At 35.3% G+C, this 115,343-nt stretch carries 110 protein-coding genes and 1 riboswitch (2 of these 111 running past the window's edge); of the genes, 53 read left to right on the forward strand and 57 right to left on the reverse strand.

Going from position 1 to position 115,343, the window contains the following annotated elements:
* From BUE24_RS16825 to BUE24_RS16840, 4 genes are all read left to right on the forward strand, one after another.
* A protein-coding gene (locus BUE24_RS16825) for a TonB-dependent receptor (RefSeq protein ID WP_073318299.1) crosses the window boundary here: on the forward strand, positions 1–672 show its end. It extends 2,184 nt beyond the left edge of the window; 672 of the gene's 2,856 nt are visible here — the last part of the coding sequence; its start codon lies off the left edge, out of view; it ends in the stop codon at positions 670–672.
* Positions 673–712: 40 nt separating this feature from the next.
* A complete protein-coding gene (locus BUE24_RS16830; RefSeq protein WP_073318301.1) occupies positions 713–1,876 on the forward strand; it encodes a multidrug transporter in 1,164 nt (387 codons plus the stop codon).
* 704 nt (positions 1,877–2,580) lie between these two features.
* A complete protein-coding gene (locus BUE24_RS16835) occupies positions 2,581–3,873 on the forward strand; it encodes a hypothetical protein (RefSeq protein WP_073318303.1) in 1,293 nt (430 codons plus the stop codon).
* 90 nt (positions 3,874–3,963) lie between these two features.
* A complete protein-coding gene (locus BUE24_RS16840; protein ID WP_073318305.1) occupies positions 3,964–6,801 on the forward strand; it encodes a TonB-dependent receptor in 2,838 nt (945 codons plus the stop codon).
* Positions 6,802–6,883: 82 nt separating this feature from the next.
* On the opposite strand, the gene BUE24_RS16845 is transcribed toward BUE24_RS16840, so the two are convergent.
* Complete coding sequence (locus BUE24_RS16845) at positions 6,884–8,290, reverse strand: MATE family efflux transporter (protein WP_073318307.1); 1,407 nt, start codon at positions 8,288–8,290, stop codon at positions 6,884–6,886.
* Positions 8,291–8,581: 291 nt separating this feature from the next.
* Here BUE24_RS16845 and BUE24_RS16850 point away from each other — a divergent pair, with 291 nt between their 5' ends.
* The 5 genes from BUE24_RS16850 to BUE24_RS16870 all read left to right on the forward strand — a co-directional run bounded on the left by BUE24_RS16850 (position 8,582) and on the right by BUE24_RS16870 (position 12,104).
* The gene (locus BUE24_RS16850) at positions 8,582–8,929 is read left to right on the forward strand and encodes a T9SS type A sorting domain-containing protein (protein ID WP_073318309.1); all 348 of its coding nucleotides are present in this window, start codon (positions 8,582–8,584) and stop codon (positions 8,927–8,929) included.
* A 109-nt stretch (positions 8,930–9,038) separates the two neighbouring features.
* Positions 9,039–10,019 carry a long-chain-fatty-acid--protein ligase gene (locus BUE24_RS16855; RefSeq protein WP_073318311.1) on the forward strand — a complete coding sequence of 327 codons (981 nt, stop codon included), beginning with the start codon at positions 9,039–9,041 and terminating at the stop codon, positions 10,017–10,019.
* A 1-nt stretch (position 10,020) separates the two neighbouring features.
* Positions 10,021–11,058, forward strand: coding sequence for a hypothetical protein (locus tag BUE24_RS16860; RefSeq protein ID WP_073318313.1), 1,038 nt, complete (start codon positions 10,021–10,023; stop codon positions 11,056–11,058).
* Positions 11,048–11,566, forward strand: coding sequence for a DUF350 domain-containing protein (locus tag BUE24_RS16865; RefSeq protein ID WP_073318316.1), 519 nt, complete (start codon positions 11,048–11,050; stop codon positions 11,564–11,566). Before BUE24_RS16860 ends, BUE24_RS16865 begins: the two co-directional genes overlap by 11 nt.
* Positions 11,567–11,654: 88 nt before the next feature.
* On the forward strand, positions 11,655–12,104 hold the full coding sequence (locus BUE24_RS16870; RefSeq protein WP_073318319.1) for a YHS domain-containing (seleno)protein: 450 nt from the start codon (positions 11,655–11,657) through the stop codon (positions 12,102–12,104).
* A gap of 122 nt (positions 12,105–12,226) precedes the next feature.
* On the opposite strand, the gene tyrS is transcribed toward BUE24_RS16870, so the two are convergent.
* Entirely contained in the window at positions 12,227–13,522 is a 1,296-nt protein-coding gene (tyrS, locus tag BUE24_RS16875; protein ID WP_073318322.1) for a tyrosine--tRNA ligase, read from the reverse strand.
* A gap of 181 nt (positions 13,523–13,703) precedes the next feature.
* On the opposite strand from tyrS, the gene BUE24_RS16880 reads away from it, so the two are divergent.
* Positions 13,704–17,348 (forward strand): tetratricopeptide repeat protein, encoded by a 3,645-nt coding sequence (locus tag BUE24_RS16880; protein WP_170864619.1) that lies wholly within the window; start codon positions 13,704–13,706, stop codon positions 17,346–17,348.
* 31 nt (positions 17,349–17,379) lie between these two features.
* Entirely contained in the window at positions 17,380–18,387 is a 1,008-nt protein-coding gene (locus BUE24_RS16885; RefSeq protein WP_073318328.1) for an NAD-dependent epimerase/dehydratase family protein, read from the forward strand.
* Here the strand turns inward: BUE24_RS16885 and BUE24_RS16890 are convergent.
* From BUE24_RS16890 to BUE24_RS16900, 3 genes are read right to left on the reverse strand one after another with little or no spacing between them, the layout of a single operon-like run.
* On the reverse strand, positions 18,362–18,898 hold the full coding sequence (locus BUE24_RS16890) for a DUF4296 domain-containing protein (RefSeq protein WP_073318332.1): 537 nt from the start codon (positions 18,896–18,898) through the stop codon (positions 18,362–18,364). The two genes, BUE24_RS16885 and BUE24_RS16890, sit on opposite strands and share 26 nt — an antisense overlap.
* A complete protein-coding gene (locus tag BUE24_RS16895; RefSeq protein ID WP_073318686.1) occupies positions 18,898–20,238 on the reverse strand; it encodes a dihydroorotase in 1,341 nt (446 codons plus the stop codon). Before BUE24_RS16895 ends, BUE24_RS16890 begins: the two co-directional genes overlap by 1 nt.
* Positions 20,239–20,240: 2 nt before the next feature.
* Positions 20,241–20,972 carry a polyprenol monophosphomannose synthase gene (locus tag BUE24_RS16900; protein ID WP_073318335.1) on the reverse strand — a complete coding sequence of 244 codons (732 nt, stop codon included), beginning with the start codon at positions 20,970–20,972 and terminating at the stop codon, positions 20,241–20,243.
* 95 nt (positions 20,973–21,067) lie between these two features.
* Here BUE24_RS16900 and BUE24_RS16905 point away from each other — a divergent pair, with 95 nt between their 5' ends.
* Positions 21,068–21,721 (forward strand): DUF4271 domain-containing protein, encoded by a 654-nt coding sequence (locus tag BUE24_RS16905; RefSeq protein ID WP_073318338.1) that lies wholly within the window; start codon positions 21,068–21,070, stop codon positions 21,719–21,721.
* Positions 21,722–21,754: 33 nt separating this feature from the next.
* On the forward strand, positions 21,755–22,501 hold the full coding sequence (locus BUE24_RS16910; protein WP_073318341.1) for a uroporphyrinogen-III synthase: 747 nt from the start codon (positions 21,755–21,757) through the stop codon (positions 22,499–22,501).
* 97 nt (positions 22,502–22,598) lie between these two features.
* Here BUE24_RS16910 and pckA read toward each other — a convergent pair whose 3' ends face one another.
* Positions 22,599–24,215: a phosphoenolpyruvate carboxykinase (ATP) gene (gene pckA, locus BUE24_RS16915; protein WP_073318344.1), complete on the reverse strand. Its 1,617-nt coding sequence runs from the start codon at positions 24,213–24,215 to the stop codon at positions 22,599–22,601.
* Between the two features lie 59 nt (positions 24,216–24,274).
* Complete coding sequence (locus BUE24_RS16920; RefSeq protein ID WP_073318347.1) at positions 24,275–24,667, reverse strand: DUF423 domain-containing protein; 393 nt, start codon at positions 24,665–24,667, stop codon at positions 24,275–24,277.
* 150 nt (positions 24,668–24,817) lie between these two features.
* On the opposite strand from BUE24_RS16920, the gene BUE24_RS16925 reads away from it, so the two are divergent.
* Complete coding sequence (locus BUE24_RS16925; protein WP_073318350.1) at positions 24,818–26,188, forward strand: saccharopine dehydrogenase family protein; 1,371 nt, start codon at positions 24,818–24,820, stop codon at positions 26,186–26,188.
* A gap of 101 nt (positions 26,189–26,289) precedes the next feature.
* Positions 26,290–26,760, forward strand: a complete 471-nt coding sequence (locus BUE24_RS16930) for an Lrp/AsnC ligand binding domain-containing protein (protein ID WP_073318353.1) — start codon at positions 26,290–26,292, stop codon at positions 26,758–26,760.
* A gap of 54 nt (positions 26,761–26,814) precedes the next feature.
* Here the strand turns inward: BUE24_RS16930 and BUE24_RS16935 are convergent, their stop codons facing one another.
* The 3 genes from BUE24_RS16935 to BUE24_RS16945 all read right to left on the reverse strand — a co-directional run bounded on the left by BUE24_RS16935 (position 26,815) and on the right by BUE24_RS16945 (position 29,168).
* On the reverse strand, positions 26,815–27,507 hold the full coding sequence (locus tag BUE24_RS16935; protein ID WP_073318356.1) for a zinc metallopeptidase: 693 nt from the start codon (positions 27,505–27,507) through the stop codon (positions 26,815–26,817).
* A 106-nt stretch (positions 27,508–27,613) separates the two neighbouring features.
* Entirely contained in the window at positions 27,614–28,729 is a 1,116-nt protein-coding gene (gene ald, locus BUE24_RS16940; protein ID WP_073318360.1) for an alanine dehydrogenase, read from the reverse strand.
* A gap of 133 nt (positions 28,730–28,862) precedes the next feature.
* Positions 28,863–29,168: a SemiSWEET family sugar transporter gene (locus BUE24_RS16945; RefSeq protein ID WP_244548167.1), complete on the reverse strand. Its 306-nt coding sequence runs from the start codon at positions 29,166–29,168 to the stop codon at positions 28,863–28,865.
* Positions 29,169–29,255: 87 nt separating this feature from the next.
* Between BUE24_RS16945 and BUE24_RS16950 the strand changes: the two genes are divergently transcribed.
* Entirely contained in the window at positions 29,256–29,435 is a 180-nt protein-coding gene (locus tag BUE24_RS16950) for a hypothetical protein (protein ID WP_073318363.1), read from the forward strand.
* A 75-nt stretch (positions 29,436–29,510) separates the two neighbouring features.
* Here BUE24_RS16950 and leuS read toward each other — a convergent pair whose 3' ends face one another.
* Positions 29,511–32,324 carry a leucine--tRNA ligase gene (gene leuS, locus BUE24_RS16955; RefSeq protein WP_073318366.1) on the reverse strand — a complete coding sequence of 938 codons (2,814 nt, stop codon included), beginning with the start codon at positions 32,322–32,324 and terminating at the stop codon, positions 29,511–29,513.
* Between the two features lie 163 nt (positions 32,325–32,487).
* Entirely contained in the window at positions 32,488–33,411 is a 924-nt protein-coding gene (locus tag BUE24_RS16960; protein WP_073318369.1) for a ketopantoate reductase family protein, read from the reverse strand.
* 177 nt (positions 33,412–33,588) lie between these two features.
* Here BUE24_RS16960 and BUE24_RS16965 point away from each other — a divergent pair, with 177 nt between their 5' ends.
* From BUE24_RS16965 to BUE24_RS16995, 7 genes are all read left to right on the forward strand, one after another.
* Positions 33,589–34,467 (forward strand): cell division protein FtsX, encoded by an 879-nt coding sequence (locus BUE24_RS16965; RefSeq protein WP_073318371.1) that lies wholly within the window; start codon positions 33,589–33,591, stop codon positions 34,465–34,467.
* A gap of 2 nt (positions 34,468–34,469) precedes the next feature.
* A complete protein-coding gene (gene lgt / locus BUE24_RS16970; protein ID WP_073318374.1) occupies positions 34,470–35,297 on the forward strand; it encodes a prolipoprotein diacylglyceryl transferase in 828 nt (275 codons plus the stop codon).
* 3 nt (positions 35,298–35,300) lie between these two features.
* A complete protein-coding gene (locus BUE24_RS16975) occupies positions 35,301–35,708 on the forward strand; it encodes a hypothetical protein (protein ID WP_244548168.1) in 408 nt (135 codons plus the stop codon).
* Positions 35,689–35,955, forward strand: a complete 267-nt coding sequence (locus BUE24_RS16980; RefSeq protein ID WP_073318376.1) for a DUF3098 domain-containing protein — start codon at positions 35,689–35,691, stop codon at positions 35,953–35,955. Before BUE24_RS16975 ends, BUE24_RS16980 begins: the two co-directional genes overlap by 20 nt.
* A gap of 61 nt (positions 35,956–36,016) precedes the next feature.
* Positions 36,017–36,811 carry an undecaprenyl-diphosphate phosphatase gene (locus tag BUE24_RS16985; RefSeq protein ID WP_073318379.1) on the forward strand — a complete coding sequence of 265 codons (795 nt, stop codon included), beginning with the start codon at positions 36,017–36,019 and terminating at the stop codon, positions 36,809–36,811.
* 6 nt (positions 36,812–36,817) lie between these two features.
* Positions 36,818–37,525 carry a tRNA pseudouridine(55) synthase TruB gene (gene truB / locus BUE24_RS16990; protein WP_073318382.1) on the forward strand — a complete coding sequence of 236 codons (708 nt, stop codon included), beginning with the start codon at positions 36,818–36,820 and terminating at the stop codon, positions 37,523–37,525.
* Positions 37,526–37,558: 33 nt separating this feature from the next.
* Entirely contained in the window at positions 37,559–38,257 is a 699-nt protein-coding gene (locus BUE24_RS16995; RefSeq protein ID WP_073318385.1) for a hypothetical protein, read from the forward strand.
* 5 nt (positions 38,258–38,262) lie between these two features.
* On the opposite strand, the gene BUE24_RS17000 is transcribed toward BUE24_RS16995, so the two are convergent.
* Positions 38,263–38,883, reverse strand: coding sequence for a thioredoxin family protein (locus tag BUE24_RS17000; RefSeq protein WP_084549597.1), 621 nt, complete (start codon positions 38,881–38,883; stop codon positions 38,263–38,265).
* A gap of 110 nt (positions 38,884–38,993) precedes the next feature.
* On the opposite strand from BUE24_RS17000, the gene BUE24_RS17005 reads away from it, so the two are divergent.
* Positions 38,994–39,557: a DNA-3-methyladenine glycosylase I gene (locus BUE24_RS17005; RefSeq protein ID WP_073318391.1), complete on the forward strand. Its 564-nt coding sequence runs from the start codon at positions 38,994–38,996 to the stop codon at positions 39,555–39,557.
* Here BUE24_RS17005 and upp read toward each other — a convergent pair.
* From upp to BUE24_RS17025, 4 genes are all read right to left on the reverse strand, one after another.
* Entirely contained in the window at positions 39,554–40,216 is a 663-nt protein-coding gene (gene upp / locus BUE24_RS17010; RefSeq protein ID WP_073318394.1) for a uracil phosphoribosyltransferase, read from the reverse strand. The two genes, BUE24_RS17005 and upp, sit on opposite strands and share 4 nt — an antisense overlap.
* Before the next feature lie 19 nt (positions 40,217–40,235).
* Positions 40,236–40,874, reverse strand: coding sequence for a leucyl/phenylalanyl-tRNA--protein transferase (gene aat / locus BUE24_RS17015; protein ID WP_073318397.1), 639 nt, complete (start codon positions 40,872–40,874; stop codon positions 40,236–40,238).
* 238 nt (positions 40,875–41,112) lie between these two features.
* Positions 41,113–41,490, reverse strand: coding sequence for a DUF3127 domain-containing protein (locus BUE24_RS17020; RefSeq protein ID WP_073318399.1), 378 nt, complete (start codon positions 41,488–41,490; stop codon positions 41,113–41,115).
* 12 nt (positions 41,491–41,502) lie between these two features.
* Positions 41,503–42,375 (reverse strand): flavin reductase family protein, encoded by an 873-nt coding sequence (locus tag BUE24_RS17025; protein WP_073318402.1) that lies wholly within the window; start codon positions 42,373–42,375, stop codon positions 41,503–41,505.
* Positions 42,376–42,511: 136 nt separating this feature from the next.
* Between BUE24_RS17025 and BUE24_RS17030 the strand changes: the two genes are divergently transcribed.
* Positions 42,512–43,699: a sensor histidine kinase gene (locus BUE24_RS17030; protein WP_073318405.1), complete on the forward strand. Its 1,188-nt coding sequence runs from the start codon at positions 42,512–42,514 to the stop codon at positions 43,697–43,699.
* Between the two features lie 45 nt (positions 43,700–43,744).
* Positions 43,745–44,107 carry a hypothetical protein gene (locus tag BUE24_RS17035; RefSeq protein WP_073318408.1) on the forward strand — a complete coding sequence of 121 codons (363 nt, stop codon included), beginning with the start codon at positions 43,745–43,747 and terminating at the stop codon, positions 44,105–44,107.
* Here BUE24_RS17035 and BUE24_RS17040 read toward each other — a convergent pair whose 3' ends face one another.
* The 3 genes from BUE24_RS17040 to greA form a co-directional block, all read right to left on the reverse strand.
* Entirely contained in the window at positions 44,108–44,524 is a 417-nt protein-coding gene (locus BUE24_RS17040) for an acyl-CoA thioesterase (protein ID WP_244548169.1), read from the reverse strand.
* A gap of 4 nt (positions 44,525–44,528) precedes the next feature.
* On the reverse strand, positions 44,529–44,918 hold the full coding sequence (locus BUE24_RS17045; RefSeq protein ID WP_073318411.1) for an HIT family protein: 390 nt from the start codon (positions 44,916–44,918) through the stop codon (positions 44,529–44,531).
* 125 nt (positions 44,919–45,043) lie between these two features.
* The gene (gene greA / locus BUE24_RS17050; RefSeq protein WP_073318697.1) at positions 45,044–45,520 is read right to left on the reverse strand and encodes a transcription elongation factor GreA; all 477 of its coding nucleotides are present in this window, start codon (positions 45,518–45,520) and stop codon (positions 45,044–45,046) included.
* Positions 45,521–45,640: 120 nt separating this feature from the next.
* Between greA and BUE24_RS17055 the strand changes: the two genes are divergently transcribed.
* The gene (locus BUE24_RS17055; RefSeq protein ID WP_073318414.1) at positions 45,641–46,075 is read left to right on the forward strand and encodes a hypothetical protein; all 435 of its coding nucleotides are present in this window, start codon (positions 45,641–45,643) and stop codon (positions 46,073–46,075) included.
* A gap of 4 nt (positions 46,076–46,079) precedes the next feature.
* Here BUE24_RS17055 and thiH read toward each other — a convergent pair whose 3' ends face one another.
* From thiH to thiS, 7 genes are all read right to left on the reverse strand, one after another.
* On the reverse strand, positions 46,080–47,192 hold the full coding sequence (gene thiH, locus BUE24_RS17060) for a 2-iminoacetate synthase ThiH (protein ID WP_073318417.1): 1,113 nt from the start codon (positions 47,190–47,192) through the stop codon (positions 46,080–46,082).
* Positions 47,185–47,955 carry a thiazole synthase gene (locus BUE24_RS17065; RefSeq protein ID WP_073318419.1) on the reverse strand — a complete coding sequence of 257 codons (771 nt, stop codon included), beginning with the start codon at positions 47,953–47,955 and terminating at the stop codon, positions 47,185–47,187. Before BUE24_RS17065 ends, thiH begins: the two co-directional genes overlap by 8 nt.
* Positions 47,943–48,593: a thiamine phosphate synthase gene (locus BUE24_RS17070; protein WP_073318422.1), complete on the reverse strand. Its 651-nt coding sequence runs from the start codon at positions 48,591–48,593 to the stop codon at positions 47,943–47,945. Before BUE24_RS17070 ends, BUE24_RS17065 begins: the two co-directional genes overlap by 13 nt.
* A 16-nt stretch (positions 48,594–48,609) precedes the next feature.
* Positions 48,610–49,380, reverse strand: a complete 771-nt coding sequence (locus BUE24_RS17075) for a hydroxymethylpyrimidine/phosphomethylpyrimidine kinase (RefSeq protein ID WP_073318425.1) — start codon at positions 49,378–49,380, stop codon at positions 48,610–48,612.
* A 3-nt stretch (positions 49,381–49,383) separates the two neighbouring features.
* On the reverse strand, positions 49,384–49,986 hold the full coding sequence (locus BUE24_RS17080; protein ID WP_073318428.1) for a thiamine phosphate synthase: 603 nt from the start codon (positions 49,984–49,986) through the stop codon (positions 49,384–49,386).
* 74 nt (positions 49,987–50,060) lie between these two features.
* Positions 50,061–51,920 (reverse strand): phosphomethylpyrimidine synthase ThiC, encoded by a 1,860-nt coding sequence (thiC, locus tag BUE24_RS17085; RefSeq protein WP_073318431.1) that lies wholly within the window; start codon positions 51,918–51,920, stop codon positions 50,061–50,063.
* Positions 51,921–51,972: 52 nt separating this feature from the next.
* Entirely contained in the window at positions 51,973–52,173 is a 201-nt protein-coding gene (thiS, locus tag BUE24_RS17090; RefSeq protein ID WP_073318434.1) for a sulfur carrier protein ThiS, read from the reverse strand.
* 76 nt (positions 52,174–52,249) lie between these two features.
* A riboswitch (TPP riboswitch) is annotated at positions 52,250–52,350 on the reverse strand.
* Between the two features lie 217 nt (positions 52,351–52,567).
* On the opposite strand from thiS, the gene BUE24_RS17095 reads away from it, so the two are divergent.
* On the forward strand, positions 52,568–54,994 hold the full coding sequence (locus tag BUE24_RS17095; protein WP_073318437.1) for a hybrid sensor histidine kinase/response regulator: 2,427 nt from the start codon (positions 52,568–52,570) through the stop codon (positions 54,992–54,994).
* Here BUE24_RS17095 and BUE24_RS17100 read toward each other — a convergent pair.
* The 5 genes from BUE24_RS17100 to BUE24_RS17120 form a co-directional block, all read right to left on the reverse strand.
* Positions 54,991–56,343: a sigma-54-dependent transcriptional regulator gene (locus BUE24_RS17100; protein ID WP_073318440.1), complete on the reverse strand. Its 1,353-nt coding sequence runs from the start codon at positions 56,341–56,343 to the stop codon at positions 54,991–54,993. The two genes, BUE24_RS17095 and BUE24_RS17100, sit on opposite strands and share 4 nt — an antisense overlap.
* A 169-nt stretch (positions 56,344–56,512) precedes the next feature.
* The gene (locus BUE24_RS17105) at positions 56,513–56,830 is read right to left on the reverse strand and encodes a hypothetical protein (RefSeq protein ID WP_139242032.1); all 318 of its coding nucleotides are present in this window, start codon (positions 56,828–56,830) and stop codon (positions 56,513–56,515) included.
* 207 nt (positions 56,831–57,037) lie between these two features.
* Complete coding sequence (gene arfB / locus BUE24_RS17110) at positions 57,038–57,439, reverse strand: alternative ribosome rescue aminoacyl-tRNA hydrolase ArfB (protein ID WP_073318446.1); 402 nt, start codon at positions 57,437–57,439, stop codon at positions 57,038–57,040.
* Positions 57,436–59,001: a DUF4301 family protein gene (locus tag BUE24_RS17115; protein ID WP_073318448.1), complete on the reverse strand. Its 1,566-nt coding sequence runs from the start codon at positions 58,999–59,001 to the stop codon at positions 57,436–57,438. Before BUE24_RS17115 ends, arfB begins: the two co-directional genes overlap by 4 nt.
* 176 nt (positions 59,002–59,177) lie before the next feature.
* A complete protein-coding gene (locus BUE24_RS17120) occupies positions 59,178–59,810 on the reverse strand; it encodes a 4'-phosphopantetheinyl transferase family protein (RefSeq protein WP_073318450.1) in 633 nt (210 codons plus the stop codon).
* A 134-nt stretch (positions 59,811–59,944) separates the two neighbouring features.
* Between BUE24_RS17120 and ahcY the strand changes: the two genes are divergently transcribed.
* A complete protein-coding gene (gene ahcY / locus BUE24_RS17125; RefSeq protein WP_073318453.1) occupies positions 59,945–61,261 on the forward strand; it encodes an adenosylhomocysteinase in 1,317 nt (438 codons plus the stop codon).
* Positions 61,262–61,374: 113 nt separating this feature from the next.
* A complete protein-coding gene (locus tag BUE24_RS17130; RefSeq protein ID WP_073318456.1) occupies positions 61,375–61,977 on the forward strand; it encodes a hypothetical protein in 603 nt (200 codons plus the stop codon).
* Between the two features lie 57 nt (positions 61,978–62,034).
* Here BUE24_RS17130 and BUE24_RS17135 read toward each other — a convergent pair whose 3' ends face one another.
* The 4 genes from BUE24_RS17135 to BUE24_RS17150 all read right to left on the reverse strand — a co-directional run bounded on the left by BUE24_RS17135 (position 62,035) and on the right by BUE24_RS17150 (position 64,195).
* Positions 62,035–62,616: a DUF3332 domain-containing protein gene (locus BUE24_RS17135; RefSeq protein ID WP_073318459.1), complete on the reverse strand. Its 582-nt coding sequence runs from the start codon at positions 62,614–62,616 to the stop codon at positions 62,035–62,037.
* A 148-nt stretch (positions 62,617–62,764) separates the two neighbouring features.
* Positions 62,765–63,025, reverse strand: coding sequence for a 50S ribosomal protein L27 (rpmA, locus tag BUE24_RS17140; RefSeq protein ID WP_073318462.1), 261 nt, complete (start codon positions 63,023–63,025; stop codon positions 62,765–62,767).
* A gap of 52 nt (positions 63,026–63,077) precedes the next feature.
* Positions 63,078–63,626, reverse strand: a complete 549-nt coding sequence (rplU, locus tag BUE24_RS17145; RefSeq protein WP_073318465.1) for a 50S ribosomal protein L21 — start codon at positions 63,624–63,626, stop codon at positions 63,078–63,080.
* Between the two features lie 95 nt (positions 63,627–63,721).
* Entirely contained in the window at positions 63,722–64,195 is a 474-nt protein-coding gene (locus tag BUE24_RS17150; protein ID WP_073318468.1) for a DUF4199 domain-containing protein, read from the reverse strand.
* Positions 64,196–64,369: 174 nt separating this feature from the next.
* On the opposite strand from BUE24_RS17150, the gene BUE24_RS17155 reads away from it, so the two are divergent.
* Both BUE24_RS17155 and BUE24_RS17160 read left to right on the forward strand, forming a co-directional pair.
* The gene (locus BUE24_RS17155; protein WP_073318471.1) at positions 64,370–65,695 is read left to right on the forward strand and encodes a M16 family metallopeptidase; all 1,326 of its coding nucleotides are present in this window, start codon (positions 64,370–64,372) and stop codon (positions 65,693–65,695) included.
* A gap of 17 nt (positions 65,696–65,712) precedes the next feature.
* The gene (locus BUE24_RS17160; RefSeq protein WP_073318474.1) at positions 65,713–67,779 is read left to right on the forward strand and encodes an insulinase family protein; all 2,067 of its coding nucleotides are present in this window, start codon (positions 65,713–65,715) and stop codon (positions 67,777–67,779) included.
* A 49-nt stretch (positions 67,780–67,828) separates the two neighbouring features.
* Here the strand turns inward: BUE24_RS17160 and BUE24_RS17165 are convergent, their stop codons facing one another.
* The 5 genes from BUE24_RS17165 to mutY form a co-directional block, all read right to left on the reverse strand.
* A complete protein-coding gene (locus tag BUE24_RS17165) occupies positions 67,829–68,704 on the reverse strand; it encodes a DMT family transporter (RefSeq protein WP_073318477.1) in 876 nt (291 codons plus the stop codon).
* A gap of 90 nt (positions 68,705–68,794) precedes the next feature.
* Positions 68,795–69,376: a gliding motility lipoprotein GldD gene (gldD, locus tag BUE24_RS17170; RefSeq protein WP_073318480.1), complete on the reverse strand. Its 582-nt coding sequence runs from the start codon at positions 69,374–69,376 to the stop codon at positions 68,795–68,797.
* Complete coding sequence (gene gldE, locus BUE24_RS17175; RefSeq protein ID WP_073318483.1) at positions 69,373–70,707, reverse strand: gliding motility-associated protein GldE; 1,335 nt, start codon at positions 70,705–70,707, stop codon at positions 69,373–69,375. The genes gldD and gldE overlap by 4 nt, the downstream gene beginning before the upstream one ends.
* 25 nt (positions 70,708–70,732) lie before the next feature.
* Positions 70,733–71,191, reverse strand: coding sequence for a single-stranded DNA-binding protein (locus BUE24_RS17180; RefSeq protein WP_073318487.1), 459 nt, complete (start codon positions 71,189–71,191; stop codon positions 70,733–70,735).
* A gap of 39 nt (positions 71,192–71,230) precedes the next feature.
* The gene (gene mutY, locus BUE24_RS17185; protein WP_073318490.1) at positions 71,231–72,283 is read right to left on the reverse strand and encodes an A/G-specific adenine glycosylase; all 1,053 of its coding nucleotides are present in this window, start codon (positions 72,281–72,283) and stop codon (positions 71,231–71,233) included.
* Positions 72,284–72,416: 133 nt separating this feature from the next.
* Between mutY and BUE24_RS17190 the strand changes: the two genes are divergently transcribed.
* Complete coding sequence (locus BUE24_RS17190; RefSeq protein WP_024768281.1) at positions 72,417–72,707, forward strand: HU family DNA-binding protein; 291 nt, start codon at positions 72,417–72,419, stop codon at positions 72,705–72,707.
* Positions 72,708–72,994: 287 nt separating this feature from the next.
* Positions 72,995–74,533, forward strand: coding sequence for an Rne/Rng family ribonuclease (locus BUE24_RS17195; RefSeq protein WP_073318493.1), 1,539 nt, complete (start codon positions 72,995–72,997; stop codon positions 74,531–74,533).
* A gap of 57 nt (positions 74,534–74,590) precedes the next feature.
* Here the strand turns inward: BUE24_RS17195 and BUE24_RS17200 are convergent, their stop codons facing one another.
* The 3 genes from BUE24_RS17200 to BUE24_RS17210 all read right to left on the reverse strand — a co-directional run bounded on the left by BUE24_RS17200 (position 74,591) and on the right by BUE24_RS17210 (position 78,895).
* Positions 74,591–76,684 carry a prolyl oligopeptidase family serine peptidase gene (locus tag BUE24_RS17200; protein WP_170864620.1) on the reverse strand — a complete coding sequence of 698 codons (2,094 nt, stop codon included), beginning with the start codon at positions 76,682–76,684 and terminating at the stop codon, positions 74,591–74,593.
* Positions 76,685–76,787: 103 nt separating this feature from the next.
* Positions 76,788–76,976: a hypothetical protein gene (locus BUE24_RS17205; protein WP_073318496.1), complete on the reverse strand. Its 189-nt coding sequence runs from the start codon at positions 76,974–76,976 to the stop codon at positions 76,788–76,790.
* 176 nt (positions 76,977–77,152) lie between these two features.
* Entirely contained in the window at positions 77,153–78,895 is a 1,743-nt protein-coding gene (locus BUE24_RS17210; protein WP_073318499.1) for a helix-turn-helix domain-containing protein, read from the reverse strand.
* Between the two features lie 683 nt (positions 78,896–79,578).
* Between BUE24_RS17210 and BUE24_RS17215 the strand changes: the two genes are divergently transcribed.
* From BUE24_RS17215 to BUE24_RS17265, 11 genes are all read left to right on the forward strand, one after another.
* Positions 79,579–81,759, forward strand: coding sequence for a lantibiotic dehydratase family protein (locus BUE24_RS17215; RefSeq protein WP_073318502.1), 2,181 nt, complete (start codon positions 79,579–79,581; stop codon positions 81,757–81,759).
* Between the two features lie 2 nt (positions 81,760–81,761).
* Entirely contained in the window at positions 81,762–82,658 is an 897-nt protein-coding gene (locus BUE24_RS17220) for a thiopeptide-type bacteriocin biosynthesis protein (protein ID WP_170864621.1), read from the forward strand.
* Between the two features lie 45 nt (positions 82,659–82,703).
* Entirely contained in the window at positions 82,704–82,871 is a 168-nt protein-coding gene (locus BUE24_RS23735) for a class I lanthipeptide (protein ID WP_139242033.1), read from the forward strand.
* 203 nt (positions 82,872–83,074) lie between these two features.
* On the forward strand, positions 83,075–83,242 hold the full coding sequence (locus tag BUE24_RS23740; protein WP_139242034.1) for a class I lanthipeptide: 168 nt from the start codon (positions 83,075–83,077) through the stop codon (positions 83,240–83,242).
* Between the two features lie 345 nt (positions 83,243–83,587).
* Complete coding sequence (locus BUE24_RS17235; protein ID WP_073318509.1) at positions 83,588–84,787, forward strand: lanthionine synthetase LanC family protein; 1,200 nt, start codon at positions 83,588–83,590, stop codon at positions 84,785–84,787.
* Positions 84,788–84,816: 29 nt separating this feature from the next.
* On the forward strand, positions 84,817–86,076 hold the full coding sequence (locus BUE24_RS17240) for a retropepsin-like aspartic protease (protein WP_073318512.1): 1,260 nt from the start codon (positions 84,817–84,819) through the stop codon (positions 86,074–86,076).
* A 52-nt stretch (positions 86,077–86,128) separates the two neighbouring features.
* The gene (locus BUE24_RS17245; protein ID WP_170864622.1) at positions 86,129–87,724 is read left to right on the forward strand and encodes a vitamin K epoxide reductase family protein; all 1,596 of its coding nucleotides are present in this window, start codon (positions 86,129–86,131) and stop codon (positions 87,722–87,724) included.
* Between the two features lie 19 nt (positions 87,725–87,743).
* Positions 87,744–90,005 (forward strand): peptidase domain-containing ABC transporter, encoded by a 2,262-nt coding sequence (locus BUE24_RS17250; protein ID WP_073318518.1) that lies wholly within the window; start codon positions 87,744–87,746, stop codon positions 90,003–90,005.
* A gap of 15 nt (positions 90,006–90,020) precedes the next feature.
* Positions 90,021–91,325 carry an HlyD family secretion protein gene (locus BUE24_RS17255; protein WP_073318521.1) on the forward strand — a complete coding sequence of 435 codons (1,305 nt, stop codon included), beginning with the start codon at positions 90,021–90,023 and terminating at the stop codon, positions 91,323–91,325.
* 34 nt (positions 91,326–91,359) lie between these two features.
* Positions 91,360–91,836 carry a hypothetical protein gene (locus BUE24_RS17260; protein ID WP_073318523.1) on the forward strand — a complete coding sequence of 159 codons (477 nt, stop codon included), beginning with the start codon at positions 91,360–91,362 and terminating at the stop codon, positions 91,834–91,836.
* A 22-nt stretch (positions 91,837–91,858) separates the two neighbouring features.
* Positions 91,859–92,341 (forward strand): regulatory protein RecX, encoded by a 483-nt coding sequence (locus BUE24_RS17265; protein WP_073318526.1) that lies wholly within the window; start codon positions 91,859–91,861, stop codon positions 92,339–92,341.
* Between the two features lie 31 nt (positions 92,342–92,372).
* On the opposite strand, the gene BUE24_RS17270 is transcribed toward BUE24_RS17265, so the two are convergent.
* The 3 genes from BUE24_RS17270 to BUE24_RS17280 form a co-directional block, all read right to left on the reverse strand.
* A complete protein-coding gene (locus tag BUE24_RS17270; RefSeq protein WP_073318529.1) occupies positions 92,373–93,239 on the reverse strand; it encodes a cupin-like domain-containing protein in 867 nt (288 codons plus the stop codon).
* 39 nt (positions 93,240–93,278) lie between these two features.
* The gene (gene bioB, locus BUE24_RS17275; protein WP_073318532.1) at positions 93,279–94,382 is read right to left on the reverse strand and encodes a biotin synthase BioB; all 1,104 of its coding nucleotides are present in this window, start codon (positions 94,380–94,382) and stop codon (positions 93,279–93,281) included.
* Between the two features lie 112 nt (positions 94,383–94,494).
* The gene (locus tag BUE24_RS17280; RefSeq protein WP_073318534.1) at positions 94,495–95,658 is read right to left on the reverse strand and encodes a beta-ketoacyl synthase N-terminal-like domain-containing protein; all 1,164 of its coding nucleotides are present in this window, start codon (positions 95,656–95,658) and stop codon (positions 94,495–94,497) included.
* Positions 95,659–95,799: 141 nt separating this feature from the next.
* On the opposite strand from BUE24_RS17280, the gene BUE24_RS17285 reads away from it, so the two are divergent.
* The 3 genes from BUE24_RS17285 to BUE24_RS17295 all read left to right on the forward strand — a co-directional run bounded on the left by BUE24_RS17285 (position 95,800) and on the right by BUE24_RS17295 (position 97,633).
* Complete coding sequence (locus BUE24_RS17285; RefSeq protein ID WP_073318537.1) at positions 95,800–96,252, forward strand: cytochrome c oxidase assembly factor Coa1 family protein; 453 nt, start codon at positions 95,800–95,802, stop codon at positions 96,250–96,252.
* The gene (locus tag BUE24_RS17290; protein ID WP_244548170.1) at positions 96,230–97,264 is read left to right on the forward strand and encodes a hypothetical protein; all 1,035 of its coding nucleotides are present in this window, start codon (positions 96,230–96,232) and stop codon (positions 97,262–97,264) included. Before BUE24_RS17285 ends, BUE24_RS17290 begins: the two co-directional genes overlap by 23 nt.
* 96 nt (positions 97,265–97,360) lie before the next feature.
* The gene (locus BUE24_RS17295; RefSeq protein ID WP_073318543.1) at positions 97,361–97,633 is read left to right on the forward strand and encodes a hypothetical protein; all 273 of its coding nucleotides are present in this window, start codon (positions 97,361–97,363) and stop codon (positions 97,631–97,633) included.
* Positions 97,634–97,656: 23 nt separating this feature from the next.
* Here the strand turns inward: BUE24_RS17295 and bioA are convergent, their stop codons facing one another.
* Genes bioA through BUE24_RS17310 form a run of 3 tightly spaced genes read right to left on the reverse strand, consistent with a single transcriptional unit; the run spans position 97,657 to position 100,778 of the window.
* Complete coding sequence (gene bioA / locus BUE24_RS17300; protein ID WP_425290168.1) at positions 97,657–98,970, reverse strand: adenosylmethionine--8-amino-7-oxononanoate transaminase; 1,314 nt, start codon at positions 98,968–98,970, stop codon at positions 97,657–97,659.
* Positions 98,967–99,608, reverse strand: coding sequence for a dethiobiotin synthase (bioD, locus tag BUE24_RS17305; RefSeq protein WP_073318546.1), 642 nt, complete (start codon positions 99,606–99,608; stop codon positions 98,967–98,969). Before bioD ends, bioA begins: the two co-directional genes overlap by 4 nt.
* Positions 99,609–99,626: 18 nt before the next feature.
* The gene (locus tag BUE24_RS17310; protein WP_139242035.1) at positions 99,627–100,778 is read right to left on the reverse strand and encodes an aminotransferase class I/II-fold pyridoxal phosphate-dependent enzyme; all 1,152 of its coding nucleotides are present in this window, start codon (positions 100,776–100,778) and stop codon (positions 99,627–99,629) included.
* Between the two features lie 129 nt (positions 100,779–100,907).
* On the opposite strand from BUE24_RS17310, the gene BUE24_RS17315 reads away from it, so the two are divergent.
* The 3 genes from BUE24_RS17315 (at position 100,908) to BUE24_RS17325 (ending at position 102,222) form a co-directional block, all read left to right on the forward strand.
* Positions 100,908–101,411 (forward strand): DUF2975 domain-containing protein, encoded by a 504-nt coding sequence (locus tag BUE24_RS17315; protein WP_073318552.1) that lies wholly within the window; start codon positions 100,908–100,910, stop codon positions 101,409–101,411.
* A 1-nt stretch (position 101,412) separates the two neighbouring features.
* On the forward strand, positions 101,413–101,616 hold the full coding sequence (locus BUE24_RS17320) for a helix-turn-helix domain-containing protein (RefSeq protein WP_073318555.1): 204 nt from the start codon (positions 101,413–101,415) through the stop codon (positions 101,614–101,616).
* A 63-nt stretch (positions 101,617–101,679) separates the two neighbouring features.
* The gene (locus BUE24_RS17325) at positions 101,680–102,222 is read left to right on the forward strand and encodes a GNAT family N-acetyltransferase (RefSeq protein WP_073318558.1); all 543 of its coding nucleotides are present in this window, start codon (positions 101,680–101,682) and stop codon (positions 102,220–102,222) included.
* Here BUE24_RS17325 and BUE24_RS17330 read toward each other — a convergent pair.
* The 4 genes from BUE24_RS17330 to BUE24_RS23635 form a co-directional block, all read right to left on the reverse strand.
* Positions 102,200–105,079 (reverse strand): alpha/beta hydrolase family protein, encoded by a 2,880-nt coding sequence (locus BUE24_RS17330; protein WP_073318561.1) that lies wholly within the window; start codon positions 105,077–105,079, stop codon positions 102,200–102,202. The two genes, BUE24_RS17325 and BUE24_RS17330, sit on opposite strands and share 23 nt — an antisense overlap.
* A gap of 172 nt (positions 105,080–105,251) precedes the next feature.
* The gene (locus tag BUE24_RS17335; protein WP_073318564.1) at positions 105,252–106,253 is read right to left on the reverse strand and encodes a hypothetical protein; all 1,002 of its coding nucleotides are present in this window, start codon (positions 106,251–106,253) and stop codon (positions 105,252–105,254) included.
* 132 nt (positions 106,254–106,385) lie between these two features.
* Positions 106,386–107,084 carry a LytR/AlgR family response regulator transcription factor gene (locus BUE24_RS17340; protein WP_073318567.1) on the reverse strand — a complete coding sequence of 233 codons (699 nt, stop codon included), beginning with the start codon at positions 107,082–107,084 and terminating at the stop codon, positions 106,386–106,388.
* On the reverse strand, positions 107,084–108,394 hold the full coding sequence (locus BUE24_RS23635; RefSeq protein ID WP_084549599.1) for a histidine kinase: 1,311 nt from the start codon (positions 108,392–108,394) through the stop codon (positions 107,084–107,086). The genes BUE24_RS17340 and BUE24_RS23635 overlap by 1 nt, the downstream gene beginning before the upstream one ends.
* A 205-nt stretch (positions 108,395–108,599) precedes the next feature.
* Here BUE24_RS23635 and BUE24_RS17350 point away from each other — a divergent pair, with 205 nt between their 5' ends.
* A complete protein-coding gene (locus BUE24_RS17350; protein WP_073318570.1) occupies positions 108,600–109,469 on the forward strand; it encodes an ABC transporter ATP-binding protein in 870 nt (289 codons plus the stop codon).
* 23 nt (positions 109,470–109,492) lie between these two features.
* On the forward strand, positions 109,493–113,065 hold the full coding sequence (locus BUE24_RS17355) for an ABC transporter permease/M1 family aminopeptidase (protein ID WP_073318573.1): 3,573 nt from the start codon (positions 109,493–109,495) through the stop codon (positions 113,063–113,065).
* Between the two features lie 73 nt (positions 113,066–113,138).
* Here BUE24_RS17355 and BUE24_RS17360 read toward each other — a convergent pair whose 3' ends face one another.
* From BUE24_RS17360 to BUE24_RS17370, 3 genes are all read right to left on the reverse strand, one after another.
* On the reverse strand, positions 113,139–113,414 hold the full coding sequence (locus tag BUE24_RS17360) for a F0F1 ATP synthase subunit delta/epsilon (protein ID WP_073318576.1): 276 nt from the start codon (positions 113,412–113,414) through the stop codon (positions 113,139–113,141).
* 11 nt (positions 113,415–113,425) lie between these two features.
* Positions 113,426–114,934, reverse strand: coding sequence for a F0F1 ATP synthase subunit beta (gene atpD, locus BUE24_RS17365; protein ID WP_073318578.1), 1,509 nt, complete (start codon positions 114,932–114,934; stop codon positions 113,426–113,428).
* Between the two features lie 188 nt (positions 114,935–115,122).
* Positions 115,123–115,343: the final stretch of a bile acid:sodium symporter family protein gene (locus BUE24_RS17370; RefSeq protein WP_073318581.1), read on the reverse strand. The gene runs 634 nt beyond the window's last position; the window shows 221 of its 855 coding nt (coding positions 635–855); the start codon falls outside the window, past its right edge; it ends in the stop codon at positions 115,123–115,125.

Here is a 115,343-nt window from a genome sequence, read left to right on the forward strand (position 1 = left end):
GCCGCTTTTGCAAAGCAAATTAACGATCCTGTAAACTTAGTATCTGCAAACGACGCTACAGGAACGCAACGTTTCTTCAGAACTGGTGATAAAGCAGAAGTATTTGGTATCGAATTAGAAGCACGTAAAGCACTTCTATTAGATGCTGAAGACGAAAGTTTACTTTCTGCAGGTCTGAATGTAACCTATACTTCTACAAAACAAGATTTAAAAACGGTTTCAGGAACCTTTAATACTAATTTCAACAGAGATTCTGATGAGTTGCAAGGTGCATCGCCATTCTTGGTAAATGCAGACGTAAGCTATACCCCAACCTTTGGAAAATATAAGCCTGTAGCTAACCTTGTGTTCTCTTACTTCTCTGATAGAATCGATGCTTTAGGAGCTGGACAATTAGGAAACATTGTAGAAAAAGGAGTACCAACACTTGATTTTGTTTGGAAGAATAAAGTACGTGATAACTTCGAAATTAATGTAAGTGTCAAAAACTTATTAAACCCTACTATAGAGAGAGTACGAGAAGATGCTACCATTTCAGAAGATGTACTTACTACCTATAATATCCCTTTTACAAGAGATCAAAATAATGAAATCAATCCATTAGATGAGTTTGCACTTTCTAGTTTTAAAAGAGGTGTGAATATCGGATTACAATTTAAATACACATTTTAACTCAATTAGAAACGTACAAAATTCATTAAAACTAAAACACATGAAAGCAAACATATTCATTTTAAACTTATTTGCGATTGCACTGCTTTTTGTAGGATGCGCAAATGACGATACAGCAGATATCACCATTAACATCGGTGAAGGTGGATCAGTTGTAGATCCTTCAGATTTGGTAATCGGAGGTACGCTAACCGAAGATCTTACTTTGGTAACAGGAACTGAGTATTCTTTGAACAGCGCTTTAATTGTACCAGAAGGATTCACACTTACTGTAGAGCCAGGTGTAGTAGTAAGAGCAGCTACAGGATCTGACGTATATATTGCAGTATTACAAGGAGGAACTATCAATGCCGAAGGAACTTCATCTAATCCTATCGTATTTACATCTGCTACCACTACTCCTAATCCTGGAGACTGGGGAGGTTTGATTATCTTAGGAAGAGCACCGATCAACTCTGTTGTAGGTGGAGATGCAACTTCTACTTCTGAAATTGGAGGATTACCATACGGAGGAAGCGCTGTAAATGACAACTCTGGTATCCTTAGATATGTGCGTATAGAGTATTCTGGTGGTGCAGCAGATGCAGCTTCAGAAAATAATGGATTCTCTTTTTATGCTGTTGGAAACGGAACTACTATCGAATTTATCCAAGCTTTTGAAGGAGCGGATGATGGAGTAGAGTTCTTTGGAGGAACTGTTGATGCTTCATTTATATCTGTAGTTGGAGCTCAAGATGACTCTGTAGACTGGACTGAAGGATTTACAGGAACATTAACCAATGTATACATTGAGCACAGACAATCTCATGACAAAGGAATAGAAGGTGACGGGTTTAACACCGACATAGGAAACAACTCTAACCCAGTATTCTGGTCTGCTCCAACAGTAAGAAACCTTACTATTAATGGAATCGGATCTTCAAACGAAAATGAAGCCATCAGATTGCGTGCTGGAACAAGAGCTACTTTTGTTAACGTTTCTCTACAAGGATTTGCAGAAGGTTTTGACCTTGATGACACCGAAACAGGAAACGGTGTTTTGGCAGGAGAAACTACTATTACTGATATCACTTTTGACGATATTACACTTAACCTTAAAAATGATACAGGAGCTGCTTTCGTAGAAGGCGATATCATCTCTGGTGTAGGTAATGGTACCGGTGCAGATTACAACTCATGGAACTCTGGATGGACTCGTAACTAATTTCATCCCATAATAGATTAGCCAAAATAGGCTTTAGACTGTCTAAAAAGTACTTCAGTAAAGGAATCAAAATCTTTACTACTTTTTTGACAGTTTTTTTATATCTTCTTTTTCAAAACCTTTTCTTTTATTCTCCCTATTTTGATGGTGTCTCCATAATTTCAGCACAGAGAGCTGTTTCTTTTTGATTTACAACCTATTAAACTACCTGCTAAAAATTCAGAAAATAATTTTCTAGCGAATTTGTCCATCAGCCAACTATGAAATTCAGAAAAACAACTAGAAATTTCAAAAAAACAAAAGCAAATTCATAATACTACATTACGTTAGTATTAAGAGCATTTTGGTTAATTGATCGAATTTAACGCTCAGGTAACAATTCTGTAATCTTTTGTAAAAAAAGATGAAACACTATCAACCCTATTTAAACAATGTTGATAAAAGTGCAATTCCTTCTACTTTAAAATAGCACTAAATCCTTGTTTTTTATGACCTTATAAAAAAATCATGGCAACTTCAAAAAGGATCTTAATTCCCCAAAAAATCCTACAAACAACATCGTTTTTCTCATTTTTCCTACATCACAATCCCTTAAACTAAGCATAATAGTGGCATAAAACCGATTACTGGAAAACCGTATTTATTTGTAAAAGTTTTTAAACTCAAAATAAGAACAAAATCTTAAATTCTTTAAACTTTTAATTATGAAAAAATTATTGATTGCAGGTTTTGCAATGTCAATCTTAGCTTTTACAGGTTGTGGTAGTGATGACGACGGTGGAGAACCAACTACCCCACCAACAGAAAGTACTACTCTTTCAGGACAAATTACTGAAAACAGAACTTTAACTGCTAACAACATTTATACATTAGATGGACGTGTTACAGTAACCAACGGTGCTACTTTAACTATCGAAGCTGGTACTATTATCAAAGCGCAAGGGGGTACAGGTGCAAACGCATCTACTTTGATCATTGCTAGAGGAGCTAAAATTGAAGCTAACGGAACTGCTGCTAGTCCTATCATCTTTACTTCTATTGCAGATGATATCCAAGTTGGACAAACAGAAGGAACCAACCTTGACGAAAACCAAAGAGGACTTTGGGGAGGACTTATCATTCTTGGTAACGCTCCTGTATCTTTAAATGGTGATGCTGATGCTGCACAGATAGAAGGTATTCCTGCAAGTGATACAAACGGATTATACGGAGGTAGCAATGCTGCTGACGATTCTGGTTCTGTAAGATATGTATCTATCCGTCATGGTGGAGCATTAATCGGAGAAGGAAACGAGATCAACGGATTAACTCTTGGAGGAGTTGGTACTGGTACTACTATAGAGTTTATCGAAGTAGTAGGTAACGTTGATGATGGTGTTGAATTCTTTGGAGGAACTGTAAACGCTTCTAACTTATTAGTATGGGCACAAGGAGATGACGCTATCGACATCGACCAGGCTTATTCTGGAACTATCGATAACGTAGTAGTTGTACAGGGAGCTATTTCTGACCACGGTCTGGAAATCGACGGACCTGAAGGATCTGCTACTGGTTCTTTCACACTTCAAAATGTAACTTTATTCGGATCTGATTCTGGAGAAGTTGCTGACTACAGAAGTGGTGCTACCGGAACTACAAGCAACGTATTGGTAACTGGATTCACAGCTTCTGCTGATGTTGAATTAGATAACAACGGTGTTTCTCAAAATTTCCTTGATGGTGCATTAACTTTTGCAAACTGGGAGGTAGTATTACCAACAGGTGTTGCTGCTGCAGAAGACATCTTCGTAGAAAAAGTAGGATGTGCAATGAACTGTGATGACGCTGATGATGCTAACGATGTTCCTGAAGATCCAATCATCTTAATGCCTACTTTCACTGAAAGAGCTGCTAATTTCTCTACTGCTGTAGCTGATGCTGCTTCTGCTACTGTAGGTGCAACGACTTCAGCATTTAGCTGGACGTTTGCAAACTCTAAAGCTAATTTAGGTTTCTAATATAATTTGAATATAGTCAAAACTAGTTAGTACAAGGTATTGCTCGTCTCCGATTAGGGACGAGCAATACTTATAATAAACACAAGGAAAATGCATATTACAATATCGATTAAAAAACTACTTTGTGCACTTCTAATTTTAGGAGGAAGTATTGCATCTTTTGCGCAAGGAAAGGTTACAGGTAAAGTTATTGATGGGGAGACAAATGACGTCCTGCCTTTTGCCAATATTGCCGTGAAAGGAACAACTATTGGTTCTACTTCAGACTTTGATGGTTTGTATGAGCTCTCATTAGATCCTGGTACTTATACCATTGTATTCTCATTTGTTGGATACGAAACCAAAGAAGTAAGCGGAGTAGAAATCAAATCTTCTGGAGACGTAGTAGATCTTAATGTTACCATTAATGCTACTGCTGCGACCCTTGAAGATGTAGTGATTACAACCACGGTGCGTAAAAATACCGAAGCAGCAGTATTAACGCTGCAAAAAAACTCTGTAAAATTACTTGATGGGCTTTCTATCGAAAGTATCAAAACCACAGGAGCAAGCAATATTGCAAGTGCGGTAAAAAATGTACCGGGAGTATCCGTACAAGGCGGAAAGTTTGTGTACGTACGAGGGTTAGGAGATCGATATACAAAATCGATATTAAACGGTGTAGATGTTCCTGGATTAGATCCAGACAGAAACACGCTACAGTTAGACATTTTCCCTACAAATATCCTAGAAAACATCTTGGTGATTAAGTCTTCTACTGCAGATCAACCTGCTGATTTTACAGGAGGTGTAGTAGATATCATTACCAAAGATTTACCATCAAGAGAAGAATACAGCATCTCTATTGGAGCATCGTACAACTCTTCAATGCACTTTAATGACAATTACCTTCAATATGATGGAGGAAATACAGATTTCTTAGGGTTTGACGATGGTACAAGAGACAATCCTCTAGAAAATACTCCCGGTGTATTACCATTTCCTCAGGTTGATCCTAATGCTGCCATTCAAAATACGCAAGCATTTGAGCGTACATTGGCCGCTCAAAGAGACCAAAGTTTTACCGATTACAGCTTTGGGTTTACCGCTGGGAAGCAATTTGAAGTAGGCGACAATCGATTAGGATTTTTGGCTTCAGCATCATATCGTAACGAAACCACCTACTACGAAGACTACATCGAAGGACAGGTATTTAGAAAAAATGCAGATCCATCTATTTTTGAATTAGGTGTGGATCGAAGCCAACAAGGTGAAGTTGGAGTGAATAATGTACTACTGAATGGATTAGTTGGTTTGTCCTACAAGACTGAAAAATCAAAATACAAATTCAACGTGCTTCATATTCAAAATGGTGAATCTGAAGCCTCTATTTTTGATCAAAGAAACTTAATCATCAACTCTAACCAGATCAAACAAGATAACTTGATCTACACGCAACGCTCGATTACCAACGTATTACTATCGGGTAGACACAGTAGTGAAAGCACCAACTGGTTAGTAGAATGGAAATTATCGCCAACACTCTCTAGAGTATACGACAAGGATTTAAGGTCGACCAACTTTATTGTAAGCGAAAGTGATCCAAACCTATTTACCATTAGCCCAAGTGAGGGTGGTGATCCGAGAAGAATCTGGAGAGATCTAGAAGAAATTAACTTGGCAGGAAAACTAGATATTACCAAAAAGCACAAACTTTTTGGAAGAGATGCTAAAACCAAATTTGGTGGTGCTTACACTTATAAGCAACGTGATTTCACTGTAGATCAATTCTCGCTTCCTTTTGCAGGAAGTTTTGATACTTCTGTATTAGGCGGAGATCCGGATCAAATCCTTGCTCCTCAAAACATTTTTAACCCAGGTACAGGTCAAGGGTTCTTTGCACGTAGAGACTCTAATATTTCTGATACTTTTGATTCTACGATCTCAATTGCCGCAGGTTATATTTCTGAAGAATTTAAATTATCCGATCGTTTTAATGCCATTCTTGGGGTACGTTTTGAGAAATTTGACTTGATCTATACAGGAGAAAGTCAAAGTGGCCTTCGATTTGATGAAGAATCTATCTTAGACGAGGCTGACTTCTTCCCTTCGGCAAACTTAATCTACGATCTTAATGAGGACGCTAACCAAAAAATTAGAGCGTCGTATAGTAGAACTACCGCGAGGCCTTCATTTAAAGAAGCGTCTATTGCAGAGATCTTTGATCCAACATCAAATACCTTTTTTATTGGTAATATCAATATCCAACCTACCTATATCGACAACTTTGATTTACGTTATGAAATCTATGGAGAAGGCGCTAACTTCTTTGCTGTAAGTGCATTCTACAAATCATTTGATGATCCGATCGAATTGAGTTTTATTAGAGAAGCTACAGGTCAATTTACCCCCTTAAACCTTGGTGATGCTACCGTATATGGTGCTGAAATCGAGTTCAGAAGAAACTTGGATTTTATAGGGTTTGAAAACTTTAATATAACTACGAACTTCTCCATCATCGAGTCTGAGCAAAACTTCAGTGATGATGAAAGAGATGCAAGGCTAGACAACCTTAGAGTAGGTGAAGAACTAGAGGATGGTAGAACGCTACAAGGACAATCTCCATTCTTGTTAAACTTTGGATTGAACTACAACGGTCAAAATAATGGTTGGCAAGGAGGTGTTTTCTACAATGTACAAGGAAGAACCCTTCAAATAGTAGGTAACGGTAATATTCCTGATGTATTTACATTGCCATTTCATAGTTTAAACTTCAACATTGGTAAAACTTTTGGAGAGAAGAAAAACTCTTCTATCTCTTTGAAGTTTAGCAATCTATTAGACGACGATATCGAAAGCGTTTACGAATCTTTTGGTTCTGAAGACAGAGTATATTCTAGATGGAGTCCCGGTCAGGAAATCTCTTTAGGATACACCTATAAGTTCTAAGAAACATTTCATTTTTAAAAGTATATAAAATAAGGCTACCTCTTCAGGTAGCCTTATCATTATTATATAGGTTGCAGTTTTATTACACTTTTACACTCTTCCAACTACCTTTTCTAAACCAAATGATCCCAATAACCGCGATCAAGATTTCTGCAAAAGTGATCGCAAGAAATACTCCCATAGCACCCCATTCAAAAACCAAAGCTGCTAGATAAGCGAAGGGCAATTGAAACACCCAGAAACAGAAAAAATTAATAATTGTAGGTGTTTTGGTATCTCCTGCTCCATTAAAGGATTGTATAATTACCATGCCATAGGCATAAAAAACATAACCTGCTGCAATCACTCTTAAGCTCAAAGCACCATACTCTACTACCAAAGCTTCGGTACTAAATATTCGAATAATTGCCTCGGCAAAAAGCAGATAAAAAAGCGAAACTCCTAACATAAAATACGCATTGTATTTCCCGGTTTTCCAAACCGATTGCTCAGCTCGTTCCGGTTTTTGAGCTCCTAGATTTTGGCCTACCAGTGTAGCTGCGGCGTTACTCATACCCCAAGAAGGCATCAGCGTAAACATCAACACACGAATCGCTATGGTATACCCAGCAAGTACTTCGCTACCAAACTCTGCCATGATACGCATTAGAAATACCCAACTAGAAGTACCTATGATAAATTGACCAATTCCTCCTAGAGATACTTTGATCAAATTCATCATAATTTCAGCTCGTAAAACCAGATCCTTAAAGGTAACTTTGATTTTACTCCATCCATAAAAGAGAATTAACAGCTGAAAAATTACCGCACTCCCTCTACCAATAGTAGTGGCAATGGCAGCGCCCTGTACTCCAAAGGCTGGGATAGGGCCGAAACCAAAAATCAGCATTGGATCCAGAATGATATTCAGAAGGTTAGAAAAAATCAATACCCGCATGGCTACAGAGGCATCTCCTGCACCTCGGAACACGGCATTAATCAAGAACAACAACATAATAGTTACATTACCCCCAAGAAGCACTTGAGTATATTTGTAACCTTCTGCGATCAATTCTGGTTCTCCTCCCATTAATCCAAGGATCTCCTTAGGGAAAAGAATACCAATAATACTAACTAAAATTGCTACTGCAATTCCGAGAAATATAGATTGTACCGCCGTTTGAGAAGCGCCAGGCACATCTTTTTCTCCGATTCTACGCGCTACAATAGCCGTAACACCCATGCTTAATCCTATGGCAATTGCGTATACCAAAGTAAGCACAGATTCGGTAAGTCCTACGGTGGCAATCGCATTGGCTCCCAAACTGGAAACAAAATACGCGTCTACCAAAAAGAAAATGGATTCCATCATCATTTCCAATACCATAGGTACTGAAAGCATAAAAATCGCACGGCGAATACTACCAGAAGTAAATTCCTGTTCCTTACCAGAAATTGCAGTTTTAAAATATGAAAATATACGTTGTAATGAGAGTCTATTTTGAGTCATGATGTAAAAGAATTATAAGTTGAATAAAGAATGGGAAGCTGTAGAAAGGAATATCCTTAGCTTCTAAATCGCGGTGTGACTATGTGCACAATTATGTACATAAATTCTTATAACTTCATGATGCCACAAAGATGCGGCATTATTTTTGAACCACAAAATTTAATTTAGGGTAAAACCGTAAAACCAATGACGGTCAGCCGTCTATATTAAGGTTTAACATAAAAGAGTGCAAAATTAATAGCGGAATTTAAATTTTAATATTGTATCTTTATTGCCCCAAAATAATTTTGTATGAAAAAAATCTACTTGCTACTCATATTTGTCGGTTTGATATGCTTGTCCTTTACCTCAGGAATTCAAGCGCAGTCAAACACATCTGAAAGACAAGAAAGAACGACCAAACAAAGTATCCAAGGACTTCGTGTTTTTATTAGCCCTGCCAATAAAGATATTTTATACATTACTTCTGATTTACAACTCACTAAAACCGTAAAGATTTTCAACGTTTTGGGTAAACAAGTGGATTATGAAGTACTTACTGGAAGAGAATTACACATTGGAGATCTACCTTCTGGAGTTTATATTCTGAAGATCACTGAAGGAGAGAATAAAACTACGGTGAAGTTTATCAAACCATAGTTGTAATTACGCCCGTTGTATTTTAATTTCACATTAGACCTGCTTATTTAACACACAAAAACACGGTTTTTCATACCTTTGTTCTACACTAATTTGTTGAACAATACCTATGCTCTTCGAATCCATTTTTTCTATTCAAAACCATACCGATTTTGAGGAGACTGCATTAAAAATATTTCATCATCAATACATTAATAACTTAGTGTATCAAAGATTCTGTAATCTTTTGGGGATTACACGATCTTCTGTAACTTCTATTGATCGCATACCGTATTTACCTATTGAGTTCTTTAAAAAAGAAAAGGTGGTAAGTACAACCAAAATCCCTCAAAAGGTGTTCACAAGTAGCGGGACCACAGGAAGCGTTACCAGCAAACATTATGTGAGTGATCTTTCGATTTACGAAGATAGCTTCAGAAAAGGGTTTCAACATTTCTATGGTGACATTACTGAATATGTAGTATTAGCTCTGTTACCCTCATACCTAGAAAGAGAAGGGTCATCTTTGGTTTATATGGCAGAAAAACTAATCGAAGATAGCCAACATCCAGAAAGTGGTTTTTATCTCTATGAAACCAAAAAATTAATCGACACTTTACAAACGTTGTTAACTAGTGATAAGAAAATTTTACTTCTTGGGGTATCATTTGCATTACTAGACCTTATTGAACAACATAAAATCCGTCTTACTGATCAGGTAGTGGTAATGGAAACAGGAGGTATGAAAGGTAGACGAAAGGAACTGATAAGAGAGGAACTACATCAAAAATTATCTAAAGGTTTCGGGATACAAAAAATCCATAGTGAATACGGAATGACAGAGTTGTTATCGCAAGCTTATTCCAAAGGTGATGGAATCTTTGAATGCCCACCGTGGATGAAAATGTCTGTTAGAAATCCAGAAGATCCCCTATCTACTATTGGGTATAACAGAACTGGAGGAATTAATATTATTGATCTGGCCAACATAAATTCATGTTCATTTATCGCCACTCAGGACTTAGGCAAAGTATCCAAAGATGGTAGTTTTCAAATTTTAGGTAGATTTGATCATAGTGATATAAGAGGATGTAATCTAATGGCGTTGTAATATGGCAAAAAGCAAAGGAGCAGGTTGTTTTACTTTTCCTGCAATTGTATTGACTGCAATTGTTGGAAGTAGTTTTGTAAAAGCTTTTTTGCCCATTTCTACTTTTTACGCTTTTCTTTTACTATTATTTTTAATCTCTTTGGTTTACGGAAGACTTCTTCACAAACAACATCAAACCTCTCCTTGGAAATATGTAATTTATAGTTCCTTATTTGCTACTTTTCTTACTGGTATGGGTTATGTTTTCAAGAACGCAACAACTGCTATAACAACAGATAAAAAAGATATTTCAGAGGAAATTTACAGAGAAAAAATAATTGAAGATGGAGATTCTATCGTGCTTCTCAGTCAACATAGAACCTGGAAAAACAATTATGGAGATACGTTTGAAGGCGATTTCTCGGTCAGGGAAAAGGATTATGTAGTATCCAAAAGAAAATATGCGAATCAAAGTAGTACATTTAAGCGATTTTCCTGGGGTGATTTGTATCAGCACCTTGCCAAAACAGATGGCCCCAAATTGGATTTGATACTACACCGTCTGTTAGAAATAAAAACCAATCACAAACTCAATCAACTGGAGTTTGCCGACGTAGTGGTGACTTTTATTCAAGATATTCCTTATGCTTTGGTCTTTGAAACCGCGTGTGAAGCACCAGAAAAATACGAACCTTCTATTCGGGATATTTTGGTAAAATGTCCAGACTGTTGTATTGGAGAAATCCCTTTTGGCGTACAAAACCCTGTAGGGTTTATGGGGAATCTAAAAGGAGATTGTGATACGCGAACAGTCATTATTTATACAATTCTAAGTCATTTTGGATATGATGTAGCCATACTGAACAGTGATTACTACAGGCATTCTATTCTGGGATTAAATGTTCCCACAAAAGGAGTTTATAAATTACATCAGGGAAAACGTTATTATGTTTGGGAAACTACCAACAAATATTTTACCCTTGGCACATTACCCAACAATTTTAAAAATATCAATCATTGGTATGTAATGCTTACAAATACACAACAACATGCAAACTAAATTATTAACCCTTGCTTTTATAGAAATAGCACTAGCTATATTGATATCGGTACTGATTCTTTTTATCTCTTTCAAAATATTACAAAGAGTATTTTTTAAAGATGTAGCTCTGGGAGAGAACAACATGGCATTTTCTGTATTCACTGCAGGAATTATTTTATCTATCGGCATTATTTTGAGTGAGATCATCCCTTCGATCACCAATATTGTTCGCTTATCTATGTCTACAGAAGACGAAATCTCATTTGGTAAGATCATACAATACTCTGGTCTATATCTTTTGATTGGTTTTGGTTTTGCCGTAGTGATCAACACCTCTGTATTTTTACTTTTTTCTGCACTCACCAAAGGTGTTAATGAATTCAAAGACATACAACGCAATAATCTGTCAACGGCCATAGTGGTAAGCGCTACTTTACTTTCGATTACTTTGATCGCCAAAGACAGTATAAGTTTATTAATAAGCGCCTTGGTTCCTTATCCTGAAGCTTCTAATTTCCTGATGTAACTCCTTAAAAATCTTATAAGTATGTTAAAATTGTAATGAACCATTTTTTTTACGACTCAATAGGTGTAACCAAATGAGACAACAAAAAATGAGACAATATTTAACCACAATACTATTAATTTTTGCGACCGTAGTAAGCGCTCAGCAAATCGATTATAACACCAAGAAAAGTTTTATTGCCGAAGGATATGACGTAACGGAATACTTTAATAATAAAGCCGTAAAAGGAGAAAGTAAATATACCGCTACACACGACGATGTAAAATATAAATTTGCAAGTCAACAAAACCTGAACAAGTTCAAAAGTAACCCAGACAAATATGTCCCTCAGTATGGAGGTTATTGTGCCTATGCTGTAGCAGTAAATAGCGAAAAAGTAGATATCAACCCCAAAACCTTCGAAATACGAGACGGAAAACTGTATTTATTCTATAACTCTTGGGGCATTAATACCCTGGATAAATGGAATGACGAAGGTGCAGATAAATTAAAAGTAAAAGCAGATACGAATTGGCAAAATATAAAAGCCAAGAAGTAATAAAGATCTTTTAAACCAGTTGCGTCGAACTGTTTTAATTGCTAAGTTTTTTTCAATAATTGATTGGTTAGTTGACAAAGCCTACCTCGCTTAAGGGTAGGCTTTGTTTTTTATGTTTTGATCTATACGGCTCTAATTACGAAGTAGTTCTTTTTTCCTCTTTGCAATAAAACGAATTGATCATTGATCAAATCTTTCTCTGAAATGGAAAAACTATCATTCACTTTTTCCTTATTCACCGAGATTGAGTTTTCTTTCAATGCTCTTCGGGCCTCTCCATTAGATTTCAGAAAACCAGTTTTTTCTGCCAAGGCTCCAATAATATCCAAGCCTTCTGAAATTTCATTTTTTGATACTTCAGCCTGAGGTACTCCATCAAAAACATCCAAAAATGTGGCTTCATCCAACTCCTTTAGATCTGAAGAAGTAGATTTCCCAAATAAAATACTAGACGCTTTTATCGCATTATCCAAATCCTCTTGAGAGTGCACAATCACAGTTACCTCATCTGCCAATTTCTTTTGTAAAATTCGCATATGTGGAGCCTCTTTATGCTCCTCAATCAACTTTTCTATTTCTTCTTTACTCAAAAACGTGAAGATCTTGATATACTTTTCAGCATCTTCATCACTGGTATTGAGCCAATACTGATAGAATTTATAAGGAGAAGTTCTATTTGCATCCAGCCACACATTACCTCCTTCTGATTTTCCAAATTTGGATCCGTCGGATTTTGTAATTAACGGGCACGTTAATGCATATCCTTTACCTCCAGCGATTCTTCGTATCAATTCGGTTCCGGTGGTGATATTACCCCATTGATCGCTTCCTCCCATTTGCAAGGTACACTCATGTTCACGATACAAATGCAAAAAGTCATACCCTTGCACCAGTTGGTAAGTAAACTCTGTAAAAGACATTCCTTCTGACGATTCTGAAGAGATTCTATTTTTTACAGAATCCTTGGCCATCATATAATTTACAGTGATATGCTTACCAACATCTCTAATGAAACCTAGAAACGAAAATTCTTTCATCCAATCGTAGTTGTTCACCAACACCGCAGCGTTTGGCCCATCACTTTCGAAATCAAGAAACCTACCTAGTTGTTTTTTGATAGCTTCCTGGTTATGTCGTAGTGTTTTTTCATCAAGAAGATTACGTTCTGCAGATTTCCCAGAAGGATCACCGATCATCCCTGTTGCTCCACCAACCAACGCAAAAGGTTTATGCCCTGCTCTTTGATAGTGAGCCAATAACATGATGGGTACCAGATTACCAATATGCAAAGAATCTGCTGTTGGATCAAAACCTACATATGCAGATCGCATTTGTTCGTTAAGGTATTCTTCTGTACCAGGCATCGCATCGTGCAACATCCCTCGCCATTGTAATTCTTCGATAAAATTCTTGATCATTTTGTAACGTTCTTTTTAAGAGCGACAAAGATAAAAATAAGGACGAGATGATGCTATAGGAACCTAATAGAATTCATAAGTTAAAAATAACCCCCATAAAAAAGTAACATTTTTAGTTACTTTGCTATTAACCTTTGAAGAACATATAATTATCATTATGACTCGACAAAAATTACCCCTTTTGATTAAGATATCATTGATCTTACTTTTTACTTTAGCTTGTAATCTTGTCAATGCCCAGGTAGAGAAGGACACCCTATTGGCTGCTCTGTATTTTAAAAAAGCCCAATCATTTTTAAAAGCAAGAACTTTAGATAGCTCAATTGTATATTTTAATAAGGCTTTACCACTATATAAAAATGCAAAAGCTTGGGAAAAGTTAGCCAATTGTCACAATGGGATTTCCGAAAACTTATGGAGAAAAAAAGATCTCGACAGCTCATATAAAGAGGCCAATAAAGCTTTAGAAATTTGTTTACATTATTTGAAAAAAAACACAAGGCACGAAGCCTATGCTTATGACAATATTGGTAATTATTACGAAAATATTTCACAATTAGATAAAGCTCTAGCATACTACCAAAAAGCTTTAAACATTCAAAAGAAAATATTAAATGCTAACCATCCCGACATTATTAGATCTTACAATAATTTCGGTTTTTTTTACCGCACACAAAGAACATATGATAAAGCAATTTTCTTTTTTCAAAAAGCTCTAAAAACTTATCAAAACATTTATCCCAATAGCCACAAAGAAGTTCTTCAGTCCGTAGTAAATATTGCTTCATGTTATTTAGATGCCCAAAATTATGACAATGCTTTACGTTACTACAAGATGGCTTTAAAAATGAGTAAAGAGCTAGAAGAGCAAAGAATAAAAGTCACTTGTATTACCAAAATTTGTGAAATCCAAACAATTAAATCTCTCTATCAAGAATCAATTACAAATGCGAATATAGCATTAGAAATCATTAACAAGAACTTTAGTTCAGACTTCATATTAATTGGTTCTGTATATGGCAAATTAGCTACCAATTATTATTACCTAGGCGAATATAAAACTGCCCTTGATTACGTCAAATTGCAGCTAGAAGCAACAGAGAAACACTATGGTAGTGATCATGATTTTGTAGCTCAATTGACCGGAAATCTTGCTGTGATGTATATAAATCTTGGCGACTTTAGGACAGCAATCAAATACTACAAAAAAGGGTTAGATATCTTAAATAACTCTCCTAAAAAAAACATTGATCTGCTAGCCACCGGATACAATAATATTGGGAATGCCTATAGAAACTTAAGGGAGTTCGAAGCTGCCATGCAATATTTTGAAAAAGCTCTGGAAGTGGCTAAAGAAACCTATTTAGAAAGTCGGGATAATATTAGTGGATCATATATGGGAATGGGAATTGTATATCAACGAAAATCTCAATTTAATAGGTCTTTGGAATATTTTTTTAAAGCTTTAGATATAAAACTTCAGATTTTTGATGAAAACAGCATTCCGATATCGGATTTATACCAAAGTATGGGATTAGCTTTTCAACACAAAGAGGATTATGAAAATGCATTAAAATATTCTAAAAAAGCTCTTAAAATAAAACAATCGAAATTGGTTAACAATCATCCAAATATAGGAGATTTACTTAATAACATCGCAGACATTTATAATTCCAAAAAGGAATATGCTAAAGCTATAGAATACAATGAAAAGGCCCTAACTGTGTGGATCAATGCTTACGGAGAAGATCACGCACGCATCCCTTTTTCATACATTAATTTTGCAAACTCTCATATGGGTCTTAAAAATTATGAAAAAGCATTACTTTTTTTAGAAAAGGCTCTTCATATTAGGCTTGCTGTTTATGGAGATTTCAATATCGAAACAGCTAAGGTTTACTCAAAAATGGGCGATTTATTTTATGAAAACACGGATTTTAACAAAGCTGCAAAATACTATAAAAAGTCAATATCTTCACTATGTACATCTTACAAAGAGATATTAGAAAATAGAGTTGATGATTTTGATAGTTGTAATGATGCAAACACAGTTATATATGCATTAAATGGAATTGCCAAGGCGTCTAAATCGATTTATTTGGAAACAAAAGATTTAAACCAATTAAAAAACTGTATTTCAGCATATACAATTGCGGATAAATTAATTCATAACACCAGAAAAAAAACAAACAATTTTCAAGACAAAATATTATTTTCTGATAGAGTTCAGGAACTTTATGATGGGGTTTTAGAATCGTATTTTTTACTGCTTAAAGAAGATAATAAAAAAGAATTCGCAAAACAAATGTTCTACTACAATGAAAAAAACAAATCAAATACTTTATTAGAAATCCTTAACAAGTCTTATCTTCTATCTTTTAATGATATCTCTTCAGATCTACTGGATTTGGAAAAACATCTTAAATCTGATTATTCTTTTTATCAATCAAAGGTTAATGAAATTGTAAACAACACTGATCAAGACACCCTTGATCTTTCTCTTCATAAAAATAAACTATTTAGCATCGCAAGGAGCCAAGATTCTTTACAAAAAGTTATTGAACAAGAATATCCCAAATATTATCAACTAAAATACCAAAATCATATTACCGAAATCCGTGACATTCAACACCGAATAAACAAAGAAACTACTCTTCTCGAATTTTTTACTACCAACAGCGGTGTTACTTATGCTTTTACTATTTCAAAAAACAATTTTGTAGTCAAGAAACTTAATACTCCAGGATTAAATGATCAAATAGAAGCCTATCGTAAGGCGATCACATCAAAAAATACAAAGAATTTCAAAACCCTATCGCACGCCTTACACCAGTTGTTAATTGCTCCTGTAAAAGATCAGCTTGATGGAGACCAACTGATCATTGTTCCCGACGGACCGCTTTGGCATCTTAATTTTGATCTGTTGCTTACCCAAAATGATCCATCAAACAACCCGAAAAACTTCCCTTATCTTTTAAAAGAGTATGCTATTAACTATGCGAATTCTGCAACGCTTTTGTTTAAAACTCAAACGACCAAAAGAACGAATAAAACCCTGCAGGAGTGTCTAGCGTTCTCGTTTTCTGATAGCACCAATACTAATGACAATACAATGGTGAGTCTTGCCACCCTTCGTGACACCGGAGACGATTTACCTGGAACTCGTGAAGAAATTAGAGCGATCTCTAACATTATAGATGGGCAATATTTTTATGGATCTCAAGCCATAGAAACTAACTTCAAAAAGAATGCAGAAAAGTATAACATATTGCACCTGGCATTGCACGGTGAAGTAGACAACGAAAGACCAGAAAACTCACGGCTGTTTTTTACCAAAAGTAAAGACACCCTAGAAGATAATTTGTTATACAGTCACGAATTATTTGCCCTAGATATTCCTGCAGAGCTAACGGTATTAAGTGCTTGCAATACCGGTACAGGAAAAATCGCTAAAGGTGAAGGAATTATGAGTTTAGGAAATGCATTTCAGTACGCTGGAACCAAAAGTTTATTACTCGCCAGCTGGGAAGTATCAGACCAAACTACTCCAGAGTTAATGAAATATTTTTATACCAACCTTAAAAAAGGAATGCCAAAAAGCAAGGCTTTACAACAGGCTAAATTGAGTTATTTACAATCGGCTAATGTAAATCGCACTCATCCTTTCTATTGGGGAGCTTTTTACCTAGTTGGAGAAGATACACCTATCAACTTTTCTAATAATCAGATATGGTACTGGGGTATTGGAATTGGTGTTTTAGCACTACTTTTAGGGATATATTTTATCTATCAAAGAAAGATGAAAAATCCTCATATACGAGCTTAATTCATTACTTTAGCATTGCAGAACACACACTATGGTTTTAGTAACAGGAGCAACAGGCCTGGTAGGCACACACTTATTAGTTCAACTTGTAGAGGAGAAGTTACCTGTACGTGCCCTGTACCGCTCTGATCGTAAAAAGGAATATTCTCGAAAAATCTTTTTATACTATTTACCCAATCAAGAGGCTGCATTTGAAGCTATCGAATGGGTACAAACAGACATTAACAATGTACCTGAGCTATCCGAAGCTTTTGTAGGGATCACCAAAGTATATCATTGCGCTGCAAAAATTAGTTTTAACCCTTCTCATTTCAAAAAACTACGCAAAGTAAATATCGATGGTACTGCAAATATCATCAATCTTAGCTTAGCATATGGCGTTAACAAAGTATGTCATGTAAGTTCTATTGCTGCTCTTGGAGAAAACACCTCAGGCAGCTCTGCCGACGAGACTTCTGAATGGAATCCAGAAGCTTTAAACTCTGTCTACGCCATTACAAAATATGGTGCCGAAATGGAAGTCTGGAGAGGCGTTCAAGAAGGTTTGGATGCTGTAATTGTAAATCCAGGCATCATTATAGGCCCAGGGTTTTATGATGGAGGCAGTGGATTTTTATTTAAAAGAATTCACGCAGGCATGAAATATTACACTTCAGGAACATCAGGTTATGTAGGCGTAAATGACGTGATTACTTGCATGTACAGATTGATGGAAGAAGATCATAAAAATGAACGTTATGTACTAGTAGGAGAGCACTTAAGCTATCAGGAAGCATTCTCAAAGATTGCTTTGGCTTTACAAAAACCTGCTCCTACAAAGCTAGCCACGCCTTTCTTGCTAAACTTTGCCTATCAATTACAACGAATAAGTCATTTTTTATTCAGAACAAAACGGTCCATTTTTAAGTCTTCAATACGAAGTGCACTATCCACCTCCTATTACAAAAATGACAAAATCAAGAAGACTTTAGATTATAAATTCGAACCTGTACAAAAAGCTATTGAAGAAGCTGCTACTCTTTTCCTGAAAGGTTATTGAATCGCTTTACTCGAGCTTTTTCCATTTCTTCTTCGATAGCTCGGTTTTTAGCGTCATCAATCTCTAACTCTTCCTTTTTATTTTTTTTATTCTTTTTATCCTTTTTATCGTCTTTCTTATCACCCGTGGCTTTTTTGATGGAATCTTGCACCTTTTTGATCGAGTCTTCCTCTTTTTTCAGTTTTTCAAACTTTATTTTAGAAACCTCTATATTGCTTTTTACTACGGTAAACATTTCCTTATAACGCTCTAATTGCCCTCCATACCATGCATTATTTTCGGCAAATACGATACTATCCACTCCATACTTTCTTAAAATATAAGATTCAGGATTGATCCCTTTTTCATCAAATACCTTTCTACTAGAAGTTTTTGCAGCTCGTATAAAAGCAATGTCGGTAAGGATATCGATCATAAGCTCCTCCTCCAAAACGGTTTCCGGTTCTTCGGGAGTATCAATACTCTGACAGGAGAGTACGCATAGGATAAATATTGGTATTAACTTCTTCATTATCTCGTAAACGTTAATCGCTTTCCATTTTTTACATCATACCATTTAAAGTTCTTATAGACTAAGCTTCCATTGATAAAGGTATGTGTAATTCTTGACTTAAAGGTGGTTCCCTCAAAAGGAGACCAACCACATTTGTACGCTACATTTTCCTTATTTACCGTCCATGGCGCATTAAGATCCACCAAAACGGCATCAGCAAAGTATCCTTCTTTAATATACCCTCGTTTTTCTACCTGAAACAATCTTGCAGGACTATGACACATTTTTTCTACAATCTTCTCTAGGCTGATTTTACCTTGATGATAAAACTCTAACATCGCCGGTAACGCGTGTTGTACTAATGGGCCTCCCGAAGGCGCTTTGGTATATACATTATCCTTTTCTTCCTTGGTATGTGGTGCGTGATCGGTTGCAATCACATCAATAGTATCATTTAACAAAGCTTCGAACAAAGCTTCTCGATCTTCAGCTGTTTTTACTGCAGGATTCCATTTGATCAACGTGCCTTTTTCTTTATAGTCTTCTTCAGAAAACCATAAATGATGAATACATACTTCGGCGGTAATTTTTTTCTCTTCTAATGGTATTTTGTTGGTAAACAACTCCATTTCTTTGGCGGTAGACAAATGGAATACATGAAGACGAGCTCCTGTTTTCTTCGCCAATTCGATCGCCCTGGAAGAAGACAAGTAACATGCTTCTTCACTTCTTATCTTAGGGTGAAATTCGATAGGAATATCATCCCCATATTTTTCCTTGTAAGCGGCAGTATTATCTCTTATTGTCTGTTCATCCTCACAGTGTACAGCGATTAATAAATCCGTAGAAGAAAATATCTTTTCTAGTACCTCAGGATTGTCAACCAGCATGTTTCCTGTAGAAGAACCCAGAAACAACTTTAGACCTGCTACGTTTTTTGGATTTACCTTTAAAATCTCTTCGAGGTTATCGTTGGTGCCTCCAAACATAAACGAATAATTCGCATAACTGGTTTTGGAAGCTATGGTATATTTTTCCTCCAAGCGTTCTATAGTTGTCGCTTGAGGAACCGTATTCGGCTGTTCTATAAACGAAGTAATCCCTCCAGCAACTGCGGCTCTTGATTCTGTTTCAATCGTTGCTTTGTGCGTAAGTCCCGGTTCTCTAAAATGAACCTGATCATCGATTACTCCAGGGATCAGGTATTTCCCTTCGGCGTCAAAAATATGTACATCGGGAGATTTGGCACTAATCTGAGGTGCAATTTCTTTAAACACCCCTTTTTCTATATATACATCCCCATTAGTAATTTTTCCTTCGTTTACGATATTGGCATTCTTGATAAGCACACTATCCATAATCATATTTCGTAACTTTTAAATAAGCTTTTCAATTTCATTGTTATCACTCCAAATACAGCTTCAGAAATAATTCCTTTACTCATTTTGGAATTTCCTCTGGTTCTATCAGTAAAAATTACCGGAACCTCTTTTATTTTAAATTTCAGTAAATAGGCTTTGAATTTCATTTCGATCTGAAAAGCATACCCCATAAACTTAATTTTGTCGAGATTAATGCGTTGCAATACCTCTCTTTTATAACAGATAAATCCTGCGGTTGTGTCATGAATATCCATTCCTGTAATAAAACGTACGTATCTAGAGGCAAACCACGATAGTAAAACTCTGCTCATTGGCCAGTTTACCACATTAACACCTGTAACATATCTAGAACCAATGGCAACATCAGAACTACCTTTCGCACACGCATTATACAATCGAATCAAATCGTTGGGATTATGTGAAAAATCTGCATCCATTTCAAAAATGAATTCGTAAGATCGTTCTAAAGCCCATTTGAAACCAGTTATGTAAGCAGTGCCTAAACCCAATTTCCCCTCTCGTTCTACCAAAAACAAACGTTCTGGAAACTCGGATTGCATTTTTTTCACTTCGGCAGCCGTTCCATCAGGAGAATTATCGTCTACAATCAAAATATGAAAACCTCTTTGCAGAGAAAACACATTTTTGACGATACGTTCTACATTTTCAATCTCGTTATAGGTAGGGATTATGACTACAGCATCTACCATCTAGGCTATTTTTCACGCAAATATAGGCAAATAATTACTAGATATTTTTTTGTTTTTATAAGTTAATTGATTGTAATTTTAGCCCTGCATATATTATGGAATTCATCACCAGAGAAATACTATCAACCAATTGGCTTACCATTTTGATTTTGGCATGCCTCTCTCTGTTGGTTGCAGCAAAGCGTCTCAATGCTCTACGATTTAACGAGTTTATTATGCTTTTTAGCACCAATAAATACATCCTGTCAAGTCAAAAAGCAAATCGTCTTTCTACTGTTTTTAACAGTCTTTTGTTACTCATGCAAATTGTTTCAGTATCCCTCTTTTTATATCTTGGAGTAGGGGTATTCCAATGGGAAGTACAATCTTTAGAGCTTAATTTATTTTTTAAAATTGCCATTGTATACACCTTTATTGTGATTTGTAAATTATTGATAGAAAAAATAGTAGCTACCATTTTTTCTATCGATACCGTGATCGACGAATATCTATTTTATAAAGTTTCTTACCGTAATTTTATGGGGCTGATATTACTTCCCATAAATATTGTATTTATATATACATTTCAAGCCTCCCAAATTGCCTTCTTAATCATATTTATTCTTTTGGTTATTTTGAATATGATCGTTATGATTTCTTTTTACAAGAAAAATGAAAATATCATTTTAAACCACTTGTTTTATTTTATTTTGTATCTTTGCGCACTTGAAATCGCACCTTATTTTATACTATACAAGCTGGTAAGTTAAATAGGATTTAGGAACGTTAGAAAAGAATAATATATGAAAGTGAAAACAATTTTGGTCTCACAACCAGAGCCTAAAGTAGAAAATTCACCTTATTTTGACTTAGAAGAAAGGGAAAAAGTAAAAATCGACTTTATTCCTTTTATTCATGTAGAAGGAGTAGATGCAAAAGAAGTAAGGCTGCAGAAAGTGGATTTATCACAATACTCTGCTATTATTCTTACAAGCCGGAACTCTGTAGACCATTTTTTCAGAATTGCTGAAGAAATGCGTTACAAAGTACCTGATACTATGAAATACTTCTGCCAAAGTGAGGCTGTAGCATATTACTTGCAGAAATATGTAGTATACAGAAAAAGAAAGATTTATGTAGGTAAACGTACTTTCCAGGAATTATCTCCATTAATCAAGAAGTATAAAAACGAAAAATTCTTATTACCGTCTTCAGATAAACTAAAACCAGAAATTCCTAATACTTTAGATACGCTGAAAGTAGATTGGAAACAAGGTATTTTTTACAAAACTGTAGTAAGTGATCTTTCTGACCTAAGAGATGTATTTTATGATGTTCTTGTATTTTTTAGCCCATCAGGCATAAAATCGTTGTTCGAAAACTTCCCTGATTTCAAACAAAACAACACTCGCATCGCAGTATTCGGAAATTCTACTGTAAAAGCTGCAGAAGAGCATGGATTGGTAGTAAACATTCAGGCTCCAACTCCAGAAACACCATCAATGACTATGGCACTTCAGAAATACATTAAAGAAGTCAACAAAAAATAGATAACCGGAAAAAACCAGGTTATCCAACAACTAACTAAAACAAAAAAGGGTTTGAAATTATTCAAACCCTTTTTTAATACATCATTATCTATAGTTCTTAGAATCCATATCGCTGAGGCCCTCCTCTTCGGATCTCCTCATTTGCATAGGTTTCAAACTTTTTGAAATTCTCTCTAAACGCATTCGTTAATTTGAATGCTGTAGTATAATATGCCTCATCATCATTCCATGTTGCTCTAGGACTTAAAACGGTATCAGGAATTCCTGGGCAAGTTCTAGGCTGCGCCACTCCAAATACCGAGTGAATATGATAATCATCATAAGAATACAGTCCTAAATCACCATTCAATACTGCTTGAATCATTGCACGTGTATATTTCAACTTGATACGTGTTCCTACTCCATAAGGTCCACCAGTCCATCCTGTGTTCACCAACCATACATTAACTCCGGTTTCCTGCATCTTCTCTATCAGCATCTCTGCGTACTTTGTAGGATGCAAAGGCATAAACGGAGCTCCAAAACATGCAGAAAAAGAAGGCTGTGGCTCTACCACTCCTGCCTCTGTACCTGCCACCTTTGCCGTATATCCTGATATGAAATGATATGCTGCCTGACTAGGTGTTAATTTTGAAATCGGAGGCAATACTCCAAAAGCATCTGCCGTAAGGAAAAATATGTTTTTGGTATCCTTCCCAATAGAAGGTATCTGAATATTTTCAATATGATGAATAGGGTAACTTACTCTGGTATTCTGCGTAATAGAAGTATCAGCAAAATCAACCTCGCCATTACTATCTATGATCACATTTTCAAGAATAGCTCCTTTTTTGATTGCACCATAGATCTCTGGCTCTTTCTCTGAGGATAGATCAATTACTTTTGCATAGCAACCTCCTTCAAAATTGAATATGGTGTTCTCATTGGTCCATCCGTGCTCATCATCACCGATCAGCTTACGATTAGGATCAGTAGAAAGTGTAGTTTTACCTGTTCCCGAAAGCCCAAAGAAGATTGCAGTATCTCCTTCATTACCAATATTCGCTGAACAGTGCATTGGTAATACATCACGTTCTACAGGAAGAATAAAGTTTAAAGCAGAGAAAATACCTTTTTTGATCTCACCAGTATATCCTGTTCCTCCAATAAGTGCAATTTTTCTTCCAAAATTTAAAATCGCAAAGTTATGCTGTCTGGTTCCATCAACACCAGCATCCGCCATAAAACCAGGCGCATTGATTACTGTCCACTCAGGGTCAAAATCTTTTAACTCTTCTGCAGTAGGCCTTAAAAACATATTATAAGCAAACATGTTCGACCACGGATATTCGTTGATCACACGAATATTTAATCTATATTCTGGATCAGCACAAGCGTAACTATCTCTTACATAAATTTCCTTTCCAGACAAATACTTAGTTACCTTGTCATAAAGTTTATCAAATGCTTCCGGTTCAAAAGGAATATTAATATCACCCCACCAAATCTTGTCTTTGGTGATATCATCTTTCACAATAAAACGGTCCATAGGAGATCGTCCTGTAAACTCTCCTGTTTTGATCGCTAATGCTCCCGATTTAGTGATTTCTCCCTGGCCCTTTTTTACTACCTCTTGTTCTAATTCTTCAGCAGACAATTGGTAGTGCATAGTAGCATCTTCAATACCGTAATTCTTTAACGAAAACGTTTTCGTAGTTGGATACAGTGTTCCCATAAAAATATGTTGTGTATGTTATGTACGTGCAAAATTATAAATAATAATTACACTAACCTTCAAAAATTTGACTTAATCTTAACAAGGGATATAATAAAGAAAATCCATCCAAAAATTAACAAAAAACCTCCCATAGGTGTAATAAAGCCAATACTTGACAAAGAAATCCCTAACACTTCATCCAACACCAAAAGGTATATTGATCCTGAAAAAAGAGCAATTCCAGCCACAAAAAGATAAAAGATTCGTTTTTTGGAAGAAGATTCTAAAACCTTCATATTCCCTAAAATAATGCATACTATGGCATGATACATTTGATATCGCACTCCTGTATTAAATGAAGCAATGTTATTGGCATCCACTAGTTTTTCTAAGCCATGTGCTCCAAAAGCACCAAAAAGTACTGCGATCAAAGCAAGAGATGCGCCGGTAATCAAAATTGTTTTGTTCATTATCGTTTCGATTCAATTTGACTATTGATTGAGATAAAAAAGAAATTTTAAACACAAATTTACCAGAAACATAACGAATGTAATAGGATAGCATTCTTATTTTTTTAGGTATTTACTACATTCGTATTAAAGTTATCAAAATAATCGGCTATGCGTAACATCTTAGTTATTGGCGCGGGAAAATCTACTGCGGTGTTAATCAAGTATTTTCAGGATAAATCCATCAGCGAAAACCTATGTATCATTATAGGAGATATTTCGTTGCAAAATGCAGAAAAGCTGGCTGGTGATCACCCCAATACCAAAGCCATTGTGTTAGATGTTTTTGATGGAGATTCAAGACAAAAAGCGATTTCAGAAGCAGATATTGTTATTTCTATGTTGCCCGCACGATTTCATATAGAAGTGGCCAAAGATTGCCTGAAATTCGGTAAAAACATAGTTACTGCCTCGTACGTAAGTCCTGAAATGCAAGAATTACATGAGGATGTGAAGCGCAAGGGGCTCTTATTTATGAATGAAATAGGTGTTGACCCGGGAATTGATCATATGAGCGCCATGCAAGTGATAGATCGTATTAGAAACAAAGGAGGAAAAATGATTCTTTTTGAATCCTTTACCGGTGGTTTGGTAGCTCCTGAAAGTGATTCTAATCTATGGAACTATAAGTTTACCTGGAACCCTCGTAATGTTGTCGTGGCTGGACAAGGTGGAGCAGCGAAGTTCTTACAGGAAGGTGCTTACAAATACATCCCTTATCATAAACTGTTTCGACGAACTGAGTTTTTGGAAGTAGAAGGATATGGCAAATTTGAAGCTTATGCCAATCGAAATTCTCTGAAGTATCAAAGTATTTATGGTCTTGATGATATACTTACGTTGTATCGAGGAACGATCAGACGTGTTGGATTCTCCAGAGCGTGGAATACTTTTGTTCAATTAGGGATGACCGCAGATGACTATACTATCGAAAATTCTGAAAACATGAGTTATCGGGATTTTATCAACTCTTTCTTAGCCTATTCTCCCACAGATTCTGCAGAACTAAAACTACGCCATTATCTAAAGATCGATCAAGACGATATTATGTGGGAAAAATTGCAAGAGCTTGATCTCTTTAACCCAAATAAGAAAGTAGGAATCGCCAATGCTACTCCTGCTCAAATTCTTCAAAAAATACTTACCGACAAGTGGAGCTTGGATCCTGAAGACAAAGATATGATTGTGATGTATCATAAATTTGGTTACGAACTTGACGGGAAAAAACAACAAATCGATGCCACCATGGTTTGTCTTGGAGAAAATCAAACCTATACCGCAATGGCCAGAACCGTTGGCCTTCCCGTAGCAATGGTCGCTTTAAAGATCTTAAATAATGAAGTTTCACTAACAGGAGTACAAATTCCTATCCACAAAGAGGTATACGATCCTATTCTTCAAGAATTAGAAGATTACGATATCATCTTTAAAGAAAAAGAACGAGACTATTTAGGTTATAATCCAGATGGTGTAAAAGGATAACACCCTTAATTACAACTTACAAATTTCTTCATTTGTAAGTTTTTAACTTTCTTTTCTACTATAGAATTGTATTTTTGATTAAAAATTGCAATCTCAATTCTATGAAAAACCAAAATACTACCTTAAAAATTGATGGTATTGACAAAGAAATTTTGCGTAATCTTATGGAAGATGCCCGCAGGCCTATTTTGGAAATAGCAAGAAAAGTAGGTATCTCTGGTGCAGCAATCCATCAAAGGCTACGTAAAATTGAAGCTTCAGGACTTATTGCGGGTTCTAAATTCATTATAGATCCAAAAATCCTAGGATATAAAACCATGGCATTTGTGGGTGTGTTTTTGGACAAAGCCGTAAGCAATCCCAAAGCTGTAAAAGAACTGAAAGAAATCCCAGAAGTTATCGAGTGTCATTATACAACAGGAAATTGGTCGATATTCATTAAGATACTATGTAAAGACAATGAGCATCTAATGAATGTTTTGAATAAAAATATACAAGCTATTGAAGGTGTTTCGCGTACAGAAACTTTCATTTCTCTCGACCAACAAATTGATAGACAAATCAATATCTAAAAAAACCTCTCGCATATCACACAAGAGGTCTTTTCATATTCAAATAAAGTATTTTTAATCTCTTCTACCCATAAATATGGATATAAAATAAAGCAAGGTCGCTAAAGAACCAAGTGCGGCTACTACATAAGTTCTGGCAGCCCACTTTAATGCATCTTTTGCACCGGCATGCTCTTCTGAGGTAAGCATTCTATTATTCTCTAACCAAGCCAAAGCTCTATTACTGGCATCATACTCTACAGGAAGGGTAATAAATGCAAATAGGGTAGTTACCGCAAATAGCAGTATCCCCACTAGAAATATAGTATTCCCTAGCAACATTCCTGAAGCCGAAAGCACTAAACCAGCCATAATAACGATATTCGATAATTTACTCGCCATGCCTACCGCTGGAACGATCTTAGATCGCATCGTCAACCAACTATAAGCAGTAGCATGTTGTACCGCGTGTCCTACCTCGTGTGCAGCAACCGCAGCAGCAGCAGCATTGCGTTGATGATACACTCCTTCACTTAGATTAACAGTCTTTTTTAGAGGGTTATAGTGATCGGTAAGCATCCCTGGTGTAGAAATTACCTGTACATCGTTAATACCATTATCCTGTAACATTTTGGTAGCGATTTCTGCGCCACTCATACCGTTACGAAGATGAATTTTAGAATATTCTTTAAACTTGCTTTTGAGTCTATTGCTTACAAAAGAACTCACCAAAAAGATGATTCCTGCAATGACATAATATCCCATCATAACTTTTACTTTTTATCGTATTAAATGTACAATAAAAAAAGCAAAAACCTCGCCAAAATGACGAGGTCTAAGGTTAAATAAACTTGAGTTAGCCAATAAGTCGAGTTTAACTTATATAATCATTTACGTCGTGTAATGAAAGCTCAAAAGCCTCTGAAATAGCGGGATACACTACATCTCCATTAATGACATTTAATCCTTTTTTAAGTGGTTCATTCTCTGCACATGCCTTCTTCCAACCTTTATTTGCTAATTGAACAGCATATGGCAAAGTGACATTCGTAAGTGCCAAAGTAGAGGTATATGGCACCGCTCCTGGCATGTTTGCCACAGAATAATGCACTACATCATCAATAATATATACTGGGTCCTGATGCGTTGTTGGCTTGGTCGTCTCAAAACATCCTCCCTGATCTACTGCAACATCAACCAAGACAGTTCCCGGACGCATTTCTTTCAACATATCACGAGTGATTAATTTTGGTGCTTTGGCACCAGGAATCAATACTCCGCCTACGATCAAATCTGATGTCTTGATATGCTTACGGATGGTATACTCGTTTGAATATTCTGTATTAATATTGGCAGGCATCACATCATCCAGATATTTCAATCGTTTTGGACTGATATCAAGAATGGTTACATCTGCCCCCATACCTGCAGCCATTTTTGCAGCTTGAGTTCCTACTACACCACCACCAAGGATCAATACTTTGGCAGGTGCTACACCAGGTACACCTCCTAATAGAATACCTCTTCCTTTTAAAGGTTTTTCTAAATATTTAGCACCTTGTTGGATAGACATTCTTCCAGCAACCTCGCTCATAGGAGTTAACAACGGTAAACTACGATCAGGATCTTCAACAGTTTCATAAGAAACACAAACTGATCCACTATCGATCATTGCTTTGGTTAACACCTCACTAGAAGCAAAATGAAAATAGGTAAATAACAATTGATCTTTCTTGATCAATTTATATTCTGGCTCAATAGGCTCTTTTACCTTGATGATCATTTCAGCTGTTTGATAAACATCCTCAATAGTCGGCAAAATTTTTCCTCCTGCACTTATATACTCTTCATCACTAAATCCACTCTGAAGACCAGCATCCTTTTGAATATAAACAGTATGACCATGTCTAACCAATTCCATAGTCCCAGCAGGTGTTACGCCTACTCTGTTTTCGTTATTCTTGATTTCCTTAGGAACACCAATTATCATATTCTTATTTTTTGGTCGAAAATAGCTGTTTTTATGAAATAAAACAATAAATACCCCTTCAAAAATATTTTATTGATAATTTTGATAGGTTTTAATTTAAATTGTTAAAAATTAGCAAACCTTCTAATTTTTATTAATTTTTATATCGGATTTTAAAATAAAGAAGAAGTATTCCGGAAATTGCAGTAACAAAGTTAGCCAGGATAATAGGAAAACTATCTATTAAAAAACCATAAACTAACCAGCTGAGCACACCCGAAACAAAAATGAGCAACATCGATAGCGACAAACTATCGGTAGATTTTGTTTTCCAGGTTTTATACACCTGTGGTAAAAATGCCGCGGTGGTTAAGATGGCGGCAATCAACCCTAATAGCTCTACAAAATCGAACCCTAGCAATAACAGATGCATAAAATAAACAGTCAACATATACTTCATTTCCCTAAACCATTGAAAAATTGTTGCTTCCCAAGCAAAAAAATAATATCTTAATCAAATATAATTTTTTTCTAAAACAGAAAACCAATGAAACACAGAAATAACAATTCGTTAAAAAAATGGGGCGTAAAAGAATTGAACAAAAGTGCTTTAGCAATGGTATTTGGAGGAACTGCTACCACTCCACCAAAGGAAGATGAAATTGTTGAATTTAAACAGGGAAATGACAGAGTAGTACGCAAAAAACCAGGAAGAACAACCTACTAATTCGATATATTTAAAAAAGAAGACCGCTTTTACGTAAAAGCGGTCTTCTTTTTTTATTTCATCTAGTAAATTTTATCATCCCACTACATTCACAATCTTACCAGGAACAACTATTACCTTTTTAGGTGCTCTTCCGGCAAGTTGCTGTTGTGTTTTTTCGTGAGCCATTACTGCAGCTTCTATATCCTCTTTACTCATATCTAATGGCAACTCTAATTCGAATCGTTTTTTACCGTTAAAAGAAATAGGATACACCTTTGCACTTTCAACCAAGTGTGAAGCGTCAAATTGTGGAAAAGAAGTCGTTGAAATCGAATTTTCATGTCCTAATCGACTCCACAATTCTTCTGCAATATGTGGCGCATATGGCGAAATCAACACCAACAGCGATTCTAAAACCTGTCTGCTTTTACACTTTTGAGCAGTTAATTCATTCACAGCAATCATAAATGTACTTACCGAAGTATTGAAGGAGAAGTTTTCTATATCTTCTTCTACTTTTTTGATCGTTTTATGCAATGTTTTCAGATTCTCTTTGGTGGGCTCGGCATCCGTAACCTCAAAAGTATCTCCGTTATGGTATAACTTCCATAATTTTTTAAGGAAAGAATGCACTCCAGTGATCCCAGCCGTATTCCATGGTTTTGCTTGCTCCAATGGTCCCAAAAACATCTCGTACAAACGTAAGGTATCTGCTCCATAATCATTACAAATATCGTCTGGGTTAACTACGTTAAACCATCTTTTCGACATTTTCTCGACCTCTCTCCCTACAACGTATTTATCATCTTCTAACAAGAACTCTGCGTCTTTAAATTGAGGTTGCCAGTTTCTCAAAGCCTCAACATCCAACTCATCAGAACTATTGATCAAATTCACATCTACACGTAGCTCTTCTGTCTCATGTTGATCCTTTAATCCTTTACTTACATAGGTGTTTGTTCCACTCACCCGATACACTATCGCACTCGTTCCCAGAATCATTCCTTGGTTAATCAACTTTTTGGCAAACTCGTCTACAAGCACATATCCATGATCAAACAAGAATTTTTGCCAAAAACGAGCATACAACAAATGCCCTGTAGCGTGCTCGCTACCTCCAATATATAGATCAACCTCCTTCCAATAGGTAATTGCTTCCTTAGAAAAAACTTCTTCCTCGTTATGAGGATCCATATATCTATTAAAGTAATATGAGCTACCTGCCCAACCTGGCATGGTATTCAATTCTAAAGGAAATACTGTTTTATGATCAATTTGATCATTGGACACTACCTCATTGGTATCGGTATTCCATGCCCAAACCGTTGCCCTTCCTAAAGGAGGTTCTCCAGTCTCGGTTGGCAAATATTTTTCTACCTCTGGCAATTGTATCGGTAAATGTTCCTTAGCAATCATTTGTGGCATTCCGTCTACATAATAGACCGGGAATGGTTCTCCCCAATAACGCTGTCGGCTAAATACCGCATCACGCAATCTATAGTTGATCTTTCCTTCTCCCTGACCTAACTTTTCTAACTCCTCAATCGCTTTTTTGGTAGCTTCCTTATAGCTCAATCCATTCAAGAAATCAGAATTAGCGATTACCGTAGTGTCTTTGTCGGCAAAAGCTTCTTCAGAAATATCAACTCCATCAAAAATATTAGGGATAGTAATATCAAAATGCTTGGCAAAATCATAATCTCTTTGATCTCCACATGGTACGGCCATTACAGCACCGGTACCATACCCCGCCAAAACATAATCCCCAATCCAAACCGGGATCGACTCTTTGGTAAAAGGATGCTCTGCATAAGCCCCTGTAAACACCCCGCTAATCGTTTTTACATCTGCCATACGCTCACGTTCACTTCGCTTGGCTGTGGCTTCTATATAAGCTTCAACTTCTTGCTTTTGATCAGCAGTTGTGATTTTTTGCACCAATTCGTGTTCTGGAGCCAAAGTCATAAAACTAACTCCGTAAATAGTATCAGGACGTGTAGTAAATACTTCAATTACTTCATTGTGATCTTTTACATTAAAAACCACACTTGCTCCTTGTGATCTACCGATCCAATTGGTTTGGGAATCTTTTAATGGCTGTGGCCAATCAATAGTTTGCAATCCATCCAATAAACGTTGTGCATATGCCGAAATTCGCATACTCCACTGGGTCATTTTTTTACGAATCACCGGGTAACTCCCACGTTCTGAAACACCATTTACAATTTCATCATTGGCTAATACCGTTCCTAATTGTGGACACCAATTTACCTCTGTCTCTGCCAAATAAGTAAGTCTGTACTTTAACAACACCTCCTGCTTTTCTTTTGAAGAAAAGGCATTCCACTGATCTGCACTAAAAATGGTAACATCTTCATCACAACTAGCGTTTATCGTTGCGTTTCCTTTTTCAGAAAAAATAGCTTCCAAATCAGTAATAGCTCTGGCCTTATCGCTATCAAAATCATACCACGAATCAAAAAGTTGGATAAAGATCCATTGTGTCCATTTATAAAAAGAAGGGTCACTGGTTCTTACCTCACGACTCCAATCAAAAGAAAATCCAATTTTATCTAATTGCTCGCGATATCTAGTGATATTTTCTTTGGTAGTAATAGCCGGATGTTGACCTGTTTGTATGGCATATTGCTCTGCAGGTAATCCAAAAGAATCATACCCTTGCGGATGCAATACATTAAATCCTTTATGTCTCTTATAACGAGCATAAATATCGCTAGCGATATATCCCAGAGGGTGCCCAACATGCAAACCTGCTCCAGATGGATATGGAAACATATCCAGAACATAATATTTTGGTTTAGAACTGTTATTCTCTGCTTTGAACGTTTGGTTCTCTGCCCAATATTTTTGCCATTTGGCTTCTAGGGAATTAAAATCGTAGCTCATCAATCTAAAATTAAGATCGCAAATTTACGATTTTATGCGAGTTAAACAGACTTATCCTATTAAGTAATTATCATTTCACTACGCTTTCATTTCTTTTGCTTGTCCAAAAGAAACGAAGTAAAGAAGAAGACTCCTTTTAAACGCTCTGCTTTTTAGAAACCTCCTAACTTCTCGCTTTGGCCTCTATAGGCTGTAAACAACTGTAAATAAAAGAATTTACTGGTGTTTCAATTCCTAGTTTTTCTCCTTCTTTTACAATAAATCCATTGAAGTTATCCAATTCTGAAGGGCGCCCTTCCAAAATATCACGTTGGGTAGAGGCCGTAGAATCGTAAGGTTGTTTACCGATAAAACTCATAATACGAGAAACCAAATCATCTGGCAATTGCACACCTTTGGCCATCCCCACTTTAAAAATTTCTGTAGCTGTTTGTTCTAGAATGGATTTTGTCCCGATGTTTTCATACATTTCTCCTATAGTGATGCGAGTAAGTGCGCCCAATCCACTTACCGTAGCAATAAACATAAATTTACTCCAGATATCTACATAAATATCTTCAGAAATGGTATTTCGAAATCCTGCAGTATCGAATAACTGTTTTATCTTTTGTATTCTCTCCGTTTTGTTTTTGTCAATCTCTCCAAAAACAACCTCAGGGTCATGCCCAAAATGCGAAATCACTCCATAATCTTCAATTTTACTATAGATTTTGCACAATCCTCCTACGACATGTTTTGGTGGCAAAACCGAAAGCAATTTTTCGATATTATCTGCTCCATTTTGTAATGGCATTACCACGGTACCCTCTTTAAGTAAAGGGATTACCATTTTTGCAGCGGCTATTACCTGCCAGGATTTGGTGCAAATCAAAATAAGATCTGCCTTTTCAACTTCACCAATATCATCGGTTACCATATATGGATGAGTTACAAAATCACCTTGTATACTTTTTACTTGTAGTCCATTATTTTGTATAGCTTCCAGATGTTGCCCTCTGGCTACAAGCGTTACTTTTTGATTTGAATTAGAAATCTTTCCTCCAAAATATCCCCCAACACCGCCAACTCCAATAATAACTGTGTGCATTATCTATGGTTTTGTATGATTAAAACTGTTTGTTGACTAAAAAATAGCTTTCTTCTACTCCTTTATACAAAAAAGGAAAGCGCTTTTCTGTCCTTGTAAAAATATCGTAAATAAGAATGCGTTATTCACTTATCAAAGTTAGTTAAGTTTACTATTTTTACTGCAAAATATTTCTTTATGAGTTCTTCTTTCGAAAAATATCAAAAACGACGGCTAATCTCTTCCTATTTTTCGGTGGTTATTAGTATATCGTTAGTGCTATTTTTATTAGGGCTCTTAGGTCTTTTGGTACTTAACACCAAAAAAGTAGCCGATCACTTCAAAGAAAAAATTGCGCTAACCATCTATCTAAAAGATACCGCCAAAGAAATTGAAGTAAAACAACTGGAGAAAACACTGGCTTTGGCAGAATATACAAAATCCACTCAGTTTATATCTAAGGATGTGGCTGCCGAAGAACACAGCAAAGATATTGGAGAGAATTTTATGGAATTTCTTGGGTATAACCCATTACAAAACTCTATCGATGTCTATCTGAAAGCCGATTTTGTTGATCCGGCCAAAATAGAGGAGATTTCAAAATCTATTACCAAAAAGAATTTTGTAGACGAAGTGATTTATGACAAGCCTCTAATTTCTTTATTAAACGACAATATCAAGCGAATAAGTTTTTGGGTATTGCTAGTCAGTGCTATTTTTACTTTTATCGCAGTGTTGTTAATCAACAGTTCTATTCGATTATCGGTGTACTCCAAACGTTTTATTATAAAAACCATGCAGATGGTAGGAGCGACCAAAAAATTTATCCGAAAACCATTTGTTTGGAAAAGCGTTCGCCTGGGTATGATCGGTGCTATTGTAGCACTAATCGGAGTAGGTGTTGTGTTGTATTATCTAAATAAAACATTCCCTGAATTAGCCCTTCTGGAAGACAAAATTCTGCTGGTCATTTTGTTTGCAGGTGTTTTTGGAATTGGAGTAGTTATTACCTGGATCAGTACTTTCTTTGCCACTCAGCGTTTTCTTAATCTTAGAACAGACGAATTATATTACTAGCCATGATAGGACCTATAGAATGGAATGTTGATCCCGAAATCATAAAATTATTCGGCATTTTTCCTTTAAAATATTACGGCCTTCTGTTTTTGACAGGGATTATATTATCCTATACCCTGGTTAAATACATGTATCAGACCGAAAAAGTTCCTGTAAAGGATCTAGAAAAACTTTCTACCTATCTTTTTGTTGGGATTTTTGCGGGAATGCGTCTTGGTCATTGTCTGTTTTACGACTTTGAGTATTTTTCTCAACATCCTCTAGAGATATTTTTGCCTTTTCAAATTGTTGACGGCACCTGGCATTTTACCGGATTTACGGGTCTAGCCAGTCATGGAGGTAGTATTGGAGCGATAATCGCAGTGTTTTTATATGTCTACAAATACAAAGCTCCTCTATTCTGGATTTTGGATCGAATTGCAATGGTTGCTCCTGTAACCGGAGCTTTTATCCGCTTCGGAAATTTTATGAATTCTGAAATTTATGGCAAACCTACTGACGGTAACTACGGAGTTATCTTTGTCCGAGACGATTTAATTGCCAGACACCCAACCCAATTGTATGAAGCTTTTTCATATCTGATTATCTTCGGAATTGTTTGGTATTTGTATCAAAAAACGAATCTTAAAAACCGCAAGGGTGTGCTATTTGGACTAGTAATCGCTTTGGTATTTATCATGCGATTTATTATTGAATTCTACAAGGAGAATCAGGTTGCTTTTGAAGATGCAATGGCATTAAACATGGGACAATGGTTAAGTATTCCTTTTATTCTATGCGGACTCGTTTTGCTTGTATTCGGACTACGTAAAAACAAAGTAACTGCTTAGTCTATGAGAAAAGCAGGAAAAATATGGTTTTCCATTGTTTTTGTCTTATTCATTGGATTTATGTGGATGATGGTACAAACTTTTAAACCCGTTAGAAATGTACAACCAGATGATGTACTTAAGGTGAGCGGTACCGTGATAGAGGTTAAAGAAAGTTCGGGTTTTGATATTGTCCTGACCTTACAATCTGATACTCATTACTATTATATCAACAGGGGATTACAGACCGGATTAACCGTAGAAGGACTTCAAAAAGAAATCCTAAACAAAACTGTTACTTTGTATCCTATCAAAAGATGGACTATATTTACCCGCGACAGCAATATGGGGCACATTTCCAAATTGATGATAGGTAACCGAGTTCTATATAACGAGATAAATAACGACACGCATGAAAAAACAATCCAATAAAAACACCCCTTCAAAACCTGGTTTTGTTTTCGGTAAGAAAAATTATGTTGTAATGGCCATAGGTCTTGCTGTTATTGCGTTTGGTTTTATCCTTATGGCAGGAGGAGGAAGCGATGATCCTAATGTGTTTAACCCAGAGATTTACAACTTCAGAAGAATTAGACTAGCTCCTACTATTGTACTGCTTGGTTTTGGGATCGAGATATATGCTATTTTGCTGGACCCAAATAAGAAGAAAAAAGAATAATCCACATTTTATTACAGGAGTACACCTATATTTGCCACAAATTTAAAAGCCTGAATCCTTTATGGAAATTTTTGATGCGGTCATTTTAGGTATTATACAAGGACTAACCGAGTTTTTACCGGTCTCTTCTAGTGGTCACTTAGAATTAGGAAAAGCCATTTTGGGAGATAACAGCGTCCCCGAAGAATCTCTACTTTTTACCGTTGTTTTGCACTTTGCCACAGCGCTAAGTACTATCGTGGTGTTTAGAAAAGACATTATAGAGATTATCAAAGGGTTGCTGCAATTCAAAAAAAATGAAGAAACTTTCTTTGCCCTAAAAATTATCATCTCAATGATTCCAGCCGTTTTGGTAGGACTTTTTTTTGAAGAACAACTAGAACAACTATTTGGAGGTAATATTATGTTTGTCGGTTTTATGCTCATCATTACTGCTATATTATTATGGTTGGCCGATAAAGCAAAAGACACTCAAAAATCTGTAAGCAACTCCAACGCATTTGTAATTGGTGTTGCTCAAGCAATTGCAATGTTACCTGGTATATCTAGAAGTGGTGCTACCATTTCTACTTCGGTGTTACTAGGAAATGATAAAACCAAGGCGGCGCGTTTTTCATTTTTGATGGTTATCCCATTGATTTTCGGAAAAATAGCAAAAGATATCATGGGGGGTGAGCTTACTTTCTCTTCAGATAATAGCACTGCTATGGGTATTGGCTTTTTGGCTGCTTTTATTTCTGGTCTTTTTGCTTGTACATGGATGATTTCCCTGGTGAAAAAGAGCAAGTTAACTTATTTTGCCGTATATTGTATTATTGTTGGTATTGTTGCCATCAGTTTTGGTTTTATTAAATAGCCCCCAATGTTAACCGAACTCGACTATAAAGAAGGTCAAATCCTTTTGATCGATAAACCATTACAATGGACTTCTTTCCAGGTTGTAAACAAACTGCGTTGGCATATCCGAAAAAGTTTTGGTATTAAAAAAATTAAAGTTGGGCATGCAGGAACTTTAGATCCGTTGGCCACTGGTCTTTTGGTAATCTGTACTGGCAAATTTACCAAGCGTATCCAGGAGTTTCAGGGACAAATCAAGGAATACACCGGCACTATTACTTTGGGAGGCACTACACCATCTTATGATCTGGAAACCGAAATCGATCAAACATTTCCTATTGACCATATCACAGAAGAAGATATCAAAACTGCCACTTCTCAATTTATTGGAGAAATAGAACAGTATCCACCCGTATTTTCTGCTCTTAAAAAGGATGGAAAACGGTTATATGAATATGCAAGAGAAGGACAAGAAGTAGCAGTGGAACCAAGAAAAATAACAATTACCGAATTTGAAATCACAAGAATTGCTTTACCAGAAGTTGATTTTAGAGTAGTATGTAGCAAAGGTACTTATATCCGGTCCTTAGCTCATGACTTTGGAAAAGCATTAGATAGTGGGGGGCACTTGACCGTTCTTAGAAGAACTAAAATTGGAGCATTTTCTGTAGACGATGCGATGAGCATTCAATCTTTTGAAAATCAGTTACCAATAAAAGTTGAAACTAATTAAAATATTGTATAAAAAAATTAGTTATAGTTACCTATGGAATTTATCGAAAAACATAAAGCCCTTATAATCACATCATTATTGATGGGGATTTTTGTTCTTAGTCTTTACAACATCAACATGTTTAGAAAACAAAAAGAACAATCAGAAATTCTTATGGAAATTCCTGAAGAGTTCATTGCCGAAGAAGAACAAGCTGAAGAAGAAGAACCTCAACAAGAGGAAGCCAGAGATCTTATTGCTTCAAAAAGAACACATGCTGCCTACAACGAGGATTTTGAAGATCATGATGAAATCGAAGAGCGAATCAAATCTTTGATGAAATCTGATGAAACCGCAGCACAAAATGAAGAAACACTAACCAACGAAAACGGTGAAGTTCCTTTGGAGGCTGAAAAGAGCGAAGAATTGAATAAAGAAGAGGCTACCAAAGAGGATGATAAAGAAACGAATAACAGAAATAGTTCTCTTACCTATACACTAAAAGGAAGAAAATCTATCGATTTACCGAATCCTGTATACACTTGTAATGCTAGTGGTAAGGTAGTTGTAAAAATTGAAGTGAATAAGAATGGGTACGTGATCGATACCAAAGTCGATAAAAAACGATCTACAACGCGAAACGAATGCTTATTTGATAATGCTATGAATTATGCAAGAAAAGCACTGTTTTCGCGTTCTACAATCGAAGAGCAAGAAGGCTCTATTACTTATTATTTTAATTACTCAAATTAGACGATTTACTTAGGCAATAATTGCAACAAATCCTGTGCAATGTTCACTCCTTTGTTTTTGTTGTACCACACTTGAAGATCTTGTTTGAATTCTGGATCTAACCCTCCGTGCTTCTCTTTGTAATCATTCACCATTTGGGTTGCTATAGAAGGTCTTGGCCCCCAAGTATCGATAACTTCTTTATTTTGAGTATCGTAAGCAATTAATTTTGGAATTGACTTACCACCGTTGGTTAAAAAGTTATTCATCAACTCGTCATTATTATCTCGCGAAACGATTTTTAAATCAATCCCATTATTAAGCTCAGCCAATTTGTTGATGACTGGTATAGAATGCGCAGCATCTCCACACCAACCTTCGGTCAATACTACCCAGGTAATATGGTCTACTTTGGCATCAGAAAAAGCTTCTGTAACGGCTTCATCCAGTTTTAAGGTTTTATCCAATCTTTTCATTCGCCGGTCATTAAGCATACTATAATTTGTTAATGCTTCAGACTGCTCATTACCCGTAGATTTACCTTCGGCCAATAAATCACTTACTAATGTTCTGTATTCTTGATAGGAATATGAATTTTCAATTCCTTTTTCGATTAATTCATTTACTGTCATTGTCGTTGTTTCCATGTTATCTTCTCCTAAATTTGGTTAAGAGATAAGACGATACAAATCTTTAAAACTTACAAACCTCAAAATTGAATACGAAAGTAATATATTTAACTTTCAAAACGAGAACTATGACAAAACACAGGTGTAAATGGTGTATTGGAGATCCACTTTATGAATCTTATCACGATAACGAGTGGGGCGTGCCATTGCACGATGATCGATTACTTTTTGAGTTTTTGGTATTAGAAACATTTCAAGCAGGATTAAGCTGGATCACGATTTTAAGAAAGCGAGAAAATTTTAGATTGGCATTCGATAATTTCGACTATCACAAAATAGCGCAATATACCGATCAAAAAAAGGAGGAACTGTTACAAAACTCAGGAATCATCAGAAACAAATTAAAAGTCAACTCTGCGATTACTAATGCACAGAACTTTATAAAAATCCAGGAGGATTTTGGAAGTTTTGACCGCTATATCTGGGGATTTGTAGATGGAAAAACAATTAAAAATGCATGGAAATCTCAAGAAGAAATCCCGGCTACTACCCCAATATCCGACCGGATGAGTAAAGACCTTAAAAAGAGAGGTTTTAAGTTTGTAGGTTCTACGGTAATGTATGCCTTTATGCAGGCAACGGGGATGGTTAATGACCATACGGTAGATTGTTTTCGATATAACGAGGTTTAAAGTTTACCACCATACGATAAATCTCCTGCATCACCCAATCCTGGAACGATATAACTTTTGGCATTCATCTCCTGATCTATAGCGGCGATCCAAAGATGGGTGTTATCATCAAATACCTCATCGATATTAGATATCCCCTGTTCTGAACCGATTACAGAAATGATATGAATCGCTTTTGGAACGCCATGTCCTTTTAACGCTTCAAAAGTAGTTTCTAAAGTCTTTCCCGTAGCCAACATAGGATCAATCAGTACCAGGGTTTTATTATCTAAAGTGGGGGATGCCAAATAGTTCACCACGATCTCAAAAGCATTTTCATCCTTTTGATTAGGATCATGATTACGATAGGCTGATATAAAAGCATTCTCTGCCTTGTCAAAATAGTTAAGCAGCCCTTGATGCAAAGGTAAGCCCGCTCTTAAAATAGCACATAACACCAAATCATTGACTGGCACAGAAACTTCCTTAGTCCCTAATGGAGTTTGCACCTTTTTGGCTTCAAAATCTAGCGTTTTACTCATTTCATACCCTAAGATTTCTCCTATTCGTTCAATATTCCTTCTAAAACGCATGGTATCTTTCTGGATCGTATTATCCCGAAGTTCTAATACAAACTGATTTAAAACGGTCTGTTCTTTTCCTAAATTATGAATTTTCATAAAAGCTATGTATGTGAGTTTATTTCAGATAATGTAAAAAATCTTTCCTTTCAATTTCTCTAGCTCCAAGGCTAGCTAAATGATCTGTATATACCTGGCAATCGATAAGCTTCACTTCTTTTTGTTGTAACCAATCTACCAAATGAATAAAACCGTATTTGGAAGCATTACTTACTTTGGCAAACATGCTCTCGCCGCAAAACACTTTTTTTTCTTTCAGCAAGACCCCATATAATCCCCCCACCAAATCGTTGTCTTTCCATACCTCAACAGAAATAGCGTATCCAATTTTATGTAATTTTTTATAGGCTTTTTGCATATCATTGGTAATCCATGTACCATATTGATCAGGGCGATTAACCGTTGCGCAATTCTCGATGACTCCATCAAAATTGGTATTGAAAGTAACGGTAAAAGCATTTCTTCTTAATAACTGACGCATGCTTTTACTTATTCTGAGCTCATCGGGAAATAAGACCATTCTAGGATCTGGACAAAACCACAAAATAGGCTCTCCTTCATTATACCAAGGAAATATCCCACTATGATATGCCTTGATCAATCGATCTACAGATAAGTCTCCTCCCAACGCCAACAGGCCGTCAGCATTGGCATAACCTACTGGAGGAAAGTCTATAGAATCACTGAGAATAAACAAAACAAAATTATAAAGGTTTCTACAACGTTAAATATCAATCAGTTGTTTGAATTGACCAAAAAAATCGCAATATTTGTTAAGACCTTTTAAGATAAATTTTGTTCATCATTGCTTTTTTGAGTTTTATTAAAAGGTTAACCTAAACCACAATATGAAAAGTCCGATACAGCTGTATCGGACTTTTTACTTTTATACTTAATAACACAACAAGTGTGCTATTTATAGAGTTCTTTATTTCTTAGAATGGTAGATCATCATGATCTTCTTCATTCAAATCACTTACTGGTTCAAAAGCATCAGCAGGTGGTGTTGGCGGCATCGCATTTGCTGGAGCAGCCGGTTGTAAACTTTCGATTCTCCATCCCTGAATAGAATTGAAGTATTTGGTTTCTCCCTGAGGATTTACCCACTCTCTTCCTCTCAGGTTAATGCTTATTTTTACATCTTGCCCCACTTGAAAACTATTCAAAAGGTCACATTTATCCTGAACAAACTCCACCATAATGTGTTGTGGGTATTGTTCTTCTGTTGTCACTACAATCTCTCTCTTTCTAAAACCATTGCTACCAAAGGTTTGAGTTTCACCGATCATCTTTACTTTACCTTGTACTTCCATCTTTCTTAAGTATTATTTTGCTGCTAAAATATTCCATGCCGTATCCGTATCATCCTTATCCAGATATTGCTTAGCAAATTTATGAATTTCTATTTGGTTAGCCTGCTGAATTTTATCCATAATGTCCCCTATCTTATTAACAATTGCAACGGCCTCAGTTTTATTAGGGATTTGCTCTACATTAGCCAGCTTTCCTAAATCGTTACCTGTAAAAATGGTACTATTTCTAATCGCTTCGGGCAAGGCATCAACGCCAATCCCCATAGTACTTAATGGTTTTGGCACTTCGAACATTCCTTCTTTAGCTCTAGTGTACCAATTACCACCCATACGGGCTACCTGATCAATCTTTTCCTGATCGATTCTACCATCTTGATCCAGGATATCTTCATTGATATGCATTAATACTACTTCACAAATCACCAAATTCCCGGCTCCACCTTCTTTTCCCATCGGGATGATCTCATTCACCTTGCACTCAAACTGAACAGGAGACTCTCCCACACGAAATGGTTTTACCTTTTCTGAAGCTACCATTGTAAGGCCCGATTTTACAAATTCATTTACTCCTTCGGGATATTCGGTGCTGGATAACGACATTTGTTGTACAATATCATAGTTTACAATATTGATCACTACTTCTTTGGTAAACTCGGCATTCTCCAAAGTGTGTTTGGTGGTATTGTTTCTCACTCTCCTGGCAGGAGAAAAAATAAGAATCGGAGGATTAGCACTAAACACATTAAAAAAGCTAAAAGGAGATAAGTTTGGGTTTCCATCATTATCTACTGTACTGGCAAATGCTATTGGTCTTGGGCCTACTGCACCTAGTAAAAACCCATGTAACTTTCCTGTTGCAACCTGAGAAGGATCTATCGTAATCATTATTTCGTTTTATCTGCAACAAAGATAACCAAAGTTTGGTCCTTAACCGGTAAACTATGGCTTTTGTATCTTGGGAAAAATAGACAATAAAATCGTTAAAAAACGTTTATATTTAAGTTTTGGTTAACAACTCTCTATGAATTTCTCTGACGAACGTAATTTTTCGAGCTATTTCATTATCATTGCTGTTTTGGTGATTACTGCGCTGGTTTTATGGAACACCTCGCTTTTCTTGCAACGTTTTAAAGATGATGAACGAACCAAAATAGAAATCTGGACACAATCCCGAAAGGCATTTAATAGTGATCAATCTGATGATTATTTGGATTTGGTCCTTTTGATAGGAGGAACCAATCAATCCATGCCCATTATCATCACAGATTCTAAAGGAAATTTTATCAGAGACTCTTTAGGGAAACCAGATCCTCGATATATTCAAAATGTTTCCCAAAGCACTATCGAGAGTGAACGAAAACTACAATCTTTTTTACAAAAGATTAAATCCGAAAATGAACCTATAGAACTCGATTTACGAGATACGGTACAATACATTCATTACGGTCACTCAGACGTTTTGAATAAGTTGAAATACTACCCTATAGCCATCGCGCTCATTTTATTTTTATTAATTGGAGTGATTTATTTCTTTTTTACCACCTCTAAAGTTAGCGAGCAAAATAAGCTCTGGGCTGGTATGGCAAAAGAAACAGCTCACCAAATCGGGACCCCATTATCTTCGTTGGTGGGGTGGAATGAAATTCTAAAAAGTGAACACGTAAACCCTGAGTATATCACCGAAATTGAAAAAGACATTTCACGCCTGAAAGTGATTACCGAGCGTTTCTCCAAAATTGGATCTATCCCTGATTTTGCGGAAACCGATATTGTAAAAGAAACTCAAGATGCCTATACCTATTTGCAATCGCGAAGTTCAAAATTAATCAACTTCTCTATAGACCTGCCGGATAAACCCATTCCTGTATATTTGAATTCTCAACTATATGGATGGACCATAGAAAACCTGGTAAAAAATGCTATTGATGCTATGAAGGGGAAGGGAGATTTGAACATACACCTTACTGATGATGCTAAACGTGTTTTTATAAGAATAAAAGATTCTGGAAAAGGTATCCCAAAAGGAAAATTCACCAAAATATTCGAACCTGGTTATACTTCAAAAGCCAGAGGATGGGGGTTAGGATTATCCCTGGCCAAACGAATTATAGAAGAATATCATTCTGGCCGGATCAAAGTATTGAGATCCGATATGGGAAAAGGAACTACTTTTCAAATTACCCTTCGTAAAATTGGTGCTAACGTATAACAATATAAATTCTAAAACGTTATATAGTTCCAAAACCCAAACAAGGTGAAAACAGAATATATTATTCTAAAAGAAGCTCGACTTACCAACAATTGCCCTGAATGTTATGCCACCGACGGAATGGTCCTTTCTTTTAAACAAGAGAAAAAAATATCCAGCCTTTTCATAAAAACCAAAAAGGACACCATAGAGAATATTCATTGTAACAAGTGCGGAAGCCATATTTTTCCTGGTCAATGGACCAAAGATATAGAGCGTGTTTATGAATATCATAAAAAGACCATCAATACGCAACCTGCTTCTATTCAATTTACTGGTCTTTTTTACTTACTCTCGTTTTTAGTACTTGTAATCGCTTTGGGAGGATATTTATATCTATATCACCCAGATCTTTTGGGTCTAGCTTAATTATTCATATTTTGACATTACCAATCGCAACTCATCAGTGATTGCAAATGTTTTGTCAATATTAAAATCAAAACATACGGCTACATCATGCCCCTCGGCACAAAGCGTACCATCATCATTATACAACTTGTGATGTAATCCAAAGCTGGAATTCTTAATAAATTCAACTTTCGTTTTGATGATGACATTTCCAGGAAAAAACAAAGGATGTTTGAAATCACACTTGGTAGAAACCAACATAGGTCCTTTTTTGGTTTCGGCGTACATTTGAGCTAACCCACTTACTTCCCAAAACTGCACTCTGGCACTTTGCATGTATTTCATAAAATTTACATTATTTACATGCTGATATGTATCCATCTCACTCCAATCAATACGAAGGGTGAGGGATAATTTAAATTCTGAATCTTGCATCATTGCGCTATAAATTCGATTGGATCTCTGCAGCCAAGGTTTCAAACTCTTGGGTTGTCATAGAAATTTTGTGCTGAAATGTCATTTCTTTCATTTCATTAATAGGAATAAGATGCACATGCACATGTGGCACTTCTAATCCTACAACAGCGATTCCAACTCTCTTGCAAGAAACTGTTTTTTCCAGAGCTTTGGCAACTTTGCGTGAAAAACGCATCAACTCCAGATATTCATCTTCCCCAAGATCGAATATTTTGTCTTCTTCTTTTTTCGGGATACACAAGGTATGCCCCTTTGCATTTGGACTTATGTCCAAAAAAGCATAGAAATTCTCGTCCTCGGCAACCTTGTACGACGGAATTTCACCATTAATAATTTTAGTGAATAGGGTAGGCATTAATTAAATTTTAGTCGGTTTATGATATTCGAAATATAGGTTATTTATTTGTAAGTCGAAACCATAAAAAAGCCTTTTTTAAAAAGATAAAAAAGGCTTTCTGGGTTAGTTGTTAAATTTAATTCTCATTCTCTGGTAATCTCAACGACATCAAACTTCATTGTCCCATTAGGAACCTGAATCTCGGCAACTTCTCCTACACTCTTTCCTAAAAGGCCTTTGCCAATAGGAGAATCTACAGAGATTTTGCCTGTTTTAAGATCCGCTTCACTTTGAGCTACAAGTTTATACGTCATTTCAGCTCCATTAATCTGGTTTTTAATTTTTACCGTAGAATGAATCAACACTTTAGAAGTGTCTAATTGCGACTCATCTATAAGACGGGCACCAGCCAGGGTTTCCTCTAATTTAGCGATTCTCATCTCTAGCAGACCTTGCGCTTCTTTGGCAGCATCATACTCGGCATTTTCACTAAGATCCCCTTTATCACGTGCTTCAGCAATAGCTTGCGAAGCTTTTGGGCGTTCTATATCTTTAAGATTATTTAATTCGTCTCGTAATTTTTTTAGCCCTTCTGCACTGTAATAAGATACTTTGCTCATAACTTCATCGTTTATATAAATACAAAAAATCCCATAGCTATGGGATTCGTTATCCAAAGATAACAAAAATTTTACGGAAGACCACAAATTTACGTAATTTGGCAACAGAATAATAGTGTTATGAAAAAGATAGTGTTTTTGTTAGGTATACTTTTAATCGCATCATGCAGTAGTGATGATGACAATAGAAACAATCCTAATCTACCGAATGTTGGATTTACAGCTCAAATCAATCTTAATTTACCTCAATTCGTGAATCTAAGATTTCCTGGCGGAATTGTAGTTGATCGAACCGAAGGAAGAGGTATTCGAGGATTAATTTTATACAATCAAAATGATCAGCAGTTTTTTGCTTACGAACTAAGTGATCCCAATATCCCTCTTATGGATTGTTCTGCTTTGGATGTTCAGGCTACTAGAGCAGTTTCTAATTGTGGTAATGATAATGTATATGAAATTACTTCTTTTGGGCAACAAGTACAGGGTGAGGGCGGCCAACCTCTTCTTCCGTATAGAATAGAAAAAAATGGCAATACGCTTACCGTTTCTAATTAGGAGATTACCAGCTTTGATCCCAGTCTTTCCAAACCGCTTCTAATCCTCGATTTTGAAGCATTGTTACGACATCTTCGGTAGCCCGTTCGTCTGATATTTCGAATTGCTCCAAAGATTGTGGCGCTACGACATATCCTCCTGGATTGGTTTTGGATTCTGCGCTTATTGAGGTAATTCCCAAATTAACGATATGTTCTCTGAAAATTTCACTTTCACGGGTAGACATCGATAATTCTACATCCTCATCAAGCATGCGGTACGCACAAATCAGCTGCACCAAATCTTCATCAGTCATTTCGACTTTAGGCTCTAATCCACCACTATGGGGACGTAATCTTGGAAAGGAAATGGAATATTTTGTTTTCCAATACGTTTTCTGAAGGTATTTAAGATGTAAAGCTGTAAAAAAACTATCAGCTCTCCAGTCTTCCAATCCGAAAAGGGCTCCCAGGCCAATTTTATGTATGCCAGCACGACCTAGTCGATCCGGTGTCTCTAAACGGTATTCAAAATTTGATTTTCGACCTTTGGGATGATGTTTTTTGTATTCTTCTTTATGATAGGTTTCCTGATATACCAATACCGCATACAAACCGCTCTCGATCAAAGTTTCGTAATCATTTTGATCCAAGGGCTGCACTTCGATACTAATATTTGAAAATTTTGAACGAATCAACTGGATGGAATGATTAATGTAATCCACACCCACCGTTTTGTTAGCTTCACCCGTTACCAATAGAATATGGTCGTACCCTTTACTTTTCAAATAATCCGCTTCCCTAAGAATTTCCTCGTCGGTTAATGTTCTTCTTGGGATTTTGTTGGTCATACTAAATCCGCAGTAAGTACAAATATTTTGGCACTCATTACTCAAATACATGGGTGCATACATCTGCATTGTATTTCCAAAGCGTTTTTTGGTGATTTGACTACTCATCTGAGCCATTTGCTCCAGATAGGGTTTTGCCGCCGGAGAAATTAACGCTTTAAAATCTTCAGCGGTTCTTCTGGTAGCGCGAATTGCCCGTAGCACATCTGCCTCGGTTTTGGTCAGAATATCATTCAAAACCCTATCCCAGTCATACTGATCAAATATGTCTTTGAAGCTATTATTCATTTAGAAAACTTGTTAACGGGCTACTTGCCTCTGCGTGTTTTTTTATAGGGGCTAACTTTGCATTATATGCTATTCTTCCCGCTTCTACCGCCATTCTAAAGGCATTTGCCATGGCAACCGGATCTTGCGAAACTGCTATTGCTGTATTTACCAAAACGGCATCTGCTCCAAGTTCTATCGCTTGAGCTGCATGAGATGGACTACCAATACCCGCGTCAACAATTACAGGAACATTACTTTGATCGATAATAATCTCCAAAAAATCTAAGGTTTTGAGACCTTTATTACTCCCAATTGGGGCTCCCAGAGGCATTACACACTGTGTGCCTACTTCTTCTAGTCTTTTACACAAAACGGGGTCTGCATGGATATAAGGCATCACCACAAATCCTAGTTTCACCAATTCTTCTGCTGCAATTAATGTTTCTATAGGATCCGGCAATAAATATTTTGGATCCGGGTGAATTTCGAGTTTTATCCAGTTGGTTTCCAAAGCCTCTCTTGCCAATTGAGCCGCAAAAACAGCTTCTTTTGCATTACGAACACCAGAGGTATTTGGCAATAAATTAATGCGCTCATGACTTAAATGATTTAAAATATCATCATTTTCATTTTGCACATCGACACGTTTTAAGGCTACGGTTACCAACTCACTTTCTGAAGCTAGTAATGCATCCCTCATCAACACCGAAGAACTAAATTTTCCGGTTCCTGTAAATAAGCGCGAAGAAAATTCTTTGTCTGCTATTCTTAATGTATCCATTGCTTTAATCTAAACGTGTTTTTAATATTTTCAATTTTTTCTTTGATATCATCGCCTTCCTGGTTGGTCAACATTCCTGAAACCGCTATACCCGTAATTCCTGTTTCCAAAAGATTAGGAATATCTTTTTCCAGAATCCCCCCAATAGCGACTACCGGAGTTTCAATATGTCGTTGTTGAAGCTCTGACAGTATCTCGGTATATCCTTCTGTCCCTAAAACTGGGCTTAATTTCTCTTTGGTTATCGTAAAACGAAATGGCCCCAAGCCAATATAATCTACTCCATTTTTTGAGTGTTGTATGCAATCTTCGAGGGTATTTGCAGTACCTCCGATGATATAATTATCACCAAGGATGGCTCTTGCTTCTGTTGGATTCATATCTTCCAATCCCAAATGCACGCCATCGGCCTTTGCTGCCTGGGCAATACTAACCTGATCATTTACAATCATAATGGCCTCGTATTGATCACAGATTTCTCGACATTTGATAGCGGTAGCCAAAGAGGCGCCCATATCGGTATTTTTCAACCGTAGTTGTATCCATCTACCTCCAGCCTGGCATACCTTAGTGATATTTTCAAGGTGCTTTTCTGGCGTATCTCCTTGAGAAATATATTGTAAACTTATTTCCTTCATAGGTGCATTCTAATTTCTATATACTATGATATCCTAAAAGACTTGTATTAGAGCTTAGCACTCGTTCTATATATCGTTTGGCTCTGAAACAGGCTTTCTGCAAAGGAAATCCCTGTGCCAAATAGGCTACTACTGCAGAAGAAAAAACACAACCACTTCCATGTTTTTCTGAAACACTATCTGCTTTCGGTTTCAACACGAAGTGTTTTCCTTCTACGGTAAATAACTCATCGACTCCCAATGCATCTTTTCTGTGACCTCCTTTCAATAAGACATTGGTTTTACCGCTTATATGTTGTATTGTTTCTTCAATTGTTTTATCAGGAAACAATCCTTCAATCTCCTTATAATTAGGTGTTAACAGGTATATTTTACTCAAAATAGTATTGAAAAGCTGTTCTGTACTCTCCAAAATTGATGTATCCGTATCATAAAAATCAAAACCTGAACTGGATTTTAATACAGGATCTAACACAATCTTTATATCCGAGTTTTTACCTTGTAATACCTCTATAATTTCTAATAGCCTACTCCAATCGGGAACAATCCCTATTTTGGCATATTTGATAGTGAAACGATCAAACAAAATGTCTATTTGATGTTTAATCACCTCTAAATCTACCCAAAGCGACGAGACAAAGTTCACATCGTTTTGAATAGTGTTGGCCGTACAGACCGACAAACCATACACCTTTAATGCTTCAAAAGTTTTGATATCAGCGGTTAGACCTGCTCCATTGGATGGGTCAAACCCTGCCACAGTCAATACATTTGGTCGTGTCTTCATCGATTACGATGCTATTACTTCTTTACACTTGTTATGAATAGCACCAAAGCTAGACAAAAGATCATCTGTATTCCATACACCGCCTAACACTCCAACGCCTTTAAAACCTAAATCAAATGTTGCCTGAAGTGTATCTTCATTAATTCCGCCCATACCCACAACAAACTCATCGAGATGATTTACATCAAAACCTTTCCCTTCATAACCTGCCTTGGATATCGAGCTAAAAACCGGACTTAAAAGCACATACTCAAAATTTCCTGAGCTATCAACAATATCCTCGATGCTATGAAAAGAACTTGACACTTTTAATCCTTTATTTTCATAAACCTTCAAAGTAGCTCGTAGTGCATCTTCCAGGTTTAGTCTTGCTTGTTCCTGCAGATGAATACCTCTAAGAGTATATTCTTGAGTTAATTCATGGTGTTCATGCAACATAATTCGGTTATAGAATTTTGGATCTATCTGATCTAAAAGCGCTCGATAACCATCAATACTGAAGCTAGGTTTTCTAAGATGTAATCGCTCTAAACCCGCATCAAACAACGCGTTGATTTTGGCCGCTTCATCTTCGATAGTTCTCTCGGAAGTAAGTACAATTAGCATGTTCTTTTTTTTCGGAATTGGCAAAAGATTCGATCTCTATTACGAATCTTTTACTCATACCCATTTATATAAGATTATAGATATACTTCGCTACCTTTTTCTTTAAACTCTTCAGCCTTCTCCTTCATTCCTTCTTGGATGGCTTTTTGATCATCTATCTCTTTTTTGGCTGCATAATCTCGTACCTCTTGAGAGATTTTCATCGAACAGAATTTAGGTCCACACATACTACAGAAATGTGCAATTTTTGCTCCTTCGGCAGGTAATGTTTCGTCATGATATTCTCTAGCTAATTCTGGGTCCAGAGATAGATTAAACTGATCTTCCCAACGGAACTCGAACCTTGCTTTACTCAACGCATCATCTCTATGTTGTGCTCCCGGATGTCCTTTGGCCAAATCTGCCGCATGAGCTGCAAGCTTATACGTAATCACTCCAGTACGAACATCGTCCTTATTTGGTAATCCTAAATGTTCTTTTGGAGTTACATAACATAACATTGCCGTACCATACCATCCAATCATCGCAGCACCAATTCCCGAAGTAATATGATCGTATCCTGGTGCAATATCAGTAGTTAAAGGTCCTAAGGTATAGAAAGGAGCTTCTCCACAAGCTTCAAGTTGTTTATCCATATTAGCTTTGATCATGTGCATAGGCACGTGACCCGGACCTTCGATAAATGTTTGCACATCGTGTTTCCAAGCAATCTTTGTCAATTCACCCAAGGTTTCTAACTCTGCAAATTGAGCCTCGTCATTAGCATCGGCAATACAACCTGGTCGCAATCCATCTCCAAGAGAAAAAGCAACATCATAAGCTTTCATGATTTCACAGATCTCCTCAAAATGAGTATACAAAAAGCTCTCTTTGTGGTGAGCCAAACACCATTTTGCCATTATAGAACCTCCGCGAGATACGATCCCAGTAATTCTCTTGGCTGTCATAGGAACATATGCCAAACGAACCCCAGCATGAATTGTAAAGTAATCCACTCCTTGTTCTGCTTGTTCTATAAGCGTGTCTTTAAAAATTTCCCAAGTAAGATCTTCGGCTTTACCATCTACTTTTTCTAAGGCTTGATAAATAGGTACAGTACCTACAGGAACCGGAGAGTTACGGATGATCCATTCTCTGGTTTCATGAATATTTTTACCGGTAGATAGATCCATAATATTATCTGCTCCCCAACGACAAGCCCAAACCGCTTTCTCAACCTCTTCTTCGATACTAGAAGTCGTAGCAGAATTACCAATATTAGCATTGATTTTTACCAGGAAGTTTCTTCCCAAAATCATAGGTTCACTTTCTGGGTGGTTAATATTTGAAGGAATAACCGCTCTACCTCTTGCCACCTCATCTCTTACAAACTCGGGAGTAATTACATCAGGAATACTAGCTCCAAAATCCTGTCCCGGATGCTGTTTTGACAACCGCTTTGCTTCCTGTAGTTTTTGATTTTCTCTTATCGCAACGTATTCCATCTCGGGAGTAATAATCCCCTGTTTGGCGTAATACATTTGAGATACATTTTTTCCTTTTTTGGCTCTCTTAGGCTTACGGATATGATTAAATCTTAAGTGATCCAAACTCTCATCATTTAACCGCTCATTGCAATATACAGAGGTAAAACTATCTAATTCTTCTACATCACCTCTATCCATCACCCACTGTTCTCTGATAGGTTCTATACCGTTATGAACATCAATCGTTTTGGAAGGATCAGTATATGGCCCACTGGTATCATAAACCGTTACCGGTTGATTTGGTGTCTTTTTTCCAGTAAAACTATCTGTGGTATCTGAAAGTGAAATTTCCCGCATAGCCACATTGATTTGCGGATGAATTTTTCCTGGCACATAAATTTTTTGTGAGCTAGGAAATGGTTTGGTTGTAATAATGTTCTCCTTGGGAGCCGTATCTTTTTTCTTCATCGGTATAAATTTTGAGTTTTGTGGTTTAGCAATAATTCATATAATAAAAATCTTATCCACCTTGAGTAGCCTGGATAATAGTAACTTCGTCTTTTTCTTTTAGTGTTAATTGTCTCCAGTTTTCTTTTGAAATCACCTCATTATTAACGGCAACAGCAATTCCGTTTGTAGAAATCTGTAACTGCGCCAGTAGCTTTTCAATAGAACTATCTTCTGAAATAGATTGAGACTGATTGTTTACGTTTATGATCATATCATTTTTTGGATTAATCCATAAACTTTAGAAAGTATCTATACAACCAGGTTGATAAGAAAAATCACAACATACTGAAGTGATCATAACTTTTCCCTTCGTCGGTACTAACCGCATCAGGTTCAAAGGGTATTTCTCAGACCAAAACCAAAGTTAAGGACACCCCTAAAGCTTATTTATGATAAAAATACTTAATCTTCCAGTAACAAAGCCGCTAAAATTAATTTTTTAACGTTCTATTACTGAATTTGTTCGAGTTTTAGATCAAAGATCGCTGTACTCTTTAAATTTGAATACAAAAATACAAGGTTATATTGATTTATTGTAACTTTAATACACTTAAAACAATGGTTTTGCATTTTTTAAGTTAGTACTACTAGGTGAACAAGATGATATGAAGAATACTAAAAGATCGGTTACTTATAAAATTATCGCAGGTTACCTACTCGCCGGGTTACTTGCCGTTACTGCTTTTTGGGTTATTTATCAGCAGCTAAATAATTATACCCAAACGGCAGAGATGGAAAACTATAATAATGAAAAATTATTCTTAGTAGGTGAAGCGATCACTGGCCTGTATGAAGCGGAAAGCTTAACAAGAAATATTGTTCAAACTTATGACACCAATAAGTTCAAAATCTATAAGATCAAAATTGACACCATTCTAAATACCATTGATAAGGTATCACAAATCTCAGACGACACATTACAGACCCAAAAAATTGATAGTATAGAATCCTTAATTGATCGCAAGAATAAAAACCTCGAAGAGCTTATCAAAATCTATAAGCAACGCAAACAGAAAGGGTTATATGAAACCGCTATTGACGAGTTGAAAAAAGTAAATAAAAGTTTTGGCGGATATGAAGACTATGACAAACGATTCAAAAACTATGATGAACGTACCAAAAGAGCACTGATCGACATCTTAGAATATACCAAAAAAGACAATGCAAAGCGATTAACTAATCAAACTGTTGACTCTTTGGCAACCTCTGTAAAACAAGTACTTGCCGAATTAGAGAGGAGAGATCAAAAATACAAGCGAGAAATATCTGTCAAAGAAAATAATCTACTCAAGAACGATCAGGTCATTACCAAACAACTTAGAGACTTGCTGGCAGCAATAGAACGTAACGAAAGAAATCAATATAGAGCAAGATTAGAAGCTTCTAATCGAATTTTAAACAACACCTCGAATATAATCATGATTATTGCGGTAATCAGCGTATTGATCGCCATTATCTTTCTGTTTTTGATTACCAAAGATATTTCTAAAAGTCAAAAATACCGGAATGAATTAGAATCCGAAAAAGCATATACCGAATCTCTTCTTAAAACAAGAGAATCCTTGATTAATACGGTTACTCATGATCTTCGTTCTCCACTTAATACTGTTATAGGGTACTCTGATCTTTTGGAGAGAACTGGTTTAAGCAATAAACAAAAGCACTATTTGGGGCACCTCAAAAAGTCTTCTGATTATATTCTTCATTTGGTGAATGACCTTTTGGATTTATCAAAACTGGAAGCAGGCAAAATGATTATCGAAGAGCTGCCTTTTTCTCCCGAAAAATTAATAGAAAATACAATTTCCAGTGTTATTCCTGTTAACGATAAAAAGAATCTGGATATTCAGATCATTACCGATGACTTATTAAAAAAGCAATACATCAGCGATCCTTTTCGGATTAAGCAAGTTCTTACTAATCTACTTCATAATGCCTATAAATTTACTGATGAAGGTTCAATTGTTGTAGAAAGCACGGTTATTGAAAATGGCCTTTCAGAAAAACAATTGGTAATTGCGGTAAAGGATACAGGAATAGGAATTACTGCAGAGCAACAGCAAGTTATTTTTGAGGAATTCTCTCAGGGAGATGATGACACCGAAAAGAAATTTGGTGGTTTCGGATTAGGGCTGTCGATTACTAAGAAAATTATACAATTACTGAATGGTAAAATCACTTTAAAAAGTGAACCAGAAGAGGGAAGTGTTTTTACCATCTATATCCCAATAAAACAATCTAACTCTTTGATTCCTGAAGAAGAAACCGAAGTACTGGAGATACAAAACTTCTCAAATAAAAAGGTGTTAATTGTCGATGATGATCCTAGTCAGTTATCCCTAACTAGTGAGGTAGCTACGCTAGCCGGTCTTACATATGACGTTTGTGAGAATGGTCTTGAAGCTGTTGCCTTGCTAGAGAAAAACGATTATGATTTGGTTTTGACCGATATACAAATGCCTAAAATGGATGGCTTTGTACTGATTAAAACCATAAAAGAAGAGTTGAAAAAAGAGAACTTACCCGTGATTGCCTTATCTGGAAGAACAGATACTTCTGTCTCTGAATATCAGGATGCAGGTTTCTCGGGAAATTTAAGAAAACCATATGCTCCCAAAGAATTGATCGACCTTATTGCCAGGATATTAAATGTTGATCTTATCGAATATGAAAACGAGATGCCTAATCTTTTGGATTCAGAAGAATATTCTCTTAATGACTTAATGCTTTTTGCACACGGTGACTCTGACTCTTTATACGCTATTCTGGATACTTTTTATGAGAGTACCGTCGATAACATCAAAGATCTAAAGACTATGGTATCCAAAAAAAACATCAACCAAATCAAGAAGATTGCTCATAAAATGCTTCCGATGTTTAAGCAAATAAAAGCTAAAGAAGTAGTTCCAGTTTTGACTCGACTAGAACATCCTGAGCAATATGACATGAAAGATTCTGAAGTTCTTGAGCTTTCCCAAAAGGCAATAAGCAATATAGAAAGCTTAATTGACAAGCTTAAAGTAGAAAACTAAAGACTGATATCGTATTGCTTCAGTTTGTTATACAAGGTCTTCCTATCGATAGATAACATTCGAGCTGCTTTTGCCTTGTTCCCATTTGCCTTTTCTAAAGCATCCAGTATTAACTCTTGCTCATTTTGATTCTTAAATAACCCATAGGTTTGCTTAGAATTATGAGTAGCATATGCAATATCGTGAGGCAAAATACTTAAGGTGATCATTTCGTCCTGAGAAAGAAGTACAGAACGTTTAACTATATTCTTAAGCTCTCTAAGGTTTCCTGGCCAGGTATAATTTTTGAACGCTTCTAGCACCTCGTCTGCAAATCCAACAACATGTTTATCCAATTCTGCATTCGACTCTTCCAAAAAGTGATTCGCAAAGAGCATCAAATCTTCAATTCTATCTTTTAATGGAGGGACTTTTATTGAAAATTCATTCAATCTATGATATAGATCTTCTCTAAACTCTCCTTCTTTTACGGCAAGGCTTAAGTCTTCGTTGGTTGCTGCGATTACTCTTATATCTACTTCAATTTCCTTATTGCTTCCAACAGGTTTTATTCTTCTTTCCTGAAGTGCTCTAAGCAACTGTACCTGTAATTCGTAACTTAAATTTCCGATTTCGTCCAAAAATAATGTTCCTCCATTGGCGGCTTCAAAATGCCCTACTTTATCATTTACCGCACCGGTAAACGAACCTTTAATATGCCCAAAGAATTCGCTTGAGGCAATTTCTTTTGGTATAGCTCCACAATCTACAGCAACAAAGGGTTTTTCTGATCTTTTACTAGCTTTATGAATACTACTGGCCACATATTCTTTCCCTGTCCCACTGTCTCCAACCACAAGAACCGACATACGAGTAGGTGCTACCAAGGCTACATATTCATTCAATTTTTTTGAAGCATCGCTTACTCCACGAACGAAACTATCGCCTGAAGGCGCAGGTACTTCTTTGGTGCGCACTTCTTTTTTTTGAGGTTTAGTTTCTACGACACCTCCGGTATTCAAAGCTTTTTCAATAGTTTGTAAAATTGTATCCGGATTAAATGGTTTTGACACATAGTCAAAAGCCCCTTGTTTGATTGCATTAACCGCCATATTGATTTCGGCATATCCAGTCATTATAATCACTTGTGTGCTTTGGTTACTTGTCAAAATTTCATCAAGCAACGTAATACCATCCCGATCCGGAAGTCTCACATCGGCTAAAACAACATCAAAAGTATGCTCCTTAATTTTGGCTACAGCTTCATTACCAGAAAATGCAGTAACGACCTGGTATTGCTTTTTTTCTAAGAAGGTCTTAAGCATTGTACAAAAAGCAACATCATCCTCTACAATAAGTATTTTTGACATATTCGGTAATTTATTAAGCAAATCTGTGTTATAAAAGTACAATTTAATACAGTTCGTTCGAATAAAAACATAAAAAAAGAGACCCTTGGGAATGAGTCTCTTTTTTAGCACTAAACAACTTTATATCGTCCTTTGGTTGCAAAACGATATCCTTTTTCTACCCCTAGATTTAAGATTTATTGTCGTTTGGCGTTATCCATTCGCCCGTAGCGCTTGCAAATACAACTTTGTTGTTGTTATCGTTATCATGTAATAGCATCTTATATGTATTGTCTTTTGACATGTATGCTCTTACAATTCTAAATTCTTTATAGTCCCTTACCGTTGCTTGATGCACCAGTAATGACATTTCTGATGTTGTAATTTCAGTATACTCTTGATGCTCTTGTTCATACTCTCTAAACTCAATTCCATCATTTACAGCTAATTCATCCTGAGCTAAAACACCCTGTGCTGAAAAAATACTTACTACAATTGCTACTATCATTGGTAACTTTTTCATGGGTTTTATAAAAGTCGTTTCTACACTATTTATATAGTAATAATTGTTCCAATTCTTTAAAACAATTAGAAAAACCAATAAACAAATGATTACCAGTGTTTTACGTATTTTTAGAAATAAAAAAAGTGTCAAAAAAACTGTAGAATACACACAAAAGTGTAGAAATATTACACACTTTTTTGTAATGTATTTCTAGAACAAGGGTTTTTTACGGTTCGTTTTCTTTAAAGATTGTTTGTGCTTGGCATCCAATCTCTTTTTTACAGAACTTTTGGAAGGCTTAGTTAGTTTTCTTTTTTGAGGTACTTTTGAATGTGTTTTTAAAAGCTCGACCAATCTTTTAATCGCTAATTCTTTATTTCTGTGTTGGCTCCTGCTATCGCTGCAAAACAAAATTAGATGTCCTGTCTTAGTCAATCTGGAAGACAACTTATGCTGCAACATAACTTTTTCAGCATCTGTAAGTCCAGAAGAAGCCTTGATATCAAAGCTCAATGCAATTTTAGAAGACACCTTATTTACATGCTGTCCACCTGCACCCGAACTCCGTACAGCCTTAAAATTTAATTCACTTATGATTACTGCAATATTCAAGAGAAAAGCGTTACTTGATGGGCTGATTTCAGCAAATCATTCACTGTTTTTACCGGATTAAACGTAGTTAAAGGAACTTCTACAAAGACACTGATCCAATTGGACATTGCTCCATTCCATAAACCAGGCAATTCTAATGCCTTAAGCACTTTACCATTCATCGTTTTTTTGGTAATAAACCCCGCTTCAGGATCCACAAAATCTAATAAATTGAACTTGTTTCCTTTATAATCTCTGACTCCACATACAAGGTCCACGGGATTAAAATGTGTAGCACTATTCAAAATCTCAGACTGTCGATGATCATCTTTATCGATTTGAGCAGTTTCTATAATCTGCAATACTAATCGACCATTTTCTTTTTTGACCCAAAATGGTCCACCTCCAGGCTCCCCTTCGTTGATTACCATACCACAAACACGTATGGGTCGGTTTAGGGATTCTCTCAGAAACTGTAGTTTGTATTTTTCGGAGAACTTATCAAAATCTAATGGTAGTCTTACGTTTAGTTGTTGAACCAAGAATTTTTTAATGTCCGTAAGTTCTGCTTCCGTTGGAGTCTTTTCGTCTAGGGCTTGCAAAATTCTAAAAACTTCGTCCTGGATTTCCAACAACTTACCAGCTAATACCTTTTTAAAACCAGTTACCTCATCCTGATACTTGCGAACAACTACATTATCAATGTTTTTTATGTAAATAATATCAGCATCCAGATCATCCAGATTTTCAATTAATGCACCATGTCCTCCAGGTCTAAAAACCAAACAACCATTATCAGCTCGGAAAGGTTCATTGTTTTCGTCTACTGCGATTGTATCTGTATCGGGTTTTTGAAAAGAATATGAAATTTGAAAATTAGTATTGGTTTTTTCTTCAACTTTCTTCTTAATCCTTTCAAATTCTCCTTTAAATGCTTTTAAATGCTCCTTAGAAATGGTAAAATGTAATTTTGAATCTCCATTTTGGTTGGTGTTATATCCTGCCGCTTCATATAAATGCTCTTCAAAAGCGGTGGCAATACCCTCATTATACTTGTGAAAAGGAAGCAATCCTTTTGGATAAACTCCAAAATTCAATCCTTTTTCCTTTAGCATCATTTCAACAAAAATATGAAGCTGCCTGCCTTCTGATAGCGATTCAAATTTTGGATAAACATCTTTTACCTTTTCCATTACTGTATGGTAAAAAGGGAACTTCTCTAGTCCTATTAAAAAAAGTCGAATAGCATTCGCTTTTTCGTGATTGGTATACGAGTTTAAACTTTCTTTTTTGAAATCGTAATTGTCAAGAAATCGAAATAACTCTTTAAACATACGAGACGCTGCTCCAGATGCAGGAACAAACTTTATCGTATCGAGATGTGCAGATCTTGAATTATATAATTTGGTAAGTTCAGATTGATAATGATCTGAAAACTTAAGTATTCCATTTTCAAGTGTGGCTGCATGCCTTAACGGAACGAAAGGTATCTCATTTCTAAAAGTTTCTATTTGGGATAAAACTTTATCTACTGTTAAGCCTTTCGATTTTATGAGTTTAATATCTTTATCTGTAATGTTCACTTTTGTATATTATTAATTTGTCAATAATTTGAAAAAGCATTAAAATCGAGGTTTACATCGTATCAAGATAAGTTAAAAGATATAAAACCTAACTATTTCTTGATCAAATTTCATTTTAAATTCTTTTTCTTTTTAGTGTCTTGACGCAATACTTTGTTACCTATCGATTTTCTCATTCAAAAAGGAGTTACATAAACGCATGTAAAACCCTCAAATTCGTCATAAACGAGGTCAAATTCGGTAGTTCGATTCTCATAATTAACCTTTCCACCTACAAATGGAGAGCTAAAATCGAAAGAAGCAACTTGTACATGTTGTTCAAAGCTTAAACCTGGTGTTGCATACAACTTATAAAGAGATTCTTTGACTCCCCAGATAATTGTTAGTGCTCTGGTAACGTCTAGTTGTTTATTCTGAATAAAAGACAGTTCGGTTTCAGAAACAAATTTGTGTGATATTCTATTGATTTTTTCACGTTGTTTTTCAATATCAATCCCTACAGGTTTATCACTAATAATAATTCCCGAAAAATTATAGGAGTGTGTGATCGAAATATAATTTTCATCTCTCAAATGAGGTTTCCCCAAATCATCATAAAACAGGTCAAAATCGCTATAATTTGCTTCTGCCAAAAGATGACGTATGCTCATAAAACCTCTGCGATGCATTTCTGATTTCATCCCGCTCACTCTTGCCGTGCAATGTGGAGTTAATGTTATTCCTTCTGCCAGTGTTTCATAAGATTCTTCAATCTTCCAAATCAACACTTTAGTACTTTGATCTACTGTTATAGTTTTGTAAAGAGGCATTTAAAGTATTAAAGTTATTACGTACCTTTGCAAACTGAAAATCGAAAGAATATTTCTCAGATTTTCTGACAACGAATTTAGAACAATTTAGTGCTAAATACCAAAAAGCACTGGATATACATAAAATAAATATTATGAGTACTAAAACAGCACCTTATGTTCCTTACAAAGTAAAAGATATTTCTCTTGCAGGATGGGGAAGAAAAGAAATTGAATTGGCAGAAGCAGAAATGCCAGGATTAATGTCTTTACGTGAAGAATATAAAGACGAACAACCTCTTAAAGGAGCTAGAATTGCAGGATGTTTACACATGACGATACAAACTGCTGTATTAATAGAAACACTAGTTGCTTTAGGAGCAGAGGTTACCTGGAGTTCTTGTAATATCTTTTCTACGCAGGATCAGGCAGCAGCTGCTATTGCAGATGCAGGAATTCCAGTTTACGCCTGGAAAGGAATGAATGAAGAAGAATTTGACTGGTGTATTGAACAAACCCTTTTCTTTGGAGAAGATCGTAAACCTCTTAATATGATTCTCGATGATGGAGGCGATCTTACCAATATGGTATTAGACAAATACCCTGAACTAGTAGATGATATCAAAGGATTATCTGAAGAAACCACTACTGGTGTTCATCGTTTGTACGAAAGAATGAAAAACGGAACATTACCGATGCCTGCTATAAACGTTAATGACTCTGTGACTAAGTCCAAATTCGATAACAAGTATGGATGTCGCGAAAGTGCTGTTGATGCTATCCGTCGTGCTACCGATACTATGCTTGCTGGTAAGCGTGTTGTAGTTTGTGGATATGGAGATGTAGGTAAAGGTACTGCGGCATCATTTAGAGGAGCTGGTTCTATCGTTACCGTAACAGAAATCGATCCTATTTGTGCTTTGCAAGCTGCGATGGATGGATATGAAGTAAAGAAACTGGATACTGTTATTGGTAAAGCCGATGTGGTAATTACTACTACTGGAAATAAAGATATCGTTCAAGGACAACACTTCAAGGCTTTAAAAGACAAAGCAATTGTTTGTAACATTGGTCACTTTGATAATGAAATAGATATGGCATGGTTAAATGACAATTATGGAAACACCAAAGACGAGATCAAACCTCAGGTAGATAAGTATACTATTGACGGAAAAGATGTGATCATCCTGGCAGAAGGTCGTTTGGTAAATCTTGGTTGTGCTACAGGACACCCTAGTTTTGTAATGAGTAATTCTTTTACCAACCAGACTTTGGCGCAAATAGAGCTTTGGAATAACTCTGAGAATTATAAAAATGAAGTGTATATGCTACCTAAACACCTTGACGAAAAGGTTGCAAAATTACATTTAGCGCGTTTAGGAGTCGAATTGGAAACATTGAGACCAGAGCAAGCAGAATATATTGGGGTAACGGTTGAAGGACCATTTAAACCAGAATACTACAGATACTAAAATAGTATTGTTTATTACAATAATTCAAAAACAACCTTCGATTGAGATTGAGGGTTGTTTTTTTTATACTCAAGTTTTGACTACATTTAAAAAGCTTAAATAATTAAAATACCATGAGGCTTTTTTTTAGTTTTTGGTTAGTGAGTATTACTGTTTTTTCGCAAAACAACGAGGAAGTATTTCAAAAGATTAAAACACAATTTAAGACTATTACAAACCTGCAAGAAGAAGGGTTGCTACAAGAAAAAACTAAATCTTATTCTTGTCCTGACCAAAGCACACAAGGGGTTTTATCATATTTCTATCAAGGTTCAAAGCTTCAACTAATCACTCATACTGTTGATCAAGGACATCATTCTGTAACTTATCATTATTACATCAATAACGACTTACTTTTTTTCTGTTTTATCGAAGAAGGTTTTGATAATGATCAATCGATCTATGACAGTACGAATCAAGATTTGATAGCAACCAATGAAAACTGGAACGTTATTCAAAAAAGAATTTATTTTTTTAAAGAAACCCCCATTAAATGCCTACTAAAAGAATACGGAAGTAAAGATATAACAGGGCAGATGCAAACTAACGATTTGCCCATTACAAACTATTTTAAAAACAAGCAAGTCGACTGTACTGAAGAGGAAATACAAAAAATCAAACAAACATATCGTGAACTTACCAAACCCATTAAAAACCTGTGTTTGCTCGAGTATTAAACAAAAAATCCCTTTTCTAACGAAAAAGGGATTCTCTTTTTTGTATGATAAGATCATTTAATCTAACTCTGCTATCAGGCAATCTTCGTAAGAAGCAATTTTGTTTTGAATCATAGCTAAACCTTCACTTCTGGAAGCCATAGGATCTATTTTTACCGTATCTCCATTTGGCAAGTGCATTACATAAAATCCGTCTTTAAAAGAAGAAAGTTTAATCACCTCGCCATTAGGCTTTATCGCACTCCATGACTTATGCGTAGGACTATATACCAAATCCAATTTATCTCCTTTTCTTTCCCCCTCTATAACCTTTATTTGCATTCTGTTTTTGGTTGCGGTCATCTCAAAAGTATTTCCATCTTTTTCAACAACTTGCATCTCCATCTCTCCTTCATTCATTGCTAATGGATTAGAACCGCTCCAAAATTCAATTACATTAAAGATTAATACATCCCCAACAAAGAACAATCCATAAACAGGAATGATATTAAACACCCAAAAAATAAGGTTATCCAAGAACTTGCTATCAGTTAATCCATCATTCCAATCTCTAAGACCATTGAATGCCGAGAAAGAACCCAAACAACTAGAAAATAGAATTGAAGCCGACAATAAAGTACACACAGTTAGTTTTTTCATAATTAAGAATTTTAATGATTTATGTAATTAAAGTTAAACTAACTTTTTTGAATACCCTATTTTTATTCGCTAATTCAAAATATGCAGGAACTAAAAAACCCTTTTCATTTTCATGAAAAGGGTTCCTATATATTACAAAGGAAAGTCCTTATGCTTCAAATGGAACTATAGAAACATAAGATTTATTATCTTTCTTTTTAGTAAACTTTACGATACCATCTACTTTGGCATGTAAGGTATGATCTTTACCAGCATAAACATTTTCTCCTGGCTTGTGGGCTGTACCTCTTTGTCTTACAATGATGTTACCAGCCACGGCAGCTTGTCCACCAAATATCTTTACACCTAAGCGTTTCGATTCTGATTCTCTACCGTTCTTCGAACTACCAACTCCTTTTTTATGAGCCATTTTCTTTAGGTTTTATATTGTTAATACTAAACAGGGTGTACCTGCTATTTATCTATTTTCCTTGTAAAGCTTCTATTAATTCAGCTTTCTTCATAGAAGAAATTCCTGAAATTCCTTTAGCTTTAGCCATCTCCTTCAATTCAGCTACAGTTTTAGAGCTTAAATCTTCTGCTCCTGTTGCTTTAGGTTTAGCTTCTGCTTTTGGAGCAGCTTCTTTTACTGCTTTTTCAGCTTTCGCTTTAGGTTCTGCTTTTTTAGTCTCTTTCTTAGGAGCAGCTTTCTTAGCTCCAGAAGTTACGATGTCTTCAATAACGATTTCCGTTAGAGATTGACGGTGACCATTCTTAACACGGTAACCTTTACGTCTCTTTTTCTTGAAAACAATAACTTTATCACCTTTTAGGTGTCTTGTAATCTTGGCTCCTACTTGAGCTCCTTCTATAACTGGGGCGCCTAGAGTAACCTTGTCTCCGTCTGCTGCAAGAAGAACTTTATCGAAAGCTACTTTATCACCTTCTTCTCCTGCTAAACGATGTACAAATACTTTTTGGTCTTTTGCAACTTTAAATTGCTGCCCTGCTATCTCTACAATTGCGTACATAGCGTAACGTTTAATTAATTATGTTAAATATAAGAACATGCCTATTCGATAGGCGGGTGCAAATATACTGCTAATTAATTAAATGCCAAATATTTTTACGCCTCAACCGGGGAAGAATGATGATTTTTTCTGGGATTCCAACTTTCTTTAAATAATTGCATAAAGGAAAGCGTCAAAACGAAGGTAGTAGCGAATCCCATTATTGCAGCTATAAATACCACTATACCTACACCAACGTGGTAATGAGAACTCCAATTGGCAAGCATTTCTGGCAAGAAGTCGGTTTGAATATTGGTTACATATACTGCAAAAAACGCAGTAAATATAAGCGTAGCATTAAACCCTGTAAGAAGACCTGTCATAAATCCTTTCTGGTAGTCAAACTCTTTTCGCTTTTCTTCTTTATATATTTTCATTGCCCTATATAGTCCAAAAGCAACGACCACCCCATTTCCGAGACTAAACACAGGGTTGGTTTGCACTCCAAATAAGGACAAAATTAAAAAGTAAGCAATAAGTCCAATTGCTATATAAACACCATACTTAACAGGGATCGCTGACATTTTCATCTCTTCATTTTTTAGGATTTGTAATTTAAAATTAAGAAATTTAAGAGTTTTTTAACCTTAAAAGCTTGTTAATTTATTGTTTTTGAACCTTTTAAGCTAAAGCACTTTTTTTACACACAAACTGTAACAAAATCACATTTTTTAACACAAATCCTTAAAACAAAATTATTACTAATGAAAAAGAAATTTTACGCAATTGCATGTGGGCTTATGATTACTGCATCCGCATTTGCACAAGAAGTGAAGTTTACAGAATATGACCTAGACAACGGTCTTCATGTAATTCTACACCAAGAAAACAAAGCTCCGGTAGTAACCGTGGGTGTCATGTATCATGTTGGGGCAAAGGATGAAGAAACAGGAAGAACAGGATTTGCTCATTTCTTTGAACACTTATTATTTGAAGGAACCAAAAATATCGAAAGAGGTAAGTGGTTTGATATTGTTTCTGCAAACGGAGGGAGAAATAACGCAAATACTACACAAGATAGAACGTATTATTACGAAACATTACCTTCTAATAATTTAGAACTAGCTTTATGGATGGAATCTGAAAGAATGTTACATCCTGTGATTAACAAAATTGGCGTAGACACACAAAACGAAGTTGTAAAGGAAGAAAAGAGACAACGTATTGATAATGCACCTTACGGAAAAATTATTTATCAAACTGCCATTGGTAAACACTTATTCAAAAAACACCCATACAAAGAGTCTGTAATTGGTAGCATGGAGGATTTGGATGCAGCTAAGTTGGATGAGTTTATCGCTTTTAATCAAAAATTTTATAACCCAAACAATGCTACCCTTGTTGTAGCTGGTGATATCCAAATCGAGAATGCAAAAAAAATGATCGCTGATTATTTTGGAGACATCAAAAACAACGGTGAAAAAATCACGAGAACGGTAATAAAAGAAGATCCTATTACTACCGAAATAAAGGCGACAGAAACCGATGCTAACATTCAGCTTCCTGCAAAAGTATTGGTATATAGAACCCCAAAGCAGACAGACAGAGACACCTATGTTTTAAACTACATCTCTACCATACTTACCGGTGGTAATAGCTCCAGAATGTACAAAAATATGGTAGAGGACAAAAAAGTAGCTTTGCAGGTATTTGCTTTTGCCAATGCACAAGAAGATTACGGCACATATACTATGGTTGCGCTACCCTTAGGACAAGTAGGTTTGGACAAGCTACAGGCTGAAATGGATGCTGAAATCGAGAAATTACAAAACGAATTAATCACAGAAAGAGAATTTCAAAAATTACAAAATCAGTTCGAAAACAACTTTGTAAATTCCAATTCGGATATCGAAGGCATTGCAGGTTCTTTGGCAACCTACAACGTGCTTTATGGTAATACTGATTTGATCAATAAAGAAATTGAAATTTACAGATCTATTACACGAGAAGATATCCAAAAGGTAGCTAAGAAATATCTTAACAAAAACCAACGTCTTAATCTTGATTACGTTTCAGAGTCAAGTAAATAATACAAAGCATCATCGAAATGAAAAAAAATATCATATACTTAGTCGCATTTTTATTGACTGTTATCAGTGCAAATGCGCAGATCGACAGATCCAAAATGCCTAAATCAGGACCTACTCCTACTATTAATTTGGGAGAACCTTTTACTTTTAAAATGGGCAATGGTCTTACCGTTTTGGTTGTAGAAAATCATAAACTACCAAGAGTAAGTGTAAGCTTATCTCTAGACAATCCTCCTAACGCTGAAGGTGAAAAAGCAGGAATCAGTGCGATCACTTCTGGAATGATGGGAAAAGGAACGAAAAGCATCGACAAGGACACATTTAATGAAGAAGTAGATTTTCTTGGAGCAACATTAGATATTGGTACTCAAGGAGGGTTTGCACAATCATTATCAAAATACGCAGATCGAATTATTGAATTATTTGCCGATGCGACACTTCATCCAAAATTCACTCAGGAAGAATTGGATCTTGAAAAGAAAAAACTTATTGAAAATATTAAAACCGGAGAAAAGAGCGCTGAAGCGATAGCTCAAAGAGTAAGAGCAGTTTTGGCTTATGGTAAAAATCACCCGGCTGGAGAATACGTGACAGAAAAGACCGTAAATAATATTAATCTTAGTGATATAGAGGCTTACTACAGAATGAATTTTGTTCCTTCTTACGCCTATATGGTAATTAGTGGTGATATCACCACAGATAAAGCTAAAAAATTAGTTGAAAAACACTTTACGTCCTGGACCGCAGGAAAAGCACCTTCTTTTACTTTACCAGAGGTAAGAGATGCTCAATATCGACAAATCAATTTTGTTGATATGCCAAATGCGGTACAAACTGAAGTTTCAGTCATGAATATAACAGATTTAAAAATGGCAGACGAAGATCACCATGCGGCTTTGGTTGCCAATTATATTCTTGGTGGTTCTTTTGGAAGTTACATCAATATGAACCTAAGAGAAGAACATGGGTATACGTACGGAGCAGGATCTAGATTCCCTAGAGAAAAGTATCACAACTCTGCTTTCAGGGCCTCTACTAAAGTTAGAAACATGGTTACCGATAGTGCTGTTGTTGAGATTCTAAAAGAGATCAAAAGAATCAGAACAGAAGACGTAGAAGATGAGATGCTTAAGAATGCCAAAGCAAAGTTCTTAGGAGAATTCATTCTAGCTTCAGAAAGCGATAGAACCATCGCCCGAAGAAGTATTAACATTAAAACTCAAGACCTTCCAAAAGATTTTTACGAAACTTTTATTGCTAAGATTAATGCGGTAAGTAAAGCAGATGTAAAAAGAGTAGCTAACAAATACTTCAATGTAGACAAGGCAAGAATTGTTTTGGTAGGCAAAGGAAGTGATGTGCTAGAAAACCTTGAAAAAGTGAGTTTTGAAGGTAAAAAAGTGCCTATTTTATACTTTGATAAGTACGGAAGTAAAACAGAAAAACCTGATTATAATGCAGCATTACCAGAAGGTGTTACTGGTCAATCTGTATTAGACACCTATTTTAAAAATATTGGTGGAAAGGAAAAACTAGAAGCAGTGCAATCTGTTTTCACAACTGCAGAAGCTGCATTTAATGGAAACACACTTGGGCTAGTTGCAAAAACTACGGCAAAAAATCAATCTTTAATCGAGGTGAAGTTTGGTGCAATAACTGCTCAAAAAGTAGTTTTTGATGGTACTACTGGATATGTAATGGCTCAAGGACAGCGTATTGATTACACCGAGGACCAAATAAAAGAAGCCAAAGCAGATTCTTATCCTTTTTCAGAGCTTAAAAATGCTTCAGCAAAATTAGAGGGCACACAACCTTATGATGGTGGCAAAGCCTATGCTGTAAAATTAAGCGATAAGAAAACAGCATTCTTTGATACCGAAACTGGTTTAAAAGTAAAAGAAGTAACTATACAAGAACAAGGCGGACAAAAAATACCTGTTACGGTAATGTATAGCGATTACAAAGAAGTAAATGGGATTAAATTTCCGTTTACTATATCCCAAGCTTTAGGGCCTCAAAAAATTGATTTTGTAGTAAAAGAAATCAAAATCAACGAAGGAGTAACCGACGAGGATTTTAAATAAAATTCCAATAGCATAAATATCATAAAGGTTCGTTTGCAAAAACGGACCTTTATTTATTTCTATTGGTCAAATACACTCCAAAAATTATCACTCCCGAAGCCAATAATTGGTACAGAGAAAATTTTTCATTATCCCATAATCCCCACACCAAAGCAATAATAGGCATCGTATAGGTTACCGAACTGGCAAATACAGGTGTACTTATTTGTACTAATTTATTAAACATTAACTTAGCTATCCCGGTACCTATCACTGCCAATACTGCCATATAAGCAATACTCATTTGTATATCATGGTTCGAAAACATTTCGGTTTTAAAAAAGTCAGCAAAGAAAAGTACAATAAGCGCCGGAAAAAATAGAACTACAAAATTACCATTGGCAATCGCCATCGGAGAAACATGTTGCAAGTACCGTTTGATGATATTTACATTTAGTCCATACCCAAAAGTCGCTATGATCACCAAAAGTGCATACTCATAATTTTGATCCGGATTAATAATTGCGCCCTCCCATATCAAACCAACACAACCAATAAAACCAATGATAACCCCTACCAATTGATTTTTATAAAATCGTGTGGCAAAAAACAATATTCCTAATACAAAGGTGATCAAGGGAGTTAGCGAGTTCAATATCGAAGTGATACCGCTATCGATTTCAGTTTCGGCAAAAGCAAACAAAAATGCCGGAATAAATGTTCCTACAAGTGCAGAAATAGCAATCCATTTCCATTCCTTGGCTTGAATGGTTTTGATACTTCTAAAACCGATAGAAAATAAAAACAATGCAGCGAATACCGTTCTTAGTGCACCCAGTTGCATTGGGGTAAGACCAATTAAGGCTTTTTTGATTAGGATAAATGAACTACCCCAGATAAGAGATAGAACAGCAAGGTAAATCCATTTTACTTTTGTGGTTGGCATGTATTTTCCCCTTAATGTTAAGCAGCAAAAATGGTAAAAATCCTGACGACCAGAAGGGGTTTAAAGAGAAAATTAACTTACATTTAGCTTTCATTTATATTCTTCATCCCAACGAAGACTCTCAATCAAATGTTTCATATCGTTTCGTAAGTAATCTGCAGCAGGTAGAATTGAGTCATAGTTCGGTTTTGCCCTGAAATAAATAGACCCTACAACAAAGTGCTGAACACTATCCGTTAAATAAAACTGAGATTGAGAAGCAGCATCTCCTGTAACCTCATAAAACATACCATACACCTTGTTTTCAGCATCAATATAAGGCTCTTGAGTGATTCCATCGGCCTTGATAAAGTGCTCCTGAGTAAGATTCTGAGCATCTCTTAACAAAGAATCAAGGTTGTTTCCTACTTCGAAATAAGAGATATATAATGTGGCTCTTAGTCTTTTATAATCCAGATCATACCAGCAATTCTTATTTCTTCTGGCTTTTCGCAAATCTGAAAATTCGTTTTTTTCAAATGTATACGGACAAGGAAGCTCTACCTTTTTATATATAGGTTCGGGATAACTCAATCGTAACATTCCCTTTGGCTTAGGAATTACTTCTCCTCCGCAAGATACCATCAATAAAGATGAGATCACAAATAGTAAGATTCTAAATTCTCGATTCATTCAGTTATAGTTAACTTCACTTGTTTAATTCGTTTTCTATCCAAAGATTCTATTTTGAAAACATAAACTCCCAAACTAATTTGCTCACCTCGTTTTGGGAAACTCCCCGATATTTCTAAAAGTAAGCCTGCAATGGTCTCGGCATCTCCTTTCCTTTCTTCAAAAATCTTATTGTCTTCTAACTTCAATACTCTGTAAAAATCTTTGAGCGCTGTTCTTCCTTCAAACACATAATTTTGATCATCTAGTTTAGAATACACTAGATCCTCATCATCAAACTCGTCACTAATATCCCCCACAATTTCTTCAATGATATCTTCTAGCGAAATAAGTCCACTAGTTCCTCCATATTCGTCTACTACAATTGCCAAATGATTCTTCTTATTTTTAAAATCATTGAGAAGGTCATCCAATTTTTTATTTTCCGGAACAAAATACGGATCTCTAATTAAACTCACCCAATCAAAGTCCGTTTTACTAATATGTGGCAAAAGATCTTTTGCATAAAGAATGCCCACAACTTTATCTATACTTTCTTCATAAACCGGAATACGAGAATACCCATTTTGAACAATCTCAGAAAGTATTTCTTTGTATTTTGCTTCTACATTAAGTGCAAAAATATCTATCCTAGGACGCATCACCTGTTTGGTATCAGTGTTTCCAAAAGAAACGATTCCTTCTAGAATTTTTTTCTCTTCCACAGTAGTATCCTGATCCGAGGTAAGCTCTAACGCCTGAGACAATTGATCTACACTGATATTTGATTTTTGCTTCCCTAATCGATTATGAATCCGAACTGTAAATCGACTCATCGGAACACTAATAGGAGTTAACACCCAATCCAATACACCTAGAGGCCTGGACATGAATTTAGCAAACTTCACTTTGTTTCTGCTGGCGTATATTTTTGGTAAAATCTCACCAAAAAGTAAAATCAAAAAGGTAACCACTCCAACCTCAACAAAAAATCGCAATTTGAACCATTCCAAATCGAAGAGCACAATATTGTCTAAACTCTTAAAATAGATTTTCCCTAGGGAATCAAACAAAAGTACTATAGCTATATTGATAAAATTATTGGCCACCAATATCGTTGCCAAAAGTTTCTTTGGCTTATTAAGCAGCTTGGATACTATACCAAGGTTTTTAGAATTCGATGCTTCGCCTTCTTCTTTGATATCCGAAGCCGTTAACGAGAATAAGGCAACTTCGCTACCAGAGATTAACGCCGAAAAAACAAGCAGAATTAGTAATGCCACTACATTCAAAGTGTGCATCGCATCAAAAAAGAATAAAAAGGTAAATATAGGTTCGGGATCAGGGTCCAAATTATATTGGTTTAGTTAAACTTGCTTAGAACGGAAGATCATCTTCTTCCATATCTGGTGTACTGGATGAACCTTGTTGCGGTGTAGCAACAGGAGCATTCATATTTGTTGCTTGTTGAGGAGTCCCCCCAACAGATTGGGCTTCGTTCTTTGGGGTTAAAAAGGTGAAATCTGTACATTGTATTTCTGTACTATATCTATCCTTACCCTGCTCGTCTTGCCATTTTCTGGTTTTTAAACGGCCTTCTATGTATATTTTATCTCCTTTATTAAGATATTTCTCGCAAATTTCCGCTGCTTTATTTCGAACTACGATATTGTGCCATTCGGTAGAAGTCACTCTTTCGCCTGTCGTTTTATTTACATACGAATCATTAGTAGCCAAGGGGAACCTTCCTATGCAACCTCCTCCTTCAAAATAATGCATCTTTACTTCATCTCCTGTATGCCCAATGAGCATTACTTTATTTAGTGTACCTGACATTTTCTGTTTGTTATTAATAGTAAATGTAATAAAAAAGGATCATACCTTAAAAAACGAATCTATAAAATTACCTAACAATATAGGAACCGGATAATTGTGTATTTCTTGACGATTCACATTTTTTTGTATGCCCTGGAGCAGCAGGTTTGTATCGGTTTTAATGATAAAAAATCGGGTATAAATATGTTGATGTGATAACTTGTGAACGATTGGTTCTTCTTTGAAGGGAGTAATGACATACTCACCTCCATTTACCATTTCTTTAAACGTTTGTGTTGTCGGAATTGTATCCACAGTGCATTTTTCATCTTCGATTAAAGGGAATTCGTATAAACCTTCCCAAATTCCTTTTCCCAAACGTTGTTGCAAAACAGTTTGATTACCATTATCATAAACCAAGTAGTTGAAATACCTTTTTTTCACCTTTATCTTTTTAAGCTTCACTGGCAATTCGCCAATAGCTCCTTTATCCAAGCCTACACAACTATCATTAATTGGACAAACAATACAATATGGATTTTTTGGTTTGCATTGTAGGGCTCCAAATTCCATGATGGCTTGGTTGTAGGTTGCAGGTTGTTCATGATCCATCAATTCAATAGCCAACCCTTTAAACTCTTTGATACCCGCAGTTGTATTAATTGGAGTGTTGATCCCAAAATATCTAGACAACACTCTATAGACATTCCCATCGACAACCGGTGTCGGCTCATCATAACAGATAGAAGCAATTGCACTTGCCGTATAATCCCCGACTCCCTTAAGCTCTAGTAGACCTTTATAAGTATCAGGAAACACACCTTCTAATTCGTTAACAATATATTTGGCGGTTGCATGAAGATTTCTTGCTCTGGAATAATACCCTAAACCTTGCCATAATTTTAATACCTGTTCTTCGGTTGCAGAAGCGAGTTCGAATACCGTTGGAAAAGCCTCTGCAAATGACAAATAATACGGTAATCCTTGCGCAACTCGAGTTTGTTGAAGAATAATTTCACTCAACCAAATTCGATATGGGTCTTTGGTTTCGCGCCATGGCATTGTTCTTTTGTTTTGTAAATACCACGTAATGAGTTTTTTAGAAAATTTCATAGCAAAATTATAGGTTTTGCAAAATTAAAGCATTAAAGATGATAATTTAATCTTAAGTATTGATTTTTTGGAATTTAAATTCTTATATTTGCCCCCTTGAAAATTTAGAAAAACCCCTTAAATAGGAATTATAATGACTAAAGCAGATATCGTAGCAAAAATTTCAGAAAAGCTAGGAATTGAAAAAGGAGATGTACAAGCAACAGTTGAAACTTTCATGGAAGAAGTAAAAAGTTCTTTAGAAAGTGGAGACAATGTTTACCTAAGAGGATTTGGTAGCTTTATCATCAAAACAAGAGCAGAAAAAACTGGACGTAATATTTCTAAAAATACTACCATCAAAATTCCTGCACACAACATCCCTGCATTTAAGCCTGCTAAAGTATTCGTAGAAGGTGTAAAGACGAATGTAGAAGTAAAGTAATAAAGAATAGTAATAAATAAACAATAGTACACTATGCCAAGTGGTAAAAAACGTAAAAGACACAAGGTAGCGACGCACAAGCGTAAAAAAAGAAGAAGAGCTAATCGCCACAAGAAAAAGTAGTTTCTAACTACTTTTTTCGTTTAAAAGTTCTTTGAAATCGAAATAAAGACACTACACTTCGGCTACCAAAATGTAGGCTTTATTTCAACGGAATTCTATAAAATTCCTGTGAAAAAATTGTTTAATCCATTCCGATAACTATCGGGATAAAAATCTAATTAAGAGTGAACAAAGAATTGATCATTAGATCTGGTTCCTCTACAGATTTTGCCTTATTAAAGGATGGAAAACTCATTGAATTACACAAGGAAGAAGATGACAGTAATTTCTCGGTTGGTGATATTTTTATAGCCAAAATCCGAAAATCTGTCCCTGGGTTAAATGCGGCATTTGTGAATGTCGGATATGAAAAAGATGCTTTCCTGCATTATCACGACCTGGGTCCTCAAGTATCTTCTTTACTTAAATTCATTAAACGTGTAAGCACAGGTAAATTAAAAAACTATTCTCTGAAGGATTTTCCTTTTGAGAACGATATTGATAAGCACGGTATTATTACCAATGTGCTTAAATCAAATCAGTCGCTATTAGTACAAATAGTAAAAGAACCTATATCTACCAAAGGCCCAAGAATAAGCTCTGAGCTTTCTATAGCCGGAAGATATATAGTCTTAGTTCCTTTTTCAAACCGGATCTCTATTTCGCAGAAAATAGAATCTTCAGAAGAAAAAGAACGCTTAAAGAGGCTTGTAAAGAGCATTAAGCCCAAAGGTTTTGGTATTATTGTTCGTACTGTAGCAGAAGGCAAGAAAGTAGCAGAACTAGATAAAGATTTGCAAAATCTGATGGACCGCTGGAAAGCAATGTGTAAAAAATTATACAAAGCACACCATCCATCAAAAGTATTGGGTGAAATGAACAGAGCATCCTCGATTTTGAGAGATGTATTCAATGATACCTTTACTTCGATAGTTGTAGATGACGAAGAGCTCTACAATCGAATAAAAGAGTATCTGCAAGAAATTGCGCCCAAAAAAGAATCAATTGTTAAACTTCATAATGCAAGAGTACCTATTTTTGAAAAATACGGTATCGAAAGACAGATAAAAACTAGTTTTGGCAAAACTGTATCGATGAGCAAAGGAGCTTATTTGGTAATAGAACATACCGAAGCCATGCACGTTATCGATGTGAATAGCGGTAACCGATCAAATAAGGCCAAAAATCAAGAAGACACTGCTCTCGAAGTTAATCTAATCAGCGCAGCCGAAGTTGCACGGCAATTACGCCTTAGAGACATGGGTGGTATTATAGTCGTCGATTTTATCGACATGAATAATGCCGAAAATCGTAGAACCCTTTTTAATCATCTCCGGGAAGAGATGAAAGATGACAGGGCAAAGCATAAGATTTTACCCCCTAGTAAATTTGGATTGATTCAAATTACGCGACAACGCGTACGACCAGAAATGAACATTAAAACCCGCGAGGTAGATCCTAGCGGTATCAATGGCGAAATTGAGGCGCCAATTGTTCTAGTAGATAAAATAAAGGTCGAATTAGAAAAATTAATTAAAAAAGAGCATAAAAAGATTACGCTGAGTGCGCATCCTTTTATTGCCGCTTTTTTAACAAAAGGATTTCCATCTACCCGTTCTAAATGGCTTTTTGACCATAAAAGATGGGTTAAGATTGTACCTAGAGACGCTTACACGTATTTAGAATATCATTTTCACGATAAAAATGGTGATGTGATAAAATAACAGAAACCCAGTTCATACACGAACTGGGTTTTTTGTTTATTACTAATTTTGAATCTATCAGCTTTTTATTTGATAATCAGGATGTCCAGTTTGCCACAGAGCGAAAGATAAAATGGTGGCGAATCTCTCAAATTCCTTTCGTTTTGTGTCATCTATCCCATGTCCTGCTTCAGCATCGATCAATAACAAATTATGAGTGTTTTTTGAGGTATTTGCAGCCTTCAATCTTGCCCCAAACTTGATAGAATTCCAAACAGGAACTCTTGGATCGTTTAACCCAGCAGTTAATAATGTCGAAGGGTACTTTTCTCCTTTATCATTAATATGATGATAAGAATCCATCTCCAACAACCCCTGAAATTCTTCTGGGTCATTAATATCACCTAGTTCTTTTGCAATATTTGCTCCATTTGCATCTTCCATAGATCTAATTACATTAAGAGCACCAAATTCTACAATAGCAGCCTTAAATAAATCAGGGCGTTCGGTTATTGATCTACCAATTAAGATTCCTCCGGCACTCCCACTCCAAATAGCCATTTTTTCTGGAGAGGTAAATTTATTTTCTATTAAAAATTCTGCGCAAGAAATAAAATCTTTCCAAGTATTAGGTTTGGTTATCTTATACCCTCCTTTATGCCATGCATCACCCTTTTCTCCTCCTCCTCGTATGTGAGCAATAGCATAAATACCTCCTTCCATTACCCATAATAATCTTCTTAAAGAGAAAGAAGGTTCCATAGAAATTCCGAAAGCACCATATCCATCCATCATTACAATGTTCTTCCCGTCTTTTTTTAATCCTTTGTTATAAATTAATGATAAAGGAATTTTTTTACCATCATGTGCAGTTACTTCAATTTCCTCTACGATAATATTCTTGATTTTTTGATTCTCAAAAGGAACATTTACAGAGTTATCCTTGAGAACACCTTGTTTGTATTCGTAACTCTTATTATCCGTTGTCCATCCCTTGGCCGTAATCCATAATTCTGGATCATCATACCCTTTGGACCTTATGCCAATATCTCCATAGGTTTCTGGAAGTTCTATTTCTCCAAAACCATTTCCTTCTTGCTTATACAAACTAGCTTTTACACCGTTCTTATTGGTAACAAAATACAATCCGTCATTGGTGATAGCAAAATCAGTGATTACTTTATCCTCAAACTCATTAACCAGGACTACAGGATTCTCAAAATCTGGGTTTGAAATTGATGTTTTACAAATTTTGAAATTAGGAGCATCTTTGGATGTTCTATATATTAAAGAATCTCCTTTTACAAAGAATATTTTAATTTGATCTGTTTTTTTGAACAGTGGAACCCAACTTTTCTCCCCTACATCTGATATAAGTTGGTAATATGAATCATAATAATCCAACCCCCCAGAAACTTTCCCAATCAGGTATTTGCTTTTCGAATTTTCTAAAGTTACTATTGGAAAATCTTCCTCATTAATATCCAGATCTTTATTATTCTCTTTTGAAAAAATAGTTTTTATCTCAAAAGAAGGATTAGTAATATCAAACAATACAGATTTGGTGTTTTTTAGAAAACCTTCTTTATTTTGATCTACTACCGGGTGATGTAAATAAATAAACTGAAAATTATTTGGCAACCATTTTATCCCTCCAACCGAAGGCCAGGTATTTGTAATGGATCTTTGATATTGTTTCCCAGTATTTACGTCCAAAATGATCAATTCTGAGATTTCCTTACCTTTTTCAGTAAGGCTAACAACAATCTTTGAACCATCCCAATTAGGAGCAATGTAATTGATTAGAAATTCGGTGTTGGAGGTGTTTTTAAAATTCTTTGGATCGTACAAAAGTATTTCGTCGTCACTAAAAGAGGCTTTATAATAAAGTTTAGAAACATTTTCATTTGACATTCGTTTCAAATAAAAATGTTTGCCATTCTCGGTGATGCGACGTCTGGAAATTTTGAATTTTTTATTAGCATCATATTCTATCTGTTTATCAATTAGAAAATTCAGCTTTTCTATTCTTTTCAATATACTTTTGGAGCTTTCGTTTTCTCTTTCGATCCAACTCTTAATCTCTAGATCCTCCAGATTTTCAGCATAACTGTAAGGGTCCTTTATTTTATGACCATGATAACTATTAGTAACTACTCTTGGTTGAAGCATATTGTCCTTAGAATTTTTGCATCCAACTATCAATAAAAGAAGCAATATGATTTTAATAATACGCATATAAAATATCGAACCCATAATTATGACGACTTACGAATTACTTAATAATTGATACTGGGTTACCTAAAGTCTTTGTCCAAGTAATTGAAATACCACTACCATCATCATCATCGCCTCCATTTGTATCATCTCCGTTATTTCCACCTTTTATAGCATTAAGATTATCTAATCTTGAGATTTGTAATTTTTTTAGACTCAGCTTGTTTTGGATGAATGTTTTTTTCATGACTTAAAATTTAATTCGATTAATACTGATTCAAAAGTATAGATTAACTCCAAAAAAAGATCTGATTTACATGGCCCAGATGTCTGTTTTCATGAATTCCGAGTCTGTTTTCAAGGAAAACGAAACGTAAACTTCTGTTTATCAGTAGTTTTTGTTCTCGTAGAATTTGATCGCCATTACTTGTTTTTCACTTTTTTCTCTAATTGTTTCAGAAAAAAAGAAGGGTAAATACCTGTTCTTTTATGAAAGGATTTGGAAAATGCCTCGGTAGTGTTAAATCCAATCTCATTGGCGATAGCTTTGATAGTATATTTTCTGAACTTAGAATCCGACTTAAGCTTCTCTACAACAAAATCAATTCTTAGATCATTGACATAATTACTGAAGCTCTTATTTTTATAACTATTAATGATTTTTGATAGGTACTTAGAATTTGTCTTGAGTTCCTTTGATAACATACTTACAGTAAGATTGGGTTCCAAAAATTTCTCCTTCTCTTCAAAAGAGCCAAGTTTTCTCAAAATATCCTCTACAATAACATCTGATATTCCAATATCCTGAGGCTGCTTATTTTCGTATTTCTCAACAGTTGAGGGCCCTTTCTCTTGTTTTTCAAATAGTTCCTGAAATCTTGTTTGATAGATTTTTTTCTTCTTATTGTTTTTAACCAAGAAAAATATGACCAGAAATAATAGCGAGGATAAAACTATAATAACTATTATTCTATTTTTTTTATTCTTTTCCAAAGAATCAATTATCTCCTGTTTCTCACGAATTAAGTTTGGCGTAGAATACTCTTCATTAATCTTTTTATACAATTGCTTAAAATCCTTATTGAGTATATTATCGAATTTTAATAACCTATCTATATAATACAATTGTTTTTCAGTATCTCCTTTTTCTCTATAGCTTTTAATCAATAATTCATACGCCGGTCGTAAATCGGCAAAGAAATTTTCTTTTTCGAAAGTAACAGAATCTACAGTTTTTAAATATTCTATAGATTCATCTATTTTACCTAATTCATAATAGGTTTTACCCAAATACAAATCTGCAACCGTTAGTATAACGTCATTCAATTCATTCTTCCTGTCCTTATATATATGTTTTAATTTGGAAATACTATCCAGGGAAGTTTGATATTCCTCTCTATAAAAGTGAGTCATTCCCGAAGACAATAAGAAATTTCCATACAATACACTGTCTCCAAGCTTAAGAGATAATGCTATACCTTTTTTATTTTCATAATATGCAGAATCATAAATTTGATTGTTATTATAAGAATCGCCCAGAGCAAATATGGATTTTAAATAATCATATTTGTTCTCTGGATTTGCATCAAATTTCTTTTTGTAGTAATCTTTTATAGTCTTGAAAATCTCTAAGTTTTCATTGTATTCTCCTAAGTTGTTTTTCAACAAAGCAATAAAATACTTTATTCGATATTGTTGATCAATATTATTGCTTTTATTGGCATAAAGATTGGCCTTTACCAGTTCTTCCATAGACTCCTTGTACCTTCCATTTGCTCCAAGTCTATTTGCTTTGAACAAAAATGCTTTTGCAGGATATTCGAAATCTTCTTTGTTAACTGTGATATCAATTATACTATCTGCATAAGAAAGGGAGGTAAGGTGTGGAACTATTTGCGCAATCATGTAGTATCCATCTGCCTGCTTAATTACATCATTATCTAATTTTGCTTTCTTTAAAAAGGCTTCTGCATATTTTTTTGACAATATGGAGTCTGCAAAATACTTGTCATATTGTAAATTTAATTCACTGTAATCCTTTTTATGTAAAGAATCAGTATCCGATTCGACGGTAACCTGAGCTTTAATTTCATAAATCCCAACCAAAAAAAACAAAACAAAAGCCGTGCAAACATTTATTTTGGTTGAATAGTATTTCTTTCTCATTAAACAGTAGATTTTATTCCAAGAGTCTTTTTAAACATAATAACTCATGGACCTCGTATTGTTAAGGAACAAAAGTTGATAAACAATTAAACATAGTATGCTATTACATTTTTCTAATAAGTACTTTTTTCCTGCTTAAATGTTGCTAAGCGTAACGTATATAGAAATACATTTTTAGTTTCAGGTGTATACATATCTCCAACTAAACTGTTAAAGCTAATAATACTCCTGACGAATTCACTTCAGAATTTCAAAGGTAGGTTGGGGTAGAATACTATCAAAAAGATATCCTAAAATTTTAGATTCAAAGCCTAATCATCCATTTTATATCCAATTAATAGGATATAAAGATACCATTTTCTCTTTTAGTTTCCATTTTATTCTCTGCATATCACAATTATCTCAAAATCAGTATTTTAAAATCATTTATTGAAGTCTGAATTCTTGGAATACAGACTCTGAATTCTTGGAATACAGACTTTCTTCACTTGTTTTCACCCTTTTTCTCGATCTATATTTGAACCAACAATAACGCAAAAAGCATTTAAAAAAAAAGAACATGATAACAGTTGTTATAAATTTTCTTTTAAGGTTCAATCTAGAAGTAAGCAAAGTCATAAAGATTTATACTGATCTTCTATAAGCAACGAAAAAACAGTTCTAATAAATCACAAATCATCATCATGCGACAAGAAATGACAGAAACATATACACTAGCGAAAGATTACGTTTTACGAACGCACAATCTTTCTACAAATGAAGTTTCCAGACTGAACGTGAACAGCATAAAAGAATTGTGTGCCTCTCCTATTGTTTCTGAAGCGATATTTCTAGCCTCTCCTGAATTACATCAGGAAATGACTAAGTATCTTAAAGGGAAAACGATGAAGAATGAGGATAAATTAGTTCAATCCTTACTAAAATATCTTTTGCGTATGGGTCATCGTTGTACTCCGTTCGGGTTATTTAGCGGTTGCTCTCTTGGTAAAATTGCTGAAACAACGAACATTGAACTAGACGCATCTACAGAACATAAAAGATTCACTCGTATTGACATGAGTTACATATGCTCATTGGTTCAACAATTGGAAAAAACTCATGAAATACGAAAGGAACTAAAGTACTACCCTAACACAAGTCTTTATCCTGTTGGAAATAAATTGCGCTATATAGAATATAGATATAAAGGGACCAACAGAAGACACTATACAGTATCAATTGATAACTCTAAATATATAGACCTTATATTAAAGAAGGCTACCAAAGGAGCAAATATCGAAGAATTGGCACAATTTATTGTAGAGCCCGATATTTCTATCGACGATGCAAAAACCTTTATCAATCAGTTAATTGATAACCAGATTTTAATAAGCTCTATTTCGCCATCGGTAACCGGAGAAAACTATCTTCAAATACTAATGGATAAAATACCAGATGAAAATACCAAAAATCGATTACATACGATTGATGAATTACTCAAGAAACTGGATAGTAACACTTACGAAAACAACTTCACCTATTACAAGCAATTAACTGATATCCTAGATTCTTTTGAAATTGCTTATAACAAAAAATTCTTGTTTCAAACCGATTTAACGATTTCTACACAACAAAACACACTATCAGATAAAATAGTAAAGGATATCCATAAAGGTGTTGAGATTCTTAACAAACTTGTTCCGTATCAAGAAGATGAAAAATTAACGAAATTCAGACGAAAGTTTTTTGACATGTTTGAAGAAGAACAAGTCCCTCTGTCATTGGCATTGGATGTAGAGACAGGTGTTGGCTACGGTTTTAATAGCGAGGAAGATTATGATATATCTCCATTAATTAACGATTTAAATTTATCTACCAGCAACCGTATCGCCGATCATAAAAAAATCAAGTGGACAAAAACCGATAGCTTCTTAAATAAAAAACTAATGGAGTTAGAAAAAGACGCCATTGAAATGTTGATTACAGACAATGATCTTGATAGTTTCACGGAAAACTGGAATAATTTGCCTCTGTCTTTTACTGCTATCATCCATCTACTCAATAATGATAATGACAATCCCTTAATTAATATGTCTTATGTTGGTGGAGCCTCTGCTACCTATATGTTGGGAAGGTTTACTCAAGCCGATAAAAATATTGAACAATTTCTAAAGAAAATAACACAAAAAGAAAGTGAGGAAAGAGATGTTGTATTTGCAGAAATTGCCCATCTCCCCGAAAAAAGAACAGGAAATATAATAAACAGAAGTCACTTAAGAACGCATGAAATTCCATACTTAACAAAAAGTACTTTACCAAGTGAACAACAAATAGCCATAGATGATATCTGGGTATCTGTAGAGCAAGATAGAATAGTACTGTTTTCTAAAAAGCTCAATAAAGAAGTTATCCCTCGCATGGCAACAGCTCATAATTTCTCTTATAACTCTTTACCCATTTATCATTTTCTATGTGATATACAAACACAGCATCTACGTGACAATCTGGTGTTTGAATGGCGCAACGCAGCTATAAACAGAGATTTTCTACCAAGAATACGCTACAAAAACATCATTATTTCCCTAGCCCAATGGCGGATAGGAAAAAAAGAAATTCAAAAAATTATACAACTCAATGATTTAACCGAATGGCGAAAAGAAAAGAAGTTACCTCAAAAAATAATGTTAAGTGATGATGATAATGAGTTGGTGATTGATCTAGAGCATCCTTTGAGTGTAAAAGCCTTTTTATCAACAATAAAAAACAGACAACAAATTACATTGGTTGAGTATCTGTTTGATGAGAAAAATGCACTGGTAACGAGACAAGGAAAAGCATTTTGCAATGAGTTGTTTTTTTCATTTGTGAAACAAAATAAGATATGATTATGGATTCTAAAACACAACGATATTTTTTTATAGGCAGTGAGTGGCTCTATTATAAATTATATATGGGTTCTCGAATCTCGGATATCTTTTTGACATCGACCCTTACTCCTATAGCCAATGAATTACTAAAGCAAGAGATAATAGACAAATGGTTTTTCATTAACTATAAAGACCCCGAAAGACATGTACGTATTCGTTTCCGGGTTATAGATCCCAAAAACCTCAACTATGTAATCCAAATATTGCACAAAGCTATAAACAGCTATGTAAATGAGAAAACAATTAATAAGGTGGTAATAGATACCTACAAGAGAGAATTAGAACGATATGGCAACGAAACCATCGAAGAATCTGAATCTATATTTTTCATCAATAGCAGGTTAATTGTTTATCTCATCTCTCGAGTTACCAATGATAATCAAAGATGGTTGTGGGGCATGAAAACCATAGACACTTTTCTAGATGCCTGGAATATGAGTGTAGAACAAAAAAGAGATTTTTTTGAAGGTCTTAAAAAAGGGTTTGATAGGGAGATGGGAGCCACCACAGATATTAATCGTCAATTATCTATGAAATTTAGAAATAACCGAGGAGATATCAATACGATATTAGAGCAAAACAGTGATCAGGAATTCGATATGGTGTTGCAGAATTATTTCAAACAAACTAGAGAGATTGTTTCTCAAATCCTAACCAAAAGAAAAGCAATCGAACCCAAATTAAATATGGCAGACCTATTAGGCAGTTACATACATATGCACTGTAATCGATTATTCAAGTCTAATCAGAGGTTAAACGAATGGGTACTTTACAATTATTTGTTCCAGTACTACCGAAGTAAAGCAGCACAGATGAAAAGTGAAACATCTAAGAAAATATTAATAGCACAGGAGTAAACCGAAAATCCTTTAAAGAGTAGGTAAATTTTAAATTTTTTAATAATGAACAAATTAAATTTAAACAAGGAAACCATTTCTCAAATGGACAACAATGAAATGGCTAGCGTTAATGGGGGATTAGATATCTGTATCGTTAGCTGTAAAAGAAGCACAAGATTAGGAAAAGATTGCTGTGAAGATCCAACACACTTAGTAATTTCAATAGAGTAGTTAGTATAGCAAACAGGTAAACGTTATTGCAATATAAAACCATACATATAACCAAACCTGAATGTACTTCTAAACAAAACTGAGATTTTTGCCAGCAAAAGGTCTAAAAATCGCTGGCAAAATCTCTCCTAATTCTTTTCCATGTTACATGGAATCAAATAAATATTAATACGAAGTAAAAATACTTCACAAAAATTAAAACAATGAATAAATTAAATTTAAACAAAGAAACTATTTCTCAAATGGACAACAACGAAATGGCAACCGTAAATGGTGGCTTAGATATCTGTATCGTAAGTTGTAAAAGAAGCACAAGATTAGGAAAAGATTGCTGCGAAGATCCAACCCACTTAGTAATAGCTATAGAGTAATTAGAATAACAAACAGGTAGACGTTATTTCAATATAAAACCATACATATAACCAAACCTGAATGTACTTCTAAACAAAAGCGAGATTTTTGTCAGCAAAAGGTCTAAAATTGCTGGCAAAATCTCTCCTAATTGACTGCAATATTAATTACAGATTATTAAGATACAATAAATACTTCTGTAAACAAAATTAAATAAAAAATTCCTTTTTGATAGAGAATTGATATAGGAATTCCTTGTGCTCTATTCAAAAGCAATTTTAGACATAGTAAAATACTAGTCACCTCGAATTTATAGCTGTTAAAGTTCGACAGCACAAACCATAACACCTAAGACGTTAAAAACGATGGAAAAGTATATAAAAAAAATAGAATCTATTCTTTTTGATGAAGTGATACAAATGGAAAAACCTACCATTCGTAATGATCTTGGGGTGCTGATTTTTGAAGCTACATTATATCGCTATTCTAATGAAGATATTTACAAACAAAAAGCACTAAAGCTTCTTAAAGCATTAACAGAGACATTTGGAAATAGAAATCTGGGGTCTGGGTTTTTTGAGGGATTTGAGGGGATCTTTTATGTGGTGCAATATCTTCATAAGTGTGGGATTATTGAGGATGAAAGTATGTTAGAAGGACTCGAAGAATATTTATTACAATCGCTTTCCATAGATTTTAAGAATAACTATTTTGATCCAATGCATGGTAGTATTGGGAAGTTATTATACTACATAAATTCTCAGAATCGCGACAGCGAAAAAGTTAACGGCCTTATCGATCAATTTTTAAACTCATTATATGATCATCGCCAAGAAACAAGCGATGGAATATTCTGGTATGATAAAAATGAAGACAATAAAGAGTTGGTCAATTTGGGCATGGCTCATGGACTTACGGGAATATTAGCTTTTCTATTAAGATTAAAAGAATTAGGATATCAACACGAGCTTATTGATATATTAATAGATGGTATACTAAAAAGCTTTGGTAGTTTTAAAAATGAAGCAAAATTCTTAAGTTATTTCCCTGATTATTTTTCTGAAGACATAGATCAAAGAAATGTAAATAGTCGTCTTGGATGGTGCTACGGTGACCTTAGTACTGCAAATACAATATTATATGCGAGCAAAATTCTAGAAAGAAATGACCTCAAGAAAGAGTTTCTCCCTCTTATAAACAGCTTAGTTCTTAGAAGAATGAGCAACTCTAAATTAGATCATTATGAAGATTATTCCTTTTTTGACACTGCGTTTTGCCATGGCCTTGGTGGAATCACATATATCTTTCAAAAGATCAATAACCATCTCAATAATGCAACTCTAGATAAACGAATTGAGTTTTGGAAAAAACAACTGCTAGAAAACCTCGACAAGCAACTAAATGTTGAAAAGGACATCTATCTGCCCTGGTATAGACAAAACAGCGATTATGCTTATACCGTAGATCAAGTGTCTGTACTTAACGGCCTATGTGGAACTGGTCTGGTATTACTATCACTACACTACAAAAAATACGACTGGAGTGATTTCTTCCTTCTTTTCTAGCATTATTAATCCCTTAAAACTAAAACACAATGATCACTACTAAAAAAATAGCATTCTTTTTCCTTTTACTGAATATATTTTGTTTTCAGCAAAATGAAGTGCTCGCCTTTACCATGGATGTCCCCAAAAGTGATAAGAATTTTACAACAGAGATATCATATAGAATTATCGGAAATTTAAATATTATCCCTGTTGAGATTAATAATAACACCTACCAATTCATCTTTGACACCGGAGCTAGAACCACTGTTGTAAATAGCACCATCATAAACCAGATCAATCACAACATAGCAGGCACTACGAACATAAAAGATGCCAACAAAGACACCAAAGAATTAAAAAAAGTCGCAATCCCTAAGATAAGAATTGGAGAAAAAGAGTTTAAAAATCCTGTTGTTATTAGTATGCCAACTTCAGATTATTTTAAACGTTTTGGGTGTGAAAAAATTGATGGGATTATAGGGTATGATATTATCAAAAAAGTAAAATGGAAAATTGACCCGAAAAACAAAAAAATAACACTTTCCGATCAAATCGAGAATTTCAATATTCAAGAAACACAACATAAGTTCAAACTTAAAACAACTGAATATGTATCGTATATCGATACCAAAATAAATGGAAGTAAAACGAAGCTTAAGTTAGATACTGGTTTTAACAAATACTTCTGTATTAACTATCCTTTTTACGAATACTTAAAAAGCAAAAGCAACAACATTCAACAAGTAAAATCTCAAGGTTGGGTAAAAACCTCTCTTCATGGCAAAAACAATGGTACTCTTAATACTATTCAGGCAGAAAGCATCCAAATCGGAGATATCACACTAGAAAATCAAATTATCTATAATAGCAAAAATACGCCATTATTATTGGGAAATGGTTTTCTAAACAACTTTATCACCATCATAGACATCCAGAAAAAACAACTTTTTCTCGATCCAATAAAAAGCTTAGAAAATGAAAAAATCATAGATTTTGATCTCAAAATCGGACCTGATTATCAAACGAATAGAATAATCGTAAAAAATATTTTCGAAGAGCATTCATTAGAGACAACTATAAAACCAGGGAGCCAAATCATAGGTGTCAATAGTGTGGATGTTTCAAACTTTACAAAACAAGAATTATGCGATTTCTGGAATACCCAATGGAAAACACATCACGGTAAGAGTACTATCCGTATAGAAATTTTTGAAGAGGACTCAAACACCTCAAAAGAAATAACACTTACCAAAAACCAAATCCTACCAAGAATTACAAACGAAATGAGGAAAAAAGAATTGAACTAATCATTAATAAATGGATATCTGCTATCAGATAAAAAAAAACGGTAAAATAACCATGGAAAATAACAATCTTTCAACTTCATTATTGAGTTATCTAAAGCAAGAGAACATCGTATTAGATAAAGAGGCTTTTAATTTCAGGTTATTAACGCATCCTAATTATCCTGGTCTATCTTCTATTGTAAATACTTTAGAATATTTTGACATCACCTGCGATGCATATCAGGTAGACATTAAAAACCTAAATTCAACTCCGGATCATTATCTGACATTTTTAAAAGGGCGCTACGGGAAACAAGATCTACACCATGTCCAAAAAAAGGATAATACATATTATCTCGACACCCAAAAAACTTCAATAGCACACCTAAAAAACCGTTGGAAAGGCATCGTTTTACTTCTAGAAGGTAAAACCAATCAAACTTCAAAAAACTCAGCAAAAACAAGGTCGCTTATTCCTATTTTAGGTATATCTTCTTTGCTTATATTCATTGGCCTTATCGTCAATTACAATACTGTTCTCGAAAGTCTTTTTTATATATTTCCACTTACAGGCCTAGTCCTTTCTATACTTTCTTTAAAACATATATTTCAAATAGAAAATCCTGTTTTTGACAAGTTTTGCAAAATTTCCACCAATTCGGACTGTAATTCCGTAATCAACTCAAAAAAATGGAAGATTTTTGAAAAAATCAGCTTCTCTGATATTAGCTTGATTTTCTTTTTATCACAACTTGTTTCGTATTTTGCTTTATCTATAGCCGATTATACATCAGCTTTCTTTGCTTATCAAACAACAATTCTTTATTGTAGTTTAGCAATAATAGCAGCTTCCATTTATTTTCAAAAATTTGTAGAAAAAAAATGGTGTCCTATATGCCTAGGGATTTCGGCTATTCTAATCATTGAAGCTGTTTATATTCAATATCTTATTGAATTTAAACATCACTACAATACCAATGCACTACTTCTTTTTGGAGCTATTGTACTAGGATTGACTTTTAGCTGGACACATCTCAAAAAACTATTTAACAGACTTCGTTTTCTAGAAGAAATTGAGATTAAATCAACCCGCTTTTTGCGCAACTATTCTGTTTTCAAAACAGCAATTCTCAAAACGCATTCTATTGATCCAATAACGCTGAATAGTAATAATGCGGATCTAACTATTACCTTAATCACGAACCCTTTTTGTGATTATTGCCAACAAGCACATTCTCTATTAGAAAAAATAAAAGCAAAATATCCTAATCGCGTATCTCTGGATCTTCTACTTAATATTGATATAGAAGACGAATATGAGGAATACAAACTCGTTTGCCAACGTATGATCACCATGCAATTAAATAATAAAGGGCAGCAATTTCTTGCGGCACTACATGATTGGTTTGAAGATGAAAATCCGAACGGATGGTTGGTCAAATATGACCTAGAAATTGATGAAAATAAGGCGAATAAAACTTTGATAACTCAAAAACAATGGTGCATCCAAAATCAAGTAGATTTTACACCTGCAGTACTCATTAATGGATACAAATATCCCTTAATATATGACATAGAACATCTAGATTATTTCATCCAAGATTTGCTTAATGACAGTGATTTTTTAACTCAAGAACGCAAGTATAGCGGTGATTTACAACTTGTTTAAACGATAAAACAATACCACAATGAAAACTTTCCCTTTCTATAAACAACCTGGAGCCAAAGATTGCGGTCCTACATGTTTGCGAATCATTAGCAAGCATTATGGTAAAGTAATTCCTTTGGAAACGATAAGAACTTTAAGTCAAACCACAAGAACGGGAAGCTCTTTTCTCGGTCTTGCCGAAGCAGCCGAAAATCTTGGCTTTAGAGCAGTTGGTATTAGAACCGATTATGACACTTTTAAAGAAGATGTCCCATTTCCATGTATTGTACATTGGAAAAAATATCACTTTGTAGTAGTTTACAAAGTTAAAAATGACATCATTTATGTATCGGATCCCTCATACGGGCTTATAGAATACAATAAAGAAGAATTTATATCCTCCTGGATTGGTAATAATGCAAAAGAAAAAACTCAGGAGGGACTTGTTTTATCCCTGGATACGACTCCAAAATTGTACGATACCGATTGGGATAAAATAAAAAGTAATAAGTCGGGCTTTTCTTTCTTATTCAAATACTTGTTTAAGTACAAGAAACTAATGGTACAGCTATTAATTGGACTCCTGGCGGGTAGTTTGCTTCAGTTGATTTTTCCTTTCCTAACTCAAAGTATTGTCGATATTGGAATTCAAAACCAGGATATCAATTTTATCTACCTGATTTTGGCCGCTCAGATCATGTTATTTATTGGCCAGATAAGCATAGAAGCTATTAGAGGTTGGATTCTGCTGCATCTCAGCACTCGGATTAATATATCCTTAGTTTCGGACTTCTTTATAAAACTTATGAATTTGCCAATCTCCTATTTTGACACTCGAATGACAGGTGATTTAATGCAACGAATTAATGATCATCAAAGAATTGAGAGGTTACTTACCAATTCTTCGTTGAATACCATGTTTTCCTTTTTCAACATTGTCATTTTTAGTGCGGTTTTGGCATATTACAATCTTAAAATATTCGGAATCTTTGCTATCGGTAGTACTTTATTGGTTATTTGGATTCTCTTTTTTATGAAAAAAAGAAAAGAGTTGGATTACAAACGCTTTACACAGATGAGCGATGAGCAAAGCAAAACCATCGAACTTATTGAAGGTATGCAAGAAATAAAATTGCATAATGCCGAGAAACAAAAACGATGGGGATGGGAGTTTATTCAAATACGTTTATTCAAAGTAGCAACACAAGGACTAACCCTTGAGCAAACGCAAACTATAGGATCCACTTCTATTAATCAGTTCAAGAACATCCTTATCACGTTTATCTCTGCTTCATTAGTATTAAACGGACAAATCTCTTTGGGAATGATGCTGTCTATTCAATATATCATTGGACAATTAAATAGCCCAATTTCACAATTATTACAATTCATTCAGGAAACCCAAGATGCAAAAATCAGCTTAGAGCGTCTGAAAGAGATTCATGATGAAAAAAACGAAGAAAACATAGAGGATGCAAAAGTTCATGAGATCCCAGAGCAGGGTGATATCAAAATTGACAACCTTACTTTTAGATACATTGGTGCCGAGGAACCTATTATTAAGGATATGAACCTTACTATTCCCAGAAACAAAACCACAGCAATTGTTGGCGCATCTGGTAGCGGTAAAACTACCTTAATGAAAACGCTAATACGTTTTTATCAACCTAATAAAGGGCACATAAAAATCGCCGATCAAAACTTCGAAAACATATCTCAAAAAACATGGAGAAGCCATTGTGGTGTTGTGATGCAGGACGGATATATTTTTAATGATACCATTGCTAATAATATTGCTTTAGGAGATGATTATGTGGACAAAGACAAATTATTACACGCTGTAAAAATCGCCAACATAAAAGACTTTATTGAAAGTTTACCATTAAGCTATAATACCGAAATAGGAAATGAAGGAGTAGGAATAAGCGGAGGAGAAAAACAGCGTTTGCTTATTGCCAGAGCCGTATACAAAAATCCCGATTTTATATTCTTTGATGAAGCGACCAGTGCCTTGGATGCTAATAATGAAAAAACGATCATGAAAAATCTGAATACATTTTTTGAGGGACGAACAGCAATAGTGATTGCTCATCGTTTGAGCACAGTAAAAAATGCAGATCAAATCCTAGTGATGAATGAAGGAAAAATAGTAGAAAAAGGAACACATCACGAACTTTTACAACTTAAAGGAGAATATTATGAGTTGGTAAAAAATCAACTAGAATTAGAAAAACTAAACGGAAAAAAATCACAAAACCCTGGATTATTGAACGGAAATCATATCCCAGCAATAGTGGGTTAAAAAAACAATATCATTATGTCTGACAAGGAAAAAAAAGAATTTGAAAATTTAGAACTCCGCTCTGAAGAAGTACAGGAAATTCTGAGTAATCCACCAGGATGGATGACCCGATGGGGGATTACAGTAGTGTTTTTTGTTCTTGTACTTATCATTACCGCCAGTTGTATCGTTGAATACCCGGATGTGGTAACTTCAAACATTACCATTACCACACAAGTCCCTGTAGAAAAAATTGAAGCAAAAAATAGTGGTAGAATAGTAAAACTATTGGTAACAGATCAAGAATATGTTACGCATGGTCAAATATTAGCAGTGATAGAAAATACCGCAAAATTTGAAGATTTCTTGCGCCTAAAAAGCATTGTTGACACCCTTACTTTGGATTACAAAACCTTTGAGTTTCCCATAGATAAAACAGAACATTTATCGCTTGGTGAGCTTGAACAGGATTATGCCCTATTTGAAAAATCATACACCGATTTTTTATTAAACAAGCACTTAAAACCTTATTCGATAGAAACACTCTCTGGACAACAAACACTAACCGAATTAAATGGCAGGATTCAGGTTCTAGAGACACAAAGGGAATTAGAAAAAAAGGAGCTAGACGTTCGAAAACAAGATTTGGAACGTACTCAAATGCTATATAAAAAAGGGGTTATTTCCAAAGTAGAACTTGAAAATAAAGAATTAGGATACTTGCAAGCCAGACGTAATTATGAAAATACAAAAATTAATATGTCACAAATACAAGAATCCAAAAACAATACTCGTAGAGGTATACAAGGGTCTAACATTACCAAAATTCAAAACGAAACCAAATATTTAAAAGAAGTTATTTCTTCTTACAAACAACTAAAGAGAGCAATAAAACTTTGGGAGCAAAACTATTTGCTGATCGCCTCAATTGATGGCAAGGTAAGTTTTCAAAAATTTTGGGGTGAAAACCAGTTTGTAAAACTAGGAGATAATGTGCTTACTATATTACCAAAGCAATCACTTCTTGTTGGAAAAATTACCACTCCAGCAGTAAATACCGGAAAGATCAAGCCCGAACAAAACGTACTGATAAAACTAGACAATTATCCTTTTCAAGAATTTGGAATGATTAATGGCCAGGTAATCAGCATGTCTTTATCACCAGATAGTGACGGAAACTATTATATAGAGGTAGATTTACCCGAAGATTTGCAAACCACTTATGGAAAAACACTAGCTTTTAATAGAGAAATGCGAGGTACAGCAGGTATAGTTACCGAAGATCTTAGAGTAATTGAACGTGTATTTTATCAATTTAGAAACATATTTAAGTATAATTAATTCTCTAAACACCTAAACATGAAAAACTAAAAAAATGGAACATCAACCCAAAAAAATAGTGCCAATTTTAAAGCATTTTCAAGGGATGAATAAAATTGATGCTTTTAATATTATTCATAAGCTAGAAGTCCTGTTATACTATCTACCTAATCCTATAAATATGAATAATATTAACCCCAATGATATTATATCAGAAATAGAAAATAAAAAAATTGATCCTTTCCACTTTTCGATTTTACCCAATGGTAAACCCTGTGAATTTGTAGGTCAAAATGATTGGTTACATATTTATAAGGCACATAGCACCTCTATTTTTGGCAGATACCTGATGAACAACTATTATTTCAAAACGAAGTACAATCCTTTGGAACTCAAAAAGTTTACCAAAAAGAATCTTCTTCATAGCCTTAAAAACAAATCGGAAGAACTAAAAGTAGTGGAGTTTTTACTAAAATATAAGGTTACCAAAAAGAACCTTATTACTGATAAATTTTTAATTTTATCCATATAAGATTGTGTTTTACTTTTGAAGAATGGATAAAAAAAATGCTCCGATAGCAATAACCGTTAGCGAAGCACTCAATAAAATGGAGCGATATTGTGCTTATCAAGAGCGCTGCCATAAAGAGGTGATGAGCAAACTCAGTGGGATGAGACTCATACCAGAGGCCAAAGAACAGATTATTCTGCACCTTTTGGAGCACAATTTCTTAAACGAAGAACGATTTGCTAAAAGCTTTGCCAGAGGAAAATTTCGAATTAAGAAATGGGGTAAACAAAGAATCGTAAGAGAACTAAAATTCAGAAATATATCGACATACAATATTAAAACTGCACTCAAAGAAATACCAGAATCTAGTTATCTAGAGACATTTCATGAACTTGCTGATAAAAAATACGCTTCCCTGACCGAAAAAGATCGCTACAAGAAAAAAAAGAAACTAATTGATTATCTGGTCTACCGAGGATGGGAAAACCAATTGGTTTTTGACAAAATAAATGACCTAAACCTATAACTATTTACATTTTTGCAAAAAGTCCATTCCTCTACAGGTTAAGGTTGGAATGTGTCTTTCGGATGGCCATTTCGTTTTTGTAATCGATCCACTGCTGCCCCCTTCGTTTTCTCATAAAATTATCAAAATAACGCATAAAAAACACATTATACGTAGCTTCTGCAAAGTTTCTAAAGTTTTTGGGAACTGAACGTATACTCATCGAAAAACCTGGAGTCAAATACGTCATTTGATGCCAATATCCTTCTGGCATATATAATGTTTCTCCGTGTTTCAGATTAGTAACATATCCCTTGGCTTTTTTTAAAGCAGGCCACTTCTCCACATCTGGATTCGTAAAATCTATATCGTTGTGAGAAATAAGCGCATGTGGTACCTTGTAAAGATATTTCGTTTCAGAAGGAGGAAATAAAATACATTGCTTTTCTCCATGAAAATGGAAATGAAATATATTAGCTAAATCGATATCATAATGCATGAAGACTTTGGATCCACTGCCCCCAAAAAATAGGAAAGGTAGCTTTTTCATAAACTTCAAACCAATCTCTGGATACTTGAAATCTTGTTGAAGCCCTGGTACTTGTTTTAGTAAGTTATAAAGAAAAATTCGATAACTGGTAGGCCCTTGTTTAAGCAATTCAATATACTCGCTCATTTTCATTTTGGCATGAGCTTCATTAAACTTAAACTTTGAAGAAATAGGTCGATCGTCATAAATCGGCACTTCTTTTTCTCCAGCTATCTCCCCAATATAATCAAGGTCCCATTTCTTAAACGCAGGCCAATCCACAATCAATCGCTCGATAACTACAGGCTTTTGTAATGCGACATATTGTGAAAGGAACTCCTCTTTGGTAATTGATGTTACCCTTGGTATTTGCTCTAAATTTAATTTCACTTAGGATGAAAATAATTTTAAAACGAAAAAAAATCTTGTTTATTTATCCGCTACGGCCTTTTTGGCGTTGTTTTTAGCGCTTTCATTTCTTTCGATCGTATGGTCTGGTCTTGACCACTTTGGTTTTTCGCCCATTGATTCGAACTTAGAATCTGCAGATTCTACAGTTTCAGGCTGTGCTTTCTTAACAAATGGCTTTTGCGGGATCAATCCTAGCAACGAAAACATTTCCATATCCTCATTAACATCAGGGTTAGGTGTGGTCAACAATTTATCTCCGGCAAAAATAGAATTAGCTCCAGCAAAGAAACACATCGCTTGCCCTTCTCTACTCATTTCGGTTCTTCCCGCAGACAAACGCACCTGGGTTTTTGGCATTACAATTCGAGTGGTTGCCACCATTCTAATCATATCCCAAATAGCTACTGGTTTCTCGTCTTCCATAGGGGTTCCTTCAACCGCTACTAGGGCGTTAATAGGAACTGACTCTGGTTGCGGACTTAATTTTGACAAAGCTACAAGCATTCCTGCACGATCCTCAACATTTTCTCCCATTCCGATAATACCACCACTACAAACAGTAACATTTGTTTTTCGAACATTATCAATCGTCTTTAAACGATCTTCATATCCTCTTGTAGAGATAACCTCTTTGTAGTACTCTTCAGAAGTATCTAAATTATGGTTATATGCATACAAACCAGCTTCAGCCAATCGTTGCGCTTGATTTTCGGTAATCATCCCTAGAGTACAACATACCTCCATATCTAATTTGTTGATAGTGCGTACCATTTCTAATACACTTTCAAACTCAGGACCATCTTTTACATTACGCCAAGCAGCACCCATACAAACTCTGGAACTTCCGGAAGATTTTGCTCGAAGCGCCTGCGCTTTTACCTGCTGAACACTCATTAGGTCATTTCCTTCGATATCTGTATGGTACCTTGCAGCTTGCGGACAGTATCCGCAATCCTCTGGGCAACCTCCTGTTTTTATAGATAAAAGAGTGGATACCTGTACTGTATTGGGATCGTGATGTTCTCTATGAATACTAGCCGCTTCATAAAGTAAATCCATCATTGGTTTATTATAAATATCAAGGATTTCTTCCTTTGTCCAATCGTGTCTAATAACGCTCATAAATAAGATATGTAAGTGTTCAAAAGTAATTGTTTAAAATCAAAAAACACAACTTCAAAACATCAAATTCGTTGTTTTTACCAACAGTAAGACGATTTAAAGTCTTAATACGTTAGGGCGCTTCTAATAATATACTTACTGCATTTCCTCCAAAACCTACGGCATTTACTATAATTCTTCGTATTTGATCAGGGTTCGTAGTATTCTGTACAAACGGCACCGATATAAATCTTTGATGTTTTAGCATCAATATAGCCATTTCTATGCTCAAAATCCCACTAGCACCAAAAGTATGTCCAATCTTCCATTTGTTTGTAGTGAGTGCTGGTAATTTTTTATTCCTAAAAACCTCTTGAATTGCATTGTATTCTGCCAGATCTCCTTTGGTCGTTCCCGGAGCATGCATAATCACACAATCGACTTCTTGATCTTCATTCCCTTGCAAAGCCATTCTCATTGATTTTTGAAAACAATCTGCATTGGTGGATATCGAAATATTGTGCTTTAATGTTTCTGTAGCATACCCAATACCTTTTACAAAGGCAATCGCATTTTCTTGTCGACCTTTTTCTAAACAGGCTACAGCTGCACCTTCACCCAAAAACATCGAATTTCTCTTTTTATCCAACTGTAATGCCTGACAAGGATAAGCCGAATCGGTATCTGAAGCATAGATTTTTAAAGCTTTCATCTGGGCAATCGTAAAATCAGTAAGTGGCGCCTCACTGCCACCAACCAAAAACTTATCGGTTAATCCCGATTGAATCCAGGCTATACCATTCAACAACGCATGTAATGCAGTTGAACATGTAATGGAATGGCTAATGTCTGGACCTACACTTTGCAAATCATGAGCAATCCAGGAAGATATATTACCAAGAGTAGTCGTGGGAGAGCTCAAGGTGGACGAATTTCCGGTTTCCAAAAATTCCTGGTGATACTTCTCAAATAGCTTAGTAGCGCCTCTTGAAGAACCTATGTTAATCCCAAAATGCTTATCCTCGCCCCAACCTGCATAAGCAATTGCTTTTCTTGCTGAATAGATTCCAAAAAGCACCGAATCATCCAGATTTTCGTAGTGGTGATTCTCTTTTCTTAATTCAGAAATAAATTGCTTCGCCTGTTTGGTGAGTTCTGCTACTACAGTAGCTTGTTTACCAAAATCCCGAATAGAAATACAATGATTCTGATTCTTGTATTGCTCCCAGATTTCATCTTCAGAAACTCCCAGAGGAGAAATAGATGCGATTCCAGTAATAGATATTGATTGTTGCAATTCTTAAGTTTTGGCAAATGTAGGGGTTTGTTCAATTTTGTTCAACACTTATGCGCTATTTTTACTACAGTAAATCGTTAAAATTAGTAACAAAATAGAGATCTCAGCTACCTATAGTTAAACACTAATATTCATCATCCTATGGCACATCAAGAGCGACAAAAAAGTTGGTTTGCAAGAAACTGGGGTTGGGCAGTTCCGGTAGGAGGCTGTTTGACCATTATTATTTTATTTTTTGTATTTCTAGGATCTGTAATTTTTGGAGTAAGTGAACTCATGACCAATGCTGATCCTTATAAAGATGCTCTTGCCAAGGTAAAACAAGATGATTATGTGATAGAAATACTTGGAGAGCCCATAGAAACTAATGGAATCATGCAAGGAAGTCTTTCGTATGAGAATAATGTAGGGGACGCCAATATTTCTGTACCCATAAAAGGGCCTAAAGGCGAAGCAAGAGTTTATGTTGTGGGTGCCAAAACAAATGATCAGTGGGAATATTCTGAAATGTATGTGATCATTTCTGAAACCGATGAACAAATTGACTTATTAGGATACGAACAAAAAATCGATGATGACGAAGACTTTGAATAAGATCAATATCGCTACGATCGGAATACCTTTGCTACTTATTGGTATATTAATTTGGCTAGCTTCTTTAAAAATATTTGATCAAAACCTTGGTTTACTTGCTAAGGGTGTAACCATCGATTTACTCTTTACGATACCGATCATTTATCTCTTGCTAATCCGAAAGAAAAACATTCCTAAAATTACGATTGTTCCTGTTTTTGTGCTAGGAATGATCATTGCTTCTAATGTTCTACCTAAAGAACATCAAACCTTGTTGCAATGGGTAAAAACCTGGATCTTTCCTATTGTAGAATTAGGAGTGGTTACCTTTATCTTGTATAAAGTAAAACAGACCTTTGCCCTATATCGTGACCGAGTTCAATCTATTCCGGACTTTTTTTCGGCGCTCAAAAATGCTTGCGAAGAAATATTTCCTGGTAAAGTAGGGACTTTATTAGCTATGGAAATAGCTGTTTTCTATTATGGCTTTTTGTATTGGAGCAAACGTGTTATATCCAAAAATGAATTTACTTATCACAAAAATAGCGGAACAATTTCGTTATTAATTGCACTCATCCCTATCATCGGTATAGAAACTTATGTATTACACGTACTTTTGGAAAAATGGAGTACAATGGTTGCCTGGATCGTTTCTGGGATCAGTGTATATTCAGGAATTCAAATTTTTGGCTTTCTGAAATCTCTGATGAAAAGACCTATCTCAATAGACAATAATCAACTACACTTAAGATATGGAATCTTGAGTGAAACCAGTATCAATTTACATCATATTGAATCTGTTGAAATAAGCAGCAAAGATTTGGAATGGAATACAACTACTCGTAAATTATCTCCTCTTGGGGAGCTAGAATCTCATAATGTGATCATCACATTAAAGGAGGAGCAGGTACTATACGGACTTTATGGAATGAAAAAAACCTTCACAACTCTGGCCTTTTTTGTGGATCATAAAGAGCAGTTCAAAAGTTGTTTGGAAGAACAATTACGAAAAGACATCCTCTTTGATTTATAAGAATTTACGCACAAATTTTACGGTGATTCTTAACATTGGATTCATTTCTTTTTGTTAAAAAAAAGTTACTTTTGTGTTAAGCAAACCGTACCCCTAATGTTTCAAAAATTACCAAGCAAACATCATTCAAAGGATTTTGAGTCTTTCTCAGAGATCTTAGAAAGTGACGGAATCATCGTTTTTGAGGGGATATCTGATAGCTTTTTAAAATTCAAAGAATCCTTTGACGACTATCAAAAAGAAAAGTTTGAAAATGAGATCAAATACTTATCGGATTGCTACCAAATAGACCAAACCAGTTTTAACTACTACCGAAATCCAGAAAAACTATCCAAAAACTATGCTAAGCGACTCTTAGCCTCTTTATAGTTTTTTTATTTGTGAATATCTTACTAAACACTTTCCAATAGCTCAAGTATAGCTTCATACATTTTGTCCAGCTGTTCTGTACTTACAACATATGGCGCGAGAATATAAATAGTGCTCCCCAGAGGTCTTAAAAAGATTCCCTTTTGCATAAAATGATCAAAAATCTCATACCTCTTTTTTCCATATCGATCCATCTCAATCTGTAAATCCAACGCATAGATTACTCCTTGTTGTCTGGTCGTTTTTATTTTGGGATGATTCTTAATCTTTTGATCAAACTCTTGATGCGAAGCCGTTATTCTTTGGATATGATTTTGATACTCCTCGCTTTGTAATAATTCTATACCTGCCAATGCCGCTGCACATGCTATAGGATTAGCCGAGTAGGTATGCGCATGAAAAAACGCTTTCCCCACAGAGTCGTCAAGAAAAGCATCATAAATATCCTGAGTACAACTTGTCACAGCCATAGGTACAAATCCTGCCGTAAGTGCTTTTGACATTGAAATAATGTCGGGTTTGGTCTCTATGATATCCGAGGCAAACATACTTCCTGTTTTACCAAAACCTGTCATCACCTCATCTGCTATAGTGATCACATCATTTTCTTTACAGATCTTAAGAATCTGGTTGATATACTTTGCATCAAACATATGCATTGCATTGGCACCTTGAACCAAAGGTTCATAAATAAAAGCCGCAACAGAATTTGAATCGATGATATTATGTAATTTCTCAATTACCTCATCAATATTGTTGGTATTTGGAGTTGGAATACGTTGTACATCAATAAAAAAATCTTCAAATGGCCCATTATATACTGATAAACCCGATGCAGACATCGCTCCAAAGGTATCCCCATGAAAACCATCTTCAAAAGCGATAATCGTATTCCTCTTTTCTCCTCGATTAAAATGGTATTGCAATGCCATCTTGATCCCAACCTCATTTGCCGTTGAACCATTATCTGAAAAGAATATTTTTTCCTGATTTTCTGGCAATATTTCAATTAATGCTTCAGAGAGTTTAATGGCGGGCTCGTGTGTAAATCCCGCAAATACAATTTGATCGAGTTGTTGCATTTGTTTTCCAACCTTTGCCAATATATACTCATTACAATGCCCATACATTGCAGTATACCACGATGCAATCCCATCGATATATTCTTTCCCCGATTCATCATATAATAAAGCTCCTTTTGCTTTTACAATAGGTAATGCTTCTGGATGAATTTTGTGTTGCGTAAGCGGATGCCAAATGTGTTTTTGATCACGTGCTCTCAGTCCATTCTCCTCAATCATCAAATCGCTTACTTTATTGTCTTGTTCTACCTTCATAACTTCTCCAATTTTTCCTGAAACAGCTCTGCATATTCTTTAATTACACTAGTATCAAAAAAAGGCTCATTTTCGATTCTCCCGATCACGGGAACATCTGCCATTTTTTTAATGATTTCTTCGGTTGTTTTGTGTTCATCTCCGCTAAAAATGATAGAAACATCGAAACCTTGCTCTTTTAGAATCTTAACCGTCATTAGGGTATGATTTATACTTCCTAAATAATGTCTGGATACCACGATTACTTTATAATCTGGTGCTATCAAATCCATTATCGTATCGGTATCATTAAGCGGCACCAACAATCCTCCCGCACCTTCAATCACCAGATGATTATCTGTTTCTGGAAGTGTAATATTACTTTTTTCGATAACAAGATCATCTATTGCTGCTGCTGCATGAGGACTCATAGGCGTATGCAAAGCATAGCTGTTTTTATGAAATACCGATTTTGAATTAGACACCAGTTTTTTTACCTTATCGGTATCCGAAAAATCCAGATCTCCGGCCTGCACAGGTTTAAAGTAATCTGCTTGTAATGCTTCTACAACAATTGCTGAAGTAATAGTTTTACCAACTTCTGTGCTTATCCCGGTTATGAATACTTTTTTAGGAGTTGCCTTTGATTTGCCAGGCATAATTATGTCTTTAAAGTTTTAAACAAAGGTAGCCAACAGCTTTAAAACTTCATCAATTTCTTCTTTAGAATTATAGCTGTGTAAACAAAAACGCAAACGTTCTTTTCCGAGAGGTACCGTAGGAGACATAATGGGTTTTACATCAAAACCTTTCTTCTGTAATCCTTGTGCAATTTTTTTTACTTTTTCATTACCCGAAATAATACAGCACTGTATTGCCGAGTTACTATCAATACATAGGGATGCTATTTGATAGTCCTTTAGCTTTTGTCTAAAATACCTGATATTTTCCATCAGTTTTTTGGTCTCGTCTGTACGCTGCAATTCTCCATACGCCGCTTGAATTGTCGCTATTGCATGCACCGGTAGTCCAGTAGTATATATGAAGCTCCTGGCAAAATTAACCAAATACCGTTGTAATATCTTTGATCCTAGCACTGCAGCTCCATGACATCCCATAGCTTTACCAAAGGTTATTATGCGTGCAAACACTTCTTGCTCTACCTCTAATTGTTGTAGCAAACCAACTCCATTTGCTCCAAATACTCCTGTAGCATGAGCTTCATCAACGATTAGAAAAAAGCCATATGTTTTGCTCAAATTGACGAACTCCTTCAGATCTGGGCTGTCACCATCCATGGAAAAAACAGATTCGGTAACAACATATACATCTCCCGAGTGTTGATGTTCTTCATTCTTTGAAGTTAGTTGCTCAAACTTTTTGCTCAAATCCTCCAGATCATTGTGTTTAAACTTATACGATTTGGCATGACTCATCTGGATACCATCTCGGATAGAAGCATGAATCAATTCATCAAAAAAAATCATATCTCCTCGTTGCGGTACGCTGGAAAAGAAACCAATATTAGCATCATATCCAGAGTTAAAAATCAGCGCTGATTCGGCATTGTGATATCTTGCCAAAAAGCTTTCGGTTTCTATATACAATTTGTGATTACCAGTAAGCAATCGAGATCCTGTTGCTCCATTATGATGAAGGGTATTTTGAGTAAGAATTTGATGAGCCTGATCAAAAATGGAAGAGGACATGGCAAATCCTAAATAATCATTAGATGCAAAATCAACCAGATCATTTTGGGTTTTTAAGGTTCGTAGTGCATTCTTGGCATTACGTTCATCAAGTCGTTTTGTAAGTTTTTTAGGTAACACGATTCAAAGGTACAAAGACCTTTATATTTCAGAAACTTAAATCCAAAAATCATTCTTTTTCAATTAAAAATTATTGAAAAACAATAATTTTTATATCTTTGTTATCGTTAAACGATAATTAAATTAATTATGAGACCAATCAAAATCTTAAAAAAAATAATTAATATCTATTTTTATCTTCTGGGAATAGGAGTTTTTGTCGATCTTTTTCAGTGGGGTATAGCTCTTTTTAATAGGAAACAAATCAAATTGCCATTTATTGAAGAAAATATCTTATATACTTCTACAAATATCGAAGCCATTATCCCTAAATTACTTGGTTTTTTACTTGCGTTGATTTTTCTATATAGTATCGCCCTTTTAAAACGAAGTGCGAATGATCTATCCGAAGGAAATCACTTTACAAATCAAGTTATTATAGACTTTAAGATGATTGGGGTTTTATTTATTATTCTTGCTTTTGGAGAACTTTTATGTAAAATCATTTTCAGAACTCTTTTTGATAACGAATTAGGTCTTATTCTTGATTCATCTATTCTTATCTTACCTGTTATAGGTTTATTTTTCATTTATTTAAGCCAGGTATTTTCTAAAGCTCGGGAAATTCAATTTGAAAACGAATTAACAATATAATATGCCAATCATTGTACATTTGGACGTGATGTTAGCCAAACGAAAAATGAAAAGCAAAGATTTGGCAGAAAAAGTTGGCATAACCACAGCAAATTTATCCATTTTAAAATCGGGTAAAGCTAGAGCCATTCGTTTTTCTACATTAGAAGCCATTTGTGAAGCTCTTGAATGCCAACCTTCAGATATATTAGAATATCAAAAATGAAAATTAATATACAAGATGTTCTACAAAAAAATTAATTAACTCTTATCAGTTTTGTTTTATAATATGAAAAATATCACCTATACCACTACTTCTTCAAGAGAAGAGTTACAACAAATTCTTCAGCTTCAAAAAACAAATTTACCTTCTTCAATATCTAAAACAGAAAAAGAACGAGAAGGTTTTGTAACCGTTGAGCATGATCTTGATATTTTAAAAAAAATGCATGATAGGCAACCTCATATCATTGCAAAACATGAAGGTCACGTGATTGGCTATGCATTATCTATGGTAAAAGACTTTAAAGATCAGATCCCAGTATTACAACCTATGTTTTTAAAAATAGATGATGTATTAAAAGGAAAGTCTTCATATCTGGTAATGGGACAAATCTGTATAGATAAAGCGTACAGAAAACAAGGCATTTTCAGAGGTTTATATACCAAAATGCGCGATGAATTGAATACCAAGTACGATCTATTAATTACAGAAGTCGCTGCAAGTAATACCCGATCACTTAATGCCCATTACGCCATTGGTTTTAAAGACCTAAATATCTATGAAGACACTACTACCAGATGGCATCTTATCTATTGGAACTTGGAATAGTGGTTTTTGGAGTTTCTGAAGCGTTCTGTTCCAGATCGTAACCAAAATATTTTCCTTTATCTACCCTAGAAACACCTTTTGTCATCCATACTGGAGCAGGCTTACCTTGCAAATAATGGTCAAAAAACTGCATCATTCTTATAGATAAATCTTGTCTGTTTTTTTCTTTTCTCAAGTTGTGTTGTTCATCATTGTAAACCAAAAGCCAAACTGGTTTTTGTAGTCTTCGCATTCCCATAAACATCTCAATTCCCTGATAGTAAGGCACCGCACCATCACTATCGTTATGCATCATCAATAATGGGGTTTCAATTTTTGGAATTCCAAATAATGGAGAATTCTCTATGTACAAATCAAAGCCATCCCATAAATTCTTCCCGATTCTACTTTGAGATCGTTCGTATTGAAATGCCCTACTCAATCCAGATTGCCAACGAATCCCTCCATAGGCCGATGTCATATTACTAACAGGAGCACCAGCCATAGCCGCTTTGAACTTGTTGGTTACTGTGATCAAATAGGCTACCTGATAACCACCCCAGCTCTGCCCTTGAAGCGCCATATTTTCGCTATCAATATATCCTAACTTTTCTAAAGCCTCTACCCCAGAAACTATACAATTGTAAGCACTAGGTCCAGGTTTCCCATCTTCATAAACAATATCGGGTACAAACATAACATACCCATTACTTACCAAATAAGAAGGGTTTACAACAGATGCGCTGGGTCTTGGTGTATAATAGGTGTGATAGCTATCCGATCTTTTCTCATAAAAATACGTGATCAATGGGTATTTTTTTGAAGGGTCGAAATCTTCGGGTTTATAAATAATCCCCTCTAGTTTTTTCCCATCGTAACTTTTCCAGGTAAATAACTCGGCAGTTCCCCATTTAAAATCTTTTTTCTGAGGATTTACATCAGTTAGTTGCGTATTTTTTTGAAAATTAGAATCCGTATAATGCAAATCTTGAAAGGTGTCGAAGTTTTGTTGTTGAAAGGTAAAAACATCTGCTTCTTTTGCCTTTTTATATCGATTTATAAAATACGTTGTCGATTTTATTTTCTCTTTCATACCAGTATCTGTCAAAGTATATAATCCTGATGACTTTGTAGTTTTATCGAAACTGGTGATCAACAACTCATTATTACTGTAAGAAGCAAGGTTCGAGTTTTCTTCATCCAATCTTAAGGTTCTATATTCAATGTTCTTTTTTCTTCCGTTACTTGTGATATTTATAGGTTTTGTATTTCCCGATAAAGATACCTTCCAAACATCAAACTTATCATAAATCAATCCATTACCAGCTTTATCAAACCCTCCAAAACCATACATAAAAGGCAATGCAGGATGATCATCATCTTCATCATAAAATGCCACTTTTAATTTTTGGGTAAGGTTCTTTTTTTCTAAAGTCTCCAGATTCAGAGAAAACCAATGTTTTTGCTCCATATCATAATACAATGCATACTTCCCATCAGGCGATAAAAAAGGTTGCAATGCAGTTTTGGTAAGAGATAAACGTTTCTTACCCGTATAGGTATCGATTACATAAAAATCCTTGGTCCAAGGGAAATTCCAAGACCGTTCTACATCATAAGGTGCTCCCGTAGCTCCCAAAATAAATCTTTGCTCTCTGTTTTTATCAAAAAGGACATCTTTAAAGGTTTCGTCTTGAATCTCAACCACTGATTTTTTTTCAAGGTCGTAGTAAGATATGTACGCTTCATTTTTTAAATCCTTGATCTTGGCTTTCTGTTCGGGTTGTATCAATTTATCGTTCCAATTCCAAACATCAACCTGAGGGATTTCATCATCCAAAAAGGTTGTATCCTTTTTATAAGTCACTTTTGGTTTTGAATAAAAATAAAGTCGATTGCTATTCTCAGAAAAAAACGACGCTTTACCATTTCCTAATTCCCAATTATTTCTAATATTTTTTCCCTGGGTATCTACCAAGTTTGTTAGTTTTTTATCCCCATAGTAAAACAACTCATATCGAATTGAATCCAAATGTGTCGAGTCCTTTGCAGCCATAAAAGAAAACTGTTCTCCTGTTTTATCTACAGCTAGTTTATCATATAAATATCTTGTAGAATCTATTACTGTTTTTGTTCCAGAAGGTATATCGTATACAAAGATCCCTACATCTCTTTTCCTTACCTGATTTCCTTTTTTCTTTTTCCCACCTATATGATTGGTTGTGGTATAGTAAAATGTATCCCCCTTTTCAGGAACTACAAAATCTTTAATCTGAAAAATGGTATCTGTTCTTTTGGATTTTAGATCATAAACCAATGCATAAGATTGCTTGTATCCTTTTCCTAGTTTTGGTTTTACCGTATCTTTTTTCGCGTCTTTTTTAGTTTCGTCTTTCGCCTTAGGTTTTTGTTTCTTAAAATTCTCAATCACTAACCATCCATTAGAAACTTTGGGAACCTTATACCCACTCACTCTTGCAATTGAGTCATATATTTTGTTCGTCTTTACTTCATATATCAATAAAACATCCTTTGTTTTTTCATCCTCTTTAACCTCTTTCTTCTTTTCCTGCCTAACACTGTTGTACGATGGTTTTCTTTTGAAGATTACAAAACGTTCGTCTGCGGTTATTGAAGCATCATACCCATTGAAAGTTGTGAACTTTTCTTTTGTTTCGGTATTGTATATCTGCAGATATCCATCACCTCGCTTTGTAGTGGTTTCGATAGTCGAAACGATTAATTTTCCGGTGTTGGATATTTTGGTGTCCGTTATATTTTTCCAGAGATCATAGTCTTCATGAGTTAATGCTCGTTTCTGAGCAAAAATGGACACTGCGAAACATAAAAAAACGAGGGTAATACTATTCTTAATCATTTTGTTGAGCTATATCTTCTCCGAAAAGTATAAAACCTTTTATCCACTGATTATCGTTTAACATAACTTTAGGGAAAAAACACGTTAATTTTTAAGACCAAAAGTATTTCTATATCAGTGAGGGGTTAAAAGAATGTTTTAACCCCTCTGCTAATTAGTTATTTATCTATTACTATTCTATCCCCAAATAAGGATTATAGGTATAAGTTTTACTGAAATTTCCTAGTCCGTTAAAATACTCATCTACCAAATGAGCAGGATAATAGGCCATCCCTCCGGCAAGTAATCCTTGATTCCCTCCATCATTTTTATCGTCCCAATTCCATGGAGCATTTGCAGAACCATTACCGTAGGATTTCTGAAATGACTTGGCATTACTAAACAAGCTAGTAGTAAAACGTTGGTCCCACATCCCACCGTTCTCAAAAATATTTACCAATTTATACTTCACATTTCTATCATAAATATCTGAAGGATATTCGCTACTGGTTTTACTTGGATAGTACACTACATAGTCACTACCGCCTGGTTTTTGTTTTGAATAGGCTTTGATACCATGCCCTTTTGCTTCGGCAGAGGTTTTAAAGCGATTGATGCCATTGTGATTTTGCAAGGTTAGAGTGCCATCAATATCTTCATTCCCGTCGGTAAGACCCGAATTTGATGTTTTATAGGAGTAAAAGTCAGAGTGAAAAACGGTAATTGCACCAAGTGCAGCACCATAAGTTGTATTGTTCTTTTTTACAATTGTAAGTACGCCTTCGAGGTCATTTTCATGCTCATCCAGTCGGTACAAAAACCAAATATCTGTCCAATCCCTTGGATGAAAAAAAGCATAAATAATAAAATAATGCGTTGATGTTTCTACCACAGAATAATACCCTACAGCATTTCCTTTTCTGGATGAATTGGCAATATTGTTCCAATTGTTCTTAGCATTTAGATCTCCATCAAAATCATACCGTGTGATATAATCTGCTTTACCACTTAATCCATGAGAGCCGGTTCGATCCACATCCTGGTAATGAACAGGTGCGTGGTGATACGCAAGATCGAGATAAAAATTTTGATTTTTTTGGTTGGTTTTTTGATTTTCTTCAGAAGGTAGATCGTAATTGTTTTCGCAACTAAAAAGGCTTAGCACAACCAGTGCAGCCAGAATACATTTTTTCATTGTTGAAGTGTGTTAGGTTATTGATTCCTAAAATTAACAACCTATGCCTTTGACTACTTTAGTTTAATTTTAAGCCTGGATTATGCTACTATTCCTAAAAAGTTAAGAGTGTTATGTGTATTTAAAGTTATTTCAGAAAAGTCTTTTCTTCACCATAGCCTTATAGGATTGTCCAATGGGAATAATACCTCCTTCAATCTTTATTTGATTCCCCGCAATACTTTTAATCGATTTGATACTTACCACAAAAGAACGATGTACTCTAATAAATTTATCTGCCGGTAATTGAGCTTCAAAGTAAGATATCGATTCATGAATGAGCAACATACTATTTTCCAAATATACCTTTACATAACTTCCATAACTTTCCAGGTATTTAATGGTATCGAGTTGCACATGATGTGTCTCTTTATCTCCTTTAAGAAAAATACTGTTGCTGGTAGCTTCTGCGACTGTTGTGCTTTTTTTTGAAGAGTTCTCTGTATGTTTGACTACCTTGGTGTACGCCTTCAAAAACCGTTCAAAAGAGAAAGGTTTCAGAAGGTAATCACATACTTCTAACTCATAACTATCCACCGCAAATTCTGAATAAGCCGAGGTAATAATGACCAAAGGCGGATCAGTAAGCATTCGTAGAAAGTCTAATCCTTTCAATTTTGGCATCTCAATATCCAAAAAGATAAGATCCACTTTTTCCTTTTGAAGAAAAGTCATAGCTTCTATTGCATTATAACAGTTCCCCACTAATGCTAGATCATTGAGCGATACCGCATAATCTTCAATTATGGTATGAGCTATGGGTTCATCATCTATAATGAGATAATTCATCATTAGAAAGTAATGGTTAATTGTGCACTATACATATCTTCCTCTTTTTTAAAGTCTAATGTATATGAATTACCATATACAATTTCTAGTCGTTTCTTTAGGTTTTCTATTCCTATTCCTTTGGTTTCATTCAGAACAGATGTATCATAATTATTTACTACTTCAAACAGAATCTTGCCATTGGCAACTTCTAGTTTAATATGTACAAAAGCATCGTACATCAAACTATCTACACCATGTTTAAATGCATTTTCTAACAAGATAATAAACAAAAGCGGAGGAATCATGACGTCATCCTTTTCTATTCGTTTTATAAATTGAATATCCACCTTTTTATGTTGTCGGATCTCCTGAATTTCAATATAGTTTTCAAGATATTCGATCTCTTCTTCCAGCTTTACTTCATTTTCTTTGCCCTTGTAAATTACATAACGCATAATCTCAGACAATTTGAGTATGAGATCCGGAGTTTGGTCAGATTTTCGTTTTGCCAATCCGTAGAGGTTATTCAACGTATTGAAAAAGAAATGTGGGTTTACTTGTTGTTTTAATAACGCCAATTCTGCTTTGGCTTTGTCAGCTTTTAAGTTTTGAAACCATTTCCATTGATCATAGACCCACAACAAAGCAAATAAGGGTATAGGAAACAAAAACACAAAGAATAAATCCAGGTTTTCCTCATGTGTTCTTGAACCAAAAAAGAGGACAAATGAAAAGAAAAGAATCAACAGCGATCCGTAAAGCGCTAAGATCAGCACTTTATATTTTTGAAAGAACTTGGGTGCTAAAATATTAAATACTCCTAACCAAAATAAGGTAAGTAATGCAAAGGTAATTGGGTTATCCGGTACTTTCATATAGTCATCCACCCAAAACATAACGATAAAAACGATTGATAATACTACTAATTTTATTAAAAAAAGCTTACGCTCTTTTAAAAAGACAAAGGCTTTTCTCTTGCGATATCGCTGCATATACCAGGACCAAACAATATAACAGCTAGTGATAAAAAACAGGAACAAACAACTAAGCGACACCATCTTATATTCAAAATACCTTCCCAACATAAAACCGATGAGTGAGAGCACCCAACTTCCAATCATCCAATAAAAAACAACTTCTTTTTGATGAAAAAGCATGGCATGAATAATTACAGAAACAACCATTCCCCAAAATAGAAAACCAAGAACATTGACCAATGTTTCCTGAGGATCTATACGGACAAAATCAACAAAAGTCAGCCCCTGGATTATGATAAAAAGAATAACAAACCCATATACAACTGCTCTATATTTCTTTAAGAATCTGATCATACCCCAAAAATAACAATCCTCTTTGCTTTGCAGTAATTATATAAACAGACACTATAAAAATTAGTATGAACACTTCATTTTTTACAACGAATCCTATTGGTTTCTTTTTTTAAGGTATCTACGCTATTATCGAAGTGTTGGTTAAGATTATTCTGCTTTTATGTGGAGCTCATGTAGGTTCGTGTCATAATCAAAAATAAGTCTTATGAATACGCTACAGATAACGAATGTATCCAAAACCTATCCTAACCAAGTAAAAGCATTGAGTGATATCTCATTAACCATAAAAAATGGATTGTTTGGGTTGTTAGGCCCCAATGGCGCGGGGAAATCATCTTTGATGCGAACGATAGCCACACTACAAGAACCTTCTACAGGCACCATTTCGTTTAATGGTATCGATATTCTTGACCAACCTCAAGAACTCAGAACTCAATTAGGATATCTCCCTCAGGAATTTGGTGTTTACCCTAAAATGTCTGCTCAGGACCTATTGGATCATATGGCTATATTAAAAGGTATTATCCACAAAAAAGAACGTAAAGAACAAGTCGAAGCTCTATTGCAACAAACCAATCTATATCAACATCGCAAAAAAGCGGTTCATACATTTTCGGGAGGGATGCGACAACGTTTCGGCATCGCCCAAGCCTTACTGGGAAATCCAAGGCTCATCATTGTAGACGAACCCACTGCCGGATTGGATCCTGAAGAACGGAATCGTTTTCTGAATTTGTTGAGTGAAATAGGTGAGCATATCATTATTATTCTGTCTACTCATATTGTCGAGGACGTAAAAGACCTTTGCACTCATATGGCCATTATGAATCATGGAAAAATCATTGCTCGAGGTATTCCTGCAGCGTTAACTCAAGAATTAGAGGGAAAAGTCTGGTGCAAAGTCATTAAAAAACAAGATTTGAGGAGTTATCAATCTACTTTTAATGTCATCTCGACTCGCCTTTTTTCGGGAAAAACGCAACTTCATGTGCTAGCAGACCAACAACCAGAAGCCGGATTTGAACCCATTCATCCAGGATTGGACGATGTATACTTCAGCACATTACGTAGATAAAATAACCACAAAATATACAACTCATGTTTACGCTACTTTTTAAGTTCGAATGGCGATATCATTCTAAACAATTGTCATTTTATATCTTCTCATTCATTTTCTTTCTTCTCGGGTTTTATATGTCCTCTGGCGGTAGGCTAGGAGCATCCGAGTTGATAAAAAACAACTCCCCTTATCAAATCAATTTTTTTATTGGAATATTTAGTTTGGTATCAGTTTTTGCCATCATGTTCTATTGCATTAATGCTATGCTCAGAGATCGACAATATCAAACCGAATGCATGATTTATTGCACCCCAGTAAAGAAACATCATTTTTATTGGAGCCGCTTTTTGGGAACGTTCCTAATTAGCTTATTGGTGTACTCACTTATACTAGTAGGTTTTGCAATTGGCACTTTTTTTTCAATCGATCCAGACAGTATCGCTCCTTTTGTGTTATCTCATTACTTATACATATGGACCACTATGGTATTACCTAATCTGTTCATTCTAACAGCCCTATTATTCTGTTTTGCCACACTCTCCAGAAAAGCATTAGTCGTATATATCGGAGCAGTACTTATCTACGCCCTATACTGGGGATGTTCTATATTCCTAAATTCTCCTATGTTAGCCCAGGCAGTTCCTCCTTCGCCAGAGAACATGATTATTGCGGCTATAGTAGATCCCTTTGGATTATCTGCTTTTTTTGAGCAAACCATGTATTGGACTCCTTTTCAAAAAAACAATCAGCTTTTATCCTTTTCGGGGTATTTTCTTTGGAACAGAATCATATGGATTTCAGCATCATTACTGCTACTAGGGATAACTTTCAAATTATTCTCTTTCAGAAAAGGAAATCAAAACATCAAAAAAAGTAATGATGTAGTAGAAACTGTAATGAACAAAAAAAGCTATTCCCCAGTATTGACTTTTCCTCAAACCAGGAAGTCACGATTTTTAACACTGGTTTCATTAGTAAAACTAGAACTCATTGCCGTCCTCAAAAGCCTACCATTTATAGCAGTATCTCTTATTTGGATTCTCATAGCAACAACCGAAATTTACAGTAGGATTTTTGAAGGAGGTACTTATTACGATAGCCTGTATCCTGTACCATATCTCTTAATAGAACAGCTCACCGATGCATTACCTCTTTTAGGGTTAATTCTCATTATATTTTATAGTGGAGAATTAGTATGGAAAGAGAGAAACTTGAACTTTAATGGTATCATTGATGCAACTCCTGCACCCAACAGCTTATTCTTTTTATCAAAATATGCGGTATTATTTACGCTACCCATGATCTTAATTCTGATCAGTATTATGATTTGTATAGGTTTTCAAATCATTGGAAATTATCCCCACTTTGCACTAAGACAATACATCAATCTATTCTTTTTTCAGGGTATCGAGATGATATTCTATGGAATTTTGGCATTATTTATCCAAAACGTAGTATCCAATAAATACTTGGGAATGCTTATTTCCGGAATTTTAATTTTTGGATTAGGAAGCTCTATAAGTAATTATATCGGAATAGAACACCCTTTATTGAAACTAGGAAATACACCCGCTGTGGTATACAACGATCTTGCAGGGTATGGCTACTACCCAAAAAGGTTTTATTGGTACTCGGCATATTGGTTAGCTCTGGGAGGAATACTAACTCTATTAGCTTTCAAATTGTGGAGAAGAGGTGTCATTTCAAGTTTTAAATTTAGAATAGCTCAGCTGTTTTCTAATTGGAAACAACGTGAAGTCATTTTTATCATTGGTTTTCTTATCCTCTTTGCAAGCGCTGGCAGTATCATTTATTATAATACTAATATTGTAAATGAATATTTGTCTTCAGATACACGATTGGACCTTGCTGAAATGTATGAACGAAAATTCAAGCAATACGATTCGCTAGAAGAACTATATCCTGTAGCTATAAAAACCAAGATAGATATTTATCCCGATGATCAAAAATATACGGTGCACTCGGACTATATATTAAAAAACAAAAGCGACATCCCTGTAGATACCGTTTTCATCTCTCCAAGAATACCTTTAACATCGGTTTACTTAGAAAATGCAACATTGATTGAGTATGACACCATTTATAAGACGCACCTTTTCAAACTAAAAAAACCATTACAACCTAAAGAACAAATTAGATTTAAGTACGAGTTGACGGCAGAAAATAAAGGTTTAGCAACCAACATTGATATTGTCAATAATGGAAGTTATATTCTACATTCTTCTTTTACACCTTCATTAGGGTATCGCCCTAGCCGTGAGATTAAAAGTGCAAAAGAACGTGAAAAGCGAGGTTTGCCTAAAAGAGAAGAAAAAGTTAGTCATGCACATGACTTACATAATAAACCAAGCAACCTGATTGGCAGGGTATCTTTCGAAACTGTAGTATCTACCCAATCCAATCAAATAGCAATTGCTCCAGGAAATCTGATCAAAAAATGGACAGATCATGACAGGAATTACTACCATTACAAAACTCTGCATAAAGTATCTCCTCTTTTAGGGTACTTCTCGGCCAACTATGAAGTTCAAAAAGAGAAGTATAAGGGCGTTAGTATTGAACAATATTTTCACTCCAACCATCACATGAATATCTCTTCGGTGATGAAAGCAAGTAAGGAAACTCTTGATTATTGCACTCAAAATTTTGGGAATTATTCTTTTGATCATATTCGTATTGCAGAAATACCTGCATATTGGCCATTTGGCGGTCAGGCCATGCCAGGAACAACTAGTATGGTAGAAGATCGGTTTTATCTATTAGACCAGCGTAATACTGAAGTATTCAATCTGGTTGCCAAACGAACCATACACGAGATAGCACACCAATGGTGGGGGCATATATTAACTCCAAAAATGACTGCTGGCGGAGGTTTCTTTATCGAAGGACTAGCCAAATACACCGAAGGTGTAGTCATGGAAAAACACTACGGCAAAGGTGCTTTGTGGAATTTATCCGAATACGCCAACAACAGATATTTTACTGGCCGATCCTATGCTTCGGAGAAAGAATCACCTGCTTACTTATCCGATAGCGAAAACCACATTCTTTATGGCAAAGATTACACAATTATGCTTGCGTTAAAGGAACTAATAGGCGCTCAAAAAATTGATGCCATTTTACAAAAAATAGTTGCTGAGTATGGGAATAAAGAAGAATTTGAAGTCGTTACTCTTGATTTTTTGAAGGAAGTGTATCTGGTTACCCCATCGGCATATCACACCCTGATCGATGATTGGTTTAAACGAATAATTACTTATGATTTGCAACTCAAAAACGTATCATACAAGAAGCTCTCTAATGGAAAATATGAAATCATGTTGGATATAGTTACCAAGAGATTCGAAACCAAAGATCTTGGAGAAGAAGTACCCATAGCAATAAACGAGCCTATACAAATTGGCTTGTTTAATAAGCATCCCAAAAGAATAGGAGTAAACGAACGAGTCTTATATCTTCAACCACATTATTTCGATAAAGAAAGCACTCAAATTAGCATTATCGTCGATGAAATCCCGAAGTATGTATCCATAGATCCTTATGGTACCCGATTGGATAAAAACAGAGCAAACAACATGCAGCGATTATAGAAACTGTACCATAAAAAAATCCCAAATTCTGTAATCAGAATTTGGGATTCATTATTTTCAAAAGTAATTCGTATTAGTCGGCTAACACAATTACTTTATTGTCTTTCATTTCAATAGTTCCAGAAGTAATCGGAAGCAAAGTAACACCGTTTTCTTTCACAAACTTTTCTGCTACTTCTTCTTCTAAATTCATATCTCCATACACCTTTACATTTCCTTTTCCTAACAAAGAAATAATGGGAGCGTGATTATCTAACATCTGAAACTCTCCATTCACACCTGGTACTGCAACAGAGGTTACTTCACCACTAAATAATACTGCTTCTGGAGTTACTATTTCTAAATACATATTTTTCTAGTTTATGCTTCAGCTAACATTTTCTCACCAGCTTCAATCGCTTCTTCGATTGTCCCTTTCAAGTTAAATGCTGCTTCAGGAAGGTGGTCTAACTCACCATCCATAATCATTGTAAATCCTTTTATAGTATCCTTGATATCTACTAAACATCCTGGGATTCCTGTAAACTGCTCTGCTACATGGAATGGCTGAGATAAGAAACGTTGAACACGACGAGCACGTCCTACCGCTAATTTATCATCTTCAGATAATTCTTCCATACCAAGAATCGCGATAATATCTTGTAATTCTTTATAACGTTGTAGTAACTCCTTAACTCTTTGTGCACAGTTATAGTGCTCATCACCAAGGATATCAGCAGTAAGAATTCTCGATGTAGAATCTAATGGATCTACCGCTGGGTAAATACCAAGCTCTGCAATCTTACGAGACAATACTGTTGTTGCATCCAAGTGAGCAAAAGTTGTTGCTGGTGCAGGATCCGTCAAGTCATCCGCAGGTACATATACCGCCTGTACAGATGTAATCGATCCTTTCTTGGTAGAAGTAATACGCTCCTGCATTACACCCATCTCTGTTGCCAATGTTGGTTGGTATCCTACCGCAGAAGGCATACGTCCAAGTAGTGCAGATACCTCAGATCCAGCTTGCGTAAAACGGAAGATGTTATCTACGAAGAAAAGTACATCTTTTCCTTGTCCGTCTCCAGCTCCATCACGGAAATATTCTGCAATAGTAAGACCAGAAAGTGCTACACGAGCACGTGCTCCTGGTGGCTCATTCATCTGGCCAAATACGAAAGTAGCTTTCGAATCTTTCATTGCTTGTTTGTCTACCTTTGAAAGATCCCATCCTCCTTCTTCCATAGAATGCAAGAAATCATCACCGTACTTGATAATTCCAGATTCTAACATCTCACGAAGCAAGTCATTTCCTTCACGAGTTCTTTCTCCTACTCCTGCGAATACAGAAAGACCACCGTGTCCTTTTGCAATATTGTTAATCAACTCCTGGATCAATACTGTTTTACCTACTCCAGCACCTCCAAATAATCCAATTTTACCTCCTTTTGCATAAGGCTCGATAAGGTCGATTACTTTGATCCCTGTAAATAAAACTTCAGTCGAAGTTGATAAATCTTCAAATTTTGGTGCCTGACGGTGGATTGGAAGACCATCTTCTCCTGCTTTAGGAAGATCTCCAAGTCCGTCGATTGCATCTCCAATTACATTAAATAGACGTCCATATACATCCTCACCGATTGGCATTTGGATAGGAGCTCCAGATCCTACAACTTCCATCCCTCTGCTTAATCCATCACTGGAATCCATCGCAATAGTACGAACAGTATCCTCACCAATGTGAGACTGCACTTCTAATACTAGTTTACTACCGTCTGTTTTATTAATTTCTAATGAATCGTAAATTTTTGGTAATTCAGTCCCTGCAGCGAATTCTACATCGATAACCGGACCTACAATTTGAGATACTTTACCCGTAACTTTAGACATTATCTAACTATTTAATGTTTAGTATTTAACTATGGAAAAAAGATACTTTACAAACAACGCTACAATAGCACCTTTTTTCAGGCTGCAAATATAGTCTTTTAAAATGAAAAAATAATGCCTTTTATTTTGTTTTTTTAAAGGTGGCTTTTATCCCATTTTTTAACGGAAATTATCTCATTAAAAACCTTTTAGGATTTACTGTATCGTCCATACACTATTATGATAAAAGCAGCCGCATACATCACTAGTGTATATATGGCTCCAGCTATGGCAAACGAAGTGTTTTGAAGGGTCACCACTGCTATGGTAATGGCCAATCCCGAGTTTTGGATCCCTGACTCTACTGCAATACTAATTGCCTGAGGTTTTCTGAGTTTAAAACCTACAGCAGTCATATATCCCAGAATCA

This window comes from Aquimarina spongiae, from assembly GCF_900141785.1.
Lineage (GTDB): Bacteria > Bacteroidota > Bacteroidia > Flavobacteriales > Flavobacteriaceae > Aquimarina > Aquimarina spongiae.

Bases quoted from the DNA above. Each gene is read 5' to 3' on its own strand.
- BUE24_RS17205 (WP_073318496.1), bottom strand. From the start codon at position 76,976: ATGAAAAAAACATTCATCCAAAACAAGCTGAGTCTAAAAAAATTACAA.
- BUE24_RS17065 (WP_073318419.1), bottom strand. From the start codon at position 47,955: ATGGATACATTAAGAATAGCAGACAAAGAATTTTCTTCGCGCTTATTT.
- bioB (WP_073318532.1), bottom strand. From the start codon at position 94,382: ATGAGCGTTATTAGACACGATTGGACAAAGGAAGAAATCCTTGATATT.
- BUE24_RS16935 (WP_073318356.1), bottom strand. From the start codon at position 27,507: ATGATGGGATATTATGTCATTGCAGGAATCATCTTTTTGGTGAGTTCT.
- BUE24_RS23740 (WP_139242034.1), top strand. From the start codon at position 83,075: ATGAATAAATTAAATTTAAACAAAGAAACTATTTCTCAAATGGACAAC.
- BUE24_RS23635 (WP_084549599.1), bottom strand. From the start codon at position 108,394: ATGATCAGATTCTTAAAGAAATATAGAGCAGTTGTATATGGGTTTGTT.
- gldD (WP_073318480.1), bottom strand. From the start codon at position 69,376: ATGAATCGAGAATTTAGAATCTTACTATTTGTGATCTCATCTTTATTG.
- BUE24_RS17180 (WP_073318487.1), bottom strand. From the start codon at position 71,191: ATGTCAGGTACACTAAATAAAGTAATGCTCATTGGGCATACAGGAGAT.
- rplU (WP_073318465.1), bottom strand. From the start codon at position 63,626: ATGTACGCAATTGTAGAGATAGCAGGGCAGCAATTTAAAGTTGCAAAA.
- BUE24_RS16860 (WP_073318313.1), top strand. From the start codon at position 10,021: ATGGCAAAAAGCAAAGGAGCAGGTTGTTTTACTTTTCCTGCAATTGTA.
- BUE24_RS17295 (WP_073318543.1), top strand. From the start codon at position 97,361: ATGTTTCAAAAATTACCAAGCAAACATCATTCAAAGGATTTTGAGTCT.
- BUE24_RS16840 (WP_073318305.1), top strand. From the start codon at position 3,964: ATGCATATTACAATATCGATTAAAAAACTACTTTGTGCACTTCTAATT.
- BUE24_RS17150 (WP_073318468.1), bottom strand. From the start codon at position 64,195: ATGAAAATGTCAGCGATCCCTGTTAAGTATGGTGTTTATATAGCAATT.
- BUE24_RS16945 (WP_244548167.1), bottom strand. From the start codon at position 29,168: ATGAAGTATATGTTGACTGTTTATTTTATGCATCTGTTATTGCTAGGG.
- BUE24_RS17260 (WP_073318523.1), top strand. From the start codon at position 91,360: ATGGAACATCAACCCAAAAAAATAGTGCCAATTTTAAAGCATTTTCAA.
- BUE24_RS17130 (WP_073318456.1), top strand. From the start codon at position 61,375: ATGAGGCTTTTTTTTAGTTTTTGGTTAGTGAGTATTACTGTTTTTTCG.
- BUE24_RS17315 (WP_073318552.1), top strand. From the start codon at position 100,908: ATGAGACCAATCAAAATCTTAAAAAAAATAATTAATATCTATTTTTAT.
- BUE24_RS17210 (WP_073318499.1), bottom strand. From the start codon at position 78,895: ATGAGAAAGAAATACTATTCAACCAAAATAAATGTTTGCACGGCTTTT.
- BUE24_RS17250 (WP_073318518.1), top strand. From the start codon at position 87,744: ATGAAAACTTTCCCTTTCTATAAACAACCTGGAGCCAAAGATTGCGGT.
- BUE24_RS17255 (WP_073318521.1), top strand. From the start codon at position 90,021: ATGTCTGACAAGGAAAAAAAAGAATTTGAAAATTTAGAACTCCGCTCT.
- BUE24_RS16885 (WP_073318328.1), top strand. From the start codon at position 17,380: ATGGTTTTAGTAACAGGAGCAACAGGCCTGGTAGGCACACACTTATTA.
- lgt (WP_073318374.1), top strand. From the start codon at position 34,470: ATGATAGGACCTATAGAATGGAATGTTGATCCCGAAATCATAAAATTA.
- BUE24_RS16865 (WP_073318316.1), top strand. From the start codon at position 11,048: ATGCAAACTAAATTATTAACCCTTGCTTTTATAGAAATAGCACTAGCT.
- BUE24_RS16965 (WP_073318371.1), top strand. From the start codon at position 33,589: ATGAGTTCTTCTTTCGAAAAATATCAAAAACGACGGCTAATCTCTTCC.
- BUE24_RS17030 (WP_073318405.1), top strand. From the start codon at position 42,512: ATGAATTTCTCTGACGAACGTAATTTTTCGAGCTATTTCATTATCATT.
- BUE24_RS16845 (WP_073318307.1), bottom strand. From the start codon at position 8,290: ATGACTCAAAATAGACTCTCATTACAACGTATATTTTCATATTTTAAA.
- bioA (WP_425290168.1), bottom strand. From the start codon at position 98,970: ATGAAGGTAGAACAAGACAATAAAGTAAGCGATTTGATGATTGAGGAG.
- BUE24_RS16905 (WP_073318338.1), top strand. From the start codon at position 21,068: ATGGAATTCATCACCAGAGAAATACTATCAACCAATTGGCTTACCATT.
- BUE24_RS17350 (WP_073318570.1), top strand. From the start codon at position 108,600: ATGAATACGCTACAGATAACGAATGTATCCAAAACCTATCCTAACCAA.
- BUE24_RS16950 (WP_073318363.1), top strand. From the start codon at position 29,256: ATGAAACACAGAAATAACAATTCGTTAAAAAAATGGGGCGTAAAAGAA.
- BUE24_RS17120 (WP_073318450.1), bottom strand. From the start codon at position 59,810: ATGCCTCTTTACAAAACTATAACAGTAGATCAAAGTACTAAAGTGTTG.
- mutY (WP_073318490.1), bottom strand. From the start codon at position 72,283: ATGAAATTTTCTAAAAAACTCATTACGTGGTATTTACAAAACAAAAGA.
- BUE24_RS17040 (WP_244548169.1), bottom strand. From the start codon at position 44,524: ATGATGCAAGATTCAGAATTTAAATTATCCCTCACCCTTCGTATTGAT.
- BUE24_RS16900 (WP_073318335.1), bottom strand. From the start codon at position 20,972: ATGGTAGATGCTGTAGTCATAATCCCTACCTATAACGAGATTGAAAAT.
- BUE24_RS17290 (WP_244548170.1), top strand. From the start codon at position 96,230: ATGATGACGAAGACTTTGAATAAGATCAATATCGCTACGATCGGAATA.
- ahcY (WP_073318453.1), top strand. From the start codon at position 59,945: ATGAGTACTAAAACAGCACCTTATGTTCCTTACAAAGTAAAAGATATT.
- BUE24_RS16995 (WP_073318385.1), top strand. From the start codon at position 37,559: ATGGAATTTATCGAAAAACATAAAGCCCTTATAATCACATCATTATTG.
- BUE24_RS17265 (WP_073318526.1), top strand. From the start codon at position 91,859: ATGGATAAAAAAAATGCTCCGATAGCAATAACCGTTAGCGAAGCACTC.
- BUE24_RS17160 (WP_073318474.1), top strand. From the start codon at position 65,713: ATGAAAAAAAATATCATATACTTAGTCGCATTTTTATTGACTGTTATC.
- BUE24_RS17025 (WP_073318402.1), bottom strand. From the start codon at position 42,375: ATGATTACGATAGATCCTTCTCAGGTTGCAACAGGAAAGTTACATGGG.
- BUE24_RS17335 (WP_073318564.1), bottom strand. From the start codon at position 106,253: ATGAAAAAATGTATTCTGGCTGCACTGGTTGTGCTAAGCCTTTTTAGT.
- BUE24_RS17330 (WP_073318561.1), bottom strand. From the start codon at position 105,079: ATGATTAAGAATAGTATTACCCTCGTTTTTTTATGTTTCGCAGTGTCC.
- BUE24_RS16920 (WP_073318347.1), bottom strand. From the start codon at position 24,667: ATGAACAAAACAATTTTGATTACCGGCGCATCTCTTGCTTTGATCGCA.
- BUE24_RS17355 (WP_073318573.1), top strand. From the start codon at position 109,493: ATGTTTACGCTACTTTTTAAGTTCGAATGGCGATATCATTCTAAACAA.
- BUE24_RS17200 (WP_170864620.1), bottom strand. From the start codon at position 76,684: ATGCTTCAACCAAGAGTAGTTACTAATAGTTATCATGGTCATAAAATA.
- thiH (WP_073318417.1), bottom strand. From the start codon at position 47,192: ATGAATAATAGCTTCAAAGACATATTTGATCAGTATGACTGGGATAGG.
- BUE24_RS16850 (WP_073318309.1), top strand. From the start codon at position 8,582: ATGAAAAAAATCTACTTGCTACTCATATTTGTCGGTTTGATATGCTTG.
- pckA (WP_073318344.1), bottom strand. From the start codon at position 24,215: ATGGGAACACTGTATCCAACTACGAAAACGTTTTCGTTAAAGAATTAC.
- BUE24_RS17055 (WP_073318414.1), top strand. From the start codon at position 45,641: ATGAAAAAGATAGTGTTTTTGTTAGGTATACTTTTAATCGCATCATGC.
- BUE24_RS17095 (WP_073318437.1), top strand. From the start codon at position 52,568: ATGAAGAATACTAAAAGATCGGTTACTTATAAAATTATCGCAGGTTAC.
- BUE24_RS17100 (WP_073318440.1), bottom strand. From the start codon at position 56,343: ATGTCAAAAATACTTATTGTAGAGGATGATGTTGCTTTTTGTACAATG.
- thiC (WP_073318431.1), bottom strand. From the start codon at position 51,920: ATGAAGAAAAAAGATACGGCTCCCAAGGAGAACATTATTACAACCAAA.
- BUE24_RS16980 (WP_073318376.1), top strand. From the start codon at position 35,689: ATGAAAAAACAATCCAATAAAAACACCCCTTCAAAACCTGGTTTTGTT.
- BUE24_RS17155 (WP_073318471.1), top strand. From the start codon at position 64,370: ATGAAAAAGAAATTTTACGCAATTGCATGTGGGCTTATGATTACTGCA.
- BUE24_RS16960 (WP_073318369.1), bottom strand. From the start codon at position 33,411: ATGCACACAGTTATTATTGGAGTTGGCGGTGTTGGGGGATATTTTGGA.
- BUE24_RS16985 (WP_073318379.1), top strand. From the start codon at position 36,017: ATGGAAATTTTTGATGCGGTCATTTTAGGTATTATACAAGGACTAACC.
- BUE24_RS17020 (WP_073318399.1), bottom strand. From the start codon at position 41,490: ATGGAAGTACAAGGTAAAGTAAAGATGATCGGTGAAACTCAAACCTTT.
- BUE24_RS17235 (WP_073318509.1), top strand. From the start codon at position 83,588: ATGGAAAAGTATATAAAAAAAATAGAATCTATTCTTTTTGATGAAGTG.
- BUE24_RS17135 (WP_073318459.1), bottom strand. From the start codon at position 62,616: ATGAAAAAACTAACTGTGTGTACTTTATTGTCGGCTTCAATTCTATTT.
- BUE24_RS16975 (WP_244548168.1), top strand. From the start codon at position 35,301: ATGAGAAAAGCAGGAAAAATATGGTTTTCCATTGTTTTTGTCTTATTC.
- tyrS (WP_073318322.1), bottom strand. From the start codon at position 13,522: ATGATCAAGAATTTTATCGAAGAATTACAATGGCGAGGGATGTTGCAC.
- leuS (WP_073318366.1), bottom strand. From the start codon at position 32,324: ATGAGCTACGATTTTAATTCCCTAGAAGCCAAATGGCAAAAATATTGG.
- BUE24_RS17005 (WP_073318391.1), top strand. From the start codon at position 38,994: ATGACAAAACACAGGTGTAAATGGTGTATTGGAGATCCACTTTATGAA.
- BUE24_RS16835 (WP_073318303.1), top strand. From the start codon at position 2,581: ATGAAAAAATTATTGATTGCAGGTTTTGCAATGTCAATCTTAGCTTTT.
- BUE24_RS16925 (WP_073318350.1), top strand. From the start codon at position 24,818: ATGCGTAACATCTTAGTTATTGGCGCGGGAAAATCTACTGCGGTGTTA.
- atpD (WP_073318578.1), bottom strand. From the start codon at position 114,934: ATGTCTAAAGTTACGGGTAAAGTATCTCAAATTGTAGGTCCGGTTATC.
- BUE24_RS16855 (WP_073318311.1), top strand. From the start codon at position 9,039: ATGCTCTTCGAATCCATTTTTTCTATTCAAAACCATACCGATTTTGAG.
- BUE24_RS17325 (WP_073318558.1), top strand. From the start codon at position 101,680: ATGAAAAATATCACCTATACCACTACTTCTTCAAGAGAAGAGTTACAA.
- upp (WP_073318394.1), bottom strand. From the start codon at position 40,216: ATGAAAATTCATAATTTAGGAAAAGAACAGACCGTTTTAAATCAGTTT.
- BUE24_RS17165 (WP_073318477.1), bottom strand. From the start codon at position 68,704: ATGCCAACCACAAAAGTAAAATGGATTTACCTTGCTGTTCTATCTCTT.
- BUE24_RS17220 (WP_170864621.1), top strand. From the start codon at position 81,762: ATGGATTCTAAAACACAACGATATTTTTTTATAGGCAGTGAGTGGCTC.
- BUE24_RS17000 (WP_084549597.1), bottom strand. From the start codon at position 38,883: ATGGAAACAACGACAATGACAGTAAATGAATTAATCGAAAAAGGAATT.
- BUE24_RS17190 (WP_024768281.1), top strand. From the start codon at position 72,417: ATGACTAAAGCAGATATCGTAGCAAAAATTTCAGAAAAGCTAGGAATT.
- BUE24_RS17070 (WP_073318422.1), bottom strand. From the start codon at position 48,593: ATGAAGGAAATAAGTTTACAATATATTTCTCAAGGAGATACGCCAGAA.
- BUE24_RS16910 (WP_073318341.1), top strand. From the start codon at position 21,755: ATGAAAGTGAAAACAATTTTGGTCTCACAACCAGAGCCTAAAGTAGAA.
- BUE24_RS17045 (WP_073318411.1), bottom strand. From the start codon at position 44,918: ATGCCTACCCTATTCACTAAAATTATTAATGGTGAAATTCCGTCGTAC.
- BUE24_RS23735 (WP_139242033.1), top strand. From the start codon at position 82,704: ATGAACAAATTAAATTTAAACAAGGAAACCATTTCTCAAATGGACAAC.
- BUE24_RS16930 (WP_073318353.1), top strand. From the start codon at position 26,290: ATGAAAAACCAAAATACTACCTTAAAAATTGATGGTATTGACAAAGAA.
- thiS (WP_073318434.1), bottom strand. From the start codon at position 52,173: ATGATCATAAACGTAAACAATCAGTCTCAATCTATTTCAGAAGATAGT.
- greA (WP_073318697.1), bottom strand. From the start codon at position 45,520: ATGAGCAAAGTATCTTATTACAGTGCAGAAGGGCTAAAAAAATTACGA.
- rpmA (WP_073318462.1), bottom strand. From the start codon at position 63,025: ATGGCTCATAAAAAAGGAGTTGGTAGTTCGAAGAACGGTAGAGAATCA.
- BUE24_RS17360 (WP_073318576.1), bottom strand. From the start codon at position 113,414: ATGTATTTAGAAATAGTAACTCCAGAAGCAGTATTATTTAGTGGTGAA.
- BUE24_RS16890 (WP_073318332.1), bottom strand. From the start codon at position 18,898: ATGAAGAAGTTAATACCAATATTTATCCTATGCGTACTCTCCTGTCAG.
- BUE24_RS17245 (WP_170864622.1), top strand. From the start codon at position 86,129: ATGGAAAATAACAATCTTTCAACTTCATTATTGAGTTATCTAAAGCAA.
- BUE24_RS17240 (WP_073318512.1), top strand. From the start codon at position 84,817: ATGATCACTACTAAAAAAATAGCATTCTTTTTCCTTTTACTGAATATA.
- truB (WP_073318382.1), top strand. From the start codon at position 36,818: ATGTTAACCGAACTCGACTATAAAGAAGGTCAAATCCTTTTGATCGAT.
- BUE24_RS17080 (WP_073318428.1), bottom strand. From the start codon at position 49,986: ATGCTAATTGTACTTACTTCCGAGAGAACTATCGAAGATGAAGCGGCC.
- BUE24_RS16870 (WP_073318319.1), top strand. From the start codon at position 11,655: ATGAGACAATATTTAACCACAATACTATTAATTTTTGCGACCGTAGTA.
- BUE24_RS16830 (WP_073318301.1), top strand. From the start codon at position 713: ATGAAAGCAAACATATTCATTTTAAACTTATTTGCGATTGCACTGCTT.
- BUE24_RS17285 (WP_073318537.1), top strand. From the start codon at position 95,800: ATGGCACATCAAGAGCGACAAAAAAGTTGGTTTGCAAGAAACTGGGGT.
- BUE24_RS17340 (WP_073318567.1), bottom strand. From the start codon at position 107,084: ATGATGAATTATCTCATTATAGATGATGAACCCATAGCTCATACCATA.
- BUE24_RS17075 (WP_073318425.1), bottom strand. From the start codon at position 49,380: ATGAAGACACGACCAAATGTATTGACTGTGGCAGGGTTTGACCCATCC.
- BUE24_RS17320 (WP_073318555.1), top strand. From the start codon at position 101,413: ATGCCAATCATTGTACATTTGGACGTGATGTTAGCCAAACGAAAAATG.
- bioD (WP_073318546.1), bottom strand. From the start codon at position 99,608: ATGCCTGGCAAATCAAAGGCAACTCCTAAAAAAGTATTCATAACCGGG.
- ald (WP_073318360.1), bottom strand. From the start codon at position 28,729: ATGATAATTGGTGTTCCTAAGGAAATCAAGAATAACGAAAACAGAGTA.
- BUE24_RS16895 (WP_073318686.1), bottom strand. From the start codon at position 20,238: ATGGATAGTGTGCTTATCAAGAATGCCAATATCGTAAACGAAGGAAAA.
- BUE24_RS17105 (WP_139242032.1), bottom strand. From the start codon at position 56,830: ATGATAGTAGCAATTGTAGTAAGTATTTTTTCAGCACAGGGTGTTTTA.
- BUE24_RS17215 (WP_073318502.1), top strand. From the start codon at position 79,579: ATGCGACAAGAAATGACAGAAACATATACACTAGCGAAAGATTACGTT.